At 58.6% G+C, this 115,343-nt stretch carries 62 protein-coding genes, 30 pseudogenes and 1 other annotated feature (2 of these 93 only partly in view); of the genes and pseudogenes, 38 read left to right on the plus strand and 54 right to left on the minus strand.

Annotated elements, in window-relative coordinates:
• The 3 genes from N2602_RS33365 to N2602_RS33375 all read right to left on the minus strand — a co-directional run.
• Nucleotides 1-132, minus strand: partial view of a CapA family protein gene (locus N2602_RS33365; RefSeq protein ID WP_260380777.1) — the 5' end (the start) only. It extends 1,158 nt beyond the left edge of the window; 132 of the gene's 1,290 nt are visible here — the first part of the coding sequence; it begins with the start codon at nucleotides 130-132; the stop codon falls past the left edge of the window.
• A 222-nt stretch (nucleotides 133-354) separates the two neighbouring features.
• On the minus strand, nucleotides 355-1,755 hold the full coding sequence (locus N2602_RS33370; protein WP_247355073.1) for an aminotransferase: 1,401 nt from the start codon (nucleotides 1,753-1,755) through the stop codon (nucleotides 355-357).
• Between the two features lie 9 nt (nucleotides 1,756-1,764).
• Nucleotides 1,765-3,279 carry an NAD-dependent succinate-semialdehyde dehydrogenase gene (locus tag N2602_RS33375; RefSeq protein ID WP_260380778.1) on the minus strand — a complete coding sequence of 505 codons (1,515 nt, stop codon included), beginning with the start codon at nucleotides 3,277-3,279 and terminating at the stop codon, nucleotides 1,765-1,767.
• Between the two features lie 156 nt (nucleotides 3,280-3,435).
• On the opposite strand from N2602_RS33375, the gene N2602_RS33380 reads away from it, so the two are divergent.
• Together N2602_RS33380 and N2602_RS33385 are read left to right on the plus strand one after the other, a co-directional pair.
• Entirely contained in the window at nucleotides 3,436-3,912 is a 477-nt protein-coding gene (locus tag N2602_RS33380) for an Lrp/AsnC family transcriptional regulator (RefSeq protein ID WP_057750689.1), read from the plus strand.
• Nucleotides 3,913-4,556: 644 nt separating this feature from the next.
• On the plus strand, nucleotides 4,557-6,296 hold the full coding sequence (locus N2602_RS33385; protein WP_409241865.1) for an MFS transporter: 1,740 nt from the start codon (nucleotides 4,557-4,559) through the stop codon (nucleotides 6,294-6,296).
• A gap of 448 nt (nucleotides 6,297-6,744) precedes the next feature.
• Here the strand turns inward: N2602_RS33385 and N2602_RS33390 are convergent.
• The 9 genes and pseudogenes from N2602_RS33390 to N2602_RS33425 form a co-directional block, all read right to left on the minus strand.
• Nucleotides 6,745-7,288 (minus strand): annotated as a pseudogene (locus N2602_RS33390) (ArdC-like ssDNA-binding domain-containing protein); the annotation flags it as partial.
• A 424-nt stretch (nucleotides 7,289-7,712) separates the two neighbouring features.
• A pseudogene (locus tag N2602_RS33395) lies at nucleotides 7,713-8,276 on the minus strand (transposase); the annotation flags it as partial.
• Nucleotides 8,277-8,768: 492 nt separating this feature from the next.
• A pseudogene (locus tag N2602_RS33400) lies at nucleotides 8,769-9,189 on the minus strand (DDE-type integrase/transposase/recombinase); the annotation flags it as partial.
• 195 nt (nucleotides 9,190-9,384) lie between these two features.
• Complete coding sequence (locus tag N2602_RS39090) at nucleotides 9,385-9,651, minus strand: hypothetical protein (protein ID WP_409241938.1); 267 nt, start codon at nucleotides 9,649-9,651, stop codon at nucleotides 9,385-9,387.
• Nucleotides 9,648-10,307, minus strand: a complete 660-nt coding sequence (locus tag N2602_RS33405) for a transposase (protein ID WP_260380779.1) — start codon at nucleotides 10,305-10,307, stop codon at nucleotides 9,648-9,650. Before N2602_RS33405 ends, N2602_RS39090 begins: the two co-directional genes overlap by 4 nt.
• Nucleotides 10,308-10,478: 171 nt before the next feature.
• Nucleotides 10,479-10,821 (minus strand): annotated as a pseudogene (locus tag N2602_RS33410) (transposase); the annotation flags it as partial.
• 165 nt (nucleotides 10,822-10,986) lie between these two features.
• Nucleotides 10,987-12,285: a diaminobutyrate--2-oxoglutarate transaminase gene (gene ectB, locus N2602_RS33415; RefSeq protein ID WP_260380780.1), complete on the minus strand. Its 1,299-nt coding sequence runs from the start codon at nucleotides 12,283-12,285 to the stop codon at nucleotides 10,987-10,989.
• A gap of 252 nt (nucleotides 12,286-12,537) precedes the next feature.
• Nucleotides 12,538-12,667: pseudogene (locus tag N2602_RS33420) on the minus strand (IS5/IS1182 family transposase); the annotation flags it as partial.
• 171 nt (nucleotides 12,668-12,838) lie between these two features.
• Nucleotides 12,839-13,720 (minus strand): reverse transcriptase domain-containing protein, encoded by an 882-nt coding sequence (locus N2602_RS33425; RefSeq protein WP_260380781.1) that lies wholly within the window; start codon nucleotides 13,718-13,720, stop codon nucleotides 12,839-12,841.
• A 128-nt stretch (nucleotides 13,721-13,848) separates the two neighbouring features.
• On the opposite strand from N2602_RS33425, the gene N2602_RS33430 reads away from it, so the two are divergent.
• Nucleotides 13,849-14,788 (plus strand): IS630 family transposase gene (locus N2602_RS33430; RefSeq protein WP_409241866.1). Its coding sequence is split into 2 segments (ribosomal slippage): nucleotides 13,849-14,184 and nucleotides 14,186-14,788, totalling 939 coding nucleotides; the frame shifts between segments, so codons are not numbered across the junction.
• Nucleotides 14,789-14,970: 182 nt separating this feature from the next.
• Here the strand turns inward: N2602_RS33430 and istB (N2602_RS33435) are convergent.
• Nucleotides 14,971-15,834, minus strand: coding sequence for an IS21-like element helper ATPase IstB (istB, locus tag N2602_RS33435; protein WP_407120139.1), 864 nt, complete (start codon nucleotides 15,832-15,834; stop codon nucleotides 14,971-14,973).
• Entirely contained in the window at nucleotides 15,831-17,084 is a 1,254-nt protein-coding gene (gene istA, locus N2602_RS33440; RefSeq protein WP_260380783.1) for an IS21 family transposase, read from the minus strand. The genes istB (N2602_RS33435) and istA (N2602_RS33440) overlap by 4 nt, the downstream gene beginning before the upstream one ends.
• 502 nt (nucleotides 17,085-17,586) lie before the next feature.
• Between istA (N2602_RS33440) and N2602_RS33445 the strand changes: the two are divergent.
• The 3 pseudogenes from N2602_RS33445 to N2602_RS33455 form a co-directional block, all read left to right on the plus strand.
• A pseudogene (locus N2602_RS33445) lies at nucleotides 17,587-18,262 on the plus strand (IS256 family transposase); the annotation flags it as partial.
• Nucleotides 18,263-18,333: 71 nt separating this feature from the next.
• Nucleotides 18,334-19,640: pseudogene (locus N2602_RS33450) on the plus strand (transposase); the annotation flags it as partial.
• Nucleotides 19,641-19,749: 109 nt separating this feature from the next.
• Nucleotides 19,750-20,019, plus strand: a pseudogene (locus N2602_RS33455) (transposase); the annotation flags it as partial.
• Nucleotides 20,020-20,599: 580 nt separating this feature from the next.
• Here N2602_RS33455 and N2602_RS33460 read toward each other — a convergent pair.
• Nucleotides 20,600-20,720, minus strand: a pseudogene (locus tag N2602_RS33460) (integrase core domain-containing protein); the annotation flags it as partial.
• 10 nt (nucleotides 20,721-20,730) lie between these two features.
• Here N2602_RS33460 and N2602_RS39095 point away from each other — a divergent pair.
• Nucleotides 20,731-20,853, plus strand: a pseudogene (locus N2602_RS39095) (IS3 family transposase); the annotation flags it as partial.
• Here N2602_RS39095 and N2602_RS39100 read toward each other — a convergent pair.
• Nucleotides 20,849-20,947, minus strand: a pseudogene (locus N2602_RS39100) (MerR family transcriptional regulator); the annotation flags it as partial. The pseudogenes N2602_RS39095 and N2602_RS39100 sit on opposite strands and share 5 nt — an antisense overlap.
• An 867-nt stretch (nucleotides 20,948-21,814) precedes the next feature.
• On the opposite strand from N2602_RS39100, the pseudogene N2602_RS33465 reads away from it, so the two are divergent.
• Nucleotides 21,815-22,164 (plus strand): annotated as a pseudogene (locus N2602_RS33465) (transposase); the annotation flags it as partial.
• A gap of 275 nt (nucleotides 22,165-22,439) precedes the next feature.
• Here the strand turns inward: N2602_RS33465 and N2602_RS33470 are convergent.
• From N2602_RS33470 to istA (N2602_RS33485), 4 pseudogenes are all read right to left on the minus strand, one after another.
• Nucleotides 22,440-22,682: pseudogene (locus N2602_RS33470) on the minus strand (ATP-binding protein); the annotation flags it as partial.
• A gap of 318 nt (nucleotides 22,683-23,000) precedes the next feature.
• Nucleotides 23,001-23,977, minus strand: a pseudogene (locus N2602_RS33475) (IS110 family transposase).
• Nucleotides 23,978-24,040: 63 nt separating this feature from the next.
• A pseudogene (locus N2602_RS33480) lies at nucleotides 24,041-24,420 on the minus strand (ATP-binding protein); the annotation flags it as partial.
• Nucleotides 24,421-24,430: 10 nt separating this feature from the next.
• Nucleotides 24,431-25,939: pseudogene (istA, locus tag N2602_RS33485) on the minus strand (IS21 family transposase).
• Between the two features lie 535 nt (nucleotides 25,940-26,474).
• On the opposite strand from istA (N2602_RS33485), the pseudogene N2602_RS33490 reads away from it, so the two are divergent.
• From N2602_RS33490 to N2602_RS33515, 5 genes and pseudogenes are all read left to right on the plus strand, one after another.
• Nucleotides 26,475-26,676, plus strand: a pseudogene (locus N2602_RS33490) (transposase); the annotation flags it as partial.
• A 498-nt stretch (nucleotides 26,677-27,174) separates the two neighbouring features.
• Nucleotides 27,175-28,230 carry a hypothetical protein gene (locus N2602_RS33495; protein WP_260380784.1) on the plus strand — a complete coding sequence of 352 codons (1,056 nt, stop codon included), beginning with the start codon at nucleotides 27,175-27,177 and terminating at the stop codon, nucleotides 28,228-28,230.
• A 556-nt stretch (nucleotides 28,231-28,786) separates the two neighbouring features.
• Nucleotides 28,787-28,939, plus strand: a pseudogene (locus N2602_RS33505) (transposase); the annotation flags it as partial.
• Nucleotides 28,906-29,973 carry an IS3 family transposase gene (locus N2602_RS33510; protein ID WP_260380731.1) on the plus strand — a complete coding sequence of 356 codons (1,068 nt, stop codon included), beginning with the start codon at nucleotides 28,906-28,908 and terminating at the stop codon, nucleotides 29,971-29,973. The pseudogene N2602_RS33505 and the gene N2602_RS33510, both read left to right, overlap by 34 nt.
• 64 nt (nucleotides 29,974-30,037) lie before the next feature.
• A pseudogene (locus N2602_RS33515) lies at nucleotides 30,038-30,265 on the plus strand (integrase core domain-containing protein); the annotation flags it as partial.
• 404 nt (nucleotides 30,266-30,669) lie between these two features.
• Here the strand turns inward: N2602_RS33515 and N2602_RS33520 are convergent.
• Nucleotides 30,670-31,755: pseudogene (locus N2602_RS33520) on the minus strand (IS3 family transposase).
• A 1,013-nt stretch (nucleotides 31,756-32,768) separates the two neighbouring features.
• Between N2602_RS33520 and N2602_RS33525 the strand changes: the two are divergent.
• The 3 genes and pseudogenes from N2602_RS33525 to N2602_RS33535 form a co-directional block, all read left to right on the plus strand.
• A complete protein-coding gene (locus tag N2602_RS33525) occupies nucleotides 32,769-33,569 on the plus strand; it encodes an ABC transporter ATP-binding protein (protein ID WP_260383769.1) in 801 nt (266 codons plus the stop codon).
• A 107-nt stretch (nucleotides 33,570-33,676) separates the two neighbouring features.
• The gene (locus tag N2602_RS33530; protein ID WP_260380785.1) at nucleotides 33,677-34,492 is read left to right on the plus strand and encodes an ABC transporter permease; all 816 of its coding nucleotides are present in this window, start codon (nucleotides 33,677-33,679) and stop codon (nucleotides 34,490-34,492) included.
• Between the two features lie 1,570 nt (nucleotides 34,493-36,062).
• Nucleotides 36,063-37,301, plus strand: a pseudogene (locus N2602_RS33535) (ATP-grasp domain-containing protein); the annotation flags it as partial.
• A gap of 1,159 nt (nucleotides 37,302-38,460) precedes the next feature.
• Here the strand turns inward: N2602_RS33535 and N2602_RS33540 are convergent.
• A complete protein-coding gene (locus tag N2602_RS33540; RefSeq protein WP_260380786.1) occupies nucleotides 38,461-38,634 on the minus strand; it encodes a hypothetical protein in 174 nt (57 codons plus the stop codon).
• 297 nt (nucleotides 38,635-38,931) lie between these two features.
• Here N2602_RS33540 and N2602_RS33545 point away from each other — a divergent pair, with 297 nt between their 5' ends.
• Nucleotides 38,932-39,831: a class I SAM-dependent methyltransferase gene (locus N2602_RS33545; protein ID WP_260380787.1), complete on the plus strand. Its 900-nt coding sequence runs from the start codon at nucleotides 38,932-38,934 to the stop codon at nucleotides 39,829-39,831.
• A gap of 460 nt (nucleotides 39,832-40,291) precedes the next feature.
• Here the strand turns inward: N2602_RS33545 and N2602_RS33550 are convergent.
• The 4 genes and pseudogenes from N2602_RS33550 to N2602_RS33565 all read right to left on the minus strand — a co-directional run bounded on the left by N2602_RS33550 (nucleotide 40,292) and on the right by N2602_RS33565 (nucleotide 46,811).
• Nucleotides 40,292-41,847 (minus strand): annotated as a pseudogene (locus tag N2602_RS33550) (ISL3 family transposase).
• A gap of 808 nt (nucleotides 41,848-42,655) precedes the next feature.
• Nucleotides 42,656-42,901: a hypothetical protein gene (locus N2602_RS33555; RefSeq protein WP_260380788.1), complete on the minus strand. Its 246-nt coding sequence runs from the start codon at nucleotides 42,899-42,901 to the stop codon at nucleotides 42,656-42,658.
• Between the two features lie 67 nt (nucleotides 42,902-42,968).
• A complete protein-coding gene (locus N2602_RS33560; protein WP_260380789.1) occupies nucleotides 42,969-44,864 on the minus strand; it encodes a YbaK/EbsC family protein in 1,896 nt (631 codons plus the stop codon).
• 645 nt (nucleotides 44,865-45,509) lie between these two features.
• Nucleotides 45,510-46,811: pseudogene (locus tag N2602_RS33565) on the minus strand (DUF2235 domain-containing protein).
• Nucleotides 46,812-47,577: 766 nt separating this feature from the next.
• Between N2602_RS33565 and N2602_RS33570 the strand changes: the two are divergent.
• The 4 genes and pseudogenes from N2602_RS33570 to N2602_RS33585 all read left to right on the plus strand — a co-directional run.
• A complete protein-coding gene (locus N2602_RS33570) occupies nucleotides 47,578-50,802 on the plus strand; it encodes a hypothetical protein (protein WP_260380790.1) in 3,225 nt (1,074 codons plus the stop codon).
• Between the two features lie 122 nt (nucleotides 50,803-50,924).
• On the plus strand, nucleotides 50,925-52,280 hold the full coding sequence (locus N2602_RS33575; RefSeq protein WP_260380791.1) for a hypothetical protein: 1,356 nt from the start codon (nucleotides 50,925-50,927) through the stop codon (nucleotides 52,278-52,280).
• 70 nt (nucleotides 52,281-52,350) lie between these two features.
• Nucleotides 52,351-54,606: a di-heme-cytochrome C peroxidase gene (locus tag N2602_RS33580; RefSeq protein ID WP_260380792.1), complete on the plus strand. Its 2,256-nt coding sequence runs from the start codon at nucleotides 52,351-52,353 to the stop codon at nucleotides 54,604-54,606.
• A 593-nt stretch (nucleotides 54,607-55,199) separates the two neighbouring features.
• Nucleotides 55,200-56,420 (plus strand): annotated as a pseudogene (locus N2602_RS33585) (IS5 family transposase); the annotation flags it as partial.
• A 218-nt stretch (nucleotides 56,421-56,638) separates the two neighbouring features.
• Here N2602_RS33585 and N2602_RS33590 read toward each other — a convergent pair.
• Nucleotides 56,639-56,899: a hypothetical protein gene (locus tag N2602_RS33590; protein ID WP_260380793.1), complete on the minus strand. Its 261-nt coding sequence runs from the start codon at nucleotides 56,897-56,899 to the stop codon at nucleotides 56,639-56,641.
• A gap of 244 nt (nucleotides 56,900-57,143) precedes the next feature.
• Nucleotides 57,144-58,561: pseudogene (rpoN, locus tag N2602_RS33595) on the minus strand (RNA polymerase factor sigma-54).
• Between the two features lie 1,277 nt (nucleotides 58,562-59,838).
• Between rpoN and N2602_RS39105 the strand changes: the two are divergent.
• Nucleotides 59,839-60,006: pseudogene (locus N2602_RS39105) on the plus strand (IS256 family transposase); the annotation flags it as partial.
• Between the two features lie 568 nt (nucleotides 60,007-60,574).
• Here N2602_RS39105 and N2602_RS33600 read toward each other — a convergent pair.
• Nucleotides 60,575-61,360 carry a LuxR family transcriptional regulator gene (locus N2602_RS33600; protein WP_311738713.1) on the minus strand — a complete coding sequence of 262 codons (786 nt, stop codon included), beginning with the start codon at nucleotides 61,358-61,360 and terminating at the stop codon, nucleotides 60,575-60,577.
• 934 nt (nucleotides 61,361-62,294) lie between these two features.
• Here N2602_RS33600 and N2602_RS33605 point away from each other — a divergent pair.
• On the plus strand, nucleotides 62,295-62,417 hold the full coding sequence (locus N2602_RS33605) for a hypothetical protein (RefSeq protein WP_260380794.1): 123 nt from the start codon (nucleotides 62,295-62,297) through the stop codon (nucleotides 62,415-62,417).
• Between the two features lie 91 nt (nucleotides 62,418-62,508).
• On the opposite strand, the pseudogene N2602_RS33610 reads toward N2602_RS33605, so the two are convergent.
• Nucleotides 62,509-63,134: pseudogene (locus N2602_RS33610) on the minus strand (J domain-containing protein).
• 1,434 nt (nucleotides 63,135-64,568) lie between these two features.
• On the opposite strand from N2602_RS33610, the gene N2602_RS33615 reads away from it, so the two are divergent.
• Both N2602_RS33615 and N2602_RS33620 read left to right on the plus strand, forming a co-directional pair.
• Entirely contained in the window at nucleotides 64,569-65,921 is a 1,353-nt protein-coding gene (locus tag N2602_RS33615) for a hypothetical protein (RefSeq protein WP_260380795.1), read from the plus strand.
• 730 nt (nucleotides 65,922-66,651) lie between these two features.
• The gene (locus N2602_RS33620; protein ID WP_128266738.1) at nucleotides 66,652-67,071 is read left to right on the plus strand and encodes an SET domain-containing protein; all 420 of its coding nucleotides are present in this window, start codon (nucleotides 66,652-66,654) and stop codon (nucleotides 67,069-67,071) included.
• A gap of 349 nt (nucleotides 67,072-67,420) precedes the next feature.
• On the opposite strand, the gene N2602_RS33625 is transcribed toward N2602_RS33620, so the two are convergent.
• From N2602_RS33625 to N2602_RS33640, 4 genes and pseudogenes are all read right to left on the minus strand, one after another.
• On the minus strand, nucleotides 67,421-68,773 hold the full coding sequence (locus N2602_RS33625) for an IS5 family transposase (protein ID WP_260380796.1): 1,353 nt from the start codon (nucleotides 68,771-68,773) through the stop codon (nucleotides 67,421-67,423).
• 28 nt (nucleotides 68,774-68,801) lie between these two features.
• Nucleotides 68,802-69,869, minus strand: a complete 1,068-nt coding sequence (locus N2602_RS33630; RefSeq protein WP_260380731.1) for an IS3 family transposase — start codon at nucleotides 69,867-69,869, stop codon at nucleotides 68,802-68,804.
• A pseudogene (locus N2602_RS33635) lies at nucleotides 69,836-69,988 on the minus strand (transposase); the annotation flags it as partial. The gene N2602_RS33630 and the pseudogene N2602_RS33635, both read right to left, overlap by 34 nt.
• A gap of 870 nt (nucleotides 69,989-70,858) precedes the next feature.
• Nucleotides 70,859-71,377 carry a Pycsar system effector family protein gene (locus N2602_RS33640; protein WP_260380797.1) on the minus strand — a complete coding sequence of 173 codons (519 nt, stop codon included), beginning with the start codon at nucleotides 71,375-71,377 and terminating at the stop codon, nucleotides 70,859-70,861.
• Nucleotides 71,378-72,492: 1,115 nt separating this feature from the next.
• Between N2602_RS33640 and N2602_RS33645 the strand changes: the two genes are divergently transcribed.
• The 3 genes from N2602_RS33645 (at nucleotide 72,493) to N2602_RS38835 (ending at nucleotide 75,520) form a co-directional block, all read left to right on the plus strand.
• Nucleotides 72,493-73,044 (plus strand): hypothetical protein, encoded by a 552-nt coding sequence (locus N2602_RS33645; RefSeq protein WP_260380798.1) that lies wholly within the window; start codon nucleotides 72,493-72,495, stop codon nucleotides 73,042-73,044.
• Nucleotides 73,045-73,062: 18 nt separating this feature from the next.
• Nucleotides 73,063-73,998 (plus strand): hypothetical protein, encoded by a 936-nt coding sequence (locus N2602_RS33650; protein WP_260380799.1) that lies wholly within the window; start codon nucleotides 73,063-73,065, stop codon nucleotides 73,996-73,998.
• 1,204 nt (nucleotides 73,999-75,202) lie between these two features.
• A complete protein-coding gene (locus tag N2602_RS38835) occupies nucleotides 75,203-75,520 on the plus strand; it encodes a hypothetical protein (RefSeq protein ID WP_311738715.1) in 318 nt (105 codons plus the stop codon).
• Nucleotides 75,521-76,085: 565 nt separating this feature from the next.
• Here the strand turns inward: N2602_RS38835 and N2602_RS33660 are convergent.
• Entirely contained in the window at nucleotides 76,086-77,654 is a 1,569-nt protein-coding gene (locus N2602_RS33660; RefSeq protein WP_260383771.1) for a S10 family peptidase, read from the minus strand.
• A 2,190-nt stretch (nucleotides 77,655-79,844) separates the two neighbouring features.
• Between N2602_RS33660 and N2602_RS33665 the strand changes: the two genes are divergently transcribed.
• Nucleotides 79,845-79,967, plus strand: a complete 123-nt coding sequence (locus N2602_RS33665; protein ID WP_260380800.1) for a hypothetical protein — start codon at nucleotides 79,845-79,847, stop codon at nucleotides 79,965-79,967.
• A gap of 24 nt (nucleotides 79,968-79,991) precedes the next feature.
• Here N2602_RS33665 and N2602_RS33670 read toward each other — a convergent pair whose 3' ends face one another.
• Nucleotides 79,992-80,294 carry a hypothetical protein gene (locus N2602_RS33670; protein WP_260380801.1) on the minus strand — a complete coding sequence of 101 codons (303 nt, stop codon included), beginning with the start codon at nucleotides 80,292-80,294 and terminating at the stop codon, nucleotides 79,992-79,994.
• A 738-nt stretch (nucleotides 80,295-81,032) separates the two neighbouring features.
• Here N2602_RS33670 and N2602_RS33675 point away from each other — a divergent pair.
• On the plus strand, nucleotides 81,033-81,182 hold the full coding sequence (locus tag N2602_RS33675; protein WP_260383772.1) for a hypothetical protein: 150 nt from the start codon (nucleotides 81,033-81,035) through the stop codon (nucleotides 81,180-81,182).
• Between the two features lie 118 nt (nucleotides 81,183-81,300).
• Here the strand turns inward: N2602_RS33675 and N2602_RS33680 are convergent, their stop codons facing one another.
• A complete protein-coding gene (locus N2602_RS33680) occupies nucleotides 81,301-82,545 on the minus strand; it encodes a type II toxin-antitoxin system HipA family toxin (protein WP_260380802.1) in 1,245 nt (414 codons plus the stop codon).
• Nucleotides 82,542-82,856 carry a helix-turn-helix domain-containing protein gene (locus N2602_RS33685; RefSeq protein WP_260380803.1) on the minus strand — a complete coding sequence of 105 codons (315 nt, stop codon included), beginning with the start codon at nucleotides 82,854-82,856 and terminating at the stop codon, nucleotides 82,542-82,544. The genes N2602_RS33680 and N2602_RS33685 overlap by 4 nt, the downstream gene beginning before the upstream one ends.
• An 848-nt stretch (nucleotides 82,857-83,704) precedes the next feature.
• On the opposite strand from N2602_RS33685, the gene N2602_RS33690 reads away from it, so the two are divergent.
• Both N2602_RS33690 and N2602_RS33695 read left to right on the plus strand, forming a co-directional pair.
• Complete coding sequence (locus N2602_RS33690) at nucleotides 83,705-83,836, plus strand: hypothetical protein (protein ID WP_260380804.1); 132 nt, start codon at nucleotides 83,705-83,707, stop codon at nucleotides 83,834-83,836.
• A 1,030-nt stretch (nucleotides 83,837-84,866) separates the two neighbouring features.
• Nucleotides 84,867-85,454, plus strand: coding sequence for an N-acetyltransferase (locus N2602_RS33695; protein ID WP_260380805.1), 588 nt, complete (start codon nucleotides 84,867-84,869; stop codon nucleotides 85,452-85,454).
• A 223-nt stretch (nucleotides 85,455-85,677) separates the two neighbouring features.
• On the opposite strand, the gene N2602_RS33700 is transcribed toward N2602_RS33695, so the two are convergent.
• The 3 genes from N2602_RS33700 to N2602_RS33710 all read right to left on the minus strand — a co-directional run bounded on the left by N2602_RS33700 (nucleotide 85,678) and on the right by N2602_RS33710 (nucleotide 88,282).
• On the minus strand, nucleotides 85,678-85,917 hold the full coding sequence (locus tag N2602_RS33700; RefSeq protein ID WP_260380806.1) for a hypothetical protein: 240 nt from the start codon (nucleotides 85,915-85,917) through the stop codon (nucleotides 85,678-85,680).
• Between the two features lie 91 nt (nucleotides 85,918-86,008).
• The gene (locus N2602_RS33705) at nucleotides 86,009-86,500 is read right to left on the minus strand and encodes a nucleoside 2-deoxyribosyltransferase (RefSeq protein ID WP_260380807.1); all 492 of its coding nucleotides are present in this window, start codon (nucleotides 86,498-86,500) and stop codon (nucleotides 86,009-86,011) included.
• A 12-nt stretch (nucleotides 86,501-86,512) separates the two neighbouring features.
• Nucleotides 86,513-88,282, minus strand: coding sequence for a hypothetical protein (locus N2602_RS33710; protein WP_157287951.1), 1,770 nt, complete (start codon nucleotides 88,280-88,282; stop codon nucleotides 86,513-86,515).
• Between the two features lie 345 nt (nucleotides 88,283-88,627).
• Between N2602_RS33710 and N2602_RS33715 the strand changes: the two genes are divergently transcribed.
• Complete coding sequence (locus N2602_RS33715) at nucleotides 88,628-88,834, plus strand: hypothetical protein (protein WP_157287949.1); 207 nt, start codon at nucleotides 88,628-88,630, stop codon at nucleotides 88,832-88,834.
• Between the two features lie 138 nt (nucleotides 88,835-88,972).
• Here the strand turns inward: N2602_RS33715 and N2602_RS33720 are convergent, their stop codons facing one another.
• The 5 genes and pseudogenes from N2602_RS33720 to N2602_RS39115 all read right to left on the minus strand — a co-directional run.
• The gene (locus tag N2602_RS33720) at nucleotides 88,973-92,158 is read right to left on the minus strand and encodes an amino acid adenylation domain-containing protein (RefSeq protein ID WP_260380808.1); all 3,186 of its coding nucleotides are present in this window, start codon (nucleotides 92,156-92,158) and stop codon (nucleotides 88,973-88,975) included.
• Between the two features lie 60 nt (nucleotides 92,159-92,218).
• Complete coding sequence (istB, locus tag N2602_RS33725; protein ID WP_407120139.1) at nucleotides 92,219-93,082, minus strand: IS21-like element helper ATPase IstB; 864 nt, start codon at nucleotides 93,080-93,082, stop codon at nucleotides 92,219-92,221.
• The gene (gene istA / locus N2602_RS33730) at nucleotides 93,079-94,332 is read right to left on the minus strand and encodes an IS21 family transposase (RefSeq protein WP_260380783.1); all 1,254 of its coding nucleotides are present in this window, start codon (nucleotides 94,330-94,332) and stop codon (nucleotides 93,079-93,081) included. The genes istB (N2602_RS33725) and istA (N2602_RS33730) overlap by 4 nt, the downstream gene beginning before the upstream one ends.
• A 106-nt stretch (nucleotides 94,333-94,438) precedes the next feature.
• Nucleotides 94,439-95,350: a condensation domain-containing protein gene (locus tag N2602_RS39110; RefSeq protein ID WP_409241939.1), complete on the minus strand. Its 912-nt coding sequence runs from the start codon at nucleotides 95,348-95,350 to the stop codon at nucleotides 94,439-94,441.
• Nucleotides 95,351-95,385: 35 nt separating this feature from the next.
• Nucleotides 95,386-99,009 (minus strand): annotated as a pseudogene (locus tag N2602_RS39115) (non-ribosomal peptide synthetase); the annotation flags it as partial.
• A gap of 942 nt (nucleotides 99,010-99,951) precedes the next feature.
• Nucleotides 99,952-100,067: a sequence feature (AL1L pseudoknot), on the plus strand.
• On the opposite strand from N2602_RS39115, the gene N2602_RS33745 reads away from it, so the two are divergent.
• A complete protein-coding gene (locus N2602_RS33745; protein WP_260380810.1) occupies nucleotides 99,995-100,480 on the plus strand; it encodes a hypothetical protein in 486 nt (161 codons plus the stop codon). It overlaps the preceding feature by 73 nt.
• A gap of 417 nt (nucleotides 100,481-100,897) precedes the next feature.
• Here the strand turns inward: N2602_RS33745 and N2602_RS33750 are convergent, their stop codons facing one another.
• The 5 genes from N2602_RS33750 to N2602_RS33770 all read right to left on the minus strand — a co-directional run bounded on the left by N2602_RS33750 (nucleotide 100,898) and on the right by N2602_RS33770 (nucleotide 107,452).
• Nucleotides 100,898-101,284, minus strand: coding sequence for an ectoine synthase (locus tag N2602_RS33750; protein WP_128266618.1), 387 nt, complete (start codon nucleotides 101,282-101,284; stop codon nucleotides 100,898-100,900).
• Between the two features lie 637 nt (nucleotides 101,285-101,921).
• The gene (locus N2602_RS33755; protein WP_260380811.1) at nucleotides 101,922-103,334 is read right to left on the minus strand and encodes a hypothetical protein; all 1,413 of its coding nucleotides are present in this window, start codon (nucleotides 103,332-103,334) and stop codon (nucleotides 101,922-101,924) included.
• Nucleotides 103,331-104,695 carry a CHAT domain-containing protein gene (locus tag N2602_RS33760; protein WP_260380812.1) on the minus strand — a complete coding sequence of 455 codons (1,365 nt, stop codon included), beginning with the start codon at nucleotides 104,693-104,695 and terminating at the stop codon, nucleotides 103,331-103,333. Before N2602_RS33760 ends, N2602_RS33755 begins: the two co-directional genes overlap by 4 nt.
• A 3-nt stretch (nucleotides 104,696-104,698) precedes the next feature.
• Nucleotides 104,699-106,138 (minus strand): hypothetical protein, encoded by a 1,440-nt coding sequence (locus tag N2602_RS33765; protein WP_128266615.1) that lies wholly within the window; start codon nucleotides 106,136-106,138, stop codon nucleotides 104,699-104,701.
• A 33-nt stretch (nucleotides 106,139-106,171) separates the two neighbouring features.
• On the minus strand, nucleotides 106,172-107,452 hold the full coding sequence (locus N2602_RS33770) for a hypothetical protein (protein WP_260380813.1): 1,281 nt from the start codon (nucleotides 107,450-107,452) through the stop codon (nucleotides 106,172-106,174).
• 1,654 nt (nucleotides 107,453-109,106) lie between these two features.
• On the opposite strand from N2602_RS33770, the gene N2602_RS33775 reads away from it, so the two are divergent.
• From N2602_RS33775 to N2602_RS33785, 3 genes are all read left to right on the plus strand, one after another.
• A complete protein-coding gene (locus N2602_RS33775; RefSeq protein ID WP_128266613.1) occupies nucleotides 109,107-110,468 on the plus strand; it encodes a hypothetical protein in 1,362 nt (453 codons plus the stop codon).
• Nucleotides 110,469-110,544: 76 nt separating this feature from the next.
• Nucleotides 110,545-111,522 carry a helix-turn-helix domain-containing protein gene (locus N2602_RS33780; RefSeq protein WP_260380814.1) on the plus strand — a complete coding sequence of 326 codons (978 nt, stop codon included), beginning with the start codon at nucleotides 110,545-110,547 and terminating at the stop codon, nucleotides 111,520-111,522.
• Nucleotides 111,512-111,958, plus strand: coding sequence for a hypothetical protein (locus N2602_RS33785; RefSeq protein WP_128266611.1), 447 nt, complete (start codon nucleotides 111,512-111,514; stop codon nucleotides 111,956-111,958). Before N2602_RS33780 ends, N2602_RS33785 begins: the two co-directional genes overlap by 11 nt.
• Nucleotides 111,959-112,455: 497 nt before the next feature.
• Here N2602_RS33785 and grpE read toward each other — a convergent pair.
• Nucleotides 112,456-112,759 (minus strand): annotated as a pseudogene (gene grpE, locus N2602_RS33790) (nucleotide exchange factor GrpE); the annotation flags it as partial.
• 168 nt (nucleotides 112,760-112,927) lie between these two features.
• On the opposite strand from grpE, the gene N2602_RS33795 reads away from it, so the two are divergent.
• Entirely contained in the window at nucleotides 112,928-113,722 is a 795-nt protein-coding gene (locus N2602_RS33795) for an effector protein NopP (protein WP_311738718.1), read from the plus strand.
• A gap of 979 nt (nucleotides 113,723-114,701) precedes the next feature.
• Here N2602_RS33795 and N2602_RS33800 read toward each other — a convergent pair.
• Both N2602_RS33800 and sctV read right to left on the minus strand, forming a co-directional pair.
• Nucleotides 114,702-115,274, minus strand: a complete 573-nt coding sequence (locus tag N2602_RS33800; protein ID WP_260380815.1) for a tetratricopeptide repeat protein — start codon at nucleotides 115,272-115,274, stop codon at nucleotides 114,702-114,704.
• Between the two features lie 45 nt (nucleotides 115,275-115,319).
• A protein-coding gene (gene sctV / locus N2602_RS33805) for a type III secretion system export apparatus subunit SctV (RefSeq protein WP_128266609.1) crosses the window boundary here: on the minus strand, nucleotides 115,320-115,343 show its 3' portion. Its footprint extends 2,094 nt past the window's final position; 24 of the gene's 2,118 nt are visible here — the last part of the coding sequence; the start codon falls outside the window, past its right edge — the gene reads right to left on this strand; it ends in the stop codon at nucleotides 115,320-115,322.

Here is a 115,343-nt window from a genome sequence, read left to right on the forward strand (position 1 = left end):
GTATGCCCGGTCAGTGCTATCCATCTCCGCTCCATCCGTGGCGGCCCCTTCAAGGGGACAGTCCCACCAACCAAAGAGCTTGGCCCTCTGAACGGCATTTAGCGTTTCTGGAGTAGCGCGCCAGATATCCATAGGGCTCTTCGGAAGTGGACGTGGCATAGCTCATGTCTCTTCATCTGATTGAATCATTCACCCATAGTTGGCGGATCCGCAGCTTTACTCAATACGTCAGAAGGCTGCTTATATCAAACGCGGCGCCGGCATCCTACAGGATCAAACGCCGTGTTCCCTATCGCGTCCCAGGGCCACTGTTGTTGATCGTGGATCAGCGACCAGCAGGAAAAACTTCCGCGCTCACGACACTCTCTGCTTATTTGCCAGTTCGTCCATCACCTGTTTGGTTGCTTGATAGGCCACGTCAACGATTTCGTCGATCTCCGCCTCGGAAACAACAAGAGGTGGTGCAAAGCCAAGAATGTCTCCATGCGGCATCGCTCGCGCAATAAGTCCCCGATCGCGGGCAGCCTTTGAGATGCGGGCACCGACCTTCAGCTCCGGATCGAATCGCCGCTTCGTCTGGCGATCGGCAACATACTCGATTGCGCCTAGCAGGCCCACGCCTCGAACTTCTCCGACGATTTCCAATTGTGCAAAGCGCTCCTTAAGGCGCTTTTGAAAGTGAGCGCCGACGGTTCGGGCGCGATCGCCTAGTCGCTCCTTCTCGACGATGTCGAGCACCGCATTGGCGGCTGCTGCCGCGATTGGATGACCGGAGTAAGTATAGCCATGTGAGAACGCTCCGACGCGATCGGCAGCTTCCTCCATGACCTTGTAAACTTTCTCGCCGACGATGGCTCCCGAGAGCGGCATGTACCCGGATGTTAGCCCTTTGGCGACTGTGACAAGATCTGGTTCGATCCCGTACAGCGTGCTCCCGAAGTCCGCGCCAGTTCGGCCAAAACCACAGATGACCTCATCCGCAATCAAGAGGACGTCGTACCGCCTTAGCACCGCCTGGATTTCACGCCAGTAGCCCGCAGGCGGCGGTGTGATACCACCTGTGCCGAGCACCGGCTCAGCAATGAAAGCACCAACCGTTTCTGGACCCTCTCGCACGATTAGCTGTTCGAGCTCCGCCGCTCGCCGGCGAGAAAAGTCCTCTTCCGTCTCGCCCGGTTCGGCGCCCCAATAGTGATGCGGCGTGCCGGTATGGAGAACGCCCGGGAAAGGCAGGTCCATGTAATCGTGATAGAATGACATACCGGTCATTGATCCGGAGATCACCGAGCAACCATGATACCCGCGCTCGCGTGAAATGATCTTCTTCTTCTTTGGCTGGCCGCGCAGATTATTGTAGTACCAGACGAGCTTTGCTTGTGTCTCGTTGGCATCCGATCCCGAGAGCCCGAAGAACACTTTGCTTGCCTTGCCAGGCGCCATGCGCACAAGTCGGTCCGACAGCGTAGCCAGCTCTTCGGTCGTGTGCGCTGCGTAAGTGTGATAGTACGCCAAGCTGTAGGCTTGGCGCGCAATGGCTTCGGCCACTTCGGTGCGACCGTAGCCGATGTTTACACAGTAAAGGCCAGCGAAGCCGTCGATATAACTGCGCCCCTCTGCGTCCTTGATATGAATCCCCTTTCCGCCAGTGACGATCGTCGGGTCACCAATCTTACCGGTGGCGAAGTCCTTGAGCTGGGTGAAAGGATGCAAAACACTTGAGCGATCCCGTTCAGCAACGGTCTTGATGTCCATCATGTCACTCTCCTATGCCGTCAGGTCGCCGAAGCAGACGTATTTCAGTTCCATAAATTCGGACAATCCGTGTCGCGACCCTTCGCGACCCAGCCCGGACTGTTTCCATCCCCCGAACGGAATGGGTGACCCAGTAAATGAAGCTGTATTGATACCGAGCATGCCGCACTCGATCCGCTCTGACAGTCGCATCGCTCGACGTAGATTGTCCGTGTAGACGTAGCCAGCGAGCCCCATTTCGCTAGCGTTTGCCCGAGCGATAACCTCTTCTTCGGAGTCGAAAGGAAGCACCGCTGCCACCGGCCCGAATGTTTCCTCGCGAGCGATAAGCATGTTTTCAGTGACTTCGCTAAGTAAGGTCGGACGAATAAAATTGGGACCTAAGCTCGCGCCCTGCTGCGGCGAGACAACACGCGCACCCTTCTTCACCGCATCGTCAATGTGTGACCTGCACTTCTCGGCGACTGACAACTTGGTCATTGGCCCGATATCTGTTGTAGGCTCCAGACCATGGCCCATTCTGAGCTGGGCTATCCCGGCGGCAAACTGTTCAACGAAGGCGCCATAAATGCTTCTTTGCACGTAGATGCGGTTAGCAGCCAAACAGTCCTGACCAGACGTAGCAAATTTTGCTGCCATCGCACCCTTGACGACCTTCTCAAGATCGGCGTCGTCAAACACAAGAAAGGGAGCATGGCCGCCCAGCTCTAGCGACACTTTCTTGACGCTCTCGGCTGCCCCCTCAAGAAGCAAACGGCCCACTTCCGTAGAACCCGTAAACGAAAGCGCCCGTATTCTCGTGTCGCTCAGCAGGGGCTTCGAAAGTTCGGTCGGGTTGCCGACGAGCACCTGAAACACACCCCGCGGAAGCCCAGCTTGCTCGGCCAGCCTGGCCAGCGCGAGCGCGGATAACGGCGTCTCGGCAGCAGGCTTCACAATGATTGGACATCCCGCGGCTAGGGCGGCACCCGCCTTCCGTGTAATCATCGCTACAGGAAAATTCCACGGGGTTATCGCCGCCGCGACACCTGCTGGCTGCATTCGTACGTGAAGCAGGCTTCCAGGCTTATGGCTTGGGATCGTTTCACCATACGCCCGTTCTCCCTCTGCTGCGAACCACTCAAGAAAGCCAGCACCGTATGCGATCTCCTGACGCGCCTCAGCAAGCGGCTTACCTTGCTCGCTCGTTACTATTATCGCAAGTTCCTCCTCGTGGTCGAGCATCAACGAGGCCCAGCTTTGGAGAAGCGCACCTCTCCTTGCGGGCAGTAATTCCCGCCACATAGGAAAAGACCGCTCGGCCGCAGCTATTGCCAGCTTCATCTCTGGGAGCCCACAACGAGCAACATCCGCGATCTCCTCGCCCGTGGCCGGATCGATCACTTGGTCCCGCTCGTCGCAGGACACCCACTGCCCGTCGACGAACGCCGCTCCAGACAGAAAATCACGACGGCGCAGGCTTTGCAGATACCTTCTAGCCAGACCGATCGAGTGCGGACGTTTGTGCCGGGTACCTTCAAACGTCATTGGGGGTCCCACACGGTCATTTTGTTGAAATTGGCCATGCAATCAGGATACTGATAGTGCATAGAGATTTGCGTCGCATTTCCCACTAGCTCGCACGATTTCCTGCAACACACCCGCAATTCGCGACGGAATGCACCTAGAGGCTGGAGTTCAATCATGCAATACGACCGGATAGATGCCCGCATCCTGGAGATCGTACAGAAAAACAACCGGCTGACTTCCGAGGTCATTGGTGAAATGGCTGGGCTTTCTGCTACGGCATGTCAGCGCCGGTTGAAGCGCCTCCGCTCGGACGGAATAATTGAAGCCGATGTTTCTATTGTTTCCGCGAGGGCCGTAGGGAGGCCCATCCAGATGCTTGTGCTTGTGAGCCTCGAACGAGAGCGTTCAGACATCATCGACAAGTTCAAGAAAGCCATCAAATCCTCGGCTGAGGTCGTCAACGGCTTTTACGTCACCGGTGACGCCGATTTCGTTCTCTACATTACCGCCCGGACCATGGAGGACTACGAGCAGTTCACGCGTCGCTTCTTCTACGAGAACTCGGATATCAAAGGCTTCAAAACGATGGTCATAATGGATCGTGTTAAGACAGGTTTTGCCATTCCGATTGAGTCTCCGTCCGAGGAGTGACTGTGGCGTTCCTCCCTCGAGCTAAATCTTCAGTGCGGTTTTTCATCGCGCATTTGCCTAGAACGCCAAAAACAAGCGGCCTATTGCTCTAATCTACCCTGCTTGCTGGCATGCTTTCTGACCGGCTTCCTTTCGGATGCTTTTCAAAGCAGCCGACTCGACCAAGTGGCTCGTCGATCAATCGCGTGAGCCATCCAGTCTGACGGGACGATGCAAAATACAAGAACTAGGCAGAAGTTCCTCTGCGGTTCACTCGATGAAGTAGCTCTACTTGCTCCGGCGTACCATGGCTGCTACGCCGATTTCCCCTGCTCACGACGAACAACATCAATGTCGATGTTGGGATCGCCGCGACTCGAATATGCCGCGAGGGCGGTAAGCCAGCTTACTGATCGCGAGTCGCATCCGATCCACCTCGCCGATCTGTCGCAGGTTGCTCTCGCATTACGGGCGATGTTTTTTCGCGTCCGAGGCGAACAGGATCATGTTCGATGGCATTTTCCCGGCGTTGACCATTGCTGCAAGGTCTTCGTGCTCGAGCTGTGCCGAGCGGAGAAAGCGTATGGCCGCTTCCCGAGGGCGACGTGCTTTAGGCCGGCACCGGCCGCGGGAATCCAATCATCGGATGCGAGGTAGGGAACAAGATGATCATGTCGTCCAAGCCGAAGAGGTTACGCGCCGATGGCATCATCGCACCACTCCGGCTTCTCACCTTCCGTCGCATCTGGATAGCGAGCGTGCTTGCCAATCTCGGCGCTCTCATTCGGAGTGTCGGCGCTGCTTGGGCAATGACACAGATGACATCGTCTGCCGACAAGGTCGCGCTCGTGCAGACTGCTCTGATGCTGCCAGTCATGCTGATCTCTATGCCCGCTGGGGCGATCGCCGACATGCACGACCGGCGTATCGTTGCGCTGGTCTCGGTCAGTATCGCTCTCGCCGGCGCGGCCGCACTGACGGCACTCGCTTGGCTCGACTTGATCACGCCAAATTTGTTGCTAGCATTGTGCTTTGTGGTTGGCACCGGCATGGCCCTGATGGATCCGGCCTGGCAATCCTCGGTCAGCGAGCAAGTGCCCTTCGAGACGCTTCCAGCGGCAGTGGCACTGAACAGCATCAGCTACAACATTGCGAGAAGCGTTGGGCCCGCCATAGGCGGCATCGTGGTTGCAACCGCGGGTGCGGTCGCTGCATTCGCGTTTAATGCCTTGCTTTATCTTCCGCTGATCCTCGCGCTGTTCCTCTGGAAGCGCACCTCTGTGCCGAGTCGTTTGCCGCCCGAGAGGCTTAGCCGCGCCATCGTTTCGGGCGTGCGCTATATCATCAATTCGCCGTCGATCACGATCGTGATGATTCGCTCCATGGTGATGGGCGTGATCGGTGGCGGGATTATCGCGCTCATGCCCCTTGTCGCTCGCGACCTTCTGCATGGTGGCGCCCAAACGTATGGCACCATGCTTAGTGCCTTTGGTCTTGGCGCGGTGCTCGGAGCACTCAATATCACCGAGCTGCGCAAGCGCATGGGTGGCGAAGCGGCAATCCGCGCTTGCGCGCTTTCGATGGGCGGGGCGATTACAGCAGTAGCGCTGAGCAGCGAGCCAGTGTTGACGGCGGTTGCGCTTTTCCTTGCCGGCGCCGTGTGGATGATTGCGTGGGCGCTATTTAACATTGGGGTGCAGTTGGCGGCGCCGCGCTGGGTCGCGGGTCGATCGCTGGCGGCCTACCAGGCGGCAGGATCGGGCGGAATTGCCATTGGCAGCTGGGCATGGGGTTATTTAGCCGATGTCGCGGGGGTACAGACGACCCTCCTTATTTCGGCTGGCTTTATGCTTGTAACACCAGTCTTGGGGCTCTGGCTGCCGATGCCACGCATCAGCGCTCGTCAGCAAGAAGCCGAAATGCTGGCCGATCCCGAAGTTCGGCTCGAACTTTCCGGGCGCAGCGGCCCGCTTGTGGTTGAGATTGAATACCGCGTATCGCGGGAGAATGCGCGGGCGTTTCACAATGTAATGCAGGACGTGCAGCTATTCCGCCAGCGCACCGGCGCCTATGGCTGGTCCATTGCACGCGACATCGCCGACCCCGAACTCTGGACTGAGCGTTATCACTGTCCAACATGGTTGGACTATCTGCGACAGCGCAACCGCTCGACGACGTCGGAGCGCGCCCTAGATAGACAGGCAGCGGCTTTCCACGTTGGCCCTGGGCCTATACGGGTCCGCCGCATGCTGGAGCGCCCGTTCGGATCGGTGCGCCGGAACGACGATGAGCCTGATCGCGCAGCGAAGGAATTGGTGCGCGGCCAAGGTCTGATCGGAGTTGACGAGTTGACCGAAGCGGGGCGCCCGACAGGCAAGCTTGAGCAAAAGCAAAGATCGCCCTAATCGGCGCTTTGGCCGTATCAGGCATCACCAATGGGCGCATTGCCGTTTAAATGCTTCGAGACGCCAACTCACCCATCGAGCCAGCGACGACGTTCACGCCATGGATTGGATTATTGACCCCCACGAGCACGTCAGGAAGCCATAGTCGTTCTTGGCGTTCAAACCGCCAGCATTAGAGAATCAATTGAATACGGAACAAGCGGCGGACGGCATGCGGCCTTTCCGGAACCAACACGTTCGCAGCTTAAAAAAGGACGAGCCACTCCCAACGAGTGGCCCGCCGAGTCGGGAGGAAATGTCCCCTCGAGGACCTCTGGGATCAGGCCGCAGCCTGTTCGATCGAGGAGGATGGCAGCCCGAGGCTCTCGGCCACGGCTTTGTAAGTAAGCCGGCCGCGATTGGCGAGAGCCAGGTCAAAAGACAGCGTAGCATTGTTCGGAGCGTGGCTGTTGCCGCCAATACGGAAGTCGATCCCGCTCGCCCTGATCAGATATTCGACCTGCGGCTCGATCAGGCCTGGCGGCGAAGGCGGCGCCGTCGTTGCGATCTCCCATGGCAAACCGTCGCGCTGATCGGTATTAAAGACCGTGAAGCGCTTGAGGAACGGAATGGCCTGCGCTTCGTCGCCCGTTTCGCTCGCGCGCCGCTTTTCGTCGACCCGCACAAAGCGGTCGGCATAGACAACGGTGGTCCCGCGTTCGCGCCTGCGGACGTGGCCGCCGAGCGAGAGTGCTTGGCGGAAGGTAAGCGAGCTTTGACCGGTGAATGCGCGTTCGGTGGTGGCCCCCAGAGGATCAGAACGTTGATGCCGCTGTGCTGACGGTCGCGGCGCTTCTCGGCATGGCCAAGGATGCCCTTGATGCCGACGTGCCCCAGGGCTGCACCCAAGGCGCGCGGCCGGTCTCAAGCTCGCCGATGATCTTGTTGGTGATGTCGTCGTAAAGGTTTGTCCGGTCCTCACCGGTACGCGCCTGAAGATCGTGTCTGGACATCGCGAGTCTCCGCGACGGGCGCCGCGAGCCTCTCTCGCAGCCTGTAACCCGTCACGGCACGGCCCGCGCGACACTCTGACTCTCGGCCTCCAATTGAAGAGATTCCGAATCGGTGCGCCGGACCTACCCTTCCGCCCCCTTTCCGTCATGTGATTTGCAGGCCCGACCGGGCGTGCGCCGACGGCGCATCGCAAGCCTCTCCGTCGGCATCCAGGGTCCCCCTTCGCAAAGCCGAAAGGTTGACCCTATGGGAGCCAGAAGAGGTCTCGTCACCCCGGGTTCGCTTTTGCGATACCCCGGGCGACATCATCCCGGAATGGTGGGCGACATCATCTCGGAACGGGTGGGCGACTTCAAAACTTCAAATCGGAGTGCTGGGCGAGATCATCTCGGAATGCTGGGCGACATCGATCGGAATCCGCATGACCCGGCGCTTGGGCGATTTGTTGCGCAATTGCAGGCCCAATTCGCGATAGATGCGGCGGGCCTTGTTCTGGCCGTGACGCCATCCTTCGCGGCGGAGGAGCACGTGGACACGGCGATAGCCGTAGCGCACGCGAACATGGCAGATCTCCTTGACCCGTTTTTCCAAGGCCGCCTGGCCGGAGCGACGAGACTTGTAGTGGTAGGTCGACCGATCGAAGTCGAGGGTCGCGCAGGCTTTGCGGATCGACACCTGCCACTCACCACAAAGCTCGTCGACGAGCTTGCGCTTCCGACCAGGCTTCACAGCTTTCGGCGGATCACGTCCTGCAGCATCTCCTTGTCGAGCGATAGGTCCGCCACCGGCTTCTTCAGCTTGGCGTTATTGTCCTCGAGCTGCTTCAACCGGCGCATCTCGGTCGGCAGCAGTCCGTCGTACTTTTTCTTCTTGAAACAGGTCGCCTGGCTGATCCCGGCTTGCGGCAGATCTCCGCCACGGCGCCCGCGTCGCTACCCTGCTTCAGAATGAACGCCCTCTGGGCGTCCGAAACTTCGAGGCCTTCATCGGTGTCCGCTCCTCCCAGCCGAGGGGATTCACGCAGCGCAACTCTAGCCAAAAATGGTCCAGTTTGCCGGCCTCAGATCACGACCCAAAGGCACGCTCCCGGGTTGGAGGCGCCTGGGTCGAAGCCCTGCTTGAACGGCGTCGGCCGATGGTCGCCGCCATCGCCGTTGCCACCAAGTTGGCCCGGATCGTCTGGGCGATGTTGACGAGCGGGGAATTGTATCGGCCTAAGCTCGCGACCTGAATGTCGCGTGTGTTGGCCACGTTATAGTGTGAGGGCAAATGACAGCATGATGGACACCGACGGAGCTGGGGATCGAGCAAGCCCGAAGAGCTTTAAGCGAAACAAGCGCGACCCGTTGATGAGGCCTCGATCCGCGATCTCCATCAGGGCCAGCGGCCATGGCATCGGTCGCACAAACAGGCCGTATACATGAACGTACCCGACAGGTGTCCAAAGTGCTGCTGAAATCCCTTGCATCCGCGGGGCCGTCTATACTTAAAGCTCTCGATGAAGGCATTCTGCATGGGCTTGCCCGGCGCGATGTAATGCCATGCAACACGGCTCTGATCGGCCCACGTTAGGATCGCGTTGCTGGTGAACTCGCTGCCATTGTCGCTGACCACCATCTTCGGCCTGCCGCGTTCCATCACCAGCCGGTCTAGCTCCCGCGCTACGCGAGTTCCCGAGAGCGAGGTGTCGGCCACCAGTCTCGCGGGTGCAATCATCGACGAGGGTGGGGATACGGAATCGACGGCCATCGGTGAGCTGATCCGATACGAAGTCAAGCGACCAGCGGCCGTTCGGCGCCATCGGCACCATCGTCGGCGCCCGGGTCCCGATCGCCCGCTTGCGCCGGCCACGGCGGCGCACCGCAAGCCTCTCTTCCCGGTAGAGCCGGAACGGTTTCTTGTCGTCTAATCGCTGTCAACTGCCCTGGGTACCGGACCTTGTCGTCTTCGAGGTCGGAAGAATGTGCCGCCTCATCATGGCCCTCGCAAGTGGATCTCCCCAAGTGATTCCCGCGGTCTGAAGCCGCCCGAGAAGTTACGGGATAATCCAGCCAGCGTCCGTCCAGGGCGATCTACAGAGATCATATTGGCTTAGCTAGCTAGGCTCAGCTAGCCGGTGCAACCGCGAACTCCGTGCCATCCAGCCAGATACGATGCAGGATGATGGCGAGTTTGCGCGCACGGCGAGCTTCGCCTTTCGCGACCCGATCCGAGCCATCAATTGCTGCCCCCAACGGCGGAGTGCACTATCTTTGCGCACGCGCGTCATGAGCGCGTTGGCCGCCTCGAACAGAAGTCTTCGGCTCATGCGGTCACCTGCAGAGATATCGACCTCGCCGGATTGATAGCGCTGAGGTGTCAGGCCGAGAAACGGTCCGACATCGGTGGATCGGGAGAAGCGTTAGGATCGTCTATGGCCGTCGTGAACGTCAATGCAGTAATCGCGCCTACACTGGGGATCGTTATCATGCACTGGCAGGCCTCATGGGAGCGCGTAAGACGTAGAAGTTGCGAATCGAGCCTCTGCCTGCGCTCTCCCGCAACACGCCAAGCCTCAAGCAGCGCGTCAATGGCGCTTCGGATCAAGGGGTCCGCCGGACATCGCGTAAGCACTGCGCGCTCGAACGTTCCACCCTTACCGGCTGCGAGCACCACGCCGAAGGTCTTCAGACCACGAATTTGATTGTAAAGCGTCGTACGAATCGCGACGAGTTCGCCTCTGGCTGAGAGCAGGGCTCGGATACGACAGCTCTGCAGGCTCTTGATGGCGACGGGCCGGTACCAACCGGAGCGCACCACTTGCGCGATCCCAAATGCATCGTTCACATCCGTTTTGTTAACTTGTAGCGAGAGCGCCGCCGCGACATCGGGCGCGTGGATGCAGTCGATTGGAACGTCGAGAGCGCGGAGCCCATGCCAAAGCCAGATCGCCAACGGCCCTGTTTCCATGCCGACCCGAACTGCGTCTGGAGCGTGCTCGCGCAGCGCCATTGCGATGCACTTCGTTCCGAGGAGCATTTGCCCCGCCAAGTGCGCCGACTGTCACCGTCGATGACACAAATCTCTGTTTTCCTTTTGCAATACGTCCCAACCAACATAAAGGGTCATCACATGCTCCTCGTTTCGCACTGAGGAGAACATTCTGCCTCAGTCTCGCGCGTGCGATTAGGCCATGTGGTTGATCAGATAGCCTTCCCGCTTGAGCAGAACATGGAGGCGCCGATAGCCGAAGCGGCGACGCTCCAGGGCGATCGCCCGCATGCGCCGGCGGACGCCGGCTTCGTCTGCCCGGCTGGTCCGGTATCTTATGGTCATGCGGCAGCAGCCCATGGCTTTGCACGTCCGCCGTTCGCTCATCCCGTAGAAACCCACGAGATGCGCGACAGCTTTCCGCTCGGCCGCGGGCGTCACGATTTCTTTCCCAAGAGGTCCTTCAACGGTGCTTACGGCAAAGGTCGGCGACCGACACGCCGGCCTCATGCTCCTTCAAAATCCCAATGATCTGCTCTTCCGAAAAGCGGCTGCGCTTCATGCTCTGGTCCTCGTCGTGGGCCAGAACGAACTTCAAACTGGACTAAGCCCGAGGGACAAGGTCACCATGGTCGGAGCTTGGCGAACACCATTATCGTACAGTGCGAGACGACGGCATGAAACTTCTCATGCTAACCAGGGATACCCTCTTAGGGCAAGACCAACTTTATTTCGATGTGGTCCTCATCTCGTGCAGCGTTTCGGCCAAAGCTCGCTCGAACAGCGCAAGGCCTTCGTCCATTGTCTCATGGTCGATCGTGAGCGCAGGCAGAAACTTTACGACTTGATCGACAGGCCCACACCGTTCGAGCATCACGCCCTTCTCGAACGCCTTGCGCGTCGCAGACGCAGCTAGTTCGGGTACTTGACAATCAAAGCCAAGAGCCATGCCACGTCCTCTGACAACAAATCCATTTCCGTGCTTCGACGCAATAAGCTCGAGCCGACTTCGCATAAACTCCGAGATACGCCGAAGCTGCTGCGAGAATGCGGAGTCTTGCCAATAAGTATTTATAGCTGCGGTAGCAGAAACAAGTGCGAGGTTGTTCCCTCGGAACGTGCCCGTGTGCTCACCTGGCTGCCACGCGTCAAACTCCTCTTTGATCAGCAACATTGAAAGTGGCAGGCCGTACCCACTTAGTGACTTGGACATCGCAACAATGTCGGGAGACAATTTCGCAAACTCAAAGCTAAAGAAGTCACCCGTCCGACCGCATCCCATCTGGATATCGTCCACCACCAACAGCGCGCCAACTTCCATTGCAATGGCCTGAATGGATCTCAGCCATTCCTCACCAGCTACATTTATTCCCCCTTCACCTTGCACAGTTTCAACGAGAATGGCCGCCGGACGATCAAGGCCGCTACTCTCGTCTGTCAATAGTTTTCGCAAGTAGCTAGTGGTGTCGACAGTCGGACCAAAATAGCCATCAAAAGGCATCAAGGTTGCGCCGCTCAGGGAAATGCCAGTACCTGCGCGATAAAACCGATTACCGCTTGCGGCGATCGCTCCTAAGCTCATTCCATGATAACCGTTTGTAAATGAAATGACGTTTTGACGCCCGGTAACTTTGCGCGCGAGCTTTAAAGCTGCCTCGATGGCATTTGAACCCGTTGGGCCCGTGAATTGAAAGCGATATTTCAGCCCCCGGTCCCGAAGTACGACAGATGTGAAAGTACGCATAAACTCAAGTCTTGCAGGAGTCGCAATATCAAGGCCATGGATAACGGAATCCGATGCTAGATACTCAATGATGGCCTCCCTAATCGCATGGTTGTTGTGGCCGTAATTCAGCGCTCCAGCGCCAGAGAAGAAATCAATGACCTTTCGGCCGTCTTCAGTTAGCATAATAGAGCCGCGCGCGCGGCTGAATATGGCAGGAAACGAACGTGAGTACGAGCGAACGTTGGATTCGAGCGTCTCCAAAGCTTCAATTTTCTCCAACCGGTTCATTGCTTCATGCATGGCTGTCTTCCAAGTGCTGGTTCGACCGAATGAGCCTATTAGCTTCCGAGGTCTTGTACCGGGCGGCTCTTGAGGGGACGTCTACTGCCCAATGCGGGTCTCTCGTGTCCGCGTAATTAGCTGATAAGCACGCGCCAGCTGGCCTACTCAATATAGTAGTACTCCTTCGTCCGCTCAGTAGGGCAAAACATGCTTTCCGCGCTTTGGCCGGATCTCGGAGAACACGAACTACGTGTTTGGACTCAATTGATCGACCGGGCGGCCTTTCGCGTCGACTCGCGCGTGGATTTTGGTGGTGAGCCCGCCTCGACTTCGGCCCACACAACGATCTCCACTCTTTTTTCACCCCGGAAGCATGCTGATGGGGTCGTGGTCGAGTAGCTCGGCCATTTGGCTTCGCCCTCACAGATCCGGGCAGGCGGATTTCCCGCACCCGGCTCTTCCCGAGAGTAACCCGCGTCATATCCGCGCCTGCGCCCATGTGCGAGTGATGCGTGGAGTTGGCAGGCGGAAGCGTGCCGTCAGAGTCTCGAACTCCGGCCAGCCCATGCGCCTACTTTTTTCTGGCTGCGCCGTCTCGGACAACGTAACCAGGTTCGACGCACTTCGCGGTAGAAGCCGTTGAGCGCTGGATAATTGTGCGGCCTGCCGTAGTAACCATAGTGACCGCGCAGAACGGCGGCGAACCACTCGTGCTGCGTGCCAGTGGCGCGTGCATGAGCCGCCAAGCGTCCTGGCGCAACGCCGTCAGCTTGCGCGTCAGGCGTTTCCCTTCCGTCTTGTGCTTCACGATGAACCGGCCGTCTCGGGTCCGCCCGCAGTAGTGGGTGAAGCCCAGGAAGGCGAAGGTCTCTGGCCGCCGCTCGCCGCGCCGCTGACGCGAGAGGGCCGCGAACCGGCCAAACTCGATCAGCCGCGTCTTGTCCTCATGGAGCGTCAGGCCGAAGCTGGCCAGCCGCACCTTGAGAGCCAAGAGCATTTCCTGCGCATCTGCCTTGCTCTCGAAGCCCATGACGAAGTCGTCTGCATAACGGACGGTTACAATGCGACCGCGTGCATGGCGACAACGCCATTGGTGGACCCAGAGATCGAGGATGTAGTGCAGGAAGATATTGGCAAGGAGCGGGCTGATGCCTGCCCCTTGCGGCGTGCCCCTGTCCGTCTCTTGCTTCTCGCCGCTCTCAAGAATGCCAGCTCGTAGCCACAGCCCAATGAGCCGTAGGATACGAGGATCGGCGATTCTGGTCGCCACCATCCACAACAGCCACTCGTGGTCGACCGAGTCGAAGAAGCTGCGTATGTCGGCATCGAGCACCCAGTTCACGTGCTGGCTCATGATGGCCGTATGCAGGGCATCAAGTGCCATATGAGGATTCCGCCCCGGCCGGAAGCCGTAGGAGAACCCGAGGAAGTCGACCTCGTAGACGGCGCTCAACACCTCGGCCACCGCGCTTTGGACGATCTTGTCCTCTAAAGCGGGATGGGTTTAGGCTGAATCGATTTGGGATTCCCAAATCAGCCGGTTTCTGATTCACCATGCTGGCTGGACGGAGGCCAGCATGGATGGGCAAGCCGTACTCTCTTGATCTTCGCAAGCGTGTTGTGGCCGCGATCGAGGGCGGGATGTCCCGCAATCAGGCCGCCAAGCAATTTGGGGTGGCAATCAGCACGGCCATCGGCTGGATGAAGCGGGTTGATGAGACTGGCAGTGTCGAGCCTAGCCAGATCGGCGGCTACAAGCCGAAGGCAATCTCGGGTGAGCACGCGGTCTGGCTGTCGCAGCGGATCAAGGACGGCGATTTCACCATACGCGGTCTCGTTGCTGAGCTCGCCGGGCGCGGCCTGAAAGTCGATTATCACTCGGTATGGGACTTCGTGCATGCCGAGAAGCTCAGCTTCAAAAAAAAGCGTGGCGGCTGGCGAACGCGATCGTCCCGAGGTCGCGCGGCGGCGAGCCCAGTGGGCAAAGTATCAAGATCGCATCGAAGCTGAACGGCTGGTCTTCATCGACGAGACCTGGACCAGGACCGACATGGCCCCCTTGCGGGGATGGGCGCCGCGCGGGAGCAGACTTCACGCAAAAGTCCCCCACGGCCGCTGGAAGACCATGACCTTCCTGGCGGCCCTGCGCCATGACCGGATCGATGCGCCATGGTTCATCGAGGGGCCGATCGATGGCGTGAGCTTCCGCACCTATGTCGAGAAGGTTCTCCTGCCCACCCTTCAGCCCGGTGACATCGTCGTCTTGGATAATCTCGGTAGCCACAGGAGCAAAGTGGTTCGCCAGCTCATCCGTTCGGTCGGCGCCAAACTCTTCTTCCTGCCAAAATACTCGCCAGACCTGAACCCGATCGAACAAGTCTTTGCCAAGCTTAAGCACTTGGTCCGCAAAGCTGCCGCGCGAACCGTCGACGCTGTCTGCGCAGCAATCGGCCACGCACTCGATGCCTTTACCTCAGAGGAATGCGCCAACTACCTCAAAAATTCAGGCTATCGAACCTAATGTCATCACGCTTTAGCGCCGGCACACCGAGAGGTCGTTTACCCATCGGAATTGGGAATGTAGACCCGCCGCACCGGCTGTGGCCGGTAGCGCGCAGTGTGGACCCGGGCGCACAGTGTCAACGGCGCACGGAATCTCCTCAGAAGTGGCGCCGCAAAATTCCCCAGTTGGCGGGATGGCGATCAGCCGTCGACGTGATCAGCACCTCCGTCTTTTGGTGGCCGGCCCCGGCGTTTCAGGGTCGGGGGAATGGGGTTCGCGGTTGCCTGCGTTTTGTGTCGGATTGTCTCGGGAACGAGATCAGCATGTTCGCGTAGGCGATAGCTCGAGCCCTCGATTTGGATGACGACGGCGTGGTGAAGGAGGCGATCGAGCAGCGCGGTAGCGACGACGGAATCGCCGAAGATCTCTCCCCACTCGGCGAAGCCCCGGTTCGAGGTTAAGATCATAGCGCCTTTTTCATATCGGGCGTTGACGAGCTGGAAGAACAGATTGCCGCCACCGGGAGTGACCGGGAGGTAGCCGATTTCATCGACGATGAGCAGCGCGAACCGGCAGTAGTAGCGGATCCGCTCGCGCAGAGCGCCGTCACGTTCGGCCTTGGCGAGCGAAGCGACGATATCGGCGAGGGAGCTGAAGTAGACGCTGCGCCCTGCCTTAACGGCCTCCACGCCGAGAGCGAGGCTCAAATGGGTCTTGCCGGTCCCTGGTGGCCCGATGAGATGGACGGCCTCGGCCCGATTAATGAACTGCAATCCGGCGAGCGCCAGGACGCGGTTTTTGTCGAGCGACGGTTGGAAGGCGAAGTCGAAGCCGGCGAGCGTCTTTATGGCCGACAACTTGGCCATTTGAACCGCCATTTTAATGCGACGGTTCTCGCGCATCGTGAGTTCTTCGGTGAGCAAGGCATCGATGGCGTCGAGGGCGCTAATTTCGCCGCGTTCGAGGCCGCGCAGGGTGACGTCGAGGATTTCCAGGGCGCGCGGCATCTTCAGACTGACCAGGTTGGTCTTGACGCGCTCGATGACCGAGGAAGCACTCATCATACGATCTCCTGGGCTGCCAGGCGGCGGCCGACGGCCGCGTAGAAGTCAAGCGAGCGACGAACGGCGTGGTCACCGGCGCGCGTGAGGGTGATGGGTTCTGCACTGGGGCGTCGGCCGAAGCTGGCGAGCTTGCGATGTGCCGGATCGAGCCGCTTCTGGCCCCGACCTTCGAGCGGGGCATGACTTGCCACCAGCACGCTGCCCTCGAAGATGCGGATTTCGTCGGCGAGGACGTGGACGTCGAAGACCCGCCGCCGCGTCGTATCAGGCACGCTATACAGATTGCCGCCCACGCTCACCATGCCTTCGTGCGAGGCCCGTCGCTCCAGATGCAACACCGCCCGGTAGGGCGCGCTTGGCAAGGCTTGGAGTGCCGCCTTTTCCTCGGCGAAGGCCTCATTGACGACCCGATGGGTCGTGGCATGCACCCGCGGATTGGCGACAGTATCCAGCCAATGGCGGAGCTGGCCGTTGAGGTCGTCCAGATTGCGGAAGACCCCGCCGAGGAAGAAGTCCTCGCGGATGTAGCGGAATGGCCGCTCGACCTTGCCTTTTGTCTTGGGCCGATAAGGCCGGCAAGCGCGCGGCTGGAAGCCATAATGGCGAGCGAGATCGACCAGCGCGCGGTTGTAGACCACGAGCCCCTCGGCGTCCTCGCCAAGGACAGCGGTCTTCATGCGGTCGTAGAGGATCTCGCGCGGAGCGCCGCCGATCGCTTCCAGAGCGGCGATATGGCAGCGAAGCACTGTTTGCAGGTCCTGATGGACAACGAACCGCGCCCAGATCAGTCGTGAGTAGCCGAGCACCATCGAGAACAGCCAGACGATGCGCTTGGCCCCTGGCTCATCGACAAATTCGACCTCGAACCTGGCGAAGTCGACTTGCGCCTGCTCACCTGCTGGAGTTTCAAAACGCACTTGGAAGGCTGCCGGCTGGGCAGGCCGCAGCTCGCGCACGCGATCGCGGACGATGCTGTAACCGCCGACGAAGCCGCGTTCCTTGAGCTCACGCCACAGCCGCACGGCGGTGAGCGCAGGATAGGCAGCCAGCCGCTCACGCAAATAAGCTTCGAAGTGGTCGACAATTCCAGGCCGCACCGCTCGCTTTTTGTAGACCGGCGGCTCCAATCCTTTGGCGATGTAGGCCCTGACCGTCTTTCGGTCGACACCAAGTTGCCGGGCGATAGCGCTGACCGACAGACCTTGACGATGCAAATCCAGGATCATGACAAGTTCCCCAAGTTTGAGCACCGCGCCCTCCCTTTCGCCTGCAGGAGGAACGTCGGCGATTCGACGCGCCGGCCGACCGTCCAGGGCATGCCCTGGAAGGTCGGCCGTCACGAAAACTGGGGAATTTTCAAATGCCATAAGTGGGGAGAATTACTCCGCCACTCACACAGAGCTCGTGGATGTTATCCGTAAGCCGTTCTTCGTACTTCGCCACCGTTACCCCATCGACCCCCGCGCTGGCCTGCCGCTTCTGTCGTCGAAACGCCCGAAGCAGAGCGTTCTCGTCGATGTGATGCAGCAGCAAGGCTGTGAACCGGGTTTGGGCAGTCTGCTTGGGGCCGCCGCCTTCACCCGAGCGAGGTCGGCGGCAAGGCAACCCGGCTCTGTGTCCGGACCCTGGCCTTCTCGTGCGGGCTCCCCTCAGGCTGGCCCCTTCCCTCCATGCGTCTCGTTTCCTTCGACGACTTCACAGGTACTATGGGCCGTCCGACTCCCGACCTCAGCTCGGACCGCGGCTCTGGCAATGATCGGCTTTGCTGCCCAGCGCCTGATGGAGCTGGAAGTGGAAGGCCAGACCGGGGGCCGCCTACGGCGAGAAGAACCCCGAGCGCCTGGCCCAGCGCAACGGCTACCGCGACCGGACCTGGGAGACCCGCGCCGGCACGGTCGAGCTGCGCATTCCCAAGCTGCGTAAATGCTCCTACTTCCCGGGCTTCCTGGAGCCGCGACGGATGGCCGAGAAGGCGCTGACCGCCGTGGTGCAGGAGCCTATGTGCAGGGCGTCTCGACCCGTTCGGTGCACGACCTGTGCAAGCGATGGGTATGACCGGCATCTCAAAGAGCCAAGTCAGCCGGCTCTGCGGCAAGATCGACGACAAGGTGAAGGCCTTCCTCGCCCGCCCGATCGAGGGTGACTGGCCGGATTTGTGGATCGACGCCACCTACGTGAAGGTGCGCCAGAACGGCCGCATCGTATCTGTCGCGGTGATTGTCGCGGTCGTCGTTAACAGCGATGGCAGGCGCGAGGTTCTCGGCATGGACATTGGGCCGTCCGAGGTCGAGACGTTCTGGACCGCGTTCCTGCGCAAGTTCGCCCGCCGCGGCCTGCGCGGCGTCAAGCTCGTCGTCTCCGATGCTCATGAGGCATCAAGGTCAGCGTCGCCAAGGTGCTCAATGCCAGTTGGCAGCGGTGCCGCGTGGGGTCGTTGAAAAAGCTGCAATTGGCTGATTCCGTTCTCGTCGGCGATTCGCGATCGGCGGAGCAAACGAGATTTTGGGGCGCAAGGAGCGGGATCAGTTGGAGCTCTTCATCACTGGCTCGCTCAGACAGCTCGTCCCAGATGAGCACATGCTGGCACGGGTCGATCGTGTGCTCGACCTATCTTGGCTAAGGGAAGAGGTCTCCGACTGCTATTGCGCGAACGACGGTCGGCCAGGCATCGATCCGGAGGCCGCGGTCCGCCTGATGCTCGCGGGTCTGCGCACCGGCATCGTACACGATCGCAAGCTGATCCGAGAGGCGCAGGTTAACATCGCCATTCGCTGGTTTGCTGGTTATGGCCTGCATGAGCAGCTACCGCACCATTCCAGCCTGACGCGCATCCGCCAGCGCTGGGGCGAAGAGCGATTCCGTAGGATCTTTAAACGCATCCAGGCCTGTCTGAAGGCCAAGATCGCAACAGCCGAAGTGGTTCACATCGATGCGTCGCTAATCCGCGCCAACGTGAGTTGGGATAGCCTCACCGAGCAGCATGTGGTGGACGTGCTGAGCGAAAATCAAAGCGAAGATGAAAGCGAGGATGAGAGAAAGGGCCGGCAAAGCGGGAAGTACAAAAAGGTCTGCACGACTGATCCCGATGCGACAATGGCTACGAATGCCCGAAACCGGCGGCTGGAACCCGCTTACAAGCAGCACTCGGCCGTCGATGACACGGTTGGTGTCATTCTGGATGTCGCGGTCACGACTGGACAAACGAACGAAGGAGAGATGATCGAGCCGCAAGTCGATGAGGTCGAAGCGATTACGGGCATCGACATCAAGGTCGTCACCGCCGATGCGGGCTATGCCTACGGTAAAGTCTACGGCGCGCTCGAGCGGCGCGGCATTGATGCCCTCATCCCAGCTAAGGCCGAACCAAGCGTACCGCTCAGACGCTTCCGGTACGATGCCAAGAACGACATCTTGAAGTGCCCGCCAGGACGCATCTTGCGCCCCGCGCGTCCCATCAAGCACGGCCGTTTCTTTTACTCGAAGGCGAAGATTGCACCCGGTGTCCGCTCAAGGGGGATTGCCTATCCAAAGGGCGGGTTAACAAAGCGGTCGTTGTCGGTGACCATTATCCGGCACTGCTGCGCGCCCGCCGCCGTCGCGAGCGATGGAGTAAGCAGGATCGACATCTCAATCAACGCCATCGCTGGCGCTCAGAGGGCTTCCACGACGAAGCCAAAACTTGGCATGGGCTGGCGCGCGCGGTACAGCGCGGTCTACCGAATATGATCCAGGCCTACCTGACGGCCGCCGCCATCAACCTCAAGCGGCTGGCAACCGCTCTCCTTGCACTTATTCTATCTTGGATTGTCCCTCATTGTGCGTTTCCGGCTTCAGATCGCGCCGTAGCGCGGGCTTTGACGCGAGGGCCATGATAGGGCCGGTCGCTGCATCGCGCGAATCTATGGGCCACTTCTTCAACGACCCCCGCGGCACTTCATGCGCAACGCGTTGGCCCATGCCGGCAACAGCGGGCGGCGCGTCGTCTCCGCCTTCATCGCCACCGCCTTCGCCCAGGACGATGGCGAGGCTGCCAAGACGCAGTGGCGCAAGGTTGCCGACCAGCTCCGCCCCAAGCTGCCCAAGCTCGCCGGCTTCCTCGACGAGGCCGAGACCGATGTGCTCGCTTATATGGCGTTCCCGCCGCAACATCGGAAGAAGCTGCACTCGACGGATGAGATGGACAAGTGGTTTTTTGTGACCGCCGCCGCGATGACGATTGGAGATCGCGTGCGTCCATTCTTTTGTTCGGCCGCGGGCCATTCTTCCGTCCCGGCCACCAATCTCGCAGCCGACGCGTGCAGGGTCGGTCAAGGCTGGCCGCGTTTGCGGCCACCGCGAGGCTTGGCCTTGACCGGCCCGAGCACGGCGGCATGCTGGCGTGTAGCGGCACTGCATTCCTGGCTGGCACTTGCCGTCAGCGGCGCTTATGGTTCTCGGGCGCGGGCGACCTCGTGGCGAAGCGTGACGCGTCGGCTGCAAACGTCACCGCACTGCCTATTTTGTCCTGCCGAGCTGAGGCGCTCGCGCGCCGGGTTTTTGCCGCCGCGGTTTCCATTGCGACACCAAACGTTCGTAGCTTCGCTCCGCTTGCGCGGCGATCAACATCTCGCGGTTGCGCAGCGCCTTGATGTTTGTAGGCATAGGCTGGTCCACGTCGGCTACCTTTCTGTTGCGGATGCCCGGCTTGTTGCATCGCGCGGGTCTTGTTGGCGACCAGCGCCGGGCGTGCCCACAGGTAGTCCTCGCCCTTCGTCAGCAAATTCAAAATCGGCGGCCGATCGCCGATGGCGCCATGCGGCCGCTCTTCGTTGCCAAGTCTCCACCTTTTCCCCGGCGTCCGCAAGCGACAGGAACCAATGGGCATTGAGACATTCGGCCCGGAAGCGGTGGCGTCACGGCCAGAACAAGACCCGCCGCGTCTATCGCGAACTGGGCCTGCAATTGCGTAACAAATCGCCAAAGCGCCGGGTCAAGGCCAAGCGGCGCGATGACCGCCGGCCAGCGACGCGGATCAACGAGGGATCACGTCCTGCAGCATCTCCTTGTCGAGCGATAGGTCCGCCACCAGCTTTTTTAGCTTGGCGTTCTCCTCCTCGAGCTGCTTGGATCGCCTTTTATAACTAGGAGCGCCCGCACCAGGCACACGGCTATCGCACCCCGATGGCGGTCTGGCGCGCCGGCGCTACAGCAAAGGCTGTGGACCTGCTGGACAACGCCGAAGAGGCGTTGCCCACATGCCCACAACCCCAACAACAGACGCAGACAGAGGCTCTCGCGGCCTGATATCAGAAAATCGGAGCGGCGAGACTTCCAACTAAGAAGGCGGCGTCAGTGGTCCTGCTCCCGGGGTCCACTTCAGCGCTGCCATACAGGCTCAGTCAGCCTGACAGCAGAGTGGTGTGTCACTGGGATAGGTGTTGCAACCCAGCGCGGCGGTAGATGGCCTCGAAGGGTTTAATCTTCAAGCGAAGGCCTAGCTTTTCCAAGTGCGGCACGCCTGTCGCGAGACGGGCCGATTGTCTGGCGCAGCACTTTGGTCGCATGAGTCATGGCACTATCAGGATTTAGACATACGATGATTGGGTTGCATCATACGAAATGCTGCCTATGAGCGTAGCGTGCCTTTCACGCACAGCGGCCAGACTTACGAAAGGTTGGATCGTGCGAGGAATGCCGTATTGCAGGGTGCAGAGGCGGGACCCTGATCCCGCGGAATTCTCGCTTTGGCATATCGGTATTGGCCAAACATCTGCCGCTCCGCTTTCGGCAAGGGGCCTTAGCGTGAATGTTGTCTAATCATGTCCCTCAGCGTGGGTTGGTTGGCGGCGGTCACAGCGTTCGCCGGTGTGAGCCGGGCTGGTCAGCTAGCGATAGCCTGAGGCTGACGGTTGGATCATCGCTCTATGGCGCGATGGTTTCGAGCGTCATGTAGCAAGGGACGCTGAACGGCGCATTCGCCGTTCTGCTTGGCCAGATTGATCAGACGAGACGGCCGGGCGACGAAGCCTCGCTCATTGGCGAGCAACGTGCCTCTTGGGAGAAAAAATACTATTTCGGCAATCTTCCGGCGACGACGGATCTGCGCACGCTGGCCGCCACCATCAAGGCACGGTGGATTTGTGAGCAAGCGCATCAACAGTTGAAGCACGAGCTTGGACTTGATCACTTCGAAGGGCGATCATGGCAAGGACTTCATCGCCACGCCCTCATGACAATGATTGCCTACGCCTTCCTGCAACATCGTTGCCTCGCATACGCGGGGCGGAAAAAAAGAATGAACGGGCCTCCGCCTCAGCCAACCTTGCCAGCCGTACGCCACGCCATCGTTGATCTCATCCTTCGACCGCCGTCGCAGCACTGCCCATATTGCGAACGCAAATCCTTGAAAAACAGCGGCGAAAACACACTCTGCCAAAGTAGTGTTAGGTTCGATAGCCTGAATTTTCGAGGTAGTTGGCGCATTCATCCGCGGTGAAGGCATCGAGTGCGGATTCCGACGATGGCGCGCATGTATTCCGATCTGATGCCGCGCAGCTTTCCGATCTGATCGCGCGCAGGTGGAGCACCTGATCGTCGTGGCAAGATGTCACCGTGTTTGGGTCCCGTCAAGCGGCAGCGGGGATGGTGGACCTGCGCATGGATTCGCCGCTGAGTTCGAGCCGGTGAGCATTGTGAACCAGGCGGTCGAGGATTGCATGGCGTAGGGTGGGGTCCCCGATCAGATCGAACCAGCGGGCCACCGGGAGCTGGCTGGTCACCAGCGTTGAGCGACGCCCGTACCGGTCTTCGAGGATTTCGAGCAGGTGGTGACGGGCATTACCGTCGAGCGGTTCAAGCTCACAATCGTCGTATGTGGACGGCCTCAGATGGCAAGCACAATTTGGCACTCCGAACGACTAGGACGGCTGCGATCGTATGTCCGGCCTTTAGCGCGGATCATATCTCCGCTGGCCCTGATGAAGTCCGACAACCAAGGGGTCACATCAAGGATGCGAGCTTTAAAGCTCACACGACTGGTCGGGTTTTCCTGGCTTTCGGTGGCGACCGTTGTCTTTCATCATGCCTTTCTTGCACTTACCAAGCTTATTGCGCCTTTCGGATGCGGCTATCCGACACCAAGATTCAAGGCTTGGCAAACATCTCAGTGCGGAAGCATTCTCCCGTTTTCATCTTGCCCAGATGATCCGAGCGAGCTTGTTAGCGAGGCGACGGTTACAAGCCGCGCCGGCTTTTTTGCAAGAGCCCGACATCCCAGTCGCGCAAGCCGCCGCGGCGTTTCCCGACAACGTTTAGAAGCGATGTTGCGCCGAGAACAAGTAGCTTCCTTATGTATCGATTACCCGCTTCGGTGATGGCTCCGAGAGTCGGTTTACCCCCGTTGAAAATTTGCCTGGGCGTCAGCCCCAGCCAGGCAGCAAAATCCCGCCCGGAGTTGAATACGCTCGGGTCGGGTACACTGGCTGCAATTACCGAGGCAACAAGCTTGCCAATGCCGGGAATTTCTCCGAGCGAACGGCTCGTCTCGCTGAGCGCGTGGACCTTGGCGATCTGCCTCTCTAAATCATTGAGCGCGCCTCCGAGCGCATCAATTTGTTGACCGAGAACCCTTGCTGCCATGACAGCAGCGTCCGGCAGACCCGCGTCGCCTTCTGCGAGACTTAAGAGCTCGTCGACGCGGCCGGTGCCCTTGGCGACGACAAGGCCGAATTCGGCTAGATGGCTGCGTAGAGCGTTTACGCTCATCGTTCGCTGTTTGACGAGCAACTCGCGCGTTTCTTGTGCAGCATCAGGGTCGCCTGCTGATCAGCGCTCTTGATCGGCACAAAGCGCATGGCAGGACGCGAAACCGCTTCACAGATGGCTTCCGGGTGACTGCATCATTCTTTCCGCGCTTGACATATGGTTTTGTGTAGGCCGGCGGTATCAGAGATACATCATGTCCCACAGCCTTCAATTCGCGCGCCCAATAGTGCGCTGAGCCACAAGCCTCCATACCAACGCGGCATGGTTCGATCTTAGAAAGAAACTCGCGCATGGTCCGGCGCATCAGTTTGCGCTTTACGGCTGGAGCATCCTCGCTGGATAGCGCGTGAATCTGAAAATAGTTCTTGGCGAGATCAACGCCAATTCTGATAAACTTCATTGCGGACGGTCTCCCTTCTTAGTGGCGCTCTGGCGGCCACGCCTTGGCACTATAATGCCGTTGAGGTGAGGCCGTCCACACCATCAAGGATAGGAGATCGACCCTGGCGAGGCTTTTCATGCGCGCCGCGATGCGGCTGTCACCCTTGGCCAGGGACAGGTCATCGATCAGGCGCGGCAGCCGGGCGTAGAGGACCGAGCGATTGTCACGGAAAGCCTTGTGGCCGATGGCGCAGGCCAACCAACTCTTCCCGACGCCGGCCGGCCCGATAATTGCCAAGCCCTCATGGGCGGCGATCCAGTCGCCCTTGAGCAGCCTGTCGAACAGTCGGCGATCGAGACCGCGCGCAGCGCGGCCGCCGCTGCTTCAAGTTCGATGAACGCATCGGCCATGCCTGCCAGACCGAGTTGGCCCAGCAGTTCGAGAGTCGGGTGTTTGAGCATTGCAGTCCTTTCAGTGGTAATATCGGGGGCCCCGGATGTTGGTGTGGAAGATCGGCGTTTGCTCCGGGGCTTTGCGCACCGGGATCTTGTCGAGCCCCTTCTCAAGGATCGATTTGACTGAGGGATAGTTGCGCGCCTGGATCTCCAGCGCGCGCCGCGCGGCCGCTTCCAGGCGTTCGGCGCCGAAGCGCTTCTCCAGTCCGATGATGCCGAGGCATGAACGGTAACCCTGCTCGGGAAGCGGCCGATCCTCGATGATCTTCTCAACCAGCAGCGACAGCATTGGCCCGATCCGCGCAGCTTCTTCCCGGATTTTCAACGACGTCCATTCACGGTAGCGCCCGGTGGCTGGACGGCATATGTTCGGGGATCGTCGTATGCCGCCCGTTGCCACTTCCACGCATGTGGGCGGCGATGCGTTCCCATCAAGGAAGATTTCGAAGGTGCGTGGGGTAATGCGGGCCTCGACCTCGCGACGGGCGAAGCGCCACGGCACCGAGTAATGGTGGTGCTCGATCACAATGTGATAATCGAGCCCAACCCGGCAACGCTTTCACTCAGCATGGATCCACGGTTCGCTCGGCAGCGGCTTGAGGTTCGGCGCATTGATCTCCTCGAACAGCTGACGCCGCGTTTTGCTGTACTGGCGCAGGACCCGTGTGTCGTTGAGATCGGCGATGCACTCGGCGACCGCAGCGTTCACGTCGGTCAGGCTGTAGAAGATCCGGTTAAAAGCGGCCCAGAACCCAGCGTTCGACAATGCCGACGCAGGCTCGACTTTCGCCTTATCCCGCGGCTTTCTCGGCCGCGCCGGGAGCACCGCCGTGCCGTAGTGGCGGCCATGTCGGTATAGCTGCGGTTGACCACCGGATCGAAGTGACACGCCTTGATCACCGGGACCTTCGCGTTGTCGGGCCACGCCGCCGAAGAATGCGAGGCGCTATTGTGCGCCTCGATCCAGTCAGCGAACTGCTCGGTCCACGTCGCGCAGGCAAATGACAAGCTCGACCCGCCGAGCACCGCCACAACCAGATGGGCATCGCGCACCTCACCGGTCCGGCGGTCGACTACAAGCGGCACCCTGTCGCCGGCGTAATCGACAAACATCTTCTCGCCGCCCACGTGGTTCTGCCGCATCGTCAGAGGCAGGCGACCTTCCCAGCGCCGGAACAGGTCATCAACGACTGTAGCGATAGCCACCCCACCCGGGTCAGCGGCGATATATTCTTCCACAGAACCTGCAGCGTCACATGCTTGCGCTTCAGCTCACGTGCCACCGCCGACCAGTCCGGTTCCGCCTGCTTGCGCCGGCCGGGCTTCACACCAGGTAAGCCGTACAGGCACGCTTCCAGGTCGGCATCGCTTATCTCCACAGGGACTGGCCAGCTCAGCCCGGGAGCGGGCAAACCGCTTCAGCAGTTCCGGACCGTCGTCGCCCGACCCCGGAACGCTCGCGAATCACCCGCGTCGATAGCCCCGCTTCCAGGCTCAGATGCAAAATCTCGCGCACGTGGCGCATCGTAACCCTCCTCGTCGGCATCCATTTCTCCGATCGCTATCCGACCGGAAAATGCTCCAACGATCAGGTTCTCCTGCCTCCAAAGTGCGCGCGATCGCTCCGCAATCCTGCGCGGACAATTCTCGGAATGCTGCGCGCGCCATCACTTCGGAATGCCGAGCGCGGCCAAATCGGAACGGTGCGCGCGATCGCCTCGGAATCGGCATCCTGCCAAATCCCTCCAGCGCAGTCCGTGTCATATCAATGCGGCCTGCATGTCGAAGCCTGCCGTAGCCAATGACCCGTCGCATTCGCACCTCTGCCCGACACATGATGATGGGAGCTGCGGGCGACACGACAGCTACGGATTCGCGCTCTCGGCGCAACCGGGCGTGTCGCAGAGGCGGCCAGCTACTAACTCGAGCTCTCGGCTCATCGAATGCATCGGCATGCCCGCACATCGTGGTCCCGGTGCCTCTGTCCCGATGGTCGCACGATACGCCACGATGTAGAACACCGCAGCGGAACGTTGGCACCGCGAAATCTCATACCGGTTACCAACATGCTGGAGCGTCTCAATGATAAGATCCGGCGGCGGACCTATGTGGGGAAATTCTTCCCCAATGCCAAGAGCTGATTTAAGGCTGGTACGAGCGCTGACCGTCGAGCATCACGAGGCCTGGATCGAGACCATCGGACATCTCAATATGGATCTGCTCAAGGAGCACAAGAAGGAGGCGTTGCGCCAGGCGGCCTGACGATGCTCAGGCCCACCAGGGGGATGCACGCCACCTCTCTCCGCCGCCGTCGCTCGCCAGGGCTGCGCTTTTGGGCAAGCGAGCAACGGCGGCTCCGAGGGGATGGCTCGGCCGGACCCCATGATCAATTTTGCTGAACTTGACGCAGAACTTATCTCTCGGGATTCCGGTCTTTATCAAAAAGATCACCTTGCGCGACAACAGATCGCGTCCCCAAGGACGCAGTAGTCACCTGAGTGGCGTCGATCCACAGATACGGCCAGTCGCGCAAAATCGGACGGGCGAGAAAGCCCGTCACCTTGTCGTCTATGACCCCGCAATAACTTCAATCAGTCGACGCTCTCGAGAGTGACTGCGTTCGAATTACAGGGCGCCCCCGTAAATAAGATCGCAGCCTTATGCAAGCGTGATTTTTGGTAGTTGCAGAACGTCGCTGTCGATGGTCATGTGATGCTATGTGACGCTCAAGCATTGTCTCTCTCTCGTAGGACGCTAATCATGACCTTACTGAATGTTGCACTGGTGTTTGGTGGCGGTCCCGTTGAGCACGAAATTTCAATGACGTCGGCAAAAACTGTCTACGAAGGCTTAGACAAGAAACGCTATCGCCCAATATTGGTTGGCGTCGCACGGGATGGCAAGTGGTGGCTGCAGAAGAATTCAAAAGACTTTCCCTCACATGTAGAATCCTCGGGCGCCCAGCTAATGTTTGTGCCGGGAAGCGGCGGCGATGCTCTTGTTTACGGAGTCGGCGGAGATGTCACCACAGTTCACGTTGACGTAGTGTTCCCAATCTCCCCCTATTTCTGCTCCGCCGTGTTGGAAGCGGCGCAGGTTGCTTTCGTGGGATCTCGCGGGCCCGCGCCGTGGATATGCTTCGACAAACAGATTGCCAAGCAGACATTGCTCGGAGCCGGTCTTCCGACACCCCGGTTTTTGGCTTTGATAGCTGGGGAGAGCGTGACGTTTCGAGGGGCCCAAGAGGCGCTCTGTAGCCAGACCCTTTTCGTGAAGCCGGCAACCCTTCATTCTTCTATAGGCGTCAGCAAGGTAACTTGCGAATCTGAGTTTCAGGCTGCTGTGCAGCTCGCGTTTAGCTATGACGGAAAGATCTTAGTCGAGGAGCATGTGCAAGCCCGGGAACTCGAGTGTGGCATTCTACAAAAACTCGGCCCGCCGAACGACCTACTTTGTTCGTGGCCAAGCGAAATCATTCCGGTTGATGCGAGCTCCTTTTTTACATCTCAAGCGAAGCAGGACGGGGACGGAGTAAGAATTAAGATTAAGTCAGAGCTCCACGAGGCGGATGTTGATCGAGTGCGAGCCTTGTCGCGCGCAGCGTTCAGGGCAACTGGCTGCGAGGCACTGGCTCGGGTTGATGTCTTTATGCGTCCCGATGGAGAGCTCTTGGTCAACGAGATAGGCAGTTCCCCGTTACTTAGACCTTCCAGTATGTTTGCGAGGATGATGGAGGAATCAGGTGTCGCATACGCTAGCTTGTTGGACACACTTCTTGAAAATGCCATCATACGCGCCAAAAGAGCGCAAAGTTAGGTGACTATGAATTCGACCCCAACTTCTAGCATTGCTACAGCTCCCAGCCACCTTGACCTCGTTAACCTGCCACGAGGCGCTGTTTTTTGAGTCCAGCTGGAAAAAGGGGCGGGACAGGACGTTTCGGAGACGAGACGGCTGAAGGCGCTGGAGGAGGAGAACTCGAGCTGAAGAGACTTCTGGCTATGCAGATGCTTGATGCAGCTGCGCTTCGGGAGCTTCTTTCAAAATGAATGGTAGGGACCGCCGCGGTCGCGTATCTGCAGGTCCTATGAGTCCTGTGTGAACGGCGAGCCTGCTCGATTGTCGCCGCGGATCGAAAGATGATTCGGTTTCGCTCCTACCGCCCGCCAGACGCCGGCTCTTGCGTGGCCGGTTCCGCGATCTCACCAACGAGCGACAACGTTTCCGCTATCGCCGGCTGTTCGTCTTGCGGTCGGATCAACCGGCTTTGTCCGGAAGAAGGGCTCACCGTTCGCAAGCGGCGAGCCCGTGACCTGCCACTGCGTATTTCCTCCAGAAAGAGTTAGAGTCCGGCCCGAAGAAGGACGGACAGATGAAGCGAGCAAGGTTCACGGAAGAGCAGATTATCGCGCTGTTGAAGGAGCATGAGGCCGGGGCGAAGACAGCCGACCTGGCTCGCAAGCACGGTGTTTCCGAGGCGACGATCTACAATTGGAAGGCCAGATTCGGCGGCATGGACGTTTCCGAGGCGAAGCGGCTGAGGGCCCTGGAGGAGGAGAACGCGAAGCTGAAGAAGCTTCTGGCCGAGCAGATGCTCGACGCGGCCGCCCTTCGCGAGCTGCTTTCAAAAAAATGGTAGGGCCCGCCGCCAAGCGCGCTGCGGTCGCGCATCTGCAGGCCGTCATGAGCCTGTCGGAACGGCGGGCCTGCTCGATCATCGGGGCGGATCGGAAGATGATCCGCTATCGCTCCAGCCGCCCGCCGGACGCAGTTCTGCGTGGCCGATTGCGCGATCTCGCCAGCGAGCGGCGACGTTTTGGCTACCGCCGGCTGTTCGTCCTGCTGCGGCGGGAGGGCGAGCCATCGGGGATCAACCGGATCTACCGGCTTTATCGCGAGGAAGGGCTCACCGTCCGCAAGCGGCGGGCTCGCCGCAAGGCCGTGGGGACCCGTGCCCCGATCCTGGTCGAGGCGAGGCCGAACGCGCGCTGGTCGCTGGACTTCGTCCACGACCAGTTCGCCAATGGCCGACGCTTTCGCATCCTCAACATCGTCGACGACGTCACCAAGGAATGCCTGGGCGCGATTCCGGAGACGTCGATCTCGGGTCGGCGCGTGGCCCGCGAACTGACGGCAATCGTCGAGCGACGCGGCAAGCCAGGAATGATCGTGTCCGACCATGGCACCGAGTTCACCTGCAACGCCATGCTCTCTTGGTGCAAGGACGCAGCCATCGATTGGCACTTCATCGCACCGGGAAAGCCGATGCAGAACGGCTTCGCCGAGAGTTTCAATGGCCGGATGCGCGACGAGTTGCTCAACGAGACCCTGTTCTTTGATCTCGATGACGCCCGCGCCAAGATCGCCAATTGGGTCGCCGACTACAATCTCCAGCGTCCTCACTCGTCGCTGAACTACCTCACCCCGGCAGCCTACGCCGCCCACCTCACCGCAACGGACGATCGGCTGCGCAACCCCGACCAGCTCCGCCGATCGTCCGTTGCTCCACCCGCGCCACTTGGCGTACAAAACCCCGAGACTCTAACTGCCGCTGGATGAAAATTCAGGGGCAGGTCACCCGCCGCTCGCGGCCGACGCTCATCCAGAACATCGTTGATGAGCGACCAACGAATGGCTGGACGTCATTCCGGAGACATCGATTGCGGGACGGCGCGTCGCTCGCGAACTGACGGCAATCGTCCAGCGACGCCGCAAGCCAGAAATGATCGTGTCCGACCATAGCACCGAATTCACCTGCAATGCGATGCTGGCTTGGTGCAAGGACGCAGCCATCTATTGGCACTTCATCGCACCGGGAAAGCCCATGCAGAATGGCTTCGTCGAGAGTTTCATGTACAGACGGCCCCGCGGATGCAAGAGCATTTTTTGCAGCATTTCGGATATCGGTCGGGTGCGTTCATGTATACGGCCTGACATTGCGTCGATAGCATGGCCGCTGGCCGTGATGGGGATCGCGGATCGAGGCCTCATCAATGGGTAGATTGTTGCGCTTAAAACTCTTCGGGCTTTCTCGATCCCCAGCTCCGCTGGTTTCCATCACGCTGTGATCTGCTCTCACACCTTAGGCCGATAGAACTCACCTGTCGTCATCATTGCCCAGATGATCCGAGCCAACTTGTTGGTGACAGCCACTGACCTGCGACTGAAGTTTCATCCAGCGGCGTTAGAGCATGATGTATTTATGTAGCGAGACCGAACTTTGGACCACCCAGAACTAGAGTTTTGCGCCTCTGATCACGTTGACGGGCTGATGGCGCCGACGTGTTTTTGCAGCAAAATCGGCGGCCGATTGCCGATGGCTCCATGCGGCCGCTCTGCGCGCCAAATCTCCACCTTTTCCCGGGCGTCCGCAAGCGACAGGAACCAATGGGCATTGAGGCATTCGGCTCGGAAGCGGCCATTGAACGCTTCGATAAAAGCATTATTGGTCGGCTTGCCTGGCCGTGAGAAGTCCAGCGTGACACCGCGCTGGTAGGCCCATAAATCGAGGTCGCGCGATACAAACTCGCTGCCTTGATCGACGCGGATCGTGGCAGGGACTCCCACTTCATTGCAAAGCCTTTCCAGAACATCCACGACATCGGTGCCGCGGAAGGTGAGCCGCGGCTCCAGCGCCGGCGAGAAGCGAGAGAAGATATCGATGAGCGTGAGCACCCGGAGCTTGCCACCATTTGCCAGCTGGTCATGGACAAAGTCCATCGCCCAGATCTCGTTGACCCGCGTCGCCAGCCGGCGGTCATCGCGCAGCTTGGCCTTGACCCGGCGCTTTGGCGATTTGTTACGCAATTGCAGGCCCAATTCGCGATAGATGCGGCGGGCCTTGTTCTGGCCGTGACGCCATCCTTCGCGGCGGAGGAGCACGTGGACACGGCGATAGCCGTAGCGCACGCGAACATGGCAGATCTCCTTGACCCGTTTTTCCAAGGCCGCCTGGCCGGAGCGACGAGACTTGTAGTGGTAGGTCGACCGATCGAAGTCGAGGGTCGCGCAGGCTTTGCGGATCGACACCTGCCACTCACCACAAAGCTCGTCGACGAGCTTGCGCTTCCGACCAGGCTTCACAGCTTTCGGCGGATCACGTCCTGCAGCATCTCCTTGTCGAGCGATAGGTCCGCCACCGGCTTCTTCAGCTTGGCGTTATTGTCCTCGAGCTGCTTCAACCGGCGCATCTCGGTCGGCAGCAGTCCGTCGTACTTTTTCTTCTTGAAACAGGTCGCCTGGCTGATCCCGGCTTGCGGCAGATCTCCGCCACGGCGCCCGCGTCGCTACCCTGCTTCAGAATGAACGCCCTCTGGGCGTCCGAAACTTCGAGGCCTTCATCGGTGTCCGCTCCTCCCAGCCGAGGGGATTCACGCAGCGCAACTCTAGCCAAAAATGGTCCAGTTTGCCGGCCTCAGATCACCTTGACCCGGCGGCGTGCTAGCGAACTGCCGACTGACGCTCCTTTGGCTCACGGCGGATGCTCACAATCGCCATCCTCTCCGTCTCAATCGAAGAAGCGGAGAATGACGCAGAGGACGACATGGACGTTGATCTGGTGAAGGCGAAGATCGCGTTGCAGTGCGTCAGCATACTAGAATGGGCGATGCGAGCCGTTCTGTTCGAACTATTACATTTAGTAGATAGAAAATGACGTTCAGTTTCATCAAGTCTATTAACTTACTTGAAGGAGGAGGCGATGCGCTGTGGATCCTACATATTCAGCACCATCTTGTGGCAAGCAGCCGGTCAAGGCGCGATGTTGCAGATGGCACGGTGCTTGCTGGAAACGAACCGCTACGCAGGTCTGCACTATAGTGTACGGTAGCGAGCTAACAATTGATCGCCCTTTCGTGACGGGGAGTGAATTCTAGTGAGGTGCGAGTTACGTATCTTAAGACCTGCCAGGATCATCGAATGAATCAGTTTCAACTCAAAGCAAAATAGCTGATCTATATGACTGGTGAGCCACCCAAAACTCTTTTGGCGTCACGAGTGAGTCTTCTAAACTAAAAGTCCATGGAAACGGGCATGGCGCGCAAAGGCATCGTGACCGGCAATAGCAATCTTCAGGCCATCGGCCACACTCGAAGAGATCAAGATCGTGACGCTTACGGAACATCTGACGTTTCTTTCGCAACCAGAGCCATACAAGGACCACGACAGCAAATCATTGCAAACTCGACCGCATCCGATGTTCGAACAAACAATCGGCCTGGTTCGGTTCTGGTTAGCCGACGGATCCGCGAACAGCTTAGACTACTGTTTCGTCTCGGCATTGAGCTCACATTCAAGCCAAGAGAATAATGCTGATCGTGCAATTGCCCGTCTAGGGATAAGCAAGAATGGCCCGCATGACCCGCAATGATAAGGCTTACGGGGCGGCGGTCGCAGACCGTGCTGCATCCGCGGCCGTCGAGCTTGACCGCGTCGTCAAGGTCTACCAGCAGACGCACGCCGTCGACGGTATCTCCTTTTCACTGCCGCGCGGTAGTATCACTGGTCTTCTCGGCGGCAACGGCGCCGGTAAGACCACCACAATCGCGATGATCATGGGCTTGGTACTACCTACATCAGGCCGCTTAAAGGTGCTAGGGCATCGCATGCCCCAGGAAAGCGCGTCCGTGCTGGGACGAATCAATTTTCAAAGTCCCTATGTCGACATGCCCATGCGGCTCACCGTGCGACAGAACCTCACTGTGTTCGGTAAGCTCTACGCAGTAAAAAACCTGCCGGACCGTATTGCCACGCTCGCCCGTGATCTCGACCTCACCGATTTCATTGATCGCACCAACGGCAAGCTTTCCGCCGGCCAGAAGACCCGCGCTTCGCTCGCAAAAGCGCTAATCAACCAGCCCGAGCTGCTCTTGCTGGACGAGCCAACCGCATCGCTTGATCCTGATACGGCCGATTGGGTGCGGGCGCATCTGGAGCACTATCGCAAACAGCACGGCGCCACGATCCTGCTCGCGTCGCACAATATGCTCGAGGTTGAGCGGTTGTGTGACCGAATTATCATTATGAAGCGCGGCCACATCGAGGACGACGACACACCTAATGCCATCTTGACGCGCTACAACCGCACTGCGTTGGAAGACGTCTTTTTGGACGTCGCGCGCGGCCGTGGGAACGGCGCAAGGAAGGCGGCACGATGAGGTCGCTCCTGTCCTACTTCCAGAGCCGGCGTGAGCGCAGCGATAGCCGAGGACACCGCAAAACTCGGCGGATGTCGCTCCGCTCACCCTTGCTGTCAGGGGCCGCCATGACCGAGCAGTCTCTCCAACACGGCATCTCCGTACATCGGATCGGTGCGATGATTCTGCGGTATTGGTATTTATTGATATCGTCGTGGCCGCGGCTACTCGAGCTGCTCTACTGGCCGGCGCTGCAGGTCATCACCTGGGGCTTTCTGCAGCTCTACATCGCCGAAAATGCTAGTTTCCCGCACGCCGGTGGCACGCTGATCGGTGCTGTCATCCTCTGGGACGTCCTGTTCCGCGGACAGCTTGGCTTCTCGATCTCGTTCCTTGAAGAGATGTGGGCGCACAACATCGGCAATCTAATGATGAGTCCGCTGAAGCCGATCGAGTTATTGCTGTCGCTTATGGTCATGAGTCTGATCCGGCTGGCCATCGGAATCATTCCGATGACGCTACTCGCGCTGGTCTTGTTTCACTTCAACATCTATGACCTCGGCTTGCCCTTGATCGCCTACTTCTGCAATCTGATTTTTACGAGCTGGGCGGTCGGCATCTTCGTCTCGGGCCTGGTGCTGCGAAATGGGCTTGAGGCCCAAAGCATTGTCTGGACGTTGATGTTTGCGATGTTGCCACTGGCCTGTGTCTACTACCCCGTCAGCGTACTTCCGGCTCGGTTGCAATACGTCGCTTGGGCACTACCGCCGACTTATGTATTCGAGGGTATGCGCGCGCTGTTGACGGAGCATACTTTCAGGATCGACCTGATGCTGATCGCACTGGGCATCAATCTGGTATCCTTGGCTGCCTGCTTCTGGGCATTTCTTGCCCTTTTGCGAAGCGCCAAGAAAGACGGCTCACTTCTGTCGAGAGGCGAATAACATGAGTAGAGGAATGCACCAGCAGGAACCTGTTCAGGCCGATTGGCAGGAGGTTGTCGCCCTCGTGCGCGGGTTGGCAGTTTAAACGATCCGAGCGCACCAGCGCGCCAGCTTCGGGTCCAAACGGAAGCTGGAGTTCTTGAGAGCGATGAGAAGCAAGGGACTGACAGGGGTACGCTGCAGGTCGCAGGCGTCAGCCCGCTCCCTGCCAACAACTTCCTGCACTACATCCTCGATCTCGGGGGGACGAGCGGCGTTGTCGCCATGCGCGCGCTCGCATGTCACCGTGCTCTATGCGAACGACTCGTCAGGGGCTTTGAGAGCAAGGCCGATCCGCAGTAAATGCTGTTGGCCCTCAAGGCGCGGCTAGCCAAGCTAGTGCCTGACGCTCCATGAGGCCAAGATGCGGCTGATCGAGTTTGGCTGGTTCACGGCGCCCTCGCGTCAGCGGCGAGGCGTGCGACAGCCAGGGGCCTTCGCCATCCTCGGCCTTACACCCACTGCTGCGATCGGCCCCAACGCAGCCGGTTCATCATGAAGCACAAGAGCGACGGGGAACGCCTGACGCGCAACCTGACGGCGTTGCGCCAGGACGTTTGGCGGCTCATGCACGCGCCACTAGGCTACGCAGCACAAGTGATTCGCCGCCGTGCTCCCGGCCACTACGGCGACTCTCGCAGGCCGCACAGTTTTCCTGCGCTTAGCGCGAAGTACGTCGGACCTGGCTCGGTTGTCTGAGACGGCACAGCCGGAAAAGTCGGAGCATGGGCTAGCCGTAGTTCGAGAACCTGTCGGCACGCTTCCACTCACCAACTTCACGCATCAACTCACAGATGGGGGCAAGCGCGAATGTGACGTGGGGTGCGGAAAAGTTACCTGCCCGGATCGTTGAGGCAAAGCTAAAAAGCCGAGCTACTCGACCATGACGTAGTCTACGTGAGGCATCCCCCCAGCAATTGAGGCCACCCCACGCGATGCTAGATCTTTGTTCTTTTTCAGACTTTCATGTTCCAAGTCTTACACACAAAGCGAAGGGCTTCGCCGCCGACGAAATGCGATGCCGCATTCTTGGGGCACCCGCCGGGAATTTCTTTGGCACGCGGATTGCTGGGACAGCAACAGATGCGGAGCGAAGTGGAGTGTTCCGCCCATGGACGGGCAGTTGGTAGATGAAAGACTCCTGGATTCTAGTGGGGGCGTTCGAAAGGAACTTCAGGGCGAGCTCTTGGGCGTCCATTCGAAAGTTGCGAGCATAAGCTGAGTTACCGAACCTTGGCACTGGTTCTTGAAGTCTCTTCAAATAGCTGTCGAGCTTATCTGCAGGTAGTAGAGCTCAGCGGTTGCTCGGGTACGCCAAAAAAAGTGGAAGATTTCATGAACGAAAAGGGGGTCCCATTTCCAACGCCATCAAACTCAGGGAAGGGAGTGTAGATGGCAACTGGACAACTGCCCCATTGTAATTTGATGATACAGATCAAATTGCGGGGCTCGATCTTCGGTCGCTTTGGAGTGTTTGGGGTTCTGAATTATCCGGTCACCTCAGGGCACGCACTGTAGGAGTTAATAACCATTGGCAAAAAGAGCGCTCATCCTGCTTGAGGGCCACAGGAGTATTGGTCTGCTATACGTCAAAGCTGCCCAGCGTCTGGGGCTTCATCCAATTACACTGTCGACAGACCTAACTAGGTACGAGTATCTGGCGGTGGAGGGGGTTGAGGCAATCCGTGTCGACACTGATAGTCTCGATGCACTGATCCAAGAATGTTCCCAGCTGCGCGCAACCTATGACATTGCTGGCATTACTGGCTTCGCGGGCGACGACGAATCTACCTATGTGACGGTTGGCAAGCTCAGCCAGTATTTCGATCTGCCAGGGCCCGACCCTACATCGATTGAAGGCTGCTGCGATAAATTCATCCAACGTCAACTGCTCGCGAAAGCGGGCGTGTCAGTGCCTGCATATCGATTGGTAGAGAATGCAGAGTGCGTAGAAAATGCTGCCCGTGAGATTGGTCTGCCGGTGATCCTGAAGCCGACGATCGGTAGCGGTAGCATCGGTGTCCTTTTGAGCCGCACCGCGAATGAGTTGGCCAAACATGCGGCCTATCTGATGGATGGGAAGCGCAAATGGCAAGGGTCATCAAGAATACTGGTCGAGGAGTTTGCAGAAGGCCCATACTATAGCGCCGACACAATGGGAAGCGAAGTCGTTGCGATCGCCGCGGCCGATTTCGACCAACTACCACATTTCGTTATTCGCGAGTTCTCGTTTCCGGCCCCTTTAACGGATGACGATTATAAACATGTCGCTGAGATCTCGCTAAGCTCTTTGCGGGCTCTAGGCCTTGGATGGGGGCCGACGAATATTGAATTCCGGTGGACGAAGCGTGGCCCGGTCGTCATAGAGGTCAACCCGCGCATTCCAGGCGGAACCACTCCTCAACTGATTCAGCTGGCTTACGGTGTTGATCTCATCACGGAGCACATAAAGGCTGTCATCGGCGAGAAATGGGATTTGCGCAGAAGTCGTTCTCACACTGCGGCCGCGCGGATGCTAAATGCAGATCGCGATGGGATCCTCGATTGCCTGGATGGTGGCAGCCGCGCGGCTGTGATACCAGGTGTCGCTGAGGTCAAGTTCTATATTGAACCCAAAACGCCGATCGTAAGGAGAGGCGATTATCGAGACACTATTGGACATGTCATCGTCGCTTCACCCAGCCGAGCTCAAACCGACGCGATTCTTCATCAAGCCGTCGGCCTGATCGATTGGTCAATCATAGCAAATCCGACGTGTGGCGAACAGGAACCGTTGTCCGTCGCTCACCTGCCCGCACCGATCGCAAACTCGGAAGCCCAAACTGCAGTGATGAATTTCATAGAAGGAGCGCGCTTCGTTAGTGAGGCCGAGCTTCAGGCCAGCAGCATCACGCGCTATCGCGTGACGAAGTTCTACCGTGAGCAGATCGCCAACAGTGGTTACTATGAGCAGCTGAAGTACATTGTGGAGCCATCATTGAAGGAATTCGATAGTCCCGGCCAAATGGATACAAGCGGGGAGCATGACAATACGATCATACGAGGATTCCAGCACAAGTACAGCCAAACCGGGTTGTTGCTGGTAACAGACCGTTGCGCTTCATATTGTCGTTATTGCCTACGCAAACGGATCGTTGGCAAAGACTCCGATGAAATAGCAGCTGATTTCGTTAAGATTGCGGAATACATTAGTGGCCACCCCGAGATGACCAACGTGCTGCTATCGGGGGGCGATCCATTCATGCTAAGTACGGGCAAGCTGAGTAAAATAGTTGATCATTTTCTACCAATTCCACACCTGAAGTCGATCCGCTTCGGCACGAAAGCTCTAGCTTATCAGCCAGAGCGATTCAAGGATGCTGCTTTAACAGCATTATTCCAACGGATTCACGGTGCAGGTAAGGCCGCAGTGCTCGTAACACATTTCGACCACATCGGCGAGATCTCAATTATTGCGGAGCGCTACATTCGCTCTTTACGTGCGCAAGGTGTGCAGTTTCTCAATCAAACCGTACTTCTCGCGAATGTCAATGATGATCCTGAGGTCCTGGCTGCCACCTTTGTCAAGTGTCATCAAGCAGGTGTCCAGCCTTACTATCTCTTTCAGGCTCGGCCAGTGCGGGGTGCTTCGCATTTTCAGGTCTCGCTGCGCCGTGGAATAGAAGTTGCGCGCAGTATCAACCAGCGTCTCAGCGGCATTCAAAAGACGTTCAAATACGCCATGTCCCATCACACCGGCAAAATTGAGATTCTCGATCTCGGAGCGGATGACCGAGTATATATGCGATATCACCAAAGCAAGACACCGGAAAAGATCGGAAAAATCTTTTCGCGGCGGCATCTTGAGGGCGCTCGCTGGTTGGACGATTTACCTGAAGGATGAGATCGAAAGACCGCGCGAGACGCGGCGTGTTCGGCCGGTACTCGGCTTAGACCACGCGTAACCCAAGAGCTGAAAATAGCCCTTCAAAGTATCCGCGGCCGGTACCTTTGGCTGCCATCACCAACTCATAAAAGAGCAGGGCTTGCTGATAAGCGGCGCAAACGATCGGGAAGCTGATCTCTGGTGTGATCAACAGTTTCTTTGGCTTCGAAAACTGCATCGACCCGCGGGATGATGAAAGCGGCACGTTCCGAGAGGCGGTTTATCTTCTCTTCAGAGTTGGAGCCTCGATGGATGCATTCCAAAAGAGGAGAAACTCCAGATCGCTACTGGTAGTCGGGGACTATAGCTCCTCAGCTGCGTAGACGCGACAATTCAATCAGTCAGTCCCGTCCATTCGTCCCTCAGATCTGCTATACGAGCGTCTGCTGTCGCACGCTCTTAACCGAGACGGAGAAGTTCGATGTTTCCGAATAGCCTAGAAGGTCACATCGCTAGATTGGAAAGGTTAGACCCAGTGGCCTTCAAGGCCATCGATGCGAAAACAGTTAGAGAGTCTTCGGCCGCGTTTGCCGATTTGCTCAAACTCTCGCGGAATGAATTTACCCTGGAAGGGCGTGGGTCAGACTATGTCGATAGCATCCAACTATCGCTGTTTGCACGATCGGAGGGGGTGATGGATCTCCTGGGCAAGATGCACCCTCATGGGCGCGAGGGACTTTGTTCGTCCCTGATCATCTGCGATCTTCTGGCGGGCGACGGATACGTGAATAAGGTAGCCGACCGCATCTTGGGTGCGGGGCGCTGCCCGACTTTCATCAATTGTGACATCTCTCAGTTCATGGTGGACCGTTGTGTTGGGAACGGCCTGTTTGCAATTTGGCAAAGCGCGACCGATCCGTTCTGGATTAGAGATGAATCCGTGGATGGTGTGCTGATGGCTTACGGTACACATCACATCCCCCGTACTCAGCGCGCCATCGCTGTTCAGGCGGCCGCGCGAATTCTTCGGCCTGGTGGCTTCCTTGTTCTTCATGATTTTGAAGAGGGCTCACCAATGGCGCGCTGGTTCTCCGACGTGGTCTCACTGTATTCGGTGACACCGCACAACTATCCTCATTTTACCGAAGGTGAGGTGTTCGATCTATTCGCTATAGCGCAGTTCGATTCCGTAACGGTGCAGCGCATCCCAGATCCGTTCGTCTTCCACGGGGGGGACGAGCAGAGCGCTCTTCAATTGCTAGCAGAATATGTTACAAAGATGTACGGTTTGGCGAAGCTTCGACACGACAAACAGCGCGTGCTTAGTCTTCTTGATGAGTACTTCGGAGTCATTGTGACACGAAGCTCTTGCGGCGAGTGTGAGGCGCGCATCGCTCGCGATGCCCTGGTCGGTACGGGGCGACGAGTGGCCTGATGGAGGGACGTCCTTCAGTCAACTACCTATGTTGCTTTGACCGTCCAGCACTTGACGGCCGCCAGGCTCGAAAGCATCAGCGCGGTTGGGCGGTACCCGGCTAAAAAGGGAGTAACGCCGCGAAAGCTGGAGCGCGCTTTGTCATTCGCAGTAACGCCTGGTACGTGCGCAATAACTGAAAGGCTACGCTCGACCGGTAAAAAAAGCGGGTCTTGGGTTCCACCTGCCGTCCATGCCGGTCGTTGCTGACCTTGCCCCCATATGTGGAGCGGCCCGCGTGGCAAGAGCTTTTTCAGTCGATTTCACACATTGGAATGGTGCGCTCATATGTCCGGCCTTTGCGCGCAGCACATGGCCGCTGGCCTCGATGAGATCCGCGGAACGAGGAGCTAAATCAAGTTTACGCGTTTAAGCGTAAGCGTTTAGCCGTGGCTCTGACGCATTTTTGGTGCAGCTCCGATTATTCTGCGCCGATTAGTCTAGCTTGAAGCAAATCGATTTTCCCGCGACCGTACATTTGACGTTTGACGAGCTTGAGGCGCGTGATCTGACCTTCAGTCTGTCCGTTGGACCAGAGCGAAGTGATTGCGGCCCTAACCGCCGCTTCATCTTTCGCAACGCCGCTGGCGAACGAGGCGACGAGACTGGCGCGGGCGCGCTCGATCCATGGGATGAGCCCCTCCTCAGTTTTGCGCCGGATCATCAAGTGGAATTCAGCGATGATCTCGCGCGCCTCGACCAGGGTTGGTACGCCAGCTTCGATCGCCGCGACCGTGACGGTCTCCGCTTTTGTGAGTCCATCCCGCCCGACTGTCATGAGGCGTGCGATCGTTCTGACTGACGGAATTCGCTGCAGGTTTTCTACGTCGGCCTTTTCAGCCCGTCGTCTACGGGTCGCCCACTCGCTGATGACGCGGAGCGAGCCTCGGAAGCCACGGGCCGCCAGGCGGCGCCAAAGTTCAGGCCATTTCGACAGCCGGCCGCCCACTGATCGTCGAGCCATGGCAGATGCTGATCGAGTGAGCTCTGCCGGGTCCGGAAGACATCATGGCGTTCGCCGCGGATGACCTGCCGCACCAGCTTCCTACTATGGCCAGTCCGGCGCACGATCTGCTTGATCGGTATGCCGTTCTTTGACAGAGCCAGGATGGCCGCATTGGTCTCCTCGCGGCGCAGATAGCCATCATATTGGAGGCGCTCGGCGGCTGTGAGCAGCTTGGGATCGATCGTGGTCGCGCCAATCACGGTGCGTATCGGTCGCATCGATTTGCGGACGGCGTCGAGAAAGGCTCGACTGGCGTTCTCCATCAGATGCCAACGATCTGCCACCTGCACCGCGTGCGGCAAGGCCTTTGCTACGGCTTCGCCATATCCTCCACCACGGTCACGGGCGACGATCGCGATCGTGGGATGAGCAGCGAGCCACGCTTGGGCGGTTGCGGGCTCCCGATCCGGCAGCAGCGTGACAATCCGACGCTTTTCCAGGTTGCAGATGATGCTGGCGTATCGGTGATTGCGCCGCCAGGCCCAATCATCAATGCCGATAACCCTGAGCGGGTCGGCCGGCGGACGGCTACGGCGTCGGACCACGCGCAGGAGCGTGTCTTTGCTCACCGGCAGCATCAGCCGTTTTGCGAAGCCTGCCGCCGGTCGACCACCAAGCGCCAGACCGAGGTGATGGACAATAGAGTCCAGCCTCGCCGTGCGTCGCGCTGATGGAGCCAGTATCCCCTCGGCGAAGCGCTCAGTGAAGATTTGGCGCCCGCACAGGACGGCATCGCAGCGGAAGCGGCGGGCGATTACCAGGAGCTGGACGATCCGCCCCGCGAGTGGAAGATCGGTCACGCGGCGTCGATAGCGGCTATGGACACGTCGCGAAACCGTTCCGCACGATGGGCACAGACCAACGCTTCCGGACGCCCGGACCACAACAATGGCCTTATTACCCTCGTAGTACGCACTCTCTACAACAAACCCACGCGGCACCAGACTGGAGCGGTGGAGTGCTTGCTGCATCGCGCTGATTCTCCCCCAATCAAAGCGCCAGACATCCCCCAAAACTGCATCAAAAGTGAGTCAGAGCCAAATTTGAACGCCGATTGACAGCCCAGCAGAACAAGCCGTGCGGGGAAGGGGCGCGGGTCGATCACCGGAGCCTCTCCGCGCAGAGGGTTTCCGCCCCCATCGTGGCGACCGCAGTGCCGAAGCTGCATGTCGGCCACGAACAGTGCGCCCGAACCGGGTCGCACCTCTCATTCAATGACGCTTCAGCTGCAAACGCAACTCAATCTCGGCGCTCCAACCTCCAGCCGTTTTGATGAAGAATGCGCGTCGCTGGAGCGCCCGGCTCCGATGAAATGTCCGCTCGCAAACCGCGCTCCCGTCCGAGGCGGGAGCCCTCGTCCAGACATCACGGTCTCGGAGGTTTCGTTCGACAACGCTGACAAACAAACCTGAAGGCCATCCGCCTCGTCCAGTTGTGTACCGGCGTGCCAATCGGGCACCAAGCGTCATTGGAGCGGCAACCGTTTCAGCCGCCCGTTCGAGCGAGCGACCTCGCGAACTCCGCCCCCTCCGCGGCGGGCCCTTAGCGGAAAAACGGCTGGGCGCGGTTGCACCAGCGTTCACTCTCGCCTTACAGTGAAGCGCCCGTCGCTTTTAACCAGGTTCAGATGTCGATTGAATCAATCCCGGCCATTACCGGAAGACGTCATTCGCATTTCCAGAGTTCCCAATCGCGAAAACGTTTACACTATCGGTCCCTTCGGGTATCGCGTTGGATTTGCCTTTCAGCAGCAGCGCGCACTCAATCTCGTTTCTGCCCTCAAAGCGAATCTCGGGAGAGACCTTCAAACCCGTAGCATCGTGATCGTCGGCCGCCGTCCATCGCATCGCCGAATGCCTCCTTGACCGGCGCGCCATACCGTTCCATGACGATGCGATAGACCTCGCCCAGCAGCGCGGTCCCCATACTAATGTTAGCGCAGGGAACAACGAGATCGGGCTTGAGCTCGGCTGTGTCTGTGACGACGAGCCCTGCCGGATATTGAGTTACTCCGACGCGGACCATGGCTTGGCCGACGTAACGGCGAACCAGCGCCCGCTTGCCCGGGGCGTACTCTTATAGAAAAGGGAGCCTAGTCTGGCGATCTCACACGTTGAGCGCGAAGCCGCGTATAGGTCTTTGTCAACTCTAAAAAATCAGTCTTTCTCAACTTGAGCGTTTGAAAATTGTCCCCGCTTCCCATGTAGACATAGTCTTCACTCGACGCTTCGAAAGCCTCGTCTATGAAATAGCTAGCGTTGTGCTGTTCAAAACCAAATGGCGAGACCGCACCTAGGACGAATCCCATCGTTTTGATTTGCTCGTGGGTGGCCAGATTAACCAAGTTCTTTGACATGCCGAGCTCTCTAGCAATCTCCTCCTTTGCGACTTCCTTGTCTCCCGGCACAACAGCGATAGCGACGCGAGGCATGCCGTCTTGCTTTTGCTTACCGACCGAGAAGATGACCGTCTTGGCCATTTGACTGTCTTTCAAATTCAGTACCCTGCGTACATCTCGGATCCGAAATACCGCGGCGTGTCGTAAGGTCTCACATGCTATTTGCCTCGATGCCAAGAACGATCGAACGCGTTCGTAACCGGAAGCGTCGGCTCTCTTGACTGCATAAACGAGAACATAGTGACCATAGAAGTACGAGTCGTCTCTTATCAGAAGCTCATCCAGATGAGAAAAATAGTCCTTAGCATTTTTTAAGTCGAACATGCTGTTCGGTAGGATAGCTGTGATGCAAGGATATGAGATCATACTTCGGATCTCAAACAAGCCGCTAATCTGCTCTTTCATCTGTGGTTGATATGGCTTGCAGAAAATGTAGAAGGTCATATCCTCGAGCGCGACTTGGGCCGTCTGTCGATCGGCGTCTATGTGTGCCGCCAGCGAGGTATCCCTCCAGTTTGGTTTCATGCTCTCGACGATCGTGTTTGAATTATAGAAACTCAACAACACGGCTCCGCCGGGCTTCAGCCACTCATGAAAGCGCCGAAGCATTCTGGGAGTATCCTCCACAAAACTCCCCATTCCAAAACTTGCGCAGACGAAGTCCACTTTTCCTGCGAAGTCGCTCTCGCCGTCCACCTCCTCGTACTCGAAGTCGGCGACGGAAAAGGCTATCCGTCGATCGTCGCACGCGACTTTCTTCTCCTTAGCCACCCTTATCATGTGCGTGGAGAAATCGAACGCATAAACACGGGAGAAGTATTTCGAGATACGGAAGGCATGCCGACCTGTTCCGGTCCCAACATCGACAGCGATAAGTTGCTGAGTCGACTGCCGGCGTTCCAAATCTAGGTCTGACATGATCTGGTCGACAAGACTCTCCTCCTTCCTCATCGCAAGCTCGGTAGCAAACTTCGTGCTACCGTAGAGTTTATCATAAACTGGAGCCGCAATGTCAGAAAGCACAGTATGAAAAAGCTTTTTAAGTCGCTTGACGATCTCATCACAGACCAGATTGACGTGAAGGTTATGCACCTCCGTCAATTTGTTGTCGAAGACAAAACTGCTTAATACGTGGCCTTGCCCCAGCGTTCGGCCATCAAGAAATACGACATGAACGTCATGGCTTTTTAGAAGAGAAATAGCTTGAGATGAAACCTCTCTCACGCCTTCGGCAAAGACGACAAACTGAGCGATGTTCTCCTGCTGTTTTAGATGCTCGAAATCGCCTAGAAGCGCTCGGAGGTTCTGATCAGAAAAAATATTCTGCCGGTGAATCTTGAACAGGACAAGTATCCGATAAAAAGAAGAAACATAATCCTCAGGGTAGCGCTCTTTCAGAGTCTTGAAGCTGATAATAATGCCCTCCCTCGCACTGTAGGCGACTCGCGCACCTTTGAAGTGAGTTGGCATTTTTTGAAAGAAACGAGATATCTGCTCAAGGTCGAGGCGCTTGATTACGTTCTCGTAGATGAGCTCTGCCTTTATCGCGCTGAGATTGATCTCCCGGGCTGAATTCGATCTCGTCGCCAAGTGCCCCTCCTCGGCCCAGCTTGCCCCGGCGACTCGACCAACCGTGTTGGACAGTATTGGCGCCCCGCGGGGTCATGGACCTAAATAGACCTTCAAAAAAAGAGAATAGTACAGAACCTCATTAGTAGCTCTTCTCAATCGGTGCAACCCGCACGTTATTCTCCGTGAGGCGCAACCACGAAATTGGCACTTACTTTGTCGCTCCTGCGCAGCAGTTCAATTCGAGAAACTGCGTTTGCACTCACTCCGTGGCCGATATGCGCAAGCTTGCCGTCACTCAACTACAGCCCGCGCTCGGCCGAACCGTCGAGCGCTTTTGTTGGGAGACGCAGCCTGCTATTCACCGACACGAGCTGCTCGGACGCTTCAAACGAAGCAGCCCCAGCTAATGCTCGTGCTCGTCCTGGCAATCTCCCGCAAGAGGACGCGCCAAAGTCGGTACTTGGCACTCATCAAAAATTTCGCCCGCAACTAGCCAACTAGGTTTGCAGACGTAAGTGACAACAGAATCATTCGCAGCCCATACCACGATTCCGAAAAGCGGTTTCAGGAACTGGGCTGAACTATTGGCTATTCACTCTGGAGAGTTTCACGCACCGAATTGGCACACCTCGGCGGAATGTGGTGAGCTGGCGCCGCTGCTACCTACGGGTCTGACACCTCGACGCGGGGGTCGTCGGCCCGCACGGAGGTTTGAAACTGAGCTGGATCAACCTTCTTACGCTGCGCCCACTCGACAATGTTCGCTGGGCGATACGTTGGATCAGCTCGCCATCGCTTGAATACGTTAGCGTCGATCGTTTCATTGACGCTGATATGGCTGCCTTCTTCCCTGACAGCCGGCTCCACGCCGATGGTCCGATAGAGGGCCGAAGTGAACCAGGCATAGAGACCAGAACCAAAGGACGTATACGAGTCGGCAATCGGCGCTGTTACGGCGTCTCCATCAAGATCGACGTCCGATCGGAACGAAAGACCGTGCAGTTCTGCCTTCTTCATCATCCAACGCAGCGGAGCTTGGGCGAGAAGATCGGTCTGATAGCCGCCCCCAACATTGGCATGAGCACCTACGAACCAACGCTGCTCAACTCCGGAGAGCGGGCGCGGCTTTGCGATGACCGCGCTGGGACTCTTTGGGTGACGAACATCCCAAAGGGTGGGAGCGAAGTCGTTGCGATGCTCGTCGATAGCAAGGGCGTGATAGCCGTTTAAGATATGGATGCGCAGTCCTGTCTGGAGATAATCGAACTGAGAACGGCTGATGCCCGGAATGTTTCCTGCCGCTAGACCGACGGAGCCGACGGTATCCCACACACCCATTACCTTTACTTGGGCCGGTTGGGAGTATTTGAGAAGCCACTTTTCTTGCTCCGTCAACTTGCTAATGTCGCCAGTCGCTGCGATATCCTTCAATCGCCAAATGCTCTCCTCATCGCCCTTCTTGTAGCGATCAAATAGCTCTGTCACCCCGATCGGAGAGCCAGCTTTCAGGACTCCATTGATGGCAACCAATCCAGCCAAGGCTCTGGCTGTGAAAGCACCTCGGCTAAAACCGAAAATAAAGATCTCGTCGCCTTCTTTCTAATTTTCGATGAGCCAGTCGTACGCCAAGCGAATGTTCTCATCGAGCCCCTGACCGAAAACACCGCCCAAAAACCCATTAACCCCAACCCCATAATAGACGAGTTGAGCTTTGCCATCCGCGCTTTTGCTCGCGCAGAGAACCCGCATTCGCCAGACGTTGGTGCTACTGTTGACACTATTCCATGTCCCGTCGAGAAAGACCGCGAGGCGCTTTTGCTGCTGCTCTGCGCCTGCAAAGTTCGGCTGATTGCCACTCTTCTCTGCAGGACGGCCGACGATCACTCCGATGGCGACAATGGCCACGATCGCGAGGAACAGCCCGATCGTGTGCCCGATGCGCTCAACCCAGCGAAAAAACTTCATTGAAAGGCCCCCGACGTCGCCCGCCTCGGAGAGGACCCCGGCAGCCAAGCGCACCTATAAACCCGGCGCAGCCAGGCGCACGACAAATTCTCAGCTTCTGGCTCAAACGTCACATGCGGGAGGAAAGCTCGGACACTTAAGACTGAAGGCGGGTCGCAGCAACCCATTCTCTATCCCAAGAGCACCGCCCCTAGAATCGCTATTTAGCGATCCCGGTGGCAGGAGCGCAACACGCCGCCTGTCCACACTCCGTATCCCCGCAGACTAGAGCGACGGCGGCGCCGATTTTTTGCGTTTACGCGCGGAGTCACCATGAACAACAGCGCGAGGTCTTGTTTTCAAGCGGCAAGACGTCCTATCGAAGGCCGCTCGATCGGAGCTTCGTCGCGGACCATCACGCGCCCCATGCCTGGTAAGCGCGTATTCTTCCTGCAGGCGCCGGCGGAGTTCGTACTGAGCGTTTGCGATCAGACTTTGCCAGGCGCCTCAAGAGGAGTCATACGCCAGTAAGTAGAAGTGGAGGCCATTCGGAGGAAAACTCTCCGATCGCCGCGCAGAACATATCGACAAAGCCGGCACACTCCTGTAGGGAAGTGCACAATATTTGACGCGCTACCTAAGAGCGTGTCCTAAAAGTCAACTGTTTCAAGTCGCCCGTACGTTACGGGCTGAACAATTTCAACGTGAGCTGGCGCGAATGCTTGGTACCCGAGCCTACTTCAGTGGCTGCCAGCAATCTCCATAAAGGTGTGAAGGAGATGGCGCGATGACTGTGCGCGAGCAGCTGTTTACCGTATTGCGCAATCTTAGATGGATCATTGTTCTGTCGTTAGCCATCTCAGTGTTGCTCTACCTGCCAGATCAAATTCAGGAGCTCTACCGGATAGCTGCCGACGATCTTGGTTGGGTGACGTTCAGGGAGTTCGTTGTCCTGGGCCTGATTGCCATAACAATTTGGGCAAGTGCGTTTCAGCTCACAACTGCATCCCTGACGCAAATCCCTAAGCCTTCGGGGCGGCTAGCCTTCTATATAAGACTTGCTCCCGTCCTGCTTGGAGCGCTGCCGATCATCGCCGCCGCAGCAGGCCAACTCGCCTCGCGACCGGCGCGAAAGATTGGGGAGGTCGAGGAAGTCGGCAGCATCTTCCGCATCCAGGACCAGGCGCTCGCATTTGAGCGGAACATGCTGTTCATCCTCGCGATCGCCATGCTGATCATGCTCGCCTGTTTCATCGCATTTACTTGGCGAATAGGATCAAGAGATCGCGCGATTGATATCGCGAGCCGCGCCAACAACGCTTACTTCATCCGCTACAGGTTTCTCGCGCTCTCGATCGGCGGCATCGTGCTGTTGACAGCAGCATTCGTCCTGCTGCCGGATAGGCTTGCACAATTTCTCGGATCGTTCGGCGTGATCGCTCTCTTTGCGGTTTGCGTCGCTGGTCTCACGGTCCATTTTTCTCTCTTGACGATCAGATTTGCGTTTCCGTTTATTCCGGTTGTCTTTGGCGGCTTGTTTCTGCTTGCCTCCTTATTGGGAGGTGACGACCACGAACTGCGTACCGTCTCTGAAGCAAACAGCCCGCCGGACAAAGCGCGCATGTCCGCTGCCGCCGCATTCCACGAGTGGCTTTTGCAGAAGCCGCGGGTGGAGGAAGCCAAGAGGCTCGGCGAATATCCGGTCTTCATTGTGGCGGCTCAAGGCGGAGGGATCTATGCCGCCAATAATGCGGCGCGGTTCCTTGCGCGGCTGCAGGATCTCTGTCCGGCATTTCGCCAGCATCTGTTTGCGATCAGCGGCGTGTCGGGGGGCAGTGTCGGTTCGGCAATCTTCGCCGCTGCGCTCCACGCCGAAAGTGCGTCCCTAGATTCGAATCCTGTCGACGGAAAGACATGCCCCAAAATCGCAGATTTCCTTGCCGGGGTTGGGCGGGTCCAAGATATTGATGCTCCTGGGCCGGTCGAGCAGCGCGTTGCAAGCGTCTTGGCAACGGATTTTCTGTCGCCTTTGGTCGCCGGCTTTCTGTTTACCGATTTCACTCAAATGTTTTCACCGGTCGCGATCCCCGCCTTCGATCGCGCGCGCTTTCTCGAATACACCTTAGAGAACGCCGGTGACAGAATGCTTGGCAGCCACAACGGCGGGGACGATCGAACCAATCTGCTAAGGGCCGACTATCAGTCCCATTGGGCGCCCGGCAACAACATGCCGGCCCTATTGTTTAATACGACAGATGCCGGCAGCGGCAAACGGGCTGTCATCTCTCCCTTCGATTTCGATCCGTTGCACCCGAAGGACACGGACCTGTGTGTTCTTGCTGCGCTTGAACGCGCGGGCACCGGGGCCGACCAAACGGTCAAGAGCCACTCGCTGCATATTCCGCTCAGCACAGCCGCTTTCACGAGCGCGCGATTTCCGTGGGTGACGCCGGCCGCAACGGTGTCCATCAAGAATGACTGCATAACCTCTCACCCGCAGGCCCGCCTGGTGGACGGCGGATATGTGGAAAACTCTGGGATTGAGACCGCGCTCGACCTGATTGAGAAGCTTAACTCCATCAAGGGCACCTCCGACGCGCCAAAATTCAGGATTTACCTGCTGTCGCTCGTCAGCGGGCAATTCGGTGACCATGGGTCATTCATGTTCGGTGAGCTCATGGAGCCGGTACGCGCGCTTCTTAGCACGCGAACCTCCCGAACCTATGTCGCGCTCAATCATGCAGCCAGCATTGATCGTCGGGCCGAGGTCGAAGTGACTCCCAGTGTGCAACGCTTTCCGACCTTCGGCCGGACGGACATCACAGGTTTGTTTTATAGCCTTCCACTCGGCTGGACACTGTCTCAGAAGACAGAGGATATCATCTCATTGAGCAGCGGTCGCTTTTGGGATTGCGTGCCGAAGGACGACTTCGATCAGTCCCGCGAGAGGCAGAGCAACGCTGATTGTCTGCAGGTGAAGTTATTCCATCTTCTGAATGGATCGGTCGCGTCCGCATTTGAAACGCTTAAGGATGCCAAACTTGCACGGGCTGCCTACGCCGACGAGCTAGCCAAGGAATATCAACCAATCCCAAAGATCAAGCCGCAGCCATTGCTTGCTTGTTATGAGAGCAGTTGGTTGCAACAGCGCGGTTATGAGAAGTATCAGGAAAAAGTTGCCGCCTACGAGCAACAGTTGGCCGGATCGAGCAAGGACCATTCACCGGCTCCTTCACCTGTTCCGCCATATCGCAAGAGCTACATGGCCTATTATCAGGCCGAGCAGGTGAAGGCCTTGTTGCAGGAATGGGACCGCGTCGAGGAGACGGATCCCCGTATTCTGGCCTATATTCTTGGGTCAGTGTCCTACGACAGCGCCGACTTTACGCGCAGCAGCGAAAACTTCTCGTATAGCGCGGCTTCACAACTCCCGCAGAAATGGCGCGATCGCATCGACCAGAACAACGCAAAGCTTGCGGCCGCAAACAAGCCGCTGATCGACCTAAATTCATTGCTCAACCATCCCAGGGAATTGGCCAACTTCGTCCTTGGCTACGACGGCAATCTGTTCGGCAACGAGCCCGGAACGGATGACGGTTGGCTGTTTCGCCCGCGAGGAATGTATCAACTGGTCGGCCGCGAGCAATATCAGGAAGCACAGGATCAGATGCAGCAGCTCGGCGAGCTGCAAGGACTTGATCTGCTAACCCTTCCGGACGCGCTCAGGGATGCGAAGATCTCGGCCAAGGTCACTTTCGCTCACTTCCGATTGCACCGGTATAGGGACGACCGCTTATCTCCGCCCAACAATCGCCGAACACTGTTCGAGTTGCTCAAGGATCGTGCGAACGACTGGACCGCCGTGCGCGCGCTGCAAACGGACATGGCGCACGCGCCGGTCGACAGGGAGCGAGTCAATGCAAGGAGTGAGATGTTTCTCGGCTGTATCGGCGACACGTTGCATCCGACGAAACTCAAGACCTTGCAAAGCCAATTCTACGGTGAGGAATGAGGAGTTTAATCCCGTCGCTCGCATCGCCGTAGCGAGAAAGCGTAGCGGCGCACCGCCGCTTTGACAGCTGATGTTTGAAGTTTTGGTCTTACAGGGGATTTCCAATGGTGGCGAGGGGTGAAATGCACAGATCGATGTTTCGTCGGCAGCTTGCACGACTGTTTGCGGCGGGAGTGATGTTCGCATCAGCTTTGGACGTCACAACGGCTCCGGCGCAAGCCGCGTCAAAGCCGCTTGCACCCAATGATGTGTCCATACTCTTTCCTCCGCCAAAGTCGGCAGGCGACCTCGCCAATCTGATCGCGGTGTCCGAACTCGCCGGGCCTACGGGATCGCCGGAGAGGCTGTTTTCGGACGCGGACTTCGCGCGCTTTATCGCCAACGCCGAAAATCCTGAGCGTCCGGGTGTGCCGGACTCGGGTGTACGCCACATTCAGTTGCCCGATGCCGTCAAAAAGATCGACGCCTGGTTTGTAGCCGGCATCCGTATCGATGCGGGCGCGCCGGGATTGTCGGCGGATGTCATCGCCCAATTTGGCCGGCAGCCGCAAATCCGCCTCATCATTCAGCCGGTGACCAATGGGCCAGACGGCTTTAAGGTTCACGACACCGCCGGCCACCTGATCTTCAGCTTCACTCTCGATCCGGATCCAGCTCTACAGGGGTGCGCACCGTTCCCGCGATTCAAGCCGGACGACGAAGCCTTCAAGGCGGTCATTCGTGACGTCGCGAGCTTGCGCGATCAGCTTGGATCCGGACGTTTTGGCAATGTCAAAGTCTCGACCGCCGGTGATCTGAACGTGCATCCAGGTCTCGTAGGAGCATCGGCGAAGGCGTTTCGCGATGCGCTTAAGGCTTTGGTCGATAAGCATCTCTCCCCGCAGCGCCTCAACAGCATGGCGGTGATGGGCATCGCACCGCCCGAGCCCTGGATTTTCGTGTCGATGTTAAAGGTTCCGCAAGCAGGCCTAATACCAGTGCCCGGCCCGACGCTTGATGGCCTGCACGCAGCACAGATGTTCAGCATCATCGGCGGAAAACACGTCGTCCCGCACCCGGGCACCAACAATCAAAATCCGATCACTTGTCGACACGCGGCATTGCAAAACCCGCCCTTGCCCGCCGCCGAGCGCAAGGGTGTTTCGACCTCCCAGTTTATCGATGGCAACTTGCCCAACAGCCGCATCATCGAGATCGTCAATACCATTGCCGATCCGAACAAGAGCCACTTTTTCAATACCGATTGCGTGAGCTGTCACACTGAGACCGCGCAGCCACTCGCCAGGAGAATTCCAAACTTCGCAGCGCTTGGCGTGAACCGCGCGGTCTGGCCGAAAGAAGACTGGAATGTTCGCAACTTCGGTTGGTTCCCGTCGTTCTTGCGGGGCGGCCCGGCGGCGGCGACGATAACCCGGCGCACGGCAACCGAGACGGCCGAGGTGGTCGCCTTCATTAATAGCCGATTGCTGAACAAGTAACAGACGCCGTCGCCGTTTCCGGTAGCCTGCCGGGCCGGCGGACGCACGAAAGATTAATGGAGTGCTTGCTATGGGGAGACCTTCTTTTGGCTCTCGTCTTTATTCCTGGGTAATGCGCTGGCCTCATATCACCCGCCTGTTGTTGGCAATCGTTGTTGTCGTGATCGTGGCGGCCGGCTTGGTGTATTTCGTGCCGGAGAGGGTTCGCGATGCAGCTCTTAAAATCAAGAACGACGCCAATCTGGTCGCGCAATTACTGCCAGCGACCCTGCCGGAGCCATCAAAAATCGACGCCGCTTATTGGCTGCCGCAAAACTGGAGCGCTCGCCAGCGTTACTGGTTTCACCACACATCACAGGGGACCGCGACCATTCCTGTCCCCTACCAGTGGTTCTTGGCCTTAGAACGCCCGGAGCTGTCCTTCTCTTACACGAGCTTGACAGACGAGAACTACCTGCGACGCCTCGGCTTCATCCCAAGTCCCACCTCAAAGGACTTTGCCGGCAATGCGCCCTCCTACGGTTATCACGACGATGCCGCGAATGGGGGCACCGCGAACCCTGGCTGGACTCCAAGCGCGCCGGACAATCCGAATGCCCTGCCGGTCGGCTTTGCCATTCTCAAGGGCGGTGTCGATCCGACGACTGGCGCCCCGTATGAAGATCAGATCGGACTAACCTGCGCCGCCTGTCATACCGGTCATCTCGAATACAAGAATGTCAGCATACGGTTCGACGGTGGCCCCGCGATGGTCAATCTCGGCGAAGTTGAAAGAGTCATCGGGCTATCGATCGGCTACACGCTGATGTTGCCATGGCGATTTGAGCGTTTCGCCAGCAAGCTCGAGCGTATCAAAGGGCAAAGCGTCGATCGAAAGCAGATTCGAAGCGATCTGGAGCTTGCACTTCAAAAGATCAGGAATCAAAAGGCAGCGACCGACAGACTTTTGACGGGGCAGGGAGTCACCGACCTCGATGAAGGGTTCGGCCGACTTGATGCGCTGAACCGGATCGGGAACCAGGTTTTCTATACGAACCTACTGGATCCCGTGACTGGCGAACTCCGCGATCCACTCCTTAAGGGCAACTTCGCGCGCCACGATGCGCCCGTGAGCTTCCCGCCGATCTGGGACACGCCGTTTTTCCTTTGGGCGCAGTATGACGCCTCTGTTCTCAACGAGCTCGTTCGCAATTCTGGCGAGGCGCTCGGTGTCAGCGCGAAGATCAATATGACAGCGGCCGCCCCCGGACGGCCGCTTTTTGCCTCGTCGATACATCTATCGGAAATCGCGCGCTTCGAAGAGCTTCTTCGCGGCGCCGATCCCTTTTCGTCCGAAGATGCAGGCGGCAGAAAATTCACCGGGCTCGTAGCCCCCCGATGGAAGGACGCGCAGGAGAAATTCCGCGGTGACCCGGCCTGGGCGATTGATGCAAAGCTCGTCGAACAAGGTCGCGATCTCTATCGCGCTCACTGCTTTGAATGCCACCGAGGCCCGGTCAACGATGCTGCCTTCGACAAAAAGTGGCCGGAAGATTCGTTTTGGAGCCCAGAGAACCCCGATCGCTCAGCCAAGAACGAAAAGAATTGGGTAGAAATCGGGGGACGGCATTATTTCAACGTGGTCCAGATGCCAGTCACAGCGATCGGCACCGACCCCCAGCAATCCAGCGTCCTCACGACGCGGCGCGTTCACCTACCCGAGTCACTCGGATTAAATCCTGCAGATGACCTCAACAAAGCCGGAGGTTGTGGCCTTCTGGCAGATAAAGGGGCAGATCCTCTATTTGTACTCGCACTTATGGACGTGGTCGGCAAGACGATCGACCAATGGATGATTGCGAACGGCACTTCTGAAGAAACCAAGCGTCAAATGTGGGGGCCGAGAAAGAACTGCCAAAACCAGCGGGTCTATGTCGGGGCGCATGCAAGCCGCAACGGCAAGGACGAAGTTGTTCTCGCCCTTGAACCTCAGTACCGGGCGCGCCCGTTGGACGGTGTCTGGGCGACAGCTCCTTATCTGCACAACGGGTCCGTTCCGACGCTGAGAGACATGTTGGTACCGCAGGGCCAGCGGCCGACGTCGTTTTGCGTCGGCAGCCGTGCGTTCGACCCGGTCAATGTCGGACTTGTTACCAAAGCACATTCGGCCAACAGCTGTGCAGCCGGTCTGACGAACTTCGATGTGTCGCTGCTTGGGAACAGCAATCGCGGACATTCCTTCGAGGGCAAGGAAACCGACTTAACGAAGCTCCCGCCTGGCGTCATCGGACCAGAATTGACCGACGCCGAGCGGCAAGCCCTTGTCGAGTATCTCAAAACTCTGTGAAGCAAGGCGTCGCCCGGCGACCTGTGCGTCGGCGCGGCTACGTTGGACCTTTCGCCGAGCCGATTCGTCCCTCTGTCGGCGGCGTGCACCATCGGCGCGAAAGCGAGGATGTCGACGCCGACTTCGCTTGGATCGACCCCGAGCCTTTCGAGGCTTCGGATGACGCCGCCCCTCGCCTATCCCAGAGCCCGATTGCCGCTCAGGATGTAGACGCGGAATTTAGCTTACCAACGATCTGGAGATCCGGTAAAGCATAGAAGGCGTCAAGTGCCTGGCCGATTGCGGCGCACACCGCATCAACAATGGATCACACGAATGTCGGCGCCACTCTAGAAGATTGGTCGCAAAACTGTGTCGCACTGTGCACCGTCACGCATTTGTTCAGATCCGCTGCGATGTGGGCCGCGCGGTACTTAGTCGGCCGTGAACAAGGCTCTAAGCGATTGAGCGGGAGTCTGTTTTCGGGTTTTGGAGGCATTTGAGATTGCAGGGATTTGGGGCTTGAGGCTTCCAAACCCTGCAAATTGGTTTTTGGATTTCCTTTTGCTGCGGGCCATGATTCTGTGGTGCATCGGAGAAGACGATGCGACCGAATCGCTCCGCTCTACAGCGAGAATGGCCGGCCGGGCATCGAGACCCGCTTCATGATCGGGCTTTTGCTGCTCAAGCAGATTTACGGGCTGTCCGACGAGGGCGTGTGCGAGCGCTGGGTCCACGATCCGTACTTCCAGTTCTTCACCGGCGAAGAGTTCTTCCAGCACACCTTCCCGCACGAGCGCTCGGACCTGAGCCACTGGCGCAAGCGGCTTGGCGACAAGCTGGAGCTGCTGCTGGCCGAGAGCCTGCGGGTGGCGCACGCGGCCGGCGCATTGCGCGGTCAGGACCTCAAGCGCGTCACGGTCGACACGACGGTGCAGCCGAAGGCCATCACCTTTCCGACTGATGCCAAGCTCTTGCATGCAGCCATCAGAGGTCTCAACCGCCTGGCGAGACAGCACGGCGTCAGGCTGCGGCAATCCTATTCTCGCGTGGCCAAGGCGGCCGCGATGATGGCGGGTCGCTACGCTCATGCCAAACAATTCGGGCGGCATCAGCGGCAGTTGCGTGTCCTGCGCAGCCGGTTGGGACGGATCATCCGCGACATCCGTCGCAAGATCGAAGACGAGCCGGCACTGGAGGAGGTGTTCGCACTCCCCCTTGGCCGAGCCAGCCAGATCCGCTCGCAGCAGCAGCGCCAACGTGGCTGGAAGCTGTATTCTTTCCATGCCCCGGAGGTGGAGTGCATCGGCAAGGGCAAGGCCGCTGCCCCTTACGAGTTCGGCGTGAAGGCCTCTATCGTCACCAACAACCGCCGGGCTCCCGGTGGCTTGTTTGTGCTGCACGCCAGGTCGCTGCCCGACAACCCTTACGACGGCCACACATTGCGGGACGTCATCGACCGCACCGAGACACTCACTGGCTGTCCGATCGAGCGGGCCTATGTCGACAAGGGGTATCGCGGCCACGACGCTCAAAATCCCCGTCGCGTCTTCATCTCCGGCCAGAAGCGCGGCGTCTTCGGTGTCATCAAGCGCGAGCTGCGCCGCCGCTCCGCCATCGAGCCCATCATCGGACATCTGAAGGCCGAAGGTCATCTCGGCCGCTGCTATCTCAAAGGCCGCGCCGGCGACGCCGCCAACGTCGTCCTCTCAGCCGTCGGCCACAATTTCCGCCGCATCCTCGCCTGGCTCAGAGATCTTTTGTGCCTGTGCCTGGTCCTGGTCCCGCTCTGGCGCACGTTCAATTGTCCAGAAAAGTCAATCCGGGCTTCTTAACGGTCGACTACTTAGCATATAGAACGGTCGCATCACGCGGCCGCTAACTGTCCCGGCCGGCAAATAGCCGGCGTGTCGGTCGGGTTAGCCGCCAAAGGCCCTTAGAATGTTAAAAGTCGTGGCGAGAGCATGACGTCCCTGCCGCCTTCTGCTCGACCCGGATTACCATCCGCTGTCTGTCGATATCCGGGATCGCGAGGAAGCCACTTCCGACACGCTTAATCCTGCGGCATAGACGTCGTCAGCGCTCTGCGGCTCCTTAGGCTCAGGATTGCCTTCAGAAAGCTCACCACCTCCTCCGCAATCAGCACGACCGGCAGCTTACGAGGCTCTCGTGCGTAGGCGATGCGGCCGGGAATCTCGCTGTGGCCGAGCGTCACGCCGTCGAAAAAGTGCAACGCGCAAACCATTTGGTTGAGATCCGGCCAAGAGATCCCTGTCACCACCAGGTGAACCTGGAACGTGTGAACATCCTCCAAGCGGGCGCTCGGCTAGAAAACTCGGCCAGGCTTCGATACCGCGTTGAGATATGATCGGCTGCGTTTCCGGCGACAAATTGCACACCGTCATGTCCTCAATCATGCGGCGGCTCACCTGACCATCAGACAAACCTCCTGTCTGAAGGGGGCGGCTCTGAGAACGCTCGGATCCTCTCAGACGGCAGTCGGCGCGAGCGGCTTCGTTCAATCACCAATCAACAAATGTCGCGCCAACGACCCACTTTCAGGCAAATGCAAAGCGTAGCTTGTGGAGTCCAAATCGACGGCTGGGAGTTTCTTCACCGACGTCAGTTTCGCCCCATGCTCGAGTGTTAATCGTTGACCGCTCATTGTCGCGGCGGCGTTGCACCGAAGAGGGTATGCGCATGGCTTCGCGGTACTTCGCGACCGTGCGGCGGGCAATATCAATGCCCGAAGCGCGCAAGCGTTCCACGATGGTGTCGTCCGACAGGATCGCGGAGGGCTCCTCCGAATCGATCAGCTGCTTGATGTGGTGACGCACCGCTTCCGCCGAATGAGCTTCAGCACCGTCGGCCGAGGCGATCGAGGCCGTGAAGAAATATTTTAGCTCGAACGTGCCGCGGTTGGTCGCCATGTATTTGTTGGCGGTGACGCGCGACACCGTGGATTCATGCATCTGGATGGCGTCGGCGACGGCCTTCAGATTGAGCGGGCGCAAATGCGCGACGCCATGGGTGAAGAACCCGTCCTGCTGGCGCACGATCTCGGTCGCCACTTTCAGGATGGTGCGGGCGCGCTGGTCGAGCGCACGCACGAGCCAGGTCGCGTTCTGCAGCGCGTCGGTGAAATAGGACTTGTCGCCGTCCTTGCCGATCTTCTTCGACAGCTCGGAATAATAGGTCTGGTTGACCAGCACGCGCGGCAAGGTGTCGCTGTTGAGCTCGACATGCCAGCCGCCGTCAGGACCCGGGCGGACATAGACGTCGGGCACCATGGTCTGCAGGCGCGCCGAGCCGAACTTCATGCCGGGCTTGGGATTGAGGCGGCGGATCTCGCCGATCATGTCGGCGATGTCCTCGTCGTCGACGCCGCAGATCTTGCGAAGCGCCGCGATGTCGCGCTTGGCGAGCAGATCGAGATGCTCGACCAGCGCCTGCATCGCGGGGTCGTAGCGGTCGAGCTCGCGCAGCTGGATCGCCAGGCATTCGCTTAAGGAACGCGCGCAGACCCCGGGCGGATCGAATTTTTGCAGCACGGCGAGGACGCTTTCGACCTCGGCTTGCGATGCGCCGAGACGCTCGGCGGCCTGGCCGAGATCGGGCGGCAGATAGCCGGCCTCGTCGACGAGGTCGATCAGGTACTGGCCGATCATGCGCTGCGCGGGCGCCATTCTTCCTGGCCCGGCTCGAAGCCTTCCGCGCTGCCGCCGAAGCCGTCCTCGCCGTGAGCCTCGCCTTGACCAGTCTCGGAATCGCCGTAACTGCCGGCCTCGGCCGGGGCTTCGCCCGTGGGGGCCTCGTCACTGGCCCGCTCCAGCAGGGGGTTCCGCTCGAGCTCCTCTTCCACGAAGGTGGTGAGATCGAGATTGGACAATTGCAGCAGCTTGATCGCCTGCATCAGCTGCGGCGTCATGACTAGCGACTGCGATTGCCGGAACTCTAATCTCTGCGTAAGCGCCATGAAGCAAGAACCGTTACTGAAGTTGGCCCGCGTTTTGCTCATCTAGCCAGGAGCTGATCCACCCGCTTTGATGTCGCGCAAAAGCAGATGCGAGGTGAGATCTTTGATGAAGGCCGACAACAACTGGACACCGAAACACTTGCGGAACTCCTTCGTTAAGTTCCGCTGTCCGTGAGACTAGAGAACGAGAGATCGGGAGGTGGTCTTTTGACCCGAGGACATGAACCAACTGGACAGTTCACTGGGGCGACACTCCTGTGAACGACTTGGCAGTCCGCGGCAGTTTCGGTGACTTCTGAGAGTAGCCGCGATCCTACACCATCCTGTAGGACCACCGGGTTCATCGGTGCCTGCCCGTCACTCTGACAGTCCATTAACATGGAGTGCTGCCGCACCTCGGAATTGGCGCGAACTTTGAAACCAATCATGGAAGAACGTTGCCCAAACGGATTGGCATTAAGGCTGGCCTCCAAACAGTTGAGATGACGGGTTGAACTGGTCGCGAGATCGGCCTTGCGCCAAAAGAGATTGCGCGGTTATCGTCGCGTTCGGCTGCCTAAAGCCCGCCTTGTTAGCGCAGCGCCTGCCCCATGTGCGTCGAAAACAAGACCCTTGCCCAAATTGCTGAGGCAAATCGGCGGAAGATCGAACAGCGGGAACTATTGTGCCTGCGCTTCGGCTTATCTTGGCGAAGGTCCCAACGTATTCGCGATGTCGCATCTGGGCACGCATCCGAATCCGGGAAGGATACCTTCCTCCTCCAAATTGGCCGGCGTGACCGGGACGATCTTGTCGTTTGTCGAGAGCCTGCGCGAGTTGCTTCGCTTGCAGCGGACTGCCGACAATCACACCGGGCAAAAGGCTTCCGCACGCGCATAGACCGCCATGCTGTTGCCTATAACCTCGAGCACCACCTCATCGCTGGCCAGCAGAGTCTTGCCAGCGCTTTGGCGCACTCGGCGTCATACCAGTGCTGCGGGCGGAGCCTGCCACCACCCCAAAACAACATCCCTCCGAAGCTTCGGTGAATGCCGATTCCAATCACTCGTCTCAGTGGCATCTGAGCTGCGGCGAGACGACAATTGCGAGTTAGCGCTCTTGGTACAACGCAGTGAATCGCAGAGGTGGCCAACTCCTAACTCGACCTCCCGGCTCATTGGCTGTATCGCCGGACCCGCAATTCGTGCTCCCGTTGCCTCTGTGACGATAGTAGCACCATAAACCACGCTGTAGACCACCGCAGCGGAACGTTAACACCGGCAGATCTCATACCGGTTACTAACACCATTGAGCGGCCGCACGAGGAGTTCAAGCGACGGATCGAGATCAAGACCGTTTGCCATCAGCGGCCGCCACGGCAATATTGTCCTGGCCTGGTCACCTCCGGCCAGGTCACATGCGGCAAGGTCGATGGCTGGAGAACCCTTACCACAATGCCTAGATAGGCGATTGACCTCGCTGCACGAGCAGGTAGCTCCACGTTGATGGAAATCGCGCCACAATTGTAAGGCGGCGCTGCCCGCGGTGAAGCGCAAGGCTTCAGCGACCATGGCTTCGTCCACCGGCAAGCCGCTGCCATAGGGCGAACCACCTTGCCACGGCGGATCGCATCAGGCAGCGGCACCTCGATTGCCTAATCAAGATAAGGCCGGGACGGCTGACGCAGCCTCGATCGCCTCGGGACGGCTGCTGGAGGGAATGAAGATGATGTCGGCATCTTCCCGCCATCTCGTTGAGCAGCCTGTTTAGCAACACAACGCTTGAGAGGCGGATTGAGTCTGGCGCAACGAGACTTGCATGCAACGACGACGCGCCAAGTCCACACCGGGCGCTGTTGAGGGACACCGCATACGCGCGCCTAATGCGCTTGCCTGCCCAGCTATCTGGTTTGAGCCGCTTTCCGTTGCAGTACATCGTTGAAGCCACTTGAGATCGGCTGTCCCGATCGGCGGCAATGACAGAAGAGACCGCTCGAGGACGGGGCCTTTAATCGTTCCTCTAAAGGGCGCGGAGTTAAATGAGGCGACGTCGGGTTGCTTTGGCTACAGCATTTGTCCGGTTCGCCGCCCCCAGCTTTCTGACGACGTTCTTCATGTGGAAGTTGACGGTATTCTGGCTGACCTCCACAAGTCGCCCGATTACCCAGGCTGACTTTCCTTCTGCGACCCAGTATAGGCACTCTGTTTCTCGCTGTGTCAGCGGAATGTCTGTCTCCCAACCTTCATCAAGCGGCGGTGTAATCTGCGCGACAGCGTTGTGAAACGCCGACGCCAATGTCGTGAGATGAGCCATGCGATCCTGTGGATCGGCATCATCGAAGGGAGATGCGAACGATACGAAAGCCAATCGGCCTTGCGATCCAAACAATGGCACGCTTATGCCATGCTTAAGACCTGCTTCTCTGGCCTCGTGTAAGACGCGCAGCTCACGGGGCTGCAGTTCATATCGACGGGTTAGTTCATCCCAAAGAAAGGGCCTGGGCAGCATTGCTGTCCGCCGGACCACCGGGTCGATCGCTCGATACCCTTGCTCAGCATAGCGTTGGCACCAATCAGAGGGAAAGTTTATAGTTGGCGGGGGCGGCAGATAGTCCAGCAGACGACGCTCATTTCGGCAGGTGAGAGCTCCGTACGCGACTTTATCAAAGCCTTCCTTGCTCGCGCAATTCACAAGAAGATCGAACAGCGCCTTGATTGATTTTGTCTGTGTAGCGCATTCGACGAAGCTGAATAGGTCTGGCCCGCGACTTTCCCGTCCGCTTGAAGAGAGTGGCATTTCGCCGTGCGATTGGTCATCCATGTCTATTTCCGTTTTACTTGCACAGATGTTGGCTCTGCTTGTTGCAGCTGGACGCCCGCACGAAGGAAAGCGCCGGGCCCGAAATGTTCGACCCGGTCTCAGCGCGTACCGAAGATCAGATAGGTGGAGCAAGCCGGCGCGCGCCGCCCGCAGGCTGAGCCAACGCGGAGCTGACTTCGTTCGTTGCCGACCGGTCGGGTTGCTATCCCTGCCGAATCGTCGCGTGCGGATCCAGACTCTCGAAAGAATGGCTGGCAAATGATGCAGCGGTTGCGGCGGACAAGGGTCAGCACTTCTCGTAAGAACATACCAACATCTAGAGCGCCGACGTAAAGAAGTGTGCTCGGCACGGAACTCTGCGCGCAGCTCGACACACCTCAGGTCACGGACCAGTGCAGCCCCCCTCAGGCGCTTGCGCATGTTAGGCCGCCACTCGCGGACATTGACAACCAGCTGCTTGACAAGGACGACGGCGTACATGCGATCCTCAGGACTTCCAAGAACCAGCATGATGGGCACAGCAATTCTCGTACCACCTTCCGATTTGGCAAAATGGCCTCTTAAGAGAGAGAAAGACGGTCTGATCTGAGCTGGTTCGAGCGGATGCGACATACGTAAACATGCGACAACGTCTCAGGCGCGACATCGAATTGATACAGATCAAGAGCGTGATTAAAGGCCGGTTGCCTCACCTGCATTGACGCGGAACGCGGATGGGCGCTGCCTGTGAGTGCGGTCCTAAGGCCCAAGCCAAATCCAGGAACGGCCTTTCCATCCTCGAAAATCGAGCAGCGGAGTAGCAGTTTAGTCTTGCGGGGTCTTTGAGCAGCCGATGGCCGGCGCTTTCAGCGTTTCGCAGTGGCGCCCTTTGCGAACCGGCCCCTTCGGCGTCGTGAACACTTGCCCCCTCCTTGCAAAGCCGAGGAGCGAACAAATGAAGAAGGAAAGAATCACGGAAGGTCGTCGTGGATTGATGCGCGGCGCGCTGTTGATAAAGACTCCGGCTAATTTGGCGGAGATGCTGCGCCTCTGGGGCGTAGGCGTGGGTCTTGTCTGAAGCGGATTACACGGCAGCTCGGATGCAGCCTTGACACGATGAAGGGCTACGTAGCGGCCGGTGGGATGAAGCCGTTCAAGTCGTGTCCGGGCTAGCTCTCGCGCACCACGGTCTTCAGGTAATGGTAGGCCTTGATGATCTCGACCGGGCGATCCTCCGTGGAGCGGTCGCCGCCATTGGCGTCGGGATGGTGCTGCTTGACCATCTCCTTGTACTTCGCCTTGATATCGCCGAGCGTCGCGTTGGCATTCAGGCCCATCACCTGCAACGCTTTCCGCTCGGCATTCAAAATCTTGGGCGCCTCAGGCTTGGCTTTTGCGCGGGCGCGGGCACCGGCGCGTCCGTTCAGCTCGACGAGCGTACAGAGGGCATGCCAGTCGTCATCGACATCGGCCGCGCTGCCGTTCATTTTGCGGGCGCTGATGTTCTCGCCTATCTTCCAGGTCGGACGATGGCCGGTCAGCGCGTCGTTCTGGTAGCGCGCGACCGCTTCCGCGTCCGTCCCCGAGAAGAAATTGTAAGACTGATTGTATACGCGAACATGGTCGATGCAGAAGTGCCAATATTCGCGCGCGCATTGTCGCGGCCCTTGGGCGCGGGATGGCTGGCCTTGTTCTGGCAACCTGGCCATTCGCATCGCGCCGCGGTCTGGCGCTCCTGCCCTTCCTGCTTGTTGATGCGAATGGAGGCGAAGATTTCGGATGTGTCGATCGGCATGACCCGGCTCCCTTGGCGGAGCGGCAGTTAACAGGGCCGCTTCTATGCTAGAGAATTGGTTTGGACGGCAAGTTGGGTCTCGCTCCGCCTTCCGCGTCTATGTAGTGGCACGAGGTAGCAGGCACCTCTTAGCGATCGACGTGCCAGGACTCGCGAGCTTGGTTCAGACAATCATCTCTTGGCAATTTCAGATCGACTCAATCGCAATTTGCTGTCGGCTTCTGCACATGGAGGTCTTGAACGGGACCAGGTGAATACGGAGAAAGCGGGAGCTATGCGGGTCTGGGTGATGACGCCCTCAGAGAGGCAGCCTATCCAGGCGGATGGCGAACCTGCGTGAACTTCTCCAAGGAGGCGATACGGCTCGAAGGAGACGATCAATATCCTGCCCTTCGGTCAGTTGTCTGCGGTTGTCCATGCACTGCTACAAACTCTCCGCAACATAGCGCGTGATCTGTTTGCCCGGGCCGTCCAGACGGAACTGCCGCGTTCCGGAGACGCCGGCGAGCTGAAGCCGCGGCCGATGGTCGTGCCCGGCCGTGCGGCACGGCTATGGCCCGGCGCGCAACATCGCAACGGATATCGGTGCGATCGAAGTTGCCTGGCCCAAGGTGAGGATCGGCGCGCGAGCGGCTCGCCCGTTGGATCCGCTTGACTTTGGCCACTTTGAGCGCGGCGGACCAGGAGCCTCGATCCCCTGCTGCCCGCCCCCTAGCTGCGGGTATGTCGACAATCGACTCCAGGAGGCGCTCTTGGCCCAGCTGGAAAGGATGCGCCGAACCTTTCGCCTTCGGTGATTTCGGGCGGATACGAGCGCTGGCAGCACAAGACCATCAGTGTAATCCAAAAACGCCGAACCGGTTCGGGGCGGCAAGAAGGCCATGCAGGATCTCAATGGCGCCAAGCCGGGCGGTCGGGGAGCATGCACTCGAATACGTTCGTCGACAATCGCGCCAAATATGCGCGTCCTCGATTACCCGAAAGAATTGCCCATCTAACGCTCTTGGCTTTCTACGACTTTCCTGTCGAGCACCGGAGAGAGCTGAGGCATACAATCCGATCGAGAGCATCCGCCGCGGTTCGGCACATGGGCGTGCACGCCAAGTTGTCGCGACAAATCGTACGATTGATGGTGCGAGCTGATCGACGTCGCGTCGAAGACGTTGGGCTGGCTGAGAGCCACAATCAATGCCGAGATCGTGGCGGCGTCAGAGTGGCGACGCCATTGAGCTCGTCCCGAACGCGCAAAATCATGCCGCCTCCTCCGCTTCCTTACTAGTCGCGGTCAATAGCGCCAAAATGAGTGATCGGAGACGCAATCAGGGTAAGTCTCCAAGCGCGTCAGCTTTTCGACAGCTGATCCTAATAGACTGAGAGAGACAGCGACACTATGGGCTCCGCATTGCGAACCAACTCAAATCCCGGGGAGTGGACATGGACCCATTTCACAGCATCAACCCGTTCGACCGAGACTTCGCTGTTTCCAACGCCGCGGCGCCACAACCGCAACAGCGGCAAGCGGAGTTTGAGCCGTACCTGGATGAAGTGCTTCAGCTTGATACCTCTGCCGTTGCAGAGGATCCTGTTTCACCAGATCACTACCATCCTCATCTGTCTGAAGAAGGCCGCAGACGCGCCGAGGCGTTGGGACTTGGGCATCAGAGCGCCGACGGTCCTCATCCCCAAGACGCAGTCACTCGACGCTTTGGAGACGCCGCTGCGCAGCATAGCGCGCCGCGGGAAGCTTTGACTTGGCCGGAGGAGCTGAGTGCGGAACGGCACGATCAGCGAGGGCCGATAGACGAAGCCATCCTAGCATCTGCACTCAACCCGACCGCGCCCGGTCACCAGGAACCGGATCATGGAGAAGCCGTTCGTTACTTCAACTGGAGCGACGCCTACCAGCCTGCTGCAAACGGGCTGACCGGGATAGCCCCCCTTTCGGGTCACGATGTGCTCATCAGTGAGGATTACACCGGGCAGTTGAGGCCTGCGAAGAGGCAGAGGATACTGAGTGAGACGGAAGGGGATGCCATTGAGCGCCAGCTCAGCGGGCCAGGCAATTCAGTCGCGCGCGAGCTGACGGAAACTGCCGGCACATGGTTTCAGCCGAGCGGTCAGTTGTTCCTTCCTGTCGAAGGCTACGATCAGGATCTGCTGTGGGCGATGATGGAAAACGCCGGCCCATCGTCGTCTCTCGCGCCAACCGACCGTCATGACCAGGCCGCGGATTTAAAAGTGGCCGTTCGTTCCTTGAACTCGCGGCATGGCGACCAACGCACGTCCGTTCCGCTTGAGGGTAGCAGCGTCCTGCCGAGCCAGGACACCCCACCCGCTCCTTTCATAGTTCATAACGACCGCTTCACGGCGCTGTTCGTGCCCGCGGCGGCGATGAGGGGCGGCTCTCCACTCAATTTGTCAGGCGCACCTATTCATTTCGGATCTCGACCGGAAAACGTTCCGCAGCCCAGCGCGCAGCCGGCGAATCGGGCCTCGCCAGCACGGCTTGCCGGCACGATGGAGCAAGCCGCTCCGGGGTCGGCCCGGACTGAGACGTCGCCTGCGGCCCGCGAGGTCTACGCTGCATCATTCGCCGTTCCTGAGGGCTTTTCGCACGGCACCCAACCCGCCCCAATCTCGATGATCTCGAAGCTCGGCCGCTGGGGCCTCTTGCCGGACGCAGCGCAGCCGATGAAGCAGTACGACATTCACGGTGAGCGTTACACCGCCCTTTTGGGGCCGGGAGGACCCAATGACATTCGGCTCATCTATCATCCCCAAATGTAGACGCCAGGGACAGTCGCTACGTGAGAAGCGTCCCGCTAGCTCAGGTAGCAGACTTTGATGGACGATAGCTTGCTTCAATGACTCTTGCGAGCTTGGCTAGGTTCTGCCGGTGAGGACAGGCGCTGCCCGCACCGATGAACTTGCGGGCATCATCGCTTAGCCGCTCCTTGTTAAGCCGAACAATTCTCCTGCCTTTTGTTTTTGGTAACGACGTAACCACGTTGGCGGGCTAGTTGCGCGGAGGCGATTGTGCAGGGAGATCGGCGGAGAACTACCGACCGCCGATGGTGCGCTCTTCGCTGCAATATCTGCCCATGTCTCCACTTTTTTCCTGGGGGCCCCAAGGCACAGAAGTGAGGGGGCATTGACGCATTCGGCCGGAAAGCGGCTCTTCAAAGACCTCGATAAAAAACGTTTGTCGGCGGCTTGCCGAGCCGCGAGAAATTCCAGCGTGCCGCCGCGCTAATAGGTCAACAGATCACGATCACGCGGTACGAGCTAGCCGCCTTGATGGACGCGGATCTTCGCCCGGAATCCCCCTGACTTGCAGGTCCTTTTTTAGAATCACCACGATGGCGGTGCCGCGGAGGGGGATCCGCCGCAGACTGCCGAAAGGAATGCGCAAGAACATCCAAAGTGATAGAGGCACGATGACACCCTACCATTTTGTGCAGGAGATTTCGGGACTCAGGTCAGCTAGCTTGCCTGGTGACTCTGGGAGGCTTCTTCAATGTTGATCGTTGATACTATTTTGAAGCCAGACCAGTTTGGCGGTATCGGACTTTTCTCCGCTACTCTTTTGCCCAAAGGTTCGTTGATTTGGATTCACAACCCAATCGTTGATATCGCGGTGACGCCTGAGCAGTACGCGGCCCTGGATCCAACATTTCAAGCTCTACTTGATAAGCATGCCTATCCAAGAGACTACACGGCAAACGATGGCGTGATAGAGTACAACGCTGACAACGCCCGCTTCATGAACCACAGCAGCCAGCCAAACACATGCCAAGACAATCATTGCCGAATTGTGACGGCGCGTGACGTACAACCTGGTGAAGAACTGACTTGCGACTACTTGTCTTTCGACCCAACGTGTGACTTATCGTGGAATAAAGAACCACCAACGAATGTTGATGCCCCAACGGGCTAGACGGCAGTGGATTGAGTTCCCGGTCTGACGACTTGATAAGTCGGCGAATTTAGACGGGAAGAGCTTCTGCAAGTGGCTGTGGCCAACGACAGACGAAGCTTTTTCCGTCCGCCTCTTCGAACTTGACGATCATTGCGAGCGCAGCCTTGTTCGACATTCCTGGCGCGCAGAGTGCGGTGGCGCACCACAGAATCATGGCCCGCAGCAAAAGGAAATCCAAAAACCAATTTGCAGGGTTTGGAAGCCTCAAGCCCCAAATCCCTGCAATCTCAAATGCCTCCAAAACCCGAAAACAGACTCCCGCTCAATCGCTTAGAGCCTTGTTCACGGCCGACTATCTAGTCGACCGTTAAGAAGCCCGGATTGACTTTTCTGGACAATTGAACGTGCGCCAGAGCGGGACCAGGACCAGGCACAGGCACAAAAGATCTCTGAGCCAGGCGAGGATGCGGCGGAAATTGTGGCCGACGGCTGAGAGGACGACGTTGGCGGCGTCGCCGGCGCGGCCTTTGAGATAGCAGCGGCCGAGATGACCTTCGGCCTTCAGATGTCCGATGATGGGCTCGATGGCGGAGCGGCGGCGCAGCTCGCGCTTGATGACACCGAAGACGCCGCGCTTCTGGCCGGAGATGAAGACGCGACGGGGATTTTGAGCGTCGTGGCCGCGATACCCCTTGTCGACATAGGCCCGCTCGATCGGACAGCCAGTGAGTGTCTCGGTGCGGTCGATGACGTCCCGCAATGTGTGGCCGTCGTAAGGGTTGTCGGGCAGCGACCTGGCGTGCAGCACAAACAAGCCACCGGGAGCCCGGCGGTTGTTGGTGACGATAGAGGCCTTCACGCCGAACTCGTAAGGGGCAGCGGCCTTGCCCTTGCCGATGCACTCCACCTCCGGGGCATGGAAAGAATACAGCTTCCAGCCACGTTGGCGCTGCTGCTGCGAGCGGATCTGGCTGGCTCGGCCAAGGGGGAGTGCGAACACCTCCTCCAGTGCCGGCTCGTCTTCGATCTTGCGACGGATGTCGCGGATGATCCGTCCCAACCGGCTGCGCAGGACACGCAACTGCCGCTGATGCCGCCCGAATTGTTTGGCATGAGCGTAGCGACCCGCCATCATCGCGGCCGCCTTGGCCACGCGAGAATAGGATTGCCGCAGCCTGACGCCGTGCTGTCTCGCCAGGCGGTTGAGACCTCTGATGGCTGCATGCAAGAGCTTGGCATCAGTCGGAAAGGTGATGGCCTTCGGCTGCACCGTCGTGTCGACCGTGACGCGCTTGAGGTCCTGACCGCGCAATGCGCCGGCCGCGTGCGCCACCCGCAGGCTCTCGGCCAGCAGCAGCTCCAGCTTGTCGCCAAGCCGCTTGCGCCAGTGGCTCAGGTCCGAGCGCTCGTGCGGGAAGGTGTGCTGGAAGAACTCTTCGCCGGTGAAGAACTGGAAGTACGGATCGTGGACCCAGCGCTCGCACACGCCCTCGTCGGACAGCCCGTAAATCTGCTTGAGCAGCAAAAGCCCGATCATGAAGCGGGTCTCGATGCCCGGCCGGCCATTCTCGCTGTAGAGCGGAGCGATCTCGCCGTCGATCCAGTCCCAATCGACCTTGCCGGCGAGCAGAACCAGCTCGTGCTTCATGTTGATGATCTGATCCAGCCGTGCCCGGAACAGGTCATTCGATCCCGTGGTCTTGTGCTTCTTCGGTCGCATCGTCTTCTCCTGACCTGCCCCTGAATTTTCATCCAGCGGCAGTTAGAGTCTCGGGGTTTTGTACGCCAAGTGGCGCGGGTGGAGCAACGGACGATCGGCGGAGCTGGTCGGGGTTGCGCAGCCGATCGTCCGTTGCGGTGAGGTGGGCGGCGTAGGCTGCCGGGGTGAGGTAGTTCAGCGACGAGTGAGGACGCTGGAGATTGTAGTCGGCGACCCAATTGGCGATCTTGGCGCGGGCGTCATCGAGATCAAAGAACAGGGTCTCGTTGAGCAACTCGTCGCGCATCCGGCCATTGAAACTCTCGGCGAAGCCGTTCTGCATCGGCTTTCCCGGTGCGATGAAGTGCCAATCGATGGCTGCGTCCTTGCACCAAGAGAGCATGGCGTTGCAGGTGAACTCGGTGCCATGGTCGGACACGATCATTCCTGGCTTGCCGCGTCGCTCGACGATTGCCGTCAGTTCGCGGGCCACGCGCCGACCCGAGATCGACGTCTCCGGAATCGCGCCCAGGCATTCCTTGGTGACGTCGTCGACGATGTTGAGGATGCGAAAGCGTCGGCCATTGGCGAACTGGTCGTGGACGAAGTCCAGCGACCAGCGCGCGTTCGGCCTCGCCTCGACCAGGATCGGGGCACGGGTCCCCACGGCCTTGCGGCGAGCCCGCCGCTTGCGGACGGTGAGCCCTTCCTCGCGATAAAGCCGGTAGATCCGGTTGATCCCCGATGGCTCGCCCTCCCGCCGCAGCAGGACGAACAGCCGGCGGTAGCCAAAACGTCGCCGCTCGCTGGCGAGATCGCGCAATCGGCCACGCAGAACTGCGTCCGGCGGGCGGCTGGAGCGATAGCGGATCATCTTCCGATCCGCCCCGATGATCGAGCAGGCCCGCCGTTCCGACAGGCTCATGACGGCCTGCAGATGCGCGACCGCAGCGCGCTTGGCGGCGGGCCCTACCATTTTTTTGAAAGCAGCTCGCGAAGGGCGGCCGCGTCGAGCATCTGCTCGGCCAGAAGCTTCTTCAGCTTCGCGTTCTCCTCCTCCAGGGCCCTCAGCCGCTTCGCCTCGGAAACGTCCATGCCGCCGAATCTGGCCTTCCAATTGTAGATCGTCGCCTCGGAAACACCGTGCTTGCGAGCCAGGTCGGCTGTCTTCGCCCCGGCCTCATGCTCCTTCAACAGCGCGATAATCTGCTCTTCCGTGAACCTTGCTCGCTTCATCTGTCCGTCCTTCTTCGGGCCGGACTCTAACTCTTTCTGGAGGAAATACGCAGTGGCAGGTCATTAGCGTTCCAGAATATGTATGACTACGAACTACTAAAGATGCCCTTTGCATACGGTCCGCCTCTGGACGCTCGAACCTGCTGACGGGCGGCGGCGCCTCCGATTCGTGATGTTCAGCAACAAGTTGATAGGCACCGCCTATTTGTTCGTAGAGAAGAATTGTTTTTGCACGCACGTAGTGTGCTAGGACCGAACATAACTTTGATTTGGAGGCTGAACTTTCTACCTCCTGCAGCATCCGACTTATAGCCTGGGACAAGCGTTCGTGACGTGACCGCGTGGCCTGAACCGAGAAAAATCTCCAGGCGATTTCGAGTTTGAATTGACTCATCTCATCGAGATCACCCGGTTTTGGCTTCAGGATTACAGCTATGCCAATATCGTTCGCTTCCAACTTACAGTCGTCAACGTCGCAGCCTCGTTGGTCGCTCAATCGATAAATGGTTGGCCTAGAGTAGTTTCTTATGGCCGCTATCTTTTCCAGCTCAGCGCGGGCCCTGGCAAAGGACAGCCAGTCTCCGTCGGCTAGCAATGTCAACCTACGCTGCAAGCTGGATTGCATCGAGATTTCGCCTGCGATGTACGAGAGTGTCAAAAAACTCTTCTGGCGCTCATCTCTATCAAGCAGATAGACAATCACAACGCTGCCAGCTCCAACAACGCCCCTCAATAGCTGCAAAAATTCCAGGCGAGACCAAGCACCTCCATGATTGTCATAGTCGATATCACTGGCAATTGCGATATCCAGTCTCGCAATTCGGGAAGATCACTGTCCGACTTACTCGCCATCTACAGCTATCATTCTCTTCAGGAGAAAAATTGCCTGTACAGAGGAACGGCCCAGGAGATTAGCCAGCCGGCCATCACGAAAAGAGAGGCATAGCGGAGCACCGAGAACTTTCGCGCCGCGATTTTTGCGATAACATGGATTTGCCCGGCCATACCTTTCGCTCTCGGCAGTTCGTCATCAGTTATCTTGAGCTGGCAGGCCTGAAGCCAAGCGTCACCAGAGTTGAAATTGGCGATGTCAAGAAAATAGTACAAATCAATAGGGGTCTTCCTAGGTATCAGCCAATCCCACCGGCTTCCAGTAGAGAGTTGGGGGAAGGCAGCACTCACCGATACCACCAGCGCAATAATAATCGCCAAGTTCACTATGCGGGCGTCTCCCCCACCAAGAACACGTCCTTCATGAGCGAGAAGCACGCTCCCACTGTTCAAAAACCCCAGGATACCGACCAAGATCCCAACGAAGAACGTGAGTTTGGTTTCAGCAAAGCGGTTGCCGGCATTGATCTCCCTCCAAACATTCAATAACTCGCCCATTACTATTTCCCTGAAATTGCACAGCCGATGAACTATAGCTCGCCCTAGTTGCGAATGCGCGGCAGCATCGAGTGTATGGTATGATATACCTCATTCCTGATGACCTCAGCCGCCCAAAAAATCGGACGTCTGAAGCCCGCAGGAGGACTTGATGCACGCCATAGATATCCCGACTTGGAAGCCACAGTCACACTTTCCACACGAATGGCCGAGGGATTATTCAGCGAGCTAGCAGAGATCGCCCTTCGCAAGCACGCTGATCGGCTCTATGACCTCAGCAATCGAAGCCACGGGGGCGGCAGTACTCGAGCCGCATCACTTAAATTTGCGCGCTTGTTCAAACTCAATCGTCCTCGGCCATAGCCGAGGACTTTTTTCCACTGAAAGTCAGATGATAGAGAGCGCAGATGGGCGGCAAGCTCCACCAGTCCGTTGTCGATCCTAATGAGCATCCCCTAAAATGGCTATGATTCTTCGGCGATGCCGTGGACAGGGCCTGCAGCACACGACGCTCCCTCACTTCGTAGCCCCCACAGACTAGAGCAGCGGTGGCGCCGGTTTTTTGCATTTCCGCCCAGCGCCACGATGAACAAGAGCGCGAAGTATTGCTTTCAAGCCGCAAGACCTCACTATCGAAGGCCATTCGATCCAGCTTCGCCCCGGGCCATCTCGGCAGCCGCGTATTCTTCCAACTCGCAATGGTGCGGCTCGGACTGAGCATTTGCGATAAGGGTTTGCCAGCCACATAGAGGGGAGTCATACGTCAACAGATTTGGGTGATGACAAGGAAGTCGCGGCCGTCCGGAGGAAAACTCTGCGATCGCTGCGTAGAACATATCGACAAACTTGGAACACTCCTGTAGAGAGGTGCACAGTATTAACCGCGCTACCTAAGAGCGTGACTCGTAATTCACTCCGTTTCAAGTCGCCCGTATGCTTGGGGCTGAATGCTTTCAATGTGATCTGGCGCAAATGCCTGGTACCCGAGCCTATTTCAGCGGTTTGCCAGCGACCTCCATAAATATCGAGGAGATCACGCGATGACTGTGCGCAAGCAGCCGTTTACCTTGTTGCGCAACCTTCGATAGATAATTGTTCTGTCGGTAGCTATATCGGTGTTGCTCTTTCTGCCAGATCAGATTCAGGAGCTCTACCGGATAGCCGCCGACGACCTTGGTTGGGTGACGATCAAGGAGTTCGCGGCCTTGGGGGTGATTGCTATAGCGATTTGGGCAAGCGCGTTTCAGCTCACAACTGCATCCCTGCCGCAAATTCCCAGCCCTTCGGGGCGCCTGGCTTTCTATATAAGACTGGCTCCGGTGCTGCTTGGAGCACTGCCGATCATCGCCGCCACAGCAGGCCAATTCGCCTCGCGGCCGGCGCGAAAGATTGGCGAAGTCGAGGAAGTCGGAAGTATCTTCCGAATTCAAGATCAGGCGCTCGCGTTTGAGCGGAACATGCTGCTCATCCTCGCAATCGCGATGGTGATCATGCTCGCCTGTTTCGTGGCATTTACTTGGCGGATAGGATCAAGAGATCGTTCGGTTGATCTCGTGAGCCGCGCCAACAACGCCTACTTCATCCCCTACAGGTTTCTGGCGCTCTCGATCGGCGGCATCGTGCTGTTGACAGCAGCATTCTTGCTGCTACCGGATAGGCGAGCATAATTCGTCGGATCGTTCGGCATGATCGCTCTCTTTGCGGTTTGCGTCATTGGTCTTACCGTCCATTTTGCTCTTTTGACGATCAGATTTGCGTTTCCGTTTATTCCTGTTGTCTTTGGCGGCTTGTTTCTGCTTGCCTCCTTGTTGGGAGGTGACGACCACGAACTGCGTACTGTCTCTGAAGCAAACAGCCCGCCGGAAAAGGCCCGCATGTCCGCAGCCGCCGCATTCCGCGAGTGGCTTTTGCAAAAACCGGAGTGGAGGAAGCCAAGAAGCTCGGCGAATATCCGGTCTTCATTGTGGCGGCTCAAGGCGGCGGGATCTATGCCGCCAACAATGCAGCACGGTTTGTTGCGCGAATACAGGATCTCTGTCGATTTCGATCCGCTGCACCCCAAAGACACAGACCTGTGTGTTCTTGCAGCGCTTGAACGTGCGGGCACTGGGACGGAGCAAACGGTCAAGAGCCACTCGCTGCATATTCCGCTCAGCACGGCTGCTTTCACGAGCGCACGTTTTCCGTGGGTGACGCCGGCGGCGACCGTCTCAGTCAAAAATGACTGCATAACTTCTCATCCGCAGGCCCGCCTAGTGGACGGCGGATATGTGGAGAACTCTGGGATTGAGACCGCGCTCGACCTGATTGAGAAGCTTAACGCCATCAAAGGCACCTCCGATGCGCCGAAATTCAGGATTTACCTGCTGTCCCTCGTCAGCGGGCAATTCGGCGATCATGGTTCATTCATGTTCGGAGAGCTCATGGAGCCGGTACGCGCGCTTCTGAGCACGATAACCTCCCGAACCTATGTCGCCCTCAATCATGCAACCAGCATCGACCGTCAGCCCGACGCCGAGGTCACGCCCAGTGTTCAGCGCTTTCATGATCTTCCTGTGTCCAGGTGTGCGCCGTTGGTGATTCTGGTGAACGGGCACTATCGATCGGGTTCGGATCCATAAAGCTCTCCTTTGTCTTATGAGACAAAAGCCTCCAGAAGATCTCGCCCGCCGAGTGAGCTGAAGTTCGTCACGAATTCAGACATGGACGGTTCCGTCATCGAGAGGTCAAGTTCGAGTGTTAAAGAGGCTGGCTTTCGAGAAGCTGACAAAGGTCGAAGAAGGGAGACAAACGCCGGCCCGCATCTGCTACGTCGGATGCGATTATCTCTGAGCCAAGTCTCACTCCGCCTGACCTCCCAGTCGGCGCGCAGGTCTGCGTCGTGCATCGCATTCACCTAGCGGTAAAGCTGGTTAGGAGGTCCAGGCGATGGGATCGCGGCCAGACCCAGTCTTGCACCGAACATCTACATTTCGATTTCAGCTCGCGACCAGTCGTCCTGGCTTGCACTTTGAGCCTATGCTCGAGCCGCTAACCATAGCCGCGCCAGCGCGAGAACAGACGAGAGCGCGACCTGCGTGAGAGCCGGCAACCGCGGAGCGAACTGTGCACCCTGGTGAAATTCAGACGCAAAGCAGCCTAGCCGATCATCCTGCGTACGGCTAAAGGTGCGGCCGTGCCGGTGATTCCGGGACCGCGGCTGCCACTGCGTGTAATGGGCACTTCGCGGCGTCCCCAGTGCCTACCGATCCTGCGCGCCATGATGCAACCTCGGACTAAGCCGGAGCTACATCGGTCGAGCGGAACGTTACATCCTTAGGTGAGGCAATACGAACGGCCAGCTTTGCCCCGGCTGATTGACGCTCAGCGTCATGCAGATGGCGCTCGTGCCAGGAAGCGCTTTGAGGAAGCGGACATTTCAGCGGCGACCTTGACACTGCGTGCACGAATTACAACGATTTTCTTTATTCAGGACACGAGTGAACACTCGTTCCAACGGTCCGTTGGCGAGTACGCTGGCTTCGCGATCGTATAGACCGGAATGTGACCGTAGGTGTCGATTGCGCAGTGTCATCGATGGCCTTCGGCCCTATACCCAGCGGCTGTGGCATGAGCTCCCCGGGCATCGAAACGCCGCTTTCTCGAACACGCGCGTGCCTGGTGGGACGTGCATCGGCACCGGATGGCTCCGGAAGTCGAAGCACGCATCACCCAGGCGCTTGACAGCGGCCAGCTCACCCTGATGGCTGCAAAGGTGGCCAGCATCGAGCCCACTAATACCGGAGCCAGAGTCACGTACCGCCGGCGGGACGACGCCAATCCTCTATGCAAGTCGGCGCCGTCGTCGATTGCACCGGTATCGTCAAAGATCCGCGCGCTACGCTCAATCCAGCAGTGCGTAGTTTGTTCGATCGCAGTCTAGCCCGCGTCGACCCCCTCTGCATCGGCATTGAGACAGATCGCAATTGTGCGATCATCAAGCGCGACGGCACGGCTTCGCGCTGCCTGTATGCGGTGGGTCCGATCACACGCGCGGCCTTTTGGGAGATCATGGCGATACCCGATATTCGCAACCAATGTGCCGCACTCGCGACCCTCCTGGTCGACACTGCAAGCGAGGATCGGCCCCAAACCGCATCGTAAGCGCGTCTGACTGCTGAGCTCCCAGAATCAGATGCGGCAGGCTTCTGCACCGCTCGACCATACTGGGGCTACTCAACACTCATTCGGCTTGCAACAGCAGCCCAGAATTGCCGCTCTGATTGAGGTCCATAGGGTAAAACAAAGCGTCGCTATCGATTATCTTGTTTGATGTCCGCGGCACTTCCCCAGACGTCGCAACTGCGACGGAGGTGGGGATTGCTCCTTTGCTCGTGAAATCGAAGGCCGCACGCGTTGGATCTGGTTCGCGCCGAGAAAGACCAGACGCTCGTGCGTTCCGATCGGGTCCTCACTATCTGCGCTTCTAAGGGGAGGCGCTCAGGTGGGCCGAGAACTATCCGCGATGAAGAACGTGGCGGTGCGCGATGGAGCACTGCCAGCTGGCTATTTGCGCTCCGGTGACGCCGCCAAAAAGGCTGCCGGCTTCGAACAAGATGGGCCATAGTTGGAATCTCCAAGCAATCGCAAGCTCACGCCAGGATTGCAGCTGAGGTCTCGCAGCTAAGAAAACGCTGACATACGCCACGCGTGAGCGCATCCTTTTGACCTAATCGGGGGCCGGCTTCATCATGGCTTCGACCTCTGCCCGAAAAGCCTGGCGCGATGCATCACGCGAGTAGAACATGTGCCCGCCCGGATAGACCGCGAGTTTGACGCGCGGCGCCGAGGCAAAGGCAGGGAACTGATCGAGCACGAGCTGCGAGCGGAAATAGGGCGTTACGAGATCGAACAGGCCGTGAGCTACCAGCACTTTCATTTTCGGATCCGTCGCAAGGATTTGGCGCAGCTCAAACAGCGACTGCGGGAGGCCGGGGCCATAATTCCAGGCCGGCGCGACCGCGCCGTTCACCAGCTCGTAGGAGCCGTCCGGCCGCCAATTCAGCTTGCGCATAAGCAGATCGACGGCGGCACTGGTCAGCGGCGCGAGAAGCGTCTCGCCCGAGGGATCGCCGTAGGCGGGGCAGCTAGACTCGGGGTAAGGATCGAAGCCATGCACCGAGGCATCGAAGCGGCCGGTCACCTTGCCGTTTTTGCGGTCGAGCTCGCGGCTGAATGTGCCGGCATCAAAGCGGCCCGCAAGCCGACGGCTCACCGCTTGGTCGATCCCAGTTAATGCGGCAACCTTGTCGGCGAGGCGCGTGGCCGCCTCCTTATCCGCCCTGCCTTTAACGAGGTCGACCAAGAACTCGCCGCGCGCATAAGCTTCGACGTCGGCGAGATCGGCCCGCTTCACCGGCCCCTTGCTTTCTCGTACCGTGGCGACATAGCTCGGCAGCGTCGAGACATATTGAAGAAGGCTCGTGCCGCCGAACTCACTGTAGTCAAACACCGGTGAGGCCATGATCAGACCCTTAACGCCGACACCTTGTTGCTTCTGCAACTGGCGCACGACCTTCGGCCCGCGAATGCCGCCATAGCTTTCGCCCACGACATATTTCGGCGACAACAGCCGGTCGTGCTTCTCGAGCCAGCGGCGGATCACGACGGCGAGCGCGTTGACATCGCCGTCAACGGAAAAGAACTGCTTGCGGACATCCTCTCCGGTGGCGACGAAACGGCTATAGCCGGTCCCGACCGGATCGATAAAGACGAGATCGGTGAAATCGAGCCAGGTTTCGGCATTGGGCTTCACCTCCGGAGAGGTCGATGGTGTGACGTCGTCGGCATTGATCGGCAGCCGCCAAGGACCGGCACTGCCGAGCTGTAGCCAGGCCGACGATGCACCAGGCCCGCCGTTGAAGAAGAACGCGACGGGGCGTGTGGCGCGGTCGCAACCGTCGAGCTGATAAGAGGTGTATGCGATGTCGGCCTGCGGCTCGCCCTTGTCGTCGAACAGGCGGATGGAACCTGCGGTCGCCGTGAATGCGAGCGTCCGCCCGGGTAGCTCGAGCGCTTGCCTGGTGGTGGAGTCCGGCGGAAGGCGATGCTGCTCGGCCGCTGACAGCGTGCTAAGTGTGTGGCCGGCGCGCGCGCCGGGACTGCCCTTCTGGTCGGCCAGCGTCGTGGCCCCGGGGCGCGACGGCGGATTGTCGGCCAAAGCGCTCCCCATCATGCCACCTGCAAACAGGGCCAGCGCAACAGCGGCGCGGCGAAGCGCAGTCCAAGCGAATTGCATCGAGTCTCTCCTATCCCGGCCGCGTTTTCGTCTCGGCCACACTCGGCGCGCATGAGGCGTGTCTCCCAAGAAGGCCCAACGACTTAGCTGACAATCTAGGACCACCAAACCTATCAAGTCCGGTAGTAACCACCCCATGGCGATCGGCAGCAGCGCCCGTGAGGAGACGGTGCTTGAAAAAGCCAATCATTTTTCGACGAGCAAACAGATGCCTTAAGAGCGTCTGGTGCGCGCTGCATCGGAACAACCGAATCTCGCCCGATAGATGCGGTTCGTGCACTCGGCTACAGCCGCTTCGGCGGTGGCTTCTCGGACAAATCTGCAGCGATGTAGCACGGCAAGCGGGAAGGCGGACAAACTCAACACGCTACGTTGCTCACGACCGAGATGCATGTTGAAGCGCTGCATACGAGGGCGCCATTGCGCTATCCAACGCGACACCACTCGTGAGCGCGCATTGTGTTGCCCCAGCTTAATGCACGCTCAGGAAGCAGATTGGGAAACTTGCATTGATCGCTCTGCCGGATGATCTTCGACGTGAGTTGCGCGCGGAGTTCCGTCACGCTTTAGCGTACAGCTGACGGCACGAATTCCTGATCTCGCAGAGGATTGGCGTTTCAATCCGCAACTGTAACAAAACGGGCTAGGGGATCAAAAAAGCTCCGCGCCACCATAACTTGCGCTCAGCATAGGTAAGGAGGCGCTCGCAAAGGATTCAGGCAATTCGGTTTTAGGACCTTGTCAGGTTGATGTCGCAAATGCGACGGCCGATCGACAAACCAGCTAATTGCAGGAAAAAAGGGCCGCTCGAATGACAAGCGGCCCAAGTCTAGGGAGGAAACGTCCAAGGAGGACGGCGGTCGCGTGAAGCGCTACCGCACTGCAACAATACACGACCGCACTGCACACGCAAGCGACTTTTTGGCCGGCGTTCTTGGCGGCGAGCGGGTTGATCGCGGCGAAATCAGATTGCGAGGTCAGGCCGATTTTGCCAGGGGCCGCTATGCTCTGTCAGCCTTGCTTGCTGCGGCATTGCTCCGCCGAAAACGGCACCACAGCGACTGGCGAGAGACTGATGCTCAGTAGGAGCTTCGCAGAAAACGTTTGGAAAACCAAATTAGACCAGTTCTGATCCAAGCTTCATGCCGGCAAAAGTTACCGGGAGGCATGGCCCTCATCACTTTCGATCGAGGCGGGTGGTCGCCTCGTCGAAGCATGTCGCGTCACGAACTCCGGTGCACTCTCGAGTGAGCGGGGCGAGCATATCCGTTGTCAGGCGAAGTGCCGCAATCACTTCGCCCCACTCTGGTGGGCGGACTGAAGATCAGATCGCATCATCAAACTCGTCGGAGGTCAGACGTAGGCGCAGGATACCGGAGCTGCCGCAACGTTGTCCAGACGCAGTATTGCCATTGCAAATAACGCCGGCTAAGCCTTTCTGGACAACGAAACCCCACTACAGCGTTTCTGTTCTAGGAACGGCACGGCGTGCCATGGGCGACCAACTAGCGGTCTTCCGGCCAGGGACCGTCAAGCCACTACTTCCCGTAGTTGAACAGTTTGACAACATCATCTTGAATTCGCTCGAGAACATGGAATTCGAGCCTTCGAGTGATAAGGGTTTCTCGTCAAGATCATTTCGCCACACTCCGGCCCGCTCAGCTTGTCACTGTCCATGGTCGATCGTTCGAGTGGCTCGACATCCGCACCGACACAGTCGCCCAGTTGCGCGATCCGGTGACGCTCGAACGAGTATGGGTGCCGCTGGCCACGATCACCGTTCCAGCGCGGCCAGAATGGGCGCGGACGCATCCCGCAGTCAGTGAGGCCAATCGCCCACTTTCTATTTTTTTCCATCGCTTCCGTCGTCGGAAGCAATCAGCTGATACGATCGCGCTCCAGGATCGTGGGTGAGACATGGCTGCAGACCCGGTTCGGAACGGCGCGACGAGTTCGTCCGTCCCTTGTAACGGAGCTCTGCTGACCATTAAGCAGAGGCCAGCGCTTTCCATTGTGTGAAATGTCCCTCGATCACCTGCAGGATGGCACTGAACGTAAGCTCGGCGACTGTAATCGCAAGGGTACATCTGCGGGATCAAAAACTGTACTTTCTGTTGATGATGAAATAGCCCTTTGGCACCGCCCATCTCGGATGCGACGAGCACGCGCATGACGAGGCGCTCGAGGCGAATGCCGACGAAGATCGTCGGAAGCGCCGCCGGAAGGATCACAGCGGACAGTTGCTGCGGCGTCGCGCGTGCCGACGTGATCCGGAGCGGCTCGACCTGCTTCACCGCCGCGATCGTGCGTTGAGCAGGAGCGACCAGGCGCAGCTCTCTATATATCACATCGTGATCTTGAGAGCTCGCGAATGTCCAGAAACAGGATGAAGACAGGCATTACCGCGAGTGATGCGGTGTTCTGGCACATCTCGGTGAACTGATTCAGGAGATTTCCGAGCCGGGCGCACCATCCGGCGCCTAGGCCAAGCGGGACGATCAAGGCGACCGACATTAGAAATCCGCTCAAGGCACGCAGCACGCTCCCCGAGATGTCGTCGTACACTTCTTCTGTCTGCAGAGCTGCCATCCGCCCGCCGGTCACCTGCGAGAACGGCGGCAGGAACACCGGATCGATCAAGCCGAAGTTCGGAGCCGCCTCCCTCACCGACAACGGCACGAATGCCCGAATACGATGAGCCCGCGTATGATCGAACCGACCTGGCGCAAACGTGGCTCGTTCCGTCAGGACTACGCGGGTAGCACTCTTCGTGATTACTGTGGTTTGACTCGCTCCCGTGAGCGTATTCTCGCGCTCCCTTCAAGCGATCGCGTCATCCATTGAGGACCGGTCACGTCCCGCGCGGCGTGCGCCTTGCTTTGCCGCGCGAACGAGCGGTTTGTGCGCTCGCATACTCAATATCGGCTTCGCAGCCATCGAGTCGAACCAATTCGCATCGCCGAAATGCCGGCCCTGTTTTCGAGAGCAACAAGAGAGTGCCGCGATCGAGCACATCTGGCGATCCCTCGATCAGCAGCCGCGCACCCGTTCGGGCCTCGATGAGCACGCAAGTGCGCCAGCGCATTCTCCGGCATACTGGCTGCGATGTGCTGGAAAGTAGTCCGCCTGCAGTTGATCCATAATCGGCGAGTTGGATTCAGTCGCCCACAGCTACCAGGTCTCAGTAATCTGGACCGCGAAGTAGCTGCGGCGCTGATAGAAACGCCATGTCCCGAGGTGCCACGGCTTTTCCTCGCAGAGGAAGGATGCAGCTTTTCGTTGCCCCCGCCGTGTCGCGCAGATTTTTCCCGCGGCTCTGCACATCTCCGGAAGCGGAAAGGCTTGGCCGTTCCAAATGGCGACGTTACTCTCTGCTGCATGGATTTTGAGCGGCGGCACGTTTTAGGCAATCTTCTCCGGGACAGCTATACGGATCTGTTCGAAGGGCCGGCTTTTTACGAGATAGCCGAACGCATGAACGGAAAGGACGGTTTTCTGGTTTGCCGGATGTGTGAATTTGCCAGTTGATGGCAAAGGTTCACTCAAACAAACGGCAAATAGATGCCGCGTTCCGACCTGTCAGAGCTGATCGCCGGAAAAGCAAAGACCTTGGGGCGAATGATGTGCATTTCACGATCTGCCAACCTCAGGGGTCAAGGATAGATGCCATTTCATCGATATGTGCGTCGATCCGCGCGAGAACCTGCGCAGGCACAACGTCGCGCTCTGGAAGAACCGACCACTTGTCCCGCACGGCAGCCGCGATCTCGGCTACGGCGGTCACCACCGCTCCTTCCGGAAGACGGCTGCGGTTCGCGAAATTGCGCCAGCGTTCTGGAGTCAGCGCCTTGAACGACTTTTCGCCGCCGAGGCTTAGGGCCAGCCCGTCCTTCGGAATATAGGGAACTGTTGAGAGCACGTCATAGACAGGCGATAGCGTGGGTGTCCGTCCATCTCCGGGGTAAAGCAGCGACCAATTCTTGAGATGCATATCTCCGTTTCCAGTGATTGCGGTGAGTGCGAGGCGCCGAACAAACTCGATTGCCGAATCGAAGGAGACGCCGCTGGTGAGCGCTGCAGCGATATTGTGGTACGCTGCACCGGTATATTTCTCGGACGGATAGCGCCCGAAGACCTGCGCGAAGTCTTCCATATGCACGCGCGCGCCGTCAGCGCCGCGGTCGAAGCGGCGGACGAGCAGCACCTTGCCCGTGGACATGGTGTTGAACTCTTCCGGAATGCCGGTGAACTCCGTCTTTTCGACGAGTTCGCGTGCTGGCACTTCCATTCCCAACGCTTCCGCCAAGGCCAGGATCGCGAATTCGTTTTCTGAGAGTCCGATGTGCGTGAGGGAGGGAAATTTCGCGATGTATTGCCCTTGCTCGTCGTCGACGGCAAGCGTGATCCTCCTCTCCTTTCCTGTGTTCTTCATCACAGAAAGCTTCATCTGAACGCCGGCGAGCGAGAAGCGTGCTTTCTTTTTGCCTTCGGCCTCCGGGCCGGCTGGATCAGGGCTACCGTCGCTTGGCACCGCGCGTACCGCTCCTGGCAGGTTGGTTCCGAGCGCAGCGAGGAGATCAAAGTCGTTTCCCGGCCTGACTGACCCGGCGTGGTGCTTTTCCATCGCTTCGCGCAGTTTCTCTTCGGGCAGCAGATTCGCAAAGAAGGGAGGTAGCGCCCCGCGTAAAGGTTTGGGATCCCGCCGGAGGCCGCCATCCGCTGAGCGAAGCGACAGGCTGAAGATCGGTGGATTGTTCATGCTCCGGTAAGCGGGCAAAAGGTTGAACGCGTGGTAGTCACCCGGCGTGCGAACCAGGGTGCCGACGGGAAGATAGTTCAATGAGATATCGAGCGATTGGACTCGTTCAGCCGCGAGAACAGCCTGGTTCATGACCGTTCGTCCTCTTCGGCATCTGACGTGAATGCGGGGCGATCTTCATCGTCGGCCGCCGGCTGCAGCATCGACTGAATGGCGGGCACCATCGCCTGCGGGATCAACATCATTTCCATGCCAAGGGCGCGGGCGACATTGACGAGTGTCGTTGCGCGGGCGGCAGCAGCTCCCGTTTCAATGTCGCGATAGCGAGGTCTGCTGATGTTCGCGCGAAGAGCGGTTTGCTCCTGAGACAAGCCAGCAGCCATGCGGGCCTTTCGGAAGCGCAGACCGAGTTCTTGGAGAAGCGGGTCCGGGATGGAGGCCATGATACGCTTTCGGATCTCTTGCGATAAATTGATATGTAAACAGATCATCGAGCGCAAACAAGAGGAACGTTGACAGAGTCCGTAAACGTATCATTTGCGGCCTGGTGGCGAAACGCCTTCGTCCACCCGGCTATCAATCGAGTGGCTAAGCCAGAAACGGGCCTTTGACGTGCGGGTGTGAGATTATCTTACCTATCATCGGATTAAGGAGGTGTCCTGGGAACCCCTTCGCATTGAAAGAGAAGCTGTTCGTCATCCTAGGTCCGATTCAGGCCGATCGCCTCGAATGCCCTCCTCTCAGCGCCGGCACCGAGCCCGTCGAGAGCCTGCCGAAGGTTCAATAGCAAGGTCTGGCTCACCGCCGAGATCGGTGCGACGATCCCAAACGACGCGAACTTCGACGAGACGACCAAGCTGCCGCGCTCCATCGAGGAGACCGCTGTTTCGTCCGCGATCTACTCAAGAGGCTGAGCGAGAGGGAAGCGGCCGCAGCATGACCGAGCTCGATTCCACCAAACGGTGGCAGATCGCCTAGCGCCTGAAGGAAGCGCGCAAGCTGGCCGGCCTGTCACAAGACCACGTCGCGAAGATCCGTCAGCCAGATGGGATCCGGCAATCACCGCGTATCGGCTGGCGAGCTTGCCCGGCTTGCCGAAATCTATGACGTCAAGGTCGCCCGGTTGCTCGGCAAAGCGCCCGAGACCGTTCGATGCCCAGGACCCTCGGCTTGAGCTTGCCGCACGGAACTCTCCAACTCTCAAACCCCATGATCTGGAACGCCTGCTCAAGCAATTAGCCGCCATGCGCAGCGATTCCACCGCGAACGGCGGCAATCGCTGATAAATGTGATGCGCACTACGAAGCTCAGCTTTAACCGCCGCGCTGCGACCCAGACCATGCAGGCCACCACGGCCACCCGCGACAAGCGAAGCTCGACCAAGCCGGTCGATTTTCCATCTGCAGGCTATGCGAGACGCTGAGTGTCGCTTTGCGCTTTAGCAACATCAACATGGAGGGAATGTATCAGCGGCGCCCTTCTGCGCATTCATCTCTCTGCGCGACGGGCGCTGCCGCGGCACGCCTACAATTGCGCGCATGAGTTCGGCCATCATGTGTCCGGTCACGTCTATTGCGGGAGGACGCCAAGGAGCTTTTGCCCAATAGCTTCGCGAGTTTCATTCTTAATCATTGGCCTGCGCCGTGCCTTCGCCGTGCGCGGGGCCCGGAGACGGCGACACCGGCGCAGATCTTCACCATCGCCGGCGACTTCGGCGCCGGAATGCGCGACGCTGCCACCCACCTGTAGGTTGGGGTGAACATTTCGTCGCGCGACCCCGCCGCCGCTCCGCAACGTGTCACGTCCAAGACCCTGCGCAGGGAGGTCCTTGGCGCGCTGACGGAGCCGTTCGTCATCGCAACGTGCCAACCTTGGACGCGAAGGTCAGGACGCTGCTTCTTCTGCCGGCGGGGCGCAGAGATTCCAGGGCGGCGGGGCTTTGCGCTCAAGCGCGATCGCTGTTCCGGGCGGTAAGGCTGGGAATCTTCCCGACCAACTGGGGCGAGATTTTTACTCGCAAATAAACTTGAAGATGATGACAAACGCGCCCCCTAAATTTGGTAGGTTTCACGTTGGATCGCGGTGTTTAAACTGGTCAAGTGAATCCAGTTTCCACGAGTAGCACCAGTTCGCATTGTTTTGGCAAAGCAAGACTGCTCTTGGCTTTAGTTGCTATCGTCGGGCTGCCAAACGTTGTTGTTAGCACACCTTCCTTGCACGATCACATGACGCGTACCGCGCAACAAGCACGGGTCCTCACCGTGACGTATAAGGATCCGGGTCTCCCATTGAGCAAGCTTCGTCCGAAGCGGCTAGGCGAGGCCTTGATCAGGATGAGTGCCTAGACGGCAAACAAACGCATCCGACGCCCACTCCGCCTTGCACACATTCTGGTCACATCCACATCGGTTCCATATTCCAACCTCATCATTCCGCGCTCGAAGGGCCATATCATGATAATGGAGGCGGATATCACAACTGCCAACGCAAGCATTCAGGCAAACGCTGTTTGGACCATTGTACGCGCCTTTGCCGCCGATCCGTTGATGCGCTGGAGTTGGCCTGACATCCGGCAATATCTTACGAGCATGCCGCAGTACATTAGCGCCTCTGGCGGACGAGCATTCGAACATGGCACAGCATACGCCACGGGAGACAGTCGCGCGGCGGCTCTGTGGCTGCCTCCCGGCGTGCAGCAGGATGAGGAGGCTCTAAACGTACTAATGGCGCTGTCGCTAAGCCCCGATGTAAGTGAAGACATGGCCCACCTAAGGCGAGGAATGGCCGAACATCGTCCCTCCGAGCCACATTGGTATCTACCTCTCATTGCCGTCGATCCGAATTGGATCGGGCAAGGGCTTGGCACATTGCTGATGAAGCGCGCTCTCCAACGATGTGATGAGCAGGCCTCCGCTGCCTACCTCGAAAGCTCGAATCCAAAGAACATTCCTTTTTACCAGCGCCATGGCTTCAAGGTTATTGGAGAGATACAGCACGGTGGATCGCCGCCACTGACGCCAATGTTGCGGACGGCGTATTAAGCGTACAGCGGTCGCGGAGGCCTACGATAGCGGATCAATGCGCAGTTTATGAGGGAACCGATGGCAAGCATTCGCCGAATTCTGTCAATCGAAAACAGGCGTTGAGTTCGCATCCATTGAAGCGGGGCTTACAAAATAACGTCATCGAAGCGCAACCTGGTGGGAAGCGCAGTTGGGAGAAGCGCAAAAATCTCGTTGAACCGATTCCGCCGTTTCGTGTTCGTCATCGCCCGGATAAGCCGCGCCCGGCCTCCCGCCGCCCAAGCTTTGTAAACAGCGGCAAATTCAGGATCGCGATCGTTCGATAGGTTTTCTTAAGATCCTTGAAGATTTTCAGCAGCGACTGCAAGCGGAGACCGCGCTTCATCCCCTCGATGGCTTTCTCCCTAACCTCTTCCTGATGCCGGACAAGGTCACAATTCACCACACAAACAATCCCGATCTGCGAGCCGAAAAAACGCAAAGTACGCGCTAGGTTGGATCGGTCTTGGGCCAATGATCGGACAGGCCAATGTCGATTCAATCACCACCAGCCAAGCTTTCGGTAAGCAGGGTCAGCTTAGCTTTCGCGCTGCCGCACGTATCGCCTCCGCGGCGCTATCAAACAGTCCGGCTATCGCGCACGATATCATCAGGTTCTGGCTGAGACCGAAATCCTCGACTTCGAGCTCTTGTTCGTCCCTCAACCGCCGATCGGGGCCTCTCTTCGCCGATATTCGCCGAGCGAGAGGGCGAATGTCGCGGCTGTATGCGAAGATTGGGAGAGCTATAGCGTTAGCGAAGCCGATCTCGAAGGCAGTCCCATCATCAACATGCGGCCCCCTAAACGGAGAAACGTCGGCAACGACAACGTCGCATCCTCGAAGGCAGCTAACGTTGTGCTCAAATATTTTCTGGGCCCCGACGTCGGACTCCAATTCATCCAAAGGAAACACGCCGATCAGACCGTGTTCGGCACAAACCTTCTTGAGCACATTCCCTTCGTTGAGCGCATTGGGCAGGAAAACCGTAGGTCCTGCGAGGTACACTCTCTTTGCGGTATGCATCTCTCGGCTCCGTTATTTGAGCTTCAGTTCCGAAATTAGGCTGGCATCACGAACGGCATCTAACGATACCGTTATAGGCGAACCGACAATCCTCCAACGCGACGCATCAGAGTTTTGTCTGGCATCCAGCGTCGCTTCAAACAGCGGATCGCCGTGGAGGCTAATTACGACGCCATGATCGCCCGGCGGACAATGCACCATCTGTGCAGTGCCTGTTGCATCCTTCCAGAGTCCGACTGCCCAACTGGGTTCTCGCGATCCCTTCTCTTCTGGCGACATTCTTTCGAGCGCAGCGTTTGACCTCGATATCAACCCCCGAGAAGTAAATGTTAGAACTGAGCTGCCAGGATCGTCTGAAAGCGCCGTCGCATAACGCGCGGACCACCGAATAGGGATTTGCGGTCCATCCATGAGGAGCACGAATACCAAATTCGGTCCAATAGCCCGCAACACTTCATGGCATGGATCGCTACGGGCGAGGTCTTCGCAGATCATCGTAGTGAATACCGACGCACTCCGAATTACCTTGACGTGAATCTCACGCTGCTGAAGCACAATCTTCTCCCACCACAGATATCGTGGATCGAGAGCTTTAGTGAGGTCGTAGCTAATGAGTTGATGCGAGTCCAACCGCCACCGATGGTGTTTGGCGCGACTGGTGGTCGCTGCCATCCTGGTGGATTGATCGTTTTTGGTCTCATCAAAAAAATGAGACGAAAGTGCGAAATTTCCCTTTTCTCCCGCGCAGTTATCGCTCGAGCCTGCAACAAAAAATTCTACATCAGGATGCTTGTCCCGAAGATTGTCTGCGACTGCCTTATACGATTTCCAATCTAGAGCATATTCTGGGAAAACAACTCCGTTGATACTCCCCGATTTCGCTCTGGCTTGGTCTAGGAGCAGATCGACCATTCTTACGACAGACTGTGGATTTCTCGGCAGCCAGTGCTGATCGAGCGTAAACCAACCCCACGGCTTGGCTCGACCGGATCTTCCGACCTCGTCTTCGCTGATCACCTTCTCACCTTGAAACCATTCGGCATCAAGCTCGAATGGATACGGTATTAAGAGCAAGCGAAGATCGGTCCGAGATTCTGGCAACATATATTGAGGTGGCCGCTGCCAATGCGCACGCATCTCGCCTCGCGGCGGAAGAAGCGCCAGATTGTGAGCCAACGTGCGGGGCGTGCAGCCCACCTCGGGCGTGTGAGATTTCGGCTGGACGCAGACGACGTCGCGATCCGCCATTAGGCAAATGCTTGCAATCTGCCTGTCAACGCGACGGTGGCGATCTGACGGAGTAATGCCGTCCGACGAATTGCGCAAACAATAGTCCACAGTGAGGGCAACCCAACTCCCGTGCCAATCGCTCTGTTTGTCGTCCACATGGATGTAACCAACGTTCTCGCAAGCCTCGTCGGCTATGGCCATAAGCGCCCAACAAACCTTCCACCAGCTCGGGGCCGGCTTTCCTGCCTCGGGCTCCTTGAAGACTGGCTCCTTCCTAGATTTCCATAACTCTTTCCAAAGAGGCTGTATTTCGCTTGGCAGTTCGGGGTATTGCTTCGCCCAACTTTTTCCAATTCGCTGCCAGTTCTGGAGATCGGCGTCTTCAATGCAGACGCACGCTTCGCTCCATGCGTCACGAGCGCCTCGCGGCACAAAATAGTGATAGGCGCCCCCGACTTGGAGCAACAGGGCGGCAACCGCAAAGAGATCCGGGGGGAAACTCGCCGCGTCCTGCAGCCTCTTGTTCTGCTGATCAGGGCCGTCGGGAAACACCCAGGAAATGACCGCCCCGACGCTCAGAAACCTCGGGCCAGCTGAAGGAGAAAATGGAGGCATTTTCAATAAGATGGTTAATTGGGAACAGGAAGGCAGTTCCGCCTTTATCTATCATGACAAGTTTGTAAGCAAGGGTTGTGCAGCGCAGCGTTTCAACTTAAATAAGCACCAGAGGAGCGGCGCCAGTGCGACGCCCCGACGCGGGCGAGAAGATCATCTGCCTCGACTCAGAAGCGCGCATGTGTTTTGCTTGAACCACGAACGCTCTGGCGTAGACGGACGATTAACTGGATGACGCGAAGCTGCTACCGTCATTTGATTCGTTCTTGCAAAAGGTGAACCGTGACTATCCTGGTTGATGAAGCGTACGAAGAAGCAAATCGCCGCTCCGCAAATTGGGCGGGCGAGATGGTTCGTCGTCGTTTTGCCGAGGTTTACGGCGCTCGCGGCGAGCAGGTCCTGACTGAAATTCAGTCGCGGATGGAATCCAACATCCGCAGTGATGGACGTTCGGACCCAAAGGCGACGGACAAACTATCGCAGAAGTGATTCTGGAGTCTGCGATCGAAAAGAAAAGCCCCGGCACTCCAACCGGGGCTTTTGCGTTAATGCCAGATGATTGCACCCATCGCTTCAACGCTGACAGCGGGTGCCTTGACACCGTGTCCGCGATTAAAGAACGGACGTCTATTTCAGAGTCCCGATTAATGCCGTTGAGATCGCCCGACCCAGAACTTGGCGGTTCTCGCGGACATCCATCATAGTCACGTGGTCGCCTGGAATCGGCACGGCATGAATGGCCTTTGCACTTAGAATTCGGTCACAACCCCGCAAAGGCGAAGTTGCTTCTGGACCTAGCGAAGTTCTTCGAGAACGTGTCCGACTGCTAAGAGGCCGGTTCGCATAGAACTGGTGTATCTCAACTGAGAGGGACGGAACTTGATATAAGCGCAGCGCCTGTTGGAACTGCGTGGCCCTTTCATACGTCAGAATATCATTGCGTACATCACGCTCCGGCGTGATCGCCCCCATCTTTTGAGCCTTTTCAAGCAGTCCGGAAATTGAGCTTTGTCCAGCGAAGCGGTTGAGGATTTCGAACTTCTCGTCGTCTAGTTCAAGAGATTCCAGGAGCACTTCTTGTATCATTTGGGTGGGCGATACGCTTGATGGATGTGAAGATAGTTCAACGTCAATTAGACCGATGAATGAAACAGCCGCATCGTGATCCAGTAACTGCTGCGCAATCGCGTAGGCCAAGAATCCCCCTGATGAGTATCCAGCGAGCCGGTATGGACCTCGTGGCTGGATCTCTCTTATTGGGAGAAGGAGTTGCGAGGCTATCTCTTCAACAGTTGGAAATTGAAATGCACTGAATTGCGGCCATGGCAAAGCGTAAACAGGACAGTCGACGTCCAGTTCTTGCGCCAAACTGGGGACATAGGAGCAATCGCCCAAACCTGTGGGAACAAAGAACAGCGGCGGCTGCGATTCGGTTTCGCGAACACAAATCACTCCCGAACTGCTGGGCTGTGGCGCCAAATGAACTTTCGATGCAACTTCCTTCAGAAGGGGGGCTTGGAAGAGGTCGGCGGCGCTGAACTTGAGCCCGAGATCGACTGCGCGACTGAGCAGTTGCACCACTAGGAGCGAGTGGCCGCCCAGTTCGAAGAAATGGTCGTTGCGTCCGACCTGCTCCAGCCCGAGAAGCTCGGCCCAGATCCGTGCCAACGCCGTCTCGACTGCGCCCTGCGGCGCCTCATAGGCCGCCCGTGCATAGGCATCGTCAGCAGGCTGTGGCAGTGCCTTGCGGTCGAGCTTGCCGTTCACCGTCAGCGGCAGCACCTCAAGCCGCACGAACGCCGACGGCACCATGTAGTCCGGCAGCCGGCTACTCAAGTGCGCGCGCAAGGTGTTGGCAAGATCAGGGCCATCCACCTCATCCGATTGAGCTTCGGGCGCACACACCACATAGCCGACGAGGTGCTTGTCGCCGCGGCGATCCTGTTGCGCCACCACCACCGCCTCGCGCACCAAGGCGTGTTCGCAAAGCCGCGCCGCGATCTCGCCCGGCTCGATGCGGAAGCCGCGGATCTTCACTTGGTCGTCATTGCGGCCCAGGAACTCCAGATTGCCGTCCGGCAGATAACGCCCGAGGTCGCCGGTCCTGTACAGCCGATCGCCGTCCACAAAGGGACTGGCGATGAACCGCTCGGCCGTCAGCTCGGGGCGGTTCAGGTAACCTCGCGCCACTCCCGCACCGCCAATGTAAAGCTCGCCCACCGCCCCGAACGGCACGGGCGCGCCATGCCCGTCCAGCAGGTACACCCGCGTGTTCGCAATCGGACGGCCGATCGGGACCACTGCCCCAGCAAAATCAGCCGGACAATTCCAGGCTGTTGCGCAGACTGTTGTTTCGGTCGGGCCATAGGCGTTGACAATTGATGCCGGGGCAAGACTTTGGATCAGTTCAGCCTTCGGCAGCTCTCCAGCAAGAATGAGAACTTGTGAAGTCAAACATTCCAGATTCTTGCTTGCCTGAAGCATCGCTGGGGGTAGCGTCGCATGGGTGATGTCTTCGCTCCGGAGATAATCCGAGAGCTTGTCACTCGCTTGACGGATCTCGTCCGCAGGCAAGTGCAATGCGGCTCCAGAGCCAAACGCCATAACAAGCTCCCAAGCGCTTGCATCAAACCCAACTGAGGCGAACTGCACCACGCGCCTGTTGGAAGAAGCGCCAAAAAGACCGACCTGAGCCAACATCAAATTGACCAACCCCCGATGCTCGACCATGACGCCCTTTGAGTTTCCGGTTGAGCCTGAGGTGTAGATCACGTAGGCGAGATGACGGGATGTGAGGCCAAGCGTGCGCGGGTCGGGGTCCGAAGCCGGCCGTTCGGCCCAGACCGGCGTGGCCGTGTCCAGATCGACCACTGTTACATCGATCAGCACCTCGGGGCCGAGTGCGGCGCGTCCGGCCGCATCGCAAAGCAGCAGCCGCGGCGCGGCATCGCCCAGCACCTGGCGCAGCCGCTGAGATGGGTAGGCCGGATCCAGCGGCAGGTAGGCGCCGCCCGCTTTCAGGATCGCCAAGAGTCCCACCACCATCGCCGGGCTGCGCTCCAGGCAGATCGCCACGGGCTGATCGGGCCTTACTCCGAGTGCGATCAGATGATACGCCAGCCGGTTGGCCCGCGCGTTGAGCTCGCCATAGCTCAGGCGCTCGTCCTCGTGGACCACCGCCATCGCGTCCGGCGCCTTTTGCACCTGCGCCTCGAACAGCTCATGGATGCACTGTTCCGACGGATAGGCCGCCGCGGTCCGGTTCAACTCCTCCAGCAGGTAGCTGCGTTCGTCGGCCGGCAGGATGTCGAGCTCGCGCACCGGCGTGTTGGGGGCATGCTCCAGCGCCTGCGCCAGTTGTTCGAGCGCCCGCTGCATATAGCTGCAGAGGCGATCCGCAGAGACCGGCGCCGCCACCTGCGCCGTCAAGCCGAGCGCTTCGCCATAATCCTCCACCGACAGGGTCACGGGATAGTTGGTGCGCTCCTCGCTGCCGAGCCATTCCACGCCCGACAGGACATCATCCGGTCCGGGGCCGGGCGTGGCTGCCGGCCTGTTATGGCGGTAGTTCAACAGCGCGCTGAACAGCGGCACCGGCGCCGCAACGCCGCTGCAGCGTTGCGCCAGCGCCAGCGAGGCATGCTCGTGCGCCAAGAGCTCGGAAAGCTGCGCGTGGGTGCTGCGCACGCTCGCCGCAACCCCGGTCTCGTCCAAGGCAAGCCGCACAGGCAGGGTGTTGATGAACAGGCCCATTGTGCGGTCGGCGCCCGCACCCGCATGCATCCGGCCGAACAGCACCGTGCCGAATGTCAACGGCGCACGGAATCTCCTCAGAAGTGGCGCCGCAAAATTCCCCAGTTGGCGGGATGGCGATCAGCCGTCGACGTGATCAGCACCTCCGTCTTTTGGTGGCCGGCCCCGGCGTTTCAGGGTCGGGGGAATGGGGTTCGCGGTTGCCTGCGTTTTGTGTCGGATTGTCTCGGGAACGAGATCAGCATGTTCGCGTAGGCGATAGCTCGAGCCCTCGATTTGGATGACGACGGCGTGGTGAAGGAGGCGATCGAGCAGCGCGGTAGCGACGACGGAATCGCCGAAGATCTCTCCCCACTCGGCGAAGCCCCGGTTCGAGGTTAAGATCATAGCGCCTTTTTCATATCGGGCGTTGACGAGCTGGAAGAACAGATTGCCGCCACCGGGAGTGACCGGGAGGTAGCCGATTTCATCGACGATGAGCAGCGCGAACCGGCAGTAGTAGCGGATCCGCTCGCGCAGAGCGCCGTCACGTTCGGCCTTGGCGAGCGAAGCGACGATATCGGCGAGGGAGCTGAAGTAGACGCTGCGCCCTGCCTTAACGGCCTCCACGCCGAGAGCGAGGCTCAAATGGGTCTTGCCGGTCCCTGGTGGCCCGATGAGATGGACGGCCTCGGCCCGATTAATGAACTGCAATCCGGCGAGCGCCAGGACGCGGTTTTTGTCGAGCGACGGTTGGAAGGCGAAGTCGAAGCCGGCGAGCGTCTTTATGGCCGACAACTTGGCCATTTGAACCGCCATTTTAATGCGACGGTTCTCGCGCATCGTGAGTTCTTCGGTGAGCAAGGCATCGATGGCGTCGAGGGCGCTAATTTCGCCGCGTTCGAGGCCGCGCAGGGTGACGTCGAGGATTTCCAGGGCGCGCGGCATCTTCAGACTGACCAGGTTGGTCTTGACGCGCTCGATGACCGAGGAAGCACTCATCATACGATCTCCTGGGCTGCCAGGCGGCGGCCGACGGCCGCGTAGAAGTCAAGCGAGCGACGAACGGCGTGGTCACCGGCGCGCGTGAGGGTGATGGGTTCTGCACTGGGGCGTCGGCCGAAGCTGGCGAGCTTGCGATGTGCCGGATCGAGCCGCTTCTGGCCCCGACCTTCGAGCGGGGCATGACTTGCCACCAGCACGCTGCCCTCGAAGATGCGGATTTCGTCGGCGAGGACGTGGACGTCGAAGACCCGCCGCCGCGTCGTATCAGGCACGCTATACAGATTGCCGCCCACGCTCACCATGCCTTCGTGCGAGGCCCGTCGCTCCAGATGCAACACCGCCCGGTAGGGCGCGCTTGGCAAGGCTTGGAGTGCCGCCTTTTCCTCGGCGAAGGCCTCATTGACGACCCGATGGGTCGTGGCATGCACCCGCGGATTGGCGACAGTATCCAGCCAATGGCGGAGCTGGCCGTTGAGGTCGTCCAGATTGCGGAAGACCCCGCCGAGGAAGAAGTCCTCGCGGATGTAGCGGAATGGCCGCTCGACCTTGCCTTTTGTCTTGGGCCGATAAGGCCGGCAAGCGCGCGGCTGGAAGCCATAATGGCGAGCGAGATCGACCAGCGCGCGGTTGTAGACCACGAGCCCCTCGGCGTCCTCGCCAAGGACAGCGGTCTTCATGCGGTCGTAGAGGATCTCGCGCGGAGCGCCGCCGATCGCTTCCAGAGCGGCGATATGGCAGCGAAGCACTGTTTGCAGGTCCTGATGGACAACGAACCGCGCCCAGATCAGTCGTGAGTAGCCGAGCACCATCGAGAACAGCCAGACGATGCGCTTGGCCCCTGGCTCATCGACAAATTCGACCTCGAACCTGGCGAAGTCGACTTGCGCCTGCTCACCTGCTGGAGTTTCAAAACGCACTTGGAAGGCTGCCGGCTGGGCAGGCCGCAGCTCGCGCACGCGATCGCGGACGATGCTGTAACCGCCGACGAAGCCGCGTTCCTTGAGCTCACGCCACAGCCGCACGGCGGTGAGCGCAGGATAGGCAGCCAGCCGCTCACGCAAATAAGCTTCGAAGTGGTCGACAATTCCAGGCCGCACCGCTCGCTTTTTGTAGACCGGCGGCTCCAATCCTTTGGCGATGTAGGCCCTGACCGTCTTTCGGTCGACACCAAGTTGCCGGGCGATAGCGCTGACCGACAGACCTTGACGATGCAAATCCAGGATCATGACAAGTTCCCCAAGTTTGAGCACCGCGCCCTCCCTTTCGCCTGCAGGAGGAACGTCGGCGATTCGACGCGCCGGCCGACCGTCCAGGGCATGCCCTGGAAGGTCGGCCGTCACGAAAACTGGGGAATTTTCAAATGCCATAAGTGGGGAGAATTACTCCGCCACTCACACCGAACACCACCTGCTCGCGGCCACTGCTGCGCGCCACCACCTGTCCCCAGGCCAGATGGCACAGGCTGGCCAGGCTCACCCCGAGCCGCCGCGCCTGTTCGCGCAGCCGCTCGTTGAGCGCCTGCGGCAGCATCCGATGCGCCTCGCCGACGCCGCTGCCGTCGCCGTAGACCTCGCTTAGCCCGAACGGCATGGTCGGCTCGTCGATGTCGGCCAGCAGCCCTCGGAAGAACTCTTCATGCGCCTTGGCATCAACAGCAAGACGCGCCTGCGCCACCAGATTACGGAACGGCAGCGGCGCGGCCAGTTCATCGGCCCGCCCTGCCAGCATGGCCCGCACCTCGGCATGCATCACTTCCAGCGTCGTGTGATCCCCGATCAAATGATGCTGCAGCTCCAGCAGCAGCCAGCGCCCGCTGCCGGGATCGCGCGCGGTCACAAACCGCAACAAGGGTGCCCGGCCAAGATCGATGCGCTGCCGGCGCGGATCAAACCGGCGCCGGAGCCCATCGGCGGCGCAACCATCACAGCCATCCAGCTCGACCTCGTTCACCTGAAGCGAGGCACGACGCCACACCACCTGGGCCGGACTCGACAGTCCCTCCCACACAAACGCCGTGCGCAGGATGTCGTGCCGGTCCACCACTTGCTGAACCGCACCAAGATAGCGCTCCAACAGGTTGCGGTCGGCAAACGCCATCTGCGACACCAGCAGATAGGGATCACCCCGGCTGGCCAGCAGATGATGGAACAGGATGCCGTCCTGCAGCGGCGTCAGCGCATAAATGTCCTGGATGTTGCGGACGCCACCAGGCACCGTGGCGACGATCCGGTCGATCTCAGGCTGAGCCAGCTCGATCAGCGGCAGCATCTGCGGCGTGATCGCCGTACTCTGCTCGGTGATCAGGCTGGCAGGCACCGCCACTTCGTGAGGACGGCCAAGGCTTGCGGCAAAATCGGCCAGCACCGGCGTGGCGAACAGCGTCGACAGCGGCAGTTCGACTCCAACAGCCTGCGACAGCCGGCTCGACACCTGCACCGCTAGAAGCGAGTGGCCGCCCAGTTCGAAGAAGTGGTCGTTGCGTCCGACCCGCTCCAGCCCGAGAAGCTCGGCCCAGATCCGTGCCAACGCCGTCTCGACTGCGCCCTGCGGCGCCTCATAGGCCGCCCGTGCATAGGCATCGTCAGCCGGCGGCGGCAGCGCCTTGCGATCAAGCTTGCCGTTCACCGTCAGCGGCAGCCCCGATAGCCGCACGAACGCCGACGGCACCATGTAGTCGGGCAGCCGGCTACTCAAGTGCGCGCGCAAGGTGTTGGCAAGGTCAGGGCCATCCACCTCATCCGATTGAGCTTCGGGCGCACATACCACATAGCCGACGAGGTGCTTGTCGCCGCGGCGATCCTGTTGCGCCACCACCACCGCCTCGCGCACAAAGGCGTGCTCGCAAAGCCGCGCCGCGATCTCGCCCGGCTCGATGCGGAAGCCGCGGATCTTCACTTGGTCGTCATTGCGGCCCAGGAACTCCAGATTGCCGTCCGGCAGATAACGCCCGAGGTCGCCGGTCCTGTACAGCCGATCGCCGTCCACAAAGGGACTGGCAATGAACCGCTCGGCTGTCAGCTCGGGGCGGTTCAGATAGCCGCGCGCCACTCCCGCCCCGCCAATGTAAAGCTCGCCCACCGCCCCGAACGGCACCGGCGTGCCACAACCGTCCAGCAGGTACACCCGCGTGTTCGCAATCGGACGGCCAACGGGAGGGAACAGGGGCCAACATGATGGGTCAGCTGCAAGGTGGTGCTCGGCAATGACGCTGATTTCCGTGGACCCGTATTGATTGATCAACCTGGCCTTTGGATGTGCTTTGAAGAAAGCTCTAAGCGTTGGAGTAGCCTGCAGTTGCTCACCCGCTGTATAAACCTCACTTAAGGAGGGCAGCTTCACTTGCTGCGCGCCCCAGACCTCCGCAAAATGGTTCAATGCTACGAATGGGAGGAACAGTCGCTCGATCGCCTCCTTTTTGATGCATTCGAGCAACTCGGGGAAATGGCTACGGGTCTCTTCCCGCAGAAGCACGAGCAGTCCACCGTCTTTCCAACAAATGAACATTTCCTGACAGGACACATCGAAGTTGAGGGTAGCGAATTGAAGTGTGCATCGTTTTGACGTGCCAATCCCCGCGAGCGAATTCACAAGCGAGCCGTGGGACATTTCTACGCCCTTTGGCGTCCCAGTGGAGCCTGAGGTGTAGATCACATAGGCGAGATGGCGCGATGTGAGGCCAAGCGTGCGCGGATCGGGGTCCGAAGCCGGCCGTTCGGCCCAGACCGGGGCGGCAGTATCCAGATCGACTACGCTGACGTCGGCCACAGCCTCGGCGCCCAATGCGGTTCGACCGGCGGCATCGCAAAGCAGCAGTCGCGGCGCGGCATCATCGACAATCTGCCGCAGCCGCGCCGACGGATAAGCCGGATCGAGCGGCAAATAGGCCCCCCGGCCTTCAGGATCGCCAAAACACCAATGACCAATGCGAAGCCGCGTTTCAGGCAGATCGCCACCGGCTGGTCCGGCTTGACCCCGAGGCCGATCAGATGATGCGCCAGCCGGTTGGCCCGTGCGTTGAGTTCGCCATAGCTCAGTCTCTCGTTCTCATAAACCGCAGCCAACGCCTTCGGCGCCTTGTGCGCCTGCGCCTCGAACAGCTCATGGATGTACCGCTCCGACCGATAAGGCGTCGCCGTCCGATTCAATTCTTCCAATAGATATTTGCGTTCGTCTGCCGGGAGAATATCCGTGCGGCCGACCGGCTGCCCCGCATCGGCCATCACACCGTCTAACAAAGTCTCCAAATGCTGCGTCATGCGGCCGATCTGCTTCGGCGCAAATCGGCTGGCATCAAAATGCCAGCGGAAGCTTCCATCCAGAGCGCAAACCTCAAAGGTCAGCAAATCGCCGCATCGGGCCGAGCCAGCTTTGTGACTCGTCATCAGATCGCCGGCCACGGAACAGCTCTGTGTCGTGATTGTGATGCCAATCGGCCAGGGACGGTGCGAGTGTAGCGCCTCCACACCTCGCAACTCCGGGCAACGCGCGATAAGATCCCGGGCAAAGCTACCGTGCGCCCTCAGCTGAGCCAATTCGGCCGCTACTGTTTTGCGCACTTCTTCAAAATCATTAGCGCGCTCAATCGTCACTTCCATCGGCACGACAGAAGAGATCAACACCTCCATCACTTTGGAGGCAGCTTGCGAACCATCCGATGCAGGCGTCCATCCCAGCTGAAGCTCTCTTTCTCCGGTGATGCGGGCGAGATAGATCAGCCAAGCCGTTGCCAAGTATTCCGAGCGATCGCGTGGGGACAGTTTAGCCAAAGCACCTGGAGTGAACCACGAACTCGACTGCCATTCGGGCGGCGACACGGCCACGGACGATGACAGGAAGGGAGGACGCAATCTCCTAAACTGCCCGAGCCGCTGTCGCCAAAAATCCTCCAGAGGCGCCAGCATTTCATGGACGGCAGTTATGCTCCGCGCCTGTTCATCGCTCAAGATCGGAAGGCGACTACCTTCATCCACATTGAAGCACCTGGCGAGGGCTCGCGCGTCCAGCATCTGCCCATCGGGTTCCTCAAAGTAGACTTCGACATCCTCGGTGCCCGTCGCTACACGCCAATGGCTCGCGTGGACTTCAATCAGGGAGCCTGCCGGGCGGCCCGCGCTTCGAGCCAACACCTTCAAGTTCCCGACTTTGACGGCCTGATCGCCTATAAGAACCTTGGGCAGACACATTGGATTAAGATCATGCGGCCCAAAGCCTAGGGCCCGGGTCATCGCCGATATCTCTTGCGCGGATTGATCCCATCGCAGACAGCCTGCGGAGTCTGGGCGTCGATGTCTCGGAAAGTAGCTTCTGTCCACCAGTGCCTGCGGATGGGCTAAAAGCTCCCCGTTGTGGAGGCCAGTTAAGAGCTCGCGGAAGCCTTCGACCGCGGCTTCATGGCATTTGAGATTCAGGGTCAGTGCCGTATCGGTGGGCGCAATCAACACCTGGCGCTGAACCACGATGTCACCGGTATCAATACCGTCATCGATCAAGTGCCACGTGATGGCATATTCGGTCTCACGCGCCAGCAGCGCCCAGGACGTCACGTGCGTTCCCGCATATCGCGGCAATGGACCGTCGTGGTAATTAAAAGCACCTCGACGAACCCACTCCAATACATCCGCCGGCAGTATGAACGGATTGGCAACTGAAAAAATGAAATCTACCGGCGCGGCCTTCAAAAAAGAAGAGAACTCTTCAACGCTTGCTATAGACGGGATGTTCGAGCGAACAGCCCAATCGCGGAATACGCCGTCAGCACACAAGGCTGCACCAATGACGTGGCCCATCTCAATTGCCAGCTGCACACATCTGATAGCGAGCGTACCACTGCCGACAACGACGGCAGAGGAGATCGATCGCGCAGGTAACCTGTCCTGATCGCCTGGTTGGCAGACGCTCCCGCGCGCCGGAGATACCCGATACGACATCTTCACCGCTCCTGCAGTCAATCCATCAAGCTGGGCATTCCCACCATGGGCGTCGCGCGACGAAGCGACTCAAATCAGCCACACTGTTCGAATTTGCTTGGGATAACTGCGCCCGCCGTCGCTTGCGCAATATAAGGGGTATTGGCGGTGCCGAAGCTCTTGGACGCAGCCAAGATCTTCCCGATGTCGCGGGCAGGCCGCACGCCTCAGACATCGTCTCCGGCAGAATCGCAACTGCCATTTTAGCCTGGTCTGAGTAGAGATCATCGGACGACAGCCCCTCCGTCAACGCGCCTTCATAGAGGAGACTACGCATGTACTGTGCCAAAGGAGGAATCGTTCCTTCTCAGTATGCTGGCCCTAACACTGCTATGTCACTTATCCGACCTCGTCGGACATCGTACCAATTGAGCGCGCTATCAATCGGCCCAAGGCTTCTGGAATCTCGCCTGATGTGTTTCGGGCAAAGAAAAGAGGAGCCTAGAACGTCAAAGAGATTTTTCCGCGGCGCACCGGCTTTTCAGGTGTGACTCTCTTGAAATTCCAATAGTGCGTGATCGAGGCCAGTGACTTTCGCAGTGGACGCCTAGAGGTCGTGCTCGTTGATCGGGGGTCACAATCCAGCGGCTGCGAAGTAGTTGGCGCGTTGGCGCATGCCTGTGGCTCGAAGAGTTTGACGATTTGCCAACTCCACAGGGCGATGAACCGATCCGGGTTTGCCGGAGGCTCCAAATCCTGAGAGGATGGAGCCATGACAAGCAAGTGGCGGCGGGACGTCGATTGCGGCCAAGATCGGCTGCACACCGGAGACGCTGAATGACTGGGCCAAGAAGGCGGAAGTCGATAACGGGCAGCGGTCGGCGTTCCGACCGAGACGCTGAAGGCGCTGCAACGGGAGAACCGCGAGCTTAAGCAGGCCAAGTAGATCCTGCGCAAGGCACGCGCCTATGTTGCGATGGCGGGGCTCGACCGCCGTGTCCAAGCGATGATCGCCTTCATTGACGATCATCATGGAGCGCAGGTGGGCGAGCCGATCCAGGGTCTTGCGGAGCCCCCCTTCGGCCTACCATGCCGATCGAGCCAAGCTGTCAGCGCGCGCCCGGCGGCACGCGGCGACGAAGATCGACGTTCGGCGCGCCTTCAATCAGACTTCTCCGTGTACGGCGTGCGCAAGGTCCCAAGGTCTGGCGCCAGCTCAAGCGCAGAGATCTTCCATATTGTGCGTTCCACAGTCTCGCCATTAATGCGGGACATGGGTTTGCAAGAAACCATCCGCGGCAAGCCCGTCAAGACCAGCAGCGACAAGGCGGCGGCTTGCCAGCAGGATTCCGTCAACCGCCAGTTCCAGTCGTCACGACCGAATGCCCTTTGGCACTCCGACTTCACCTATCTCGCGACCTGGACCGGCTCCGTGTACCTCGCCTTTGTCATCGGCGCCTATGCTCAAAGCATCGTGGGCTGGCGGGCCTAGCGCACGACGAGCGCCGGCTTCGTGCTCGATGCGCTGGACCTGGAGCAGGCCCTGCGGCGGCCGGTACGTCGCGGGGCTTGTGCACCATAGCGACAGGGGCCGCCCAGAACCTCTCGATCAAATACATCGAGTGCTGCTGAAGTAGGTGCGGAGCTATCTATCGGCAATGTCGGAGATCCTATGACGACGCTCTCGCCAGAACCAACAACGGCCTTCACAAGGCCGAGGTGATCCACGGCCGGGCCATGGCGAAGCTTCGAGGCTTTCGAATTTCCACCCTAGAATGGGTCGATTGGTCAACAACCGACGGCTCCTGGAGCTTATCGCCAATATTCCTTCGGGCCGGGACAACCAACCATGGCAGCATAACTCAAACCAAATGGCCTCGAGGGCAAGCTCGGGGGTGGTTCACCTTGCTTAGTATGCCGAGCCTGCCGGGTCGTTGAGCTTGTGGCGCTCGGTTCCGTTGAGGGGCGGGTTGAAGATACTAACGAGGATCAGATCCTTGTCTCGACCCCCGCGCAGAAGATGCTTGTCATGCTTGTCTAGCACATACATGTCGCCCTTGCGAATGGGGAAGACATTGCCGTCCATGTCCTCAATCTCGCCCTCTCCGGCGATGCAGTAGCAGGCTTCGAGATGATTACGATATTGCAGAAGCGAGATGGTGTTAGCGCGCACTACGGTGTGGCAGATGCTAAAGCCCATGCCGTCCTTAGCCGTCAGGAGGCGGTGGCTAGTACCATTGCCCCAATCGACGAAGTGATCGGTCGCTTCAACATCGTGCAGGCTACGTACAATCATATTGTTTCCTTCCAGGAATACAGGTGCAAGTCACTATTGCGAAGCGCGCCGTTGTTCTGACCTAGAAGCGCGGCTTCCGCGCTCCCGAAGCGGAAAGCCTAGGGCTATTTGGACGGGGCGGGCCTGCGAGAGCCTGCTAATCCATATCCTCCACGGCCACTCGCCCATTCCTGATACGGCGGCGTCTGACCTCGCGGGAAGCCGTAGCCCAATCATGAGACGAGGGACCTCGTCGCCATGGCGGCGCGGCGGCCGCGGTAGCATCAGGATCTTGAGCAAGTTTCATCCGAACTCTTAGAAGTGAGCTGCTAGATTGTTAGGGTCGTGACGGCCCCCTCTCAAGCAACCGATGTGCCAACGACGTCCTGAAAACACTCCTGAAAAAACAATGCGCCTCTCGCCGCACTGGCTGGGATCCTGCCGTCACGCTTGCGACACCGAAGTCTTGAATGAGACACAGCTCAACACAGGACCGCGGCGGGGCAAGCTTCGCTGGGATGTGGACAATGGTGATAAATGGTCCGGAAACTCTCAAATTCTTTGCTGACATTCGCTGTTCGTACAGCAGCCAACTGGGGGCCGGTCGAAACGAGTCGGCGTCACATCAACCGCTATTCCGAAGCAATCTGTCACAGATCTAGGCAATACCTGGCAGGCTCACGGTCGGATCACCTATGATAACCAGCGTCTGCCTGTCCATCGCCACTAACTGGCGGTACAATGCGAAATCGCGCATACTTGGCTCGCCGGCGTTTATTCCGGCTATCGCATCTTGCCAGGCCGCATAAAACGCTCCGGCCTCGCGATAGACCTTCTGCAGCGCCCAACCGATCGGATTGCGCTCGTAACGTAAGTAGAGTCTATCGTACAGCGCTGAGCAAAGGACATGCGTGAGCACCTGTTTGTTGGCCGGATCCCGCAGGGTCCAGTCGAATGTGGGCTCGACATGCCCGACAAATGCGCGCAGCGGCTTTTCCGCACCAAGCAATGCACGCGGCACCGGCGCGATCGCGGCACCTGCGACGGTCGCAATCCGGTTCAGAACCGTACTTATTGTCCCGGATTCAGGCAAAAGTCCCTTGTACCGCGAGACCGAATCCGATCCCGCCGAACAGCACGCATGCGAGTACCAGATCGCACCAGACGGCTGCCACATCTGCAATTGCGTCCCGTCGACTACCTTATGGTCGATATCGACTGGGGCGCCGACCCACGATTTCAGGCGAACCTCGTCGTCGAGCGGGCCAGTCATGCCGTGACTTGTCGTGATCAAGAGTGCTGGCGACAATTCCGTAAGTGAGGCAACCAAACTCGATCCGTTGGCCGACGTGTCCGCAATCCTTCGGCGCCGAACCAGATCGTTGTTGCCATCAATCTTCTCCCAGAGTCTTCCGGCGACCGCACGAGCCATCAACCATGTAATGTCGTTCTTTCCGAGATCGACGCTCCAAACGACGGGGGCCTTCGGATCGGAAAATTGACCCTGCCAGTCGTTGATCAGTGCATCGACATAGTGATCGAGCGCAGTATCGACCAAGTCCAGGCGCCCGACGAAGAGCGACATCTGCAGCGCATATTGAAGCGCCCAGGGAAGTTGAGTGGGCGAACCATACAGCAGCAAATATTGCGGAATACAGCCCTTACTGGTTCCAACCTTAGGGGCGAGGGTCGACAAGTCGTGAAAGTTGCCGTCCGGATAATAGCGACGCAAAAAGCCTTGCCCCAAACTGCTGCGCCAACGCAATACCGGCGCGTTTGAACGCTTCTCGATCAGTCGTCTGATTGCGGGCGGCGCATCTACCGCGGTCGACCTGTCCGAGCTCGATAAATCATCATTGTCCAGCAGAACAACGCCCCAGCCTATTCGTGGGTCACTCCAGTTGCGCTCATCAATCTCTTGCGGTGCTGCCAGTTGCGCTGCTGACAGCGCAGGTACCAGCCTTTGCGACTGAGCCCAAGGCGTTCGCGATGGCAAAGCATCGCCCGCCGTCCTCTCGCCGTTCCATGCGTTGATCTGTACATCCTCGGGGCGGTTGATTTCGTCGGTCATGGTGTGACGAATTCGCCGAAGCGGTTCGGCCTGAAGTGCGGCGGAACCGAGGGTGGATTGTCGAGCAAGGCCGCGATCTGGTCGCGCACTTCCTCAGGCGTTTCCTCCTCCATCCGCCGCAGAGTTCTCGCAACGGCGAGCACCCTACTGGCGACGTCGGCCGGAAGTTGCAACGCTAGGAACGGCTTGTGAGATGCCTCGTAGAGGACCGGCAACAACCATCGCCCAAAACCTCCGGGCATCGCGCAGCAGTGATCGTGAATGATTCGACGAGCGGGGATCACAGCTGGGGCGAAATCGAATATCACCGGACCGGCCGCCGGCTCAGGAGTGAGTTTCGACCCAACGATCCGAAACAGCTCGCCGTAAAACGCTTGGGTAAAGGTCGTGGCGGCGGCTGTATCAATCGGCTCGGCCATGCCGACGGTATAGGGACAACCCTTCCTGGCCACGGTGAGCGCCATCGAGTACAGCTGATGAAGGACCTCGGCGCCGGAACAACTATTAAACACCGTAACCCAAACAGAGGAATTCAGTGCAAGGGCCTCACTCAAAGCTGTGACGGAGAGGAAGATCGACGAGGACTCCGCATTGCCGTTTGCCTCATTCGCTTCGTGATCGCTCGTCGTGGCGATCGACAATCCCTGAATGCCAAGCCGATCGATGCCGTGACAGAAGAAATGCACAAACTGTACCGGAGCGTCTCTCAGAAGGTTCGCTACTTGGGTGGCCGTGGAAGGCATCTGCTCGACGGTGATGCCGGTGTTGTGCAGCGGCCCCACTGCCGTCTTGTGTCGATACTCATCCAGCAGCGCCTGCTCGGCTAGAAAGACGGTGCACTCGATCTCGAGGCCGTTCTGTTTGTTTTCGACGATCTGATCGCAGATCGTTTTCATTTCTCGGTCGGCCTTGATCCCGGCGGCGGACAGGAAGGCAAACATGCGCAACGGACGGATGAACGCCTTCAGCGTCGAACCGATCCTGGCCGGGGCCAGCCTACTAACGGTGCACAATTCGCTCATGGCAAGGAAGCGTGGTTCTGCACCGCCATGGATCGCTTCCCAGCGGAACCGTTCCGCATCCGGTGCTTTCATGAGAAATCTCAAGGCCGCCCTTTGAGGAACCTGCTGCCCAAACATATCGGTCAGCTCCGCTTTAATCGCCGGGTGGTCCGACAAGGCTTTGTGAACCGCGGCGCCGTAAGCGGTGACATTTGCCTCCGTATCGAGCGGCGGCATTGCTGCTGCATCGAGGTCGAGCGATCTAAACTCGAGCGCATAGGGATGATTGCTTTGACTCTCGAGACAGACAATCATGTCGTTGTTGCCGCCTCCGATAATCGAAACGATCGTGTCGCGCATATGTCAGCCACCGAGCTTGCGGAGATAGTTGCCTACCACCTTGTGAATTTGCTCAAGAGTGTCGTCCGAACCCGCGATCGATTCGACGCTTTCATCGGGGGTAACCTGGGTCCGGGCGTTATCCGAGGACGAAAGCAAGACGTCTGATGCGTTGCGACGTAGTCGTTCAAGTGCCGAAAATTCACATTGGCGCTGCAGCGACGTTGCCCAACTCGGCGCCTGCTTCATCTCATAGTCCGGGATGCCGTGAGTATCAGATGACATGTGGGGCGGTGTCCGATCTGCGATTGAGGCGGAGTGGAAAATGGATGCATTGGCCTTCAAGGCTGGAAGCGGCGAGGATATATGGAGGCTCTCGTACGCATCGACATAGTTGGGCGGGCAATATAGAAAACCATCGACCATAGAAGGCGCTGGCGCAGAGTTGGGTGCAAACAGGAACGAACAGGCGGCTCGCAAGGATGCAATTTGCTGGGAACTGCCGAGCGGTTGATAGAGCACCGCAGTGGGACGGGTGTGCGCGAGTGCGTCAGCGGCCAAGGCCAACGTTGGTCTGGCGGCGCCCGAAGGCGAATTTGAAAACAATGCCGCCCAAGCGCCGGCTCGTGTTACGATTGCGGCGAGATCCATCGCATCGACATATGAGTAAGACTCATATTTCTCATTCGGCGCGATCGAATTTGACATCCTGAGGGCGGGTCCGAATTCAGTCATGCCGGAATTGCAGACGAAGAAGATCGCATCGAGGCTTCGCGTGCCGAGTGCTGCCTTCATCCAGACCCACCAGAGCGATTGGAACGGTGGCTCGATGGGCCCCTGCGAGAATACTGCCGCGCTGGTGGGCGCAAACATGGGGTCATGGATTCTCAACCGTTTGTCATAGCCATCCTTTTCCAATAACCGATGCCAAAAGCTGGCGGTGAACAAGTGCACCCTGCTTTGGGCTCGCGGGGAAGCGGATAAGATGGTCTCTACGATCTGGTTGAGGAGCGTTTGAACGTTGGTCAGAGGCGCGCTTCGATCAGGGTCGAACCAAATCGCAAGTTCGAGAACATCACGGTCTTCGCATGGGCGTTCGAGAAGATCGGGAAAGCGCAGCACCGGGCGTTCCAAGGTTTCGGTCAGCGCCCTCTCCCACGGGAGTACGGATACATAGCCGTGGGGCTTGGCAAAACGAAGCCAGAGCGGCAGATCCTTGGCATCGCCTTTCAGGCTGTTCTTGATACCGCTGGTGATCTGCGGCCACAAATTCAGATCCGGCGCCGCATCGGTCTCGATGCTACTAGGTACACCCAGCTCTCGAGCAGGAATCTGCCAGCTCTCAGTCGACCCCGCCGTTTGAACGCCGCGGATCAATAGCAATTCAATCTGAGGGCTGGCTTCCCAGAACGTCAGCGTGACCTGCAATATGATCAACGGTGGAGATGATGACTGTCCGGACATGAACGCTCTCGTCGACTAAGGCCGTTCGTCGTTTCAACGCGACATCTGCTCCCGCAGTAACCAGGCGGTCGAAGGATTTGCGATGCCGCCATGGGCATCGATCCGATTGCCTGCCGAGCCGTCGAAGCCGACAATGGGCGCATTCGGGTAATCCACATGTTCACCCGGCAGGGGAATGGGATCTACCAACTGCTCGGCGGCATCCCGGGGGCCATAGCCGCCCAGCGCCGCGTAAACGCTCGGCGGCGAGCCTGCCGTTGTCGGTGGTGCAGCAATTTGCAATTCGCCAAGATCCTTCTGCCTCAGCAAGGCAAGATGATAGATGGCGTGTAGAGGAATGTCCGCTGCACTGTAGGTGGAAAAGATTGGAGTTTCGACGAGATCGAAGGCGTCTCGATATCCACCCGGGGCATCGCGTCCGGGTATGTGGGTCGCAAAGCTGAGGTAGGAAATGGCGGGCTGCAGGAGAAGCAGCGACTTCATCCTGCGGGTCGGTCTTGAACCTGCCACGAGGGCCGACAGCATGACTTTGCATCCGAACGAATGCCCGACTCCGTGAATCGGCGCCGGACAACCAGTGAGCATTTCTCTCAGCAGAGTGGCGATGCCGTTTGCGCCGACCTTGCCGGCGCGATCCTTCATAATGTAAAGCGACGCCATCCGTATCGCGTTGCGGGGATCAAGATATTCGAGACCTCCGGCGGCCCTTATCCTGCCGCGCCCACTTCCATCGACGGTCCCGATCGCGTCGATGTCGTCGTCAGTCGATGCTTCTCCTTCGCTTGCAAGCTGGATGTCCTTGATTGCAGCGAGGATGTTGTCCTCGTTGGCCTGGGCTTCCTTGACGCCTTCGGGCTGGTCAGGGATGATGATGGGTTTAACCAGACGCGCCAGTTCTCGCGCCTCCGTTAGGTCGATCTTGTTGACTTCCAGCAACTCATATAGGCGCGCGCGATCGGCTGTCGATGGAAGCAGGCCGGCGACTTCCTGCAATACTGCTTCATTTGTCAACATCTGCAGATCGCTAGCGGCCGCCATCTGTGGTCCGGGCTCGGACGGCAGCCAGATACTTGGCCAGCTCACGCCGACGAAAATAGCAGGTCCGTGACCGATGGGATGAGCCGCTATGACCCGCTCGAAATCGCTCAGGAATCGTCGATATAGGTCGACTGCGTCGGCGAAGTCGTTGTTCCAGCCGTGCGAGAAAAAGATGATTGGCTGTTGTCTATCGGCAATTCTCGTCAGCAGCGCATCGCGAGTCTTCGGAGAAGTGCATGCGCCATCCTTGTCAAACCGTATGAGCCAGCTTTCCATCGCTATTCCTGGCAATGGATATGGACCGGGAGGACGGACAGCAGCCATTTTCTACTCCGCTTATTCAGACAAAACGCTTGGCGCTACCTCTCCAATTGTGGCTTCCAAATTGCCCCGCATGCGAAACGCCCATTCGCTGGTTACTAGCTCCTAACGAGCCTTCACGAATTGAATAATAGGACGTGTGCAAGGGCAAGCTGTGAACTGGGTCACACTCTATCCGTTATTTTAACCTACCCTTGGTTGCGGCGCTGCATTCCGGATGTCACAGGGCTTCGGCTCGTTGGTACAATGCCAAGATTTCGTCGTTTGAGATCGACGCCGTCAGTGTCGTCGGCTGTCAAAAACGTTTCCGGCGCGGCAATATTGCTTACCAATTCAGTTGGCTGAAACTCGGCACCGACCGTGCAGGAACACTTACGAAAGTGATCCAAAATTCTGTATTCCGCGGTGCCGCTGCTCCGGCTCCCGCTCGCCTGAGGTCTGAATGGCGGTACCCATCCCCTCGGCTGGCACCCGGGAGTGAGGGACCCACCCGGCGGCCTGGATCGCAGCTCGCACTTGATCGTGCGTGTCCGCCACAAACTGGAGTTTGCCGGCGAGCAGAAGGGAGGACATAACATTTGCGGGATACTGCCCACTGATCAATCTGTGCCAGCTCATGCTTCCAACAGGTGCCCCGTTTTGGTTTGACGCCAGAAAGGCGAGTGGACCCCCGCTGAAGGCAATCCGGGTCGCGCCGGCTTTCCACTTGGGGGCAACGTTTTTCAGGCGAGCGATGTTCGGGTTTCCGGCCGCCCAAGCACTTGCGCCCTGAGGCAGCCGCTTGGTGTATTTCGGTGAACAAGGAGTTCGAACTACACGACTGCCACCGCCGCCTTCTAGTGAAGGCAAATAAAACTTGGAGTATCGTGAGACAGTCCAAAGTGCCAAAGTAATCAGGGGCCTCCTCTCGATGGGGGCACTCAACCCAATCGTCCAGCGACATCCGATCAGCGCAATCCCCAGACCGTCATTCTTCATGAAGGAGATCGCCAGGTTCAAGCATGAGTGCGTATCCCTCTTCACGCTCGCCTGGAGCCAAGGAAAGCACATGCCGTCCTACTCGGGGAGACGAGCTGCCAAGTTAGCGGTTCAGCTACAGCCGATCTTAGAATATTCCCACTCGCGGGAGTACTTTTTCTGACCGGTTCGGTCGAGGCCGGTTAGCGCAACAATAAAGGACAACCTGGTGCGCCACCCAGGGACGCATCCGCGCGAACTCAGATTCGAGAGGGCTAGCAAAGCAAGGGCTTCGCGCACCACACGTGGACAACTTGGCCTGGATTTCACATCGCGATGTGCTGGAAAGTAGTCCGCCTGCAGTTGATCCATAATCGGCGAGTTGGATTCAGTCGCCCACAGGTACCAGGTCTCAGTAACCTGGACCGCGAAGTAGTTGCGGCGCTGACAGAAATGCCATGGCCCGAGTTGCCGCGGGTTTTCCTCGCAGAGGAAGGATGCAGCTTTTCGTTGCTCGCGCCGTATTTCGCGCAGATTTTCCCCGCGGCTCTGCACATCTCCGAAAGCGGAAAGGCCTGGTCGCTCGGCACAGCACCGAGAAGTGTGAGCAACTAGTCGAGTGGATTGCAAAATCGTCCGCGCACGCCTATCGATGGAAAATATTGCTGGTCTGATTTGGACGAAAACTTTGCCTGGGCCCGTGGATAGCCAAGCCGAAACGTCGGCCTTTGACGCCTGGAAGGATGGAGCGCGAGAGCTTGCCGAGCGGCAGGAGCTGATCACGAATGCCAGTCGGGATGAGCTCAGGAAAGCGCTGATCGAGCTCGACATGTTGTTTAGGAATGCTCCGGGAAGCGTGCATAAGGCCTATCGGAATCTCACGGAAAAGCGAATCGAAGAGGCACGAGAGAGCTTCGCCTCCTCAATAGGAGACGGCCATCTCTCGTGGTCGTTGTCCGATGAGACGCCTGAGCTGGCGGCGTCAACGATGGGCGGCCTCATACGGGAAATCGACAGGGTGCTTGCTGAGCGGCGCTCGCAGTGGCCGATTGCGCCGAGTGAGTGGCACCTCGAGCAGCTTGGATGCTGGTTCATTCCGCGGCAAGGCGTGAGCGCATTACGCCCAGCTCGAAGGCTTCAGGCCTACTCGAAGCGGGGCCTACTCTTTCATCGGATATTGCCGGCAGTGATCCAGGGCTACCCTGTCCATGTCGTGGATACTCGCACGCTGCATACGACGGCTGCGAATGCGAGCAGGTGGAAGATGGGTGCTTGCCTGTTCAAGGCCCTAGAGCTCAAGCCAGAGTTTTTCTCCATAGCAGGCGATAAGCGTTTCAGGGTCGCCAGCGTTGAAGCGCCGTCAGCAGAGGACGCAATTTCTGAGCAGATTACTCAGGCCCTGAAGGAGAACTGCATCGCGGTTGTGTGGCCGGAGTTAGCTGTCTCGCCGGACCTGCGTGCAAAGATCGTGGAGCTCATTCGAGACCGGGATGTTACGGACGAGCTCGAAGCGCCCGAAATTCTGGTTCCAGGGACTTGGCATGAAAAGACCGCCCACGGCACCGTCAACCGAGCTCGGATCTACGACGGTTACGGGGAGGAGCGCCTGACCTACGACAAGATCGCACCGTACGCCGACGATGGTTGGGGCATGGAAAATATCGTCGCGGGCGACCGGGTATGTGTCCTTGCCACGGAAGGCGCATTGATCGGTGTCGCCATTTGCCTGGATTTTTGTGACGTGTGCCAGACGCCTTTTAGTGAGCTCGACGTCGACGTCATGCTCGTCCCGTCGATGGGTAACGACCGCACAATGCAGGGCCACCAGACCACCGCGGCGCAAGTTGAGGTGAGGTTCGGTACCCGCAGCTTTGTGGTGCAGCATCCGACCCAGACGACGTTCGCGGATCACCGCATAGGTACCATATTACCCCTGCTAAAACAGCCCAACGCGATTTCACCCGGGGAACTCGGCCAAAAAACCGTTTGGGCTGCTTACAAATGGGGCTCTTGAAAACTGGATTTAGGGACTAAAATCAGAGTAAAGCGTTGTAAAGCGTCATTAACTGTTTTCGGTGTAGGGCTAGCCCATGTCGGATCTGGCATTGGAAAAAGTAGAGACGGGCGAAGCGACGGCGAGCGAAGCCAGGCATGTCATTTCCGAGCTCCTCAAAGACGGCTCTGAGAAAAGCCTGGAGCGCCTCTACGCCACTCTGGGAGCGTGGGTTTGGAGCACCCTGGAGAGCCGCCGGCGTGACCCAGAGCTACGGGAATGGTTCGATATCCTGCGACGGATAAGCGCAACGCTTGGCGCACGGAATGCTGCCTATGCGGAACGCTTCAGAGCATTCTATGATCTTCTGCACATGTCGATAAACACGTCCAAGCTCGCACGCCCGAGCGAGATCCTGCATCGTCAGCACGTCCTGCCAATACTTCGATTGCTCCGCGACGCGCCGTCGGGACAGATGGAGAAGGCGGCGATCGCCAAGAGGCTCGATCTGCGAGACGCCAATCTCAGCAGGATTCTCCGCCTGATGACCAATGCGCGGTTTGTCGAACGGACAACCCAAGGCAAATTCGCCGTTTTTGCGCTGACCCGTGACGGCTTGCTCGAGTTGGAAAGGCGCGAAACGAAGAACCGGGAACGGTTACCCGCGCAGGTGCGAGAAACATTCGCGCGCGTCGGAGCTGCTCATCCTCAGCACCTTGTAGCGGAGGCGGATGTTCTTCGGAATTTCTTCAACCTGGCGATTCACGGCTCAGTGCACACGCAAGATTTCGCCGGGCTACATTCCGCGGGGCCACGGCACGCGAGTGCTGCAGGCATTCGTCGCGCGATTGAGGATTATTTGCTGCATTTCCATGGGCCAACACCGTCAGCGCCTGGATATTTGAAGGCTCCGACGAAAAACTCGTATCAAGGCTTTTCAGTCATGGTTGTGCAGGCAAAAAAGGCCGAGGTTCATGGCTTCTACACGACTGAGGCGGCGAGCAATCCGAAAACAGCCTCGTTCCCCGCGGGGATACTGCATCCATACGGCGAGGAGAGCGAACATGTCGAATGAAGATGATCTTGGTGCTTTGAGCTCAGATGAGCCGCACAGCGACGCAGATGCGGTCGTGCTATACGGAAGCGCCCTCGTCGATCGGCTCACCTACATATCATCAACCTTCAGCTCGCTGGTCATGAGTGTAGGCAGAGCTGCACGTGATAACAGCGAAGTCCTCGTCCCATTCGTCGAGGTGAAGTTCGAGGGCCCCAGCGGTCAGGACGACACTGTTTCGAAGAGCTTCTTCTCGGAGCTAGTGCCCCTCGAAAATATAGCATTCGTTCTCGAGGACATATCGAACGATCTCACGACTATTTGCCATCACTTCAGCGCGGTGGCCGCCGGCCCAGTGAAACCTGACTTCAAGCGGCTTGGCGAGACGCAAAAGCTGTTGAACGAAGCCAAGGTCAACCTCGAAAGATGCCTGGCCGATTTGGAAAAAATCGGCTGAGAGCCCCTTGAGATCCAAATCACTGATCACATCGAAGCCCCCGCCGGCGAACGAAACTTGCTCCATTGTCGCGTCCTTGCGTGATGGTCCCCCCGCGCGCTCGTTCTCAAGCGAGCTAGGTATTCCGATTATGAGAGACGGCTCTTTGTTGTCCTGTGGACAATAAGAACATCCGACGATCCCCCGTGGTCGTCCTTTATTTTCAAGATCCTGCCGACGAAGTGTGTTCTGGGACTGATGCGCAGGGTGCGCGGATACGCCGAAAAATGCTGCATCGGTCGCGAGAAACGCAGCTGATCGGGACTGGGCATCGGCCACCAGAGATGGACGCAGTTCGGTTGGCTAAAAGCTTCGAGCTTGCAAAAACGAGCGAATACCGACCGCTGATCGGAGCTGGCAACGAACGCGCGCGCCGTCTCGGACCATGCAGGCCGAACTGAGAGAGCCGGGCCCTCGTTCTTCGAGACGCGCAGGCGCACTCCTCAGGACAAGGACGATCAGCTCGCAGCGCTGTTCGAGTCTTTAGTTCGCCGCCGGCACGGCCTTCGTGCCATCCTTGGCGACACCGACTAGCGCCGGGCGCAGCACGCGTTCGACGATGGTGTAGCCGGCCTGCACAACCTAGACCACGGTGCTCGAAGGTGCCGACGCATCGGGCACTTCGAACATAGCCTGCTGGAAGATCGGGTCGAACTTCTGGCCCTGGGGATCGAACTTCTTCACCCCGTGCTTTGCCAGCACGCTGAACAACGAACGCTCGATGAGCTCGACGCCCTCGATAAGCGCGATCAGGCCGGGATCGGCAGCGTCGCACCGAACTGCCCGCCATCATCAGCTCGGACCTATCAGCCCGCCGGTTTGCGATTCATGCGCTGGCGTCAGCTTGCGGACAGCTAAGCCGTCTACAGGCGGGGTAAGGTCTAACGACCTGAAACAATGCAAGACGTATGATCCATAGGAGCGCTCGTTATGTACGGTCGAATTAACAATTGGTCCGGGGATGACAGCTATCATTGGGGAGATAATGCTGAGCATGGCGAAAGCCAAGACTTCGCCGATGCGTTCGCCAGAATGCGATTGCAGGACTCCGCTGGCAGCTCATCTTCGCATCCGAGTTATTCACTCGCTTCGAGACCTCCCGTGGTCGAGATCAATCAAGCTACATTCAGGAGAGAAGCAAGGAACTTTCACGGCGACGCAATCAACCGGATCGCCAACAATCCTCAGGAGTACTCTGAGTTTGTGTCCGAAAGAGCTAGGCGCACTGCGGAGGTTGCCGAGAAGTACGCCGTCAGAAGAGATTCCGACGACGCCAAATACTACAGCTACCAATTAGGAAATACGAGTGTCGGCCTCCAAAGGACGGAACGCGGATTCAGCATGAATGAGTACGAAAGCGATAGGTGGCGAGACCAGTTTCCTGGAAGAAGTGAACTCACCTCATCTGTCGATTTTCAGGTGGCTCATCCGCTTGTTACGAATGCCGGCGATATTCTGCTGGAGCATCAACTTCGACAAGACGGCGAACGACCGTTGGTGAACTGGCGTCCTGAAAATCCAGAAGCGAGAGCCCGCGCAAAAGCACTGGGATTCGTTGAAGTCGATGAGTACGACATGGTGCTCGATCCCACCCAGTCCGGAAAGTGGGAGATGAACAGCGATGGTGAATGGCAGCGTGCAACCAGTTCTCGCCGCTATCTCTCCAAAGCGGACAGCGATACTGAAGTTGCAGCAGATTCCGACGAGGACGGTGACTTTATGTAACACGGATCTGCAAGCCTTCGTGTTGCGGCGGGCAGTAAAGCAACGTAAGCCGACATCGTCGGCTTACGTTGGAGTCCTGGCCTGAGTGGAAACCGACCGCTTCGACCGGATGAGCTGCCTGGTCATAACGGCACCGTGCCGCTTATGAGCGTTGCGCGGCGATGAATAGCTCAACAAAAGCCCCGGCTTCGAGCCGGGGCTTTTCACTTTCACCCTAAAGAGGAAAAATCATTCGCCGATTAAGGCCATGGGAACCAGGCGTCATTGCGGGTGTCCAGCCATCGAGGTGTGCGTCATGTTCACCATCACAACGGTCCGGAGTGATTTCTCCGTTTGAGGAACCAATTTGAGCGCTAAAAGTGTCTTCGGCCTTTTCCTTTGAAGACGCCAAATCTGGAACGACGTCGATCCACCTCGTGCCGGGTCATACCATCAAGTCGTTCTTCGGCAGCGGAGGCGTCTTTAGGTGGAAGGCGATCAGATTACCGGCTCCCCTATCGCGGGCTTGGCAATTGGATAAAGTTGATCTTTCGGCCGAGGCTTTGGATCGGTTTGGCTAAGTCGCCTGCGGCCTCCCGGGCGGGATGCTTGAGTAAGGCGTTGAGCAGGCCCTCCTCCTCTCCAAAAATCGACCGAGTGCAAATGTTCTCAATCGCAGTCGACAAACTCGTATGTGATCTATTCTCATACGAACGCCTTGGCCGGAGCGGCAAGTAATTGTTTGCCGCCGTGTGCAATGCTTCTTCGTTCCTTTCTGCGTAGCTGTACAGAACACCACCAAGTGCGTTGCCACACGTATTCACCCGGTCGTTGGAAGACAGACACGAGTGTACAGCACACGCGATCCCAAGCGTCAGGAAATAGAGCAACAATTGACTCGCGCCCCCGTTAGCCGAAAAATGACTCAAGCGGGTGCCGGCTGAGGTGTGATCAACCTGCCAAACCGTGCAGTAAATGTGTCGTTAGGACCAACGGCGCGCTAGTGAGATTGCGTCCCCTGATGCGGCGGCGGAAACGGCTGTAGGCTCACGTTTCCTGCTTTGGCCTTCTCCTCATCAAGTGCGAGCGACAGCTTTAAGTTATTGCTCAGCATCGGATTATCGGGAGTCGTTGCGAGAGCTTGCCGATAAAGCGCTTGCGCTTCACGGTGATGCCCCTCGCTGTCAAGCACAACTCCCTTCGCATTCAACGCGCGCAGGTCGGCGGGGGCTGCAAGTAAGACCTTGTCGAGGACATCAAGCGCCTCATCGGGGCGCTGGCGCGCCAGCAGGGCACGCGCAAGAGGGATGGCCGCATTGACGTTGCCCGGTTGCAGCTTCAATGTTTCGCGCAAAGTCTGCTCGTCAACATCTGCCTGGAGAGCGTAAGCAATGCGCTCACGAATAGCAGGATGGATCTCTTTGTCACCTAGCAGTTCTGGAGAGCGCTCTTGCTGCGATGAAGAACTGGGGTCAGGCGAGCTCGCGCAGCCTCCGAGCAGCAGAATGTTGGAAGCGAGGATGGCTGAGTACAACTTCGGAGCAAGCGAGAACAACCGGCGCGAGACATTCATTTTACATAGATTCAACTACGATCTCACAATCATTTCTGTCGCTTGTTAGCTGATTGCGGCGACGGAGTC

It is taken from the genome of Bradyrhizobium sp. NC92 (assembly GCF_025200865.1).
Taxonomy (GTDB): Bacteria; Pseudomonadota; Alphaproteobacteria; order Rhizobiales; family Xanthobacteraceae; genus Bradyrhizobium.

Excerpts from the sequence above, each read along its gene's own strand:
- N2602_RS33370 (WP_247355073.1), bottom strand. The coding sequence starts at position 1,755 with ATGATGGACATCAAGACCGTTGCTGAACGGGATCGCTCAAGTGTTTTG.
- N2602_RS33375 (WP_260380778.1), bottom strand. The coding sequence starts at position 3,279 with ATGACGTTTGAAGGTACCCGGCACAAACGTCCGCACTCGATCGGTCTG.
- N2602_RS33380 (WP_057750689.1), top strand. The coding sequence starts at position 3,436 with ATGCAATACGACCGGATAGATGCCCGCATCCTGGAGATCGTACAGAAA.
- N2602_RS33385 (WP_409241865.1), top strand. The coding sequence starts at position 4,557 with ATGATCATGTCGTCCAAGCCGAAGAGGTTACGCGCCGATGGCATCATC.
- N2602_RS33405 (WP_260380779.1), bottom strand. The coding sequence starts at position 10,307 with ATGCTCCTCGGAACGAAGTGCATCGCAATGGCGCTGCGCGAGCACGCT.
- ectB (WP_260380780.1), bottom strand. The coding sequence starts at position 12,285 with ATGCATGAAGCAATGAACCGGTTGGAGAAAATTGAAGCTTTGGAGACG.
- istB (WP_407120139.1), bottom strand. The coding sequence starts at position 15,834 with ATGATGAGTGCTTCCTCGGTCATCGAGCGCGTCAAGACCAACCTGGTC.
- N2602_RS33495 (WP_260380784.1), top strand. The coding sequence starts at position 27,175 with ATGACCTTACTGAATGTTGCACTGGTGTTTGGTGGCGGTCCCGTTGAG.
- N2602_RS33525 (WP_260383769.1), top strand. The coding sequence starts at position 32,769 with ATGACCCGCAATGATAAGGCTTACGGGGCGGCGGTCGCAGACCGTGCT.
- N2602_RS33530 (WP_260380785.1), top strand. The coding sequence starts at position 33,677 with ATGACCGAGCAGTCTCTCCAACACGGCATCTCCGTACATCGGATCGGT.
- N2602_RS33540 (WP_260380786.1), bottom strand. The coding sequence starts at position 38,634 with ATGCAGTTTTCGAAGCCAAAGAAACTGTTGATCACACCAGAGATCAGC.
- N2602_RS33555 (WP_260380788.1), bottom strand. The coding sequence starts at position 42,901 with ATGGTCCGCGTCGGAGTAACTCAATATCCGGCAGGGCTCGTCGTCACA.
- N2602_RS33570 (WP_260380790.1), top strand. The coding sequence starts at position 47,578 with ATGACTGTGCGCGAGCAGCTGTTTACCGTATTGCGCAATCTTAGATGG.
- N2602_RS33575 (WP_260380791.1), top strand. The coding sequence starts at position 50,925 with ATGCACAGATCGATGTTTCGTCGGCAGCTTGCACGACTGTTTGCGGCG.
- N2602_RS33580 (WP_260380792.1), top strand. The coding sequence starts at position 52,351 with ATGGGGAGACCTTCTTTTGGCTCTCGTCTTTATTCCTGGGTAATGCGC.
- N2602_RS33600 (WP_311738713.1), bottom strand. The coding sequence starts at position 61,360 with ATGGATGACCAATCGCACGGCGAAATGCCACTCTCTTCAAGCGGACGG.
- N2602_RS33605 (WP_260380794.1), top strand. The coding sequence starts at position 62,295 with ATGAAGAAGGAAAGAATCACGGAAGGTCGTCGTGGATTGATGCGCGGC.
- N2602_RS33615 (WP_260380795.1), top strand. The coding sequence starts at position 64,569 with ATGGACCCATTTCACAGCATCAACCCGTTCGACCGAGACTTCGCTGTT.
- N2602_RS33620 (WP_128266738.1), top strand. The coding sequence starts at position 66,652 with ATGTTGATCGTTGATACTATTTTGAAGCCAGACCAGTTTGGCGGTATC.
- N2602_RS33625 (WP_260380796.1), bottom strand. The coding sequence starts at position 68,773 with ATGCGACCGAAGAAGCACAAGACCACGGGATCGAATGACCTGTTCCGG.
- N2602_RS33640 (WP_260380797.1), bottom strand. The coding sequence starts at position 71,377 with ATGGGCGAGTTATTGAATGTTTGGAGGGAGATCAATGCCGGCAACCGC.
- N2602_RS33650 (WP_260380799.1), top strand. The coding sequence starts at position 73,063 with ATGATCGCTCTCTTTGCGGTTTGCGTCATTGGTCTTACCGTCCATTTT.
- N2602_RS38835 (WP_311738715.1), top strand. The coding sequence starts at position 75,203 with ATGCAAGTCGGCGCCGTCGTCGATTGCACCGGTATCGTCAAAGATCCG.
- N2602_RS33660 (WP_260383771.1), bottom strand. The coding sequence starts at position 77,654 with ATGCAATTCGCTTGGACTGCGCTTCGCCGCGCCGCTGTTGCGCTGGCC.
- N2602_RS33665 (WP_260380800.1), top strand. The coding sequence starts at position 79,845 with ATGCCGACGAAGATCGTCGGAAGCGCCGCCGGAAGGATCACAGCGGAC.
- N2602_RS33675 (WP_260383772.1), top strand. The coding sequence starts at position 81,033 with ATGGATTTTGAGCGGCGGCACGTTTTAGGCAATCTTCTCCGGGACAGC.
- N2602_RS33680 (WP_260380802.1), bottom strand. The coding sequence starts at position 82,545 with ATGAACCAGGCTGTTCTCGCGGCTGAACGAGTCCAATCGCTCGATATC.
- N2602_RS33685 (WP_260380803.1), bottom strand. The coding sequence starts at position 82,856 with ATGGCCTCCATCCCGGACCCGCTTCTCCAAGAACTCGGTCTGCGCTTC.
- N2602_RS33690 (WP_260380804.1), top strand. The coding sequence starts at position 83,705 with ATGCGCACTACGAAGCTCAGCTTTAACCGCCGCGCTGCGACCCAGACC.
- N2602_RS33695 (WP_260380805.1), top strand. The coding sequence starts at position 84,867 with ATGATAATGGAGGCGGATATCACAACTGCCAACGCAAGCATTCAGGCA.
- N2602_RS33705 (WP_260380807.1), bottom strand. The coding sequence starts at position 86,500 with ATGCATACCGCAAAGAGAGTGTACCTCGCAGGACCTACGGTTTTCCTG.
- istB (WP_407120139.1), bottom strand. The coding sequence starts at position 93,082 with ATGATGAGTGCTTCCTCGGTCATCGAGCGCGTCAAGACCAACCTGGTC.
- N2602_RS39110 (WP_409241939.1), bottom strand. The coding sequence starts at position 95,350 with ATGCTGCCGCTGATCGAGCTGGCTCAGCCTGAGATCGACCGGATCGTC.
- N2602_RS33745 (WP_260380810.1), top strand. The coding sequence starts at position 99,995 with ATGATCGCCTTCATTGACGATCATCATGGAGCGCAGGTGGGCGAGCCG.
- N2602_RS33750 (WP_128266618.1), bottom strand. The coding sequence starts at position 101,284 with ATGATTGTACGTAGCCTGCACGATGTTGAAGCGACCGATCACTTCGTC.
- N2602_RS33755 (WP_260380811.1), bottom strand. The coding sequence starts at position 103,334 with ATGACCGACGAAATCAACCGCCCCGAGGATGTACAGATCAACGCATGG.
- N2602_RS33760 (WP_260380812.1), bottom strand. The coding sequence starts at position 104,695 with ATGCGCGACACGATCGTTTCGATTATCGGAGGCGGCAACAACGACATG.
- N2602_RS33765 (WP_128266615.1), bottom strand. The coding sequence starts at position 106,138 with ATGTCCGGACAGTCATCATCTCCACCGTTGATCATATTGCAGGTCACG.
- N2602_RS33770 (WP_260380813.1), bottom strand. The coding sequence starts at position 107,452 with ATGGAAAGCTGGCTCATACGGTTTGACAAGGATGGCGCATGCACTTCT.
- N2602_RS33775 (WP_128266613.1), top strand. The coding sequence starts at position 109,107 with ATGGAAAATATTGCTGGTCTGATTTGGACGAAAACTTTGCCTGGGCCC.
- N2602_RS33780 (WP_260380814.1), top strand. The coding sequence starts at position 110,545 with ATGTCGGATCTGGCATTGGAAAAAGTAGAGACGGGCGAAGCGACGGCG.
- N2602_RS33785 (WP_128266611.1), top strand. The coding sequence starts at position 111,512 with ATGTCGAATGAAGATGATCTTGGTGCTTTGAGCTCAGATGAGCCGCAC.
- N2602_RS33795 (WP_311738718.1), top strand. The coding sequence starts at position 112,928 with ATGTACGGTCGAATTAACAATTGGTCCGGGGATGACAGCTATCATTGG.
- N2602_RS33800 (WP_260380815.1), bottom strand. The coding sequence starts at position 115,274 with ATGAATGTCTCGCGCCGGTTGTTCTCGCTTGCTCCGAAGTTGTACTCA.